Genomic DNA, 112,787 nt, shown 5'->3' with positions numbered 1-112,787 from the left:
GGGCGCGGTGGTGCTGGACCTCTTCGCCGGCACCGGTGCGCTGGGACTGGAGGCGCTGTCGCGCGGCGCCCTTTCCGCCACTTTCGTGGAGAACGGCCGGGTCGGGCAGCGGCTGATCCGCGAGAACGTGAAGACGCTGGACTGCTCGGACCGCGCGTCGGTCATCGGCGCGGATGCGACACGGCTGCCCGCGGGTGCGCCCTGCTCGCTGGTGTTCCTCGACCCGCCCTACGGCAAGGGTCTGGGCGCGCGGGCACTGGAGGTGGCGCGGACACAGGGCTGGATCGGGGCGGAGGCGCTGATCGTCTGGGAAGAGAGCGCCCCCCAGGTGGCGCCCGAGGGCTATGCGGCCCTGGAGGCGCGGAGATACGGCGACACGCATGTCACGGTGCTGCGCTCCCGGTGATGTCGCCCCGGCTGGCGCCGGGACGATCCGCGCGGGCCCTGCCCGCGCAGACAGGGGAGGCGCTGCCTCCCCCGGACCCCCTCCGGAGTATTTCCGAAGCAAAGAAACCCAAGGGGTGCAGCGGAGCGCGGCGGTTCCGTTTCCGCTGGCCGCGGCGCCTGCCAGCATGGCGCGGGCCTCATCCGTCAGTTGCCGGCCGGGGAGCCCCTGGCGTCCCTGTCGGCGATCCATGCGTCGATTACCTCGCCCTCAAGCGGCTTGATGCTGGCGGTTTCGCCCTTTGAGAGTGTGGAAATCCGGTTGCCCTAGGCCTCCATCACGGCGCGGCCTTCGGCGGCGCCGGTGTCACGGGTGCGAACCTCCCGGGCGGCGGTCTCCGGCCCAGAGGTGGGGTCGATCACCGCCTTCAGGTCGTCGGGCAGGCTGTCGTAGGCATGCTTGTTCCTGCCCGGGATGAAGAAAAGGTTGTGGAGCGACTTGTCGCCTGCCGCGTCGGTGTGGCTGCCGGTCACCTCGTCGACTGTCAGCGAGGGCGACATCTTTCAGGTGAAGGCGCCACCGTCGAGCACGCCGTTTGACATCGCCTCGGGGAAGCGGCCCGCCTGTCAGCCGGGGATCACCGAGCCGCCGTCGATCGCCCCGTCCACGATCGGGTCATACTGTTCCGGCGCGGTGCCGCCGAGCTGCATGAACGGATAGATCTCGACCTCGATGCGGCCGTCCGTCTCCTTTTCGATCTTCCCGGCCCAGGGGTCGATGACGTGCTTCGGGATGGCCGAGTGCGGCGAGACAACGTGCTGGAAGCGGAACGTCACCTCCTGCGCGGCAGCGTCTATGGCGAGGGTGAGAGCGCATGCGGCAGTCAGCCAGCACCGGGTGATCGGGCCCCCTTCCCGTGGCATGCTGCAGCGCAGCGGCATGTCAAAGGTCCAGGATGGCCACGGGGGTGCAATCGGCCCGCCGGCGATCCCCTCCAAGCGTCGGGCCGCAACCCATTGTCTGAACGTCCGAATATGACAGCACCCGGGGATTGTCGCCGTCGTTTCCCGGAAGCCGGATCGCGGTGGCAATCGCCGGTGCCGATGCTATTCTGACATTCGAAGACATGCATGATAGGGAGGTCCGCCCGTGTCCATCATCCGCCCCACCCGCCGTGAGATCCTGGCCATGGCCGCCAGCGCCCCGGCGCTGACCCTGCCTGCGGTTGGCCGCGCGCAGTCGCTGGGCGCCCCGGCATCCGGCAATCCGCAGCACTTCAGCTTTACCCTCGGCGAGGCGAAGCTGACCGTCGTCTCGGACGGGCGGCTTGAGGTCCCGGCCAGCGGGCTGGGCGTGAACGCCGACCCGGAAGACGTGAAGGCCTTCCTCGAAAGCTACTTCCTGTCGCCGGAAATCAACTATTCCCACACCAATCACCTTGTGATCGAGATCGGCGATGCCGTGGTGCTGGTCGACGTGGGCTCGGGCGACCGTTTCGTGCCCACCGCCGGAGAGCTGATGGGCAATCTGTCAGAGGCGGGCATCGCACCCGACACCATCACACACGTCGTCATAACCCACGCACACCCGGACCATATCTGGGGCATCCGCGACGACTTCGACGAGGCCATCCTGCCCGACGCGGCGCTTTTCATCGGCACGGCAGAGCACGAGTTCTGGATGCAGGACGGGCTGGCCACGCGCATGCCGCAGGACCTTCAGCAATTCGCCGTCGGGGCGGTCAACTCGATCAGAGTGGATGGCGCGGAATGGAAACTGGTCAACCACGAGGACGAAATCGTTCCCGGCGTGCGCGTGATCGACACGCCGGGCCATACCCCCGGCCACATGTCGGTCGTGGTGGAATCCGGCGGCAAGCAGCTGATCGCGCTCGGCGATGCCATGACCCACGCCTACATGAACTTTGCCCGCCCCGGGTGGTACAACAACTTCGACATGAACGGCGACCTGACGGTGGAGACCCGGCAGAAGCTTCTCGACATGGCGGCCACCGACCGGATGGCGGTGCTGGGCTACCACTTCCCCTTCCCCGGCGTGGGCCACGTGATGAAGGAGGGCGACGAATACCGCTTCGTCCCTGCCCTCTGGCAATGGGGATGACAACACAGGCCGCGCCAGCCCTCGCCGCGTAGGCCAGACGTCCGTGCGACCGGGGTACGCCCCGGAGGGGACGTGCCCGGGCCTGGCGGAGGGCTTGCGGCCTTTGCCCGGACCTTTGGCGCGATGGCGACCAGGCTCTGACGGCCTGGCGATGGCGGTGCACGGTCGCCGTGTGGCGGTCGCGTTTCGAACACATGACAAGGTGCCGACCGGATCGGCTGCGCCGATTGCGAACGGTTTCCCGGGTGACTGACGCACCACGTGCAGGCGGCGGACGCTCCCTCTCGGCCGCGCTGGACGCAAACGGGTGGAAGACGGGGGCAGCGCAAAGCGGCTTCGTGGGAAGTGGGCTGCGTTTCGGGCGTGGCAATGTGCGTGCCCGTGACGGATTGCCGGACAGAACGACAAGATCGGGCGCGCAGGCGGGGCCGTGCGCATTTGCTTCGAGATGGATTTTGCACTGTGCACGTGTGCAAAAAGATCAATCCCCGCTTGGGGATCCGAACGCCTTGGACTGACTCCTGAATGTCGGGAAGCGGAGAAAGTCCGTTAGAATATTCGGAAAACATGGGAATCGCACTGGCACATCAGGCGTGGGTGGCGCCACAGCGTTTGGTCGTTTCAGCCAAGCATGGTTGCACGAACGATGACGTAACCGGGGACAAGAAACACCGTGCCTTCGGATTTACGCCATATTTTTCAGGGGACTGAATGGGCGCCTCCGCTGTTTCTGCAACGCTATTGATCGCGTGTGCAAATCGTGCAACGCTTGCAGCAAGAAGCAACGACGCGAGGACGACATGAAGAGCAATGAAGCCGTGCAGGAGCGCGCGGCGTTCCTTGAGGAGGTCCTGCGGTCTGCCGGCCGGATCGTGAAGCGTGGCTTCGAGGAGCGGACCTCGGCGAGCTGGGAGATGAAGGGCCCGCAGGATTACCTGACCGAGACCGATGCCGCTTCGGAGCGCCACATTCGCGAGGCGATCCTGTCGCGCTTCCCCGGCGACAGCGTGTTCGGCGAAGAGGACGGCGGCGAGATCGGAGAGCGGTGCTGGATCGTCGACCCCATCGACGGCACCGCCAATTTCGCACGCGGGCTTGAACACTTCTGTATTTCGATCGGCTATGTCGAGGGACGGCGGCCGGTGCTCGGCGGGATCTACAACCCGGTCAGCGACGAGATCTACCTTGCCCGCGCGGGCCATGGCGCAACGCTGAACGGCACGGCGCTGCACGTCTCGGCGGCGAACGATCCGCAATCTTCCACGGTCGAGATGGGCTGGTCGACGCGGGTGCCACGGCAAGAGTACCTGGAGGTGATGACCGCGCTGCTGGAACGCGGCTTCAATGTGCGGCGCTGCGGCTCTGGCGCGCTCGCGCTGGCGCAGGTCGCCGATGGCCGGTCCGATGCGTACGTCGAGCTGCACATGAACTCATGGGACTGCATCCCGGGCCTGCTGCTGGTCTCCGAGGCCGGGGGCGCGGTCTGCCCCTTCCTGTCGACCGGCGACCTGCGGACGGGCGGACGGATCCTGGCGGCGGCGCCGGGCATCGCCGAGGCACTGAGCCTCGACAGCCGCACCGCGCTGATCGACGCGCCGAAACAGGCCATTCGCGCCTGACGACCGCAAGACACTTCGCCGTGCAAGGGAGGACACATGGCACTTACAGGAGAGATGACGGCGCGTGCCGGAGCCGGGCGCCTGCGCCGCTTCGGGGCCGCCATGATGACACCGGAACGTCTGGTCGCCGTGGTGCTGGCGGTGCTGCTGGCGTTCCTCGTGCTGGCACCGCTGGCCGAGCTGATCCGCGAGACGTTCACCGTCCAGCCCTATGACAGGGCCTATCTGCCCGGCGAGGAGGCCGGCAGTTTCACCACCTTCCATTACGAGAGGGTGTTTTCGGGGCGGATGTCCGCTGCGCTGTTCTACAAGCCTTTCGTCAACTCTCTGATCACCGCTTTCGGCGCGACGGTCTTGTGCCTGACCCTGGGCGCATCGCTGGCCTGGGTGGTGGTGCGCACCAACGTGCCGTTCCGCGAGGCAGTGAACACGATGATCGTCGTGCCCTACATGCTGCCGTCGTGGGTGATGGCGCTGGCCTGGCTGACGTTCTTCAAGAACGACCGACTGGGCGGATCGTCGGGCGTGTTCGTCTACCTGTTCGGTATGCAGCCGCCGGACTGGCTGGCCTTTGGCGCCCTGCCCATCGTCATCTGCCTTGCGTTTCATTACTACGTCTACGCCTACCTGATCCTCTCGGGCGCGCTGACCACCGTGGACAGCCAGCTTGAAGAGGCCGGCGCCATCGCGGGCCTGTCGCGCTTTCGCCAGTTCACCGCCATCACCCTGCCGCTGGTGCTGCCGGCGCTGGGTTCGGCGGTTGTCATGACGTTCATCCGCGTTGTGGGCTCGTTCGGGACCCCGGCGGTGCTGGGGATGCCGGTGCGCTACTTTACCCTGCCGACGCAGATCTACGCCGCCATCGGTTCCCGCAATGTGGGTGACGGTTACCTGCTGGCACTGGTGCTTGTGGTGATGGCGGTGCTGTTCATCTGGATCAACCAGCGCATGATCGGCGTCCGCAAGAGCTTTGTGACCATGTCGGGCAAGGGCGTGCGGTCGAAGACCATCGACCTTGGCCCTGCGCGCTGGCTGGTGCTGGGGCTTGTGGTGCTGTTGCTCGCCTTCACGGTGATCCTGCCCATCGGCCTGCTGCTGCTGGAATCACTGTCGCGGACCGCGGGCGACTACGACCTGTCGAACCTGACGCTGCACTACTGGTTCGGTGAGCGGGGCGAGGTCAACGCGCTTTATCCGGGGGTGTTCCAAAACCCGCAGATCCTCGGCGCGGCCTGGAATTCGATCCGCCTGGCGCTTTGCGTGGCGCTGCTGACCGGGGTGCTTGGCTTTCTCGTCGGCTACGTCGTGGTGCGGACCCGTGGGTCTATGGCGTCGAAGACGCTCGAGACCGCGGCCTTCCTGCCCTACATCTTCCCTTCGGTGGCCTTCGGCGCGATCTACATCGGCATGTTCTCGAAGCCCATCGGGCCGATGCCCGCGCTCTACGGCACCTTCGCGCTCCTGGTGCTGATCGCGGCGGTCAAGAACCTGCCCTACACCTCGCGCACCGGCATCGCGGCCCTGCTTCAGATCGACAAGTCGCTGGAAGAGGCCGCGCGCACGCAGGGTATCGGCTGGGTGGCACGGGTGCGGCGGATCGTGATCCCGCTGGCCTCGAACGGGCTGATGTCGGGGATGCTGCTGAGCTTCATCGGCACCATGCGCGAGCTGTCGCTGATCATCCTGCTGGTGACGCCTTCGACGGCGGTGCTGGCGAGCGTGATCTACACCTACCAGACCGATGACGTGCCGCAGCTGATCGGCGCCGCCACGCTGCTGCTGGTGCTGCTGATCATCGGCTTCAACATCCTGTTCCGGCTTGTCTTCCGGAACGCGAAACTCGGCTTCGCCTGACGCGGCGCAGCCCCACGACATCCAAGGAGGAGAACCAACCATGACCATGAAGACCATGATACTGGCCGGGACGCTGGCGGCCTTGCCCGCCCTCGCCATGGCCCAGAGTACCGGCGACATGACCGTCGACGACTGGAAGGAATGGGCGCAGCTCGGCGACCACCAGCCCGAGACCGAGGACTGGGACGCGATCCGGGAGGCCGCTCTGGAGGAGGGCGCGCTGACCGTCTACGCGTCGTCGTCGTCGATCAGCGCCGTCGCCGAAGACTTCATGAAGCTCTACCCCGGGATCGAGGTCAGCGCCTTCGACCTCGGTTCGGAGAAGACCATCGAAAAGCTGGTACGCGAACATCAGGCCGGGCTTTACAACGTCGACGTGGTGACCACGGGCGGTGCGGCGCAGATGGTCTACGAACTGCTGCCCCAGGACAGCATCGTCAACTACGTCCCGCGCTACCTGTCCGATGACATTCCCGAGGATCTGCAACAGCCGCTGCTGACCCAGATGGTCGAGGCGACGGTCCTGTTCTACAACATCGAGACCTACCCGGACGGTCCGCCGATCTCCAACATCTGGGAACTGACCGAACCCGAATGGAACAAGCGCGTCGGCATGAAAAGCCCGCTCGGCTCGCTGACCACGTTGGCGCTGATCGCCAACCTGGTCGAGCACGGGGATGCCTTCGCCAAGGCCTATGAAGCCCATGCGGGCAAGCCGCTGGAATACTCCGACGGGATCGACAACGGGGCTTACGAGTTCTTCCACCGGCTCATCGGCAACGACCTCGTGATCTACAACTCCGGCTCGAAACTGGCCGCGGCCTCGGGTCTGCCCGGGCAGGAAGCGCCGCCGATCACCTTCTCGTCGATGCACTACATCAACAAAAACGACAGCGACGGTTACAGGAACGGCATCCTCTACGACGTGGAGCCTTCGGGTGTCTTTGCCTACTCGACCTACACGTCGATTGCCGGGCGGGCGCCGCATCCCAACGCGGCCAAGCTGTTCGTCGCGTTCCAGATGGGATCGGACAAGCTGACCGCAGATACCAAGATCGAAGGTCCGCTCCGCGAGGGCGAAAACCTTGCGCTGCTCGAAGGCATGGGTCCGTATTTCAAGATCGGCACCTTCTCGCCGCGTGACGACGTGCCGACGCCCGCAGGCGCCGACGTCTGGCCCACGGTCAACAAGTTCTGGGGCACCCCGGCCTTCCAGCGCGACAACGTCGCCATGGTCGCGGATTTCTGGATCTACGAGACCAGCCAGTAAACCATCGGCCCGCGCGGGGACCCCCTCTGCGCGGGCGCCAGGGAGAGAGAGCACACCATGAGCGAAGTCAGCCTGAACGGCATCACGAAATACTACGGCAACTATCTCGCGCTGCCGGAGATGAACCTGAACATCGAGCGGGGCCAGTTTGTGACCCTTTTGGGCCCCTCGGGCTGCGGCAAGACCACGACACTGCGCATCATCGCCGGGCTTGAGACACCCAGTGGCGGCGCGCTGCACCTGTCCGGGCGCTGCATGTTCTCCGACCGCACCCACGAAAATGTCCCGCCGGAAAAACGCGGGCTCGGTTTCATCTTCCAGAGCTACGCGCTCTGGCCGAACATGACCGTCGAGCGCAACATCACCCTCGCGCTGCACCAGGCGAAAATGCCCAAGGCAGAGATCGCCGAGCGGCTGGCGCAGGCGTTGAAGAAGGTGCAGCTCGAAGGGCTGCAGGACCGCTACCCCTCCGAACTGTCGGGCGGACAGCAGCAGCGTGTCGCCGTGGCGCGGCTGATCGCGGCACGCAGCGGCGTCCTGCTGATGGACGAACCGCTGTCGAACCTCGATGCCGTGCTGCGCACCGAGATGCGCGCCGAGCTGAAGCGTCTTTCGCGCGAGTTGAAGGCAACAACCGTCTACGTGACCCACGATCAGGTCGAGGCGTTGACCATGTCCGACATGATCGTGGTGATGAACGACGGGCGTATCCAGCAGGCCGGCACCCCTTACGAGATCTACCACCACCCCGCGAACCTCTTCGTTGCCGAGTTCATCGGCGATCCCAAGGTCAATCTCTTCGATGCCATGGCCGAGCCGCGCGACGGCGGGCTCTGGATCTCGGGCGCGGGCTTAGGCTTCCAGATGGCGGCGGGCGGCTACGGCGGCGGCGCGGTGCGGGTCGCGGTCCGCCCCGAGCATCTGCGCATCCACACGGCCCCGAAGGATGGCGCGGTCGAGGCACAGATCGACGTGGTCCAGCCGACCGGCTCGCAAACCATCGTCAGCCTCGACCTGCCCGACCAGAGGGTCACGGTGCTGGTGGCGCAGTTCCGCGAAAGCTGGCCCCAGGACCGGGTGTGGCTCGATTTCGACCCGGCGCACGCCATGGTCTTCGACACAGCCAGCGGCGAGAACATCCTGCAGCGGGCCGAAGCGCCTGCCAGCATCGCGGCGGAGTGAGCATGAAGGACGACGACCGCAGCGCGCCGGTATACGACCGCCCGGCTATCAGCCCCATTGCAGAGGGGATCGGCCCGCATGGTGCGACGATTTACATTGGCGGCATGGAGGGTGCGCGCGACATGGCGTTGCTGCGCACCCATGACATCCGCGTGCTTGTGAACTGCGCAGTGAACCTCGATTTCGACCTCGTCGATCGGGTGCTGATGGATCCCGGCGACGGCAAGGTCGCGGCGGGTTACGGTGCGCTGCGTTATTACAAGATCGGGATGATCGACGGCGACGGCAACCCGTCGGCGATGATGCTGGCGGGATTGCTGATCCTGCAGGGCGCGCTGCGGCAGACCATGCCCGACCGCCCCACTTACCCGTTCAAGGACGGCGGCAACGTGCTGGTCAACTGCCGCGCCGGGCGCAGCCGGTCGGTGGCGCTCGTATCGCTGCTGCTGCATGTCGAGGCACCCGAGCGGTTCCCGACGCTGGACGACGCGGTGGCCCATGTGCGCGAGGCGCGGCAACTGCGGCCCGACGAGTGGTTCGAGACCCCCAAGCCGATGTTGCTGGAGGCCGCCCGCGAAGCCGCGGCGTGGGCGCAGGCGATGGCAGCGGGATCCCCGCGCAGTGAATGACACCGTGCGTGACCCCATGACCGAGCATCGCTTCGCCATCATCGCCGACGCGCATTACCACCCGCTGGGTGCGGATTACGGCGTGCGCGGGCCGGACGGACTGAGCCTGCGCAGCTGGTCAGACACCCGCTCTTCCACCCGCGTATTCAACGAAAGCGCCGCCGCGCTGGAGGCCGCGCTCGACCGGATCGAGGCCATGGGTCTGCGCGACGTGGTGCTGCTTGGCGACTACAGCGACGACGGGCAGGCGCGCTGCGTCTCGGCCCTGCTGGCGCGGCTGGAGGCGCGTCCCGGCCTGCGGTTCTTCGCGCTGCCGGGCAATCACGACAGCTTTGGCCCCCACGGCCGCGATCACGCCAAGGAGTTCCTCGATGCCACCGCCCGACCGGTCGTTGTGTCGAGCAAGGCCGGACCGGATGCGCGTCACGACCCCTCGATGTACTGCGCGGACCATGAAACCGGCGTGATGCGCATGGCCGCGCATGGCTTTGTCCCGCAGGCCGATGTGTTGCATTGGGAAACGCCTTTCGGCACCGATCCATCCCCTGCCGCGCGCCGTTGCGATTGCCGTTCCAGCGATGGGGGCACCGTGCTGCGGCTGTTCGATGCAAGCTACCTCGTGGAACCCGTGCCGGGTCTGTGGTTCCTGATGATCGACGCGAACGTGTTCGAGCCGACCGGCATCGGTGACGCGGTCATCGACAGCACCAACGCCGGATGGAACGCCGTGCAACGGGTCAAACCGCACCTGCTGCCGTGGATGGCGGATGTCGCGCAGCGGGCCGCTTTGCAGGACAAGCGGCTGATGTGCTTTTCGCACTACCCCATGCTCGACCCCTACCGGGATGATGGCCAGTCCGAAGAAAGGCTGTTCGGTGCCACCTCGACCGCGCTGCGCCGTCCGAGGCCGGAGGTCGGCGAGGCGCTTTGCGCAGCAGGGATCGGGGTGCATTTCAGCGGCCACCTGCACGTGCGCCGCCGCAGCACGCTGCACCATGAGGGGCGGCAACTGGTCAACGTCGCCGTGCCCTCGCTGGTCGCCTGTCCGGCGGGCTTTTGCGTGGCACGTTTCGACGCCGAAGGGCTGACCGTCGAAGACGTGAGCCTCGGCGATCTGCCCGTCGACGCGCGCATCCTCGGGGCCTACCGGAGCGAGGACCCGGTCTCTTCTGCCGGGGTCTGCGCCGCACCGGACTATGGCGGCTTCCTGAGGGCGCATGTGGATGCCCTTGTGCAGCACCGTTACCTGCCGCGCGAATGGCCGCCCGAACGGGCGACCGAAGCGAACGGCACGCTTGACGACGCACTTGGCTACGCCGGGGCAGCCCCCGTCGGAGAGGTCCTGCCGCTGTCCGAAATCATAGGCGACTGGTACAGGCTGCGCGCCGCCGGGGTGATGGGCCTTGACGACCTGAGCGCGTCTCGCAGGGCGCTCTACAAGAGCTTCGCCACGCGTCTCCCCGAAGCAGCACGGGATGAACGCGGCGCCTTCTGGGCACTGTTCCTGCGCCGCCTGTCCGATTTCGTCCGCGACGCCGAAACGGAAGCCGGTCCGTTCCGCCAACCCGTTCACCCCACCGCCTGAGAGGAGCCCCGCGCATGTCCGAAACCGTCGTGCTGCTGAACCTCGGTGGGGCCGTCGCGCTCTTGCTGGTGGGCCTGTCGCAGATCCGCGCCGGTGTCGACAGGGCCGTCGGGGCGCGGCTGCGGCATTTCCTTGCGCTTGGCACACGCACGGGACCGAGGGCGATGCTGTCGGGACTGGGGGTGACGTTGGCGCTGCAAAGTTCGACCGCGACGGCGCTTCTGGCGGCCTCGTTCGCAGAGCGCGGCATCATGACTTCGCGCCAGGGGCAGGTCGCGATGCTGGGCGCGAACGTGGGCACGGCGATCACCGCCTGGGTGGTCTCGCTGCACCTTGGCTGGATCTCACCGCTCGCGATCCTCGTGGGACATATGGTCGGGCGCGGACGGGGGGCACGGCGCATCGGCTTTGGCCGCGCCATCGTGGGGGTCGGACTGGTCTTGCTGTCGCTGGGGCTGCTCGACGCCGCCAGCACCCCGATCCGGGAATCCGACGCGCTGACCACCCTGATGGCAATGCTGTCGAGCACACCCGTCGTCGCCCTCGCCTTCGCGGCGCTGATCGCGCTGCTCTCCGCGTCCAGCCTGGCCGCCGTGATGATGATCGCCTCGCTCGCCGCAGCGGGACAGCTTTCGCAGGATCTGGTCATTCCGCTGGTTCTGGGCGCCAACATCGGTGGCGCACTGCCGGCCGTCATAGCGACATCGGGCGCCGCCCCGGCCATGCGGCGATTGACCCTGGCGAACCTCGCCCTGCGCGGGTTCGGGGCGTCGATCGTGCTTGCCGCCCTGCCCGTCCTGGACCTTGCCGCCCTCTCCGATCCGATCGCGGCGCACCTTGCGTTCAACCTTGCGCTGCTGTTGGTCGGCTGGCCGCTGGCAGAGCCGCTCGCCCGGGTTTTCGACCGTCTCTTGCCGGACGTGACCGCCCCGCACGAGGCGGCCCCGCGCTTTCTGGCAGAGGACGAGCTGCAGACACCGGTCGTCGCCCTGGCCAGCGCCACCCGCGAAGTGCTGGCCGTGGGCGACGTGATCGAGCGCATGCTGCTGCAAATCCTCGCCTCTTTCCGAACCATGGACGCCGCGCCCCTGGAGACCGTGCCCGAGTTGGAAGACCGCATCGACCGCACACAGCAGGAGGTAAAACTGTACGTCGCGCGCCTGCTGCGGCACGAGCTGAGCGACCGGCAAAGCCGCCGTGCCATCGCCGTGGTCGACTATGTCATCAACCTGGAACATGTGGGCGACATCGCCGAGAAAGGCCTTGCCGCCATGGCCCGCAAGCGAGCGGACGAAAAACTGCGCTTTTCGGACGAAGGGTTCGACGAGCTGATCGGCCTGTTCTCGATGACTCTGGACACGCTGAAGACGGCACAGACCGTTTTCGCGACCGAGGACCCCGGTCTGGCGCGCGAAATGATCGAGAACAAGGTCGAGGTGCGCCGCCGCGAGCGGCAATCGGCGGAACGCCACCTCGCCCGCCTGCGCGCCGCGCGCAGCGAAAGCGTCGGCACCAGCTCGCTGCATCTGGACATGTTGCGGGATCTGAAACGGATCACGGCGCATCTTGCCTCTGTCGCGCACCCCATCCTCGACGAGCAGGGGATGCTGGACGAAAGCCGCCTGCGCAGCCCCGCCCGGCCCGAACCCCACCACGGACAAGGCGTCAGCGAAGGCGCCTGATCAGGACGCGGCGAGACGGGGTAGAGTCTGACGCCAGATCAGCGGCGCGTTCAGTTCGACGGTCTCGCTGCGGGTGTCGTCCTCTGGCGGCGCTGCCAGCCAGTCTATCGCGGCCTCGGTGATCTCGTCGATGGGCTGGGCAAAGGTGGTGAGCTGGTAGCTTTCCCACGCCGCCTGCGGAATGTCGTCATAGCCGATGCAGGACACATCGTCGGGCACCCGCATGCCGAAGCGTTGCCGCGCCGCGTCCATGACCCCGCAGGCCAGCAGGTCGGTCACACAGAACACGCCGTCGGGCCGGTCGGGCCGCGAAAAAAGCTGCGTGCCGATCTGCAGACCCGTCTCGTAAGAGGTCGCGCCCGACACCACCCTTGTGATCTCTACTCCTTGCGCCCGCGCGGCGTCCTCGAACCCGTCGATGCGCCCGACAAGGCTGGGTGTACCCGCGTCCGACGCGATCAGCGCTATGCGCCTGCAGCCGGTGCGCAACAGCGTGTTGAACGCGGTTTCCCCGGCTGCCCGGTCGTTGAGCCGGATCTGCAGCGTGCCCGGTTGCGCGTCGTCACGATTGATCAGCACGAGCCGCATGCCGTGGCTCAGGCACATCTCGGTCAGCGCCGTGTCGGGCATGCCCGACAGCACGATGGCCGCTTCGGTGCGATAGCTGGTCGCCTGGTTCAGGGCATTGCGCACGCTTTCATCCGACCGCTCGGTGGCGATCAGGATCGGCGTCTTGCCCGCGGTCTGAAGCGCCTGCGCCATGGCCGAAAGCAGCGCCGCGCGATAGGGCGTTTCGATCTCGGCAGCGATCAGCGCGACCAGACCGCTCTGCGAACTGATGAGCCCGCGTGCAAGGTGGTTGACCTGGTATCCAAGATGATCCGCAGCCGCCATGACCTTGCGCCGTGTTTCGGCCGAAACACTGGCGCCAGGCGTAAAGCTGCGCGACACTGCGGCGCGCGACACCCCGGCGAAATCCGCCACCTGCTTGGCCGTCACCGGGCCTTTCCGCCGCATCTTGCTGTTGGTGGTCATCCTGCTCTGCTCACGCTTTCATCGGCCAGCCCACTTTTAGCCCGAACCGCGTGGAAAGGTATAGAAGTTTCACGGCTGGCGGGGGGCGCAGCCCTGAGCTGCTCCCCGATCGTCGGACTGGACCTGTCGCGGTTTGATGCCGCTCCTTTGATAGTATTTAGTGCAGCAAAGGACCTTGATGATGTAACCGCCCCCCGGCGGCATCTGTTTGCCAAGGTGGGTCTGGGAGGATCCACAAAGGGGAGCGGTTACATCATCAGAGCCTGCGCCCGCTCCCAGTTCCTGAGATGGACCGACCAACAGGTGAAGAATACCTGTTCTTGATCTTAAATTTTTCGCGCTTTTGTTAAGAAAACACAAATGTCATGAATGAGTATCCGGTGGGAGGCCGGACATCTGGTGGCGCATAGACGCATCGGTGGCCAATACATGTCGAGGCAACAGCCGCGGACATCGGCCAGCACTTTCGATCCTTGGGAGGATACCATGACATACACACGCCGTTCGACCCTGGCCCTTTTGGCCGGGATGGCGATCACGCCGCTTGCCGCCGTTGCGCAGCAGGATTACCCGACCCGTCCGATCACCCTTGTGGTGCCCTATGGGGCGGGTGGCACCACCGATATTTCGGCGCGCCAGATGGCGACGATGGCCGAGAAAATCCTCGGCCAGCCCATCGTCGTGGAAAACCAGCCAGGCGCCAGCGGCACCAATGCCATGCGCTCCGTCGCGTCGGCCGAGCCCGATGGCTACACGCTGATCGCGACGACCTCGTCCCCGTCCTTCGTCACACCGGCGCTGCGCGATGTGGGCTATGACACGCTGGCCGACTTCATCCCGATCCTGAACTACTCCGGCCCGTTCCACGGCGTCGTGGTTCCGGCGGACAGCCCCTACGACACGCTCGACGCGATGATCGAGGGCGCCAAGTCCGGCGCCGTGACCTATGGCACCGCTGGCGCCATGGGCGGCGCGCACCTCGCCTTTGCCTCGGTTGCCAAGGACACCGGCGCGATGCTGCAGCACGTGCCCTTCGACGGTGCCTCCAAGGCGACGGCGGCGGTGCTGGGCGGCCACGTGGACGCGGCACTGGTCCCGGCTTATCGCGACCTCGTGCAGGACGGCCAGCTGCGTCTTCTGGGCGTGCTCGACGGCACAAACGACCCGGACTTCCCCGATGCCCCGACGCTGAAAGAGGCAGGGCTGGCGGCGGAATTCCCGTCGATCGTCGGCATCATGGCCCCCGCAGGTACCGATCCGGCGATCATCGCCAAGCTTGAATCCGCCTTCACCGAGGTGGCCTCGTCGGATGGGTTCAAGACCTTCATGACCGATCTCAGCCAACCGGTGCGGATCATGTCGGGCCAAGATCTCGCCGCGACGATCGAGGAGAACCTCGCAGCCTACCGTGAGATCGCCAAGGATCTCGGAAATTGAGCACCAACGGCCAGGGGGGCGGGGTCGCCCGCCCCGGCTTTCGGACGCTGACCGCCGGGCTGTTGCTGGCGGCAGCGGCATGGGGGCTTTACAGTCTCGACAGCCAGATCCAGGTGTTCGGCTTCGGCGCCTCCGGACCGGATGCGCGCAGTTTTCCCCGCGTTGCCTTTTGGCTGCTGGCGGCGGTCGTGGCGCTCCGCCTTGTCCTGAGCCTGCGCGCCGAGGATTTCCCGCTTGGCGATCCCGTCCGGCTCGGCCGGGTCCTGACCGTCACCGCAAGCAGCGCAGCGGCGCTATGGACGATGCCGCAGGTCGGGTTCTTCTTCGGGGCCGCCGGTGCCGGGATCGTCGTGGCCCTCATGCTGGGTGAACGCCGTCCCCTCTTGCTGGTTCTGCCGCTGATCGTGGCAGCCGTTGTGACCTATGGCGGACGGCACGGGCTTAGCATCCCCCTGCCCTGAGCCTGCCCATCCATTCCAGACCTCAAAGGAACGCGAGCCATGCTTGTCGATGCCTTTCTCGAACTCCTGAACCTCTGGGTGCTGTTCGCGGCTGTGGCCGGCATCGTCGCGGGGATCATCATCGGGGCGATTCCCGGCCTCGGGCCCACCATGGCCATCGCGCTGCTGATCCCGGTCACCTTCTCGATGGAGCCGATCCCGGCGATCATCCTGCTGCTCGGCGTCTACCAGGGCGCGATCTTCGGCGGCTCGATCTCGGCGGTGCTGCTGAACGTGCCGGGCACGCCGTCGTCGGCGGCGACGGCCATCGACGGTTTCGCCATGGCACGCCGTGGCGAGGGCGGCAGGGCGCTGCGCTTTGCCCTTTATGCCAGCGTCATCGGCAACATCTTCAGCTGCCTCGTCCTGATGGCACTGGCCGAGCCGTTGGCCCGCTTCGCGCTGGATTTCGGCCCGGCCGAGATGGCGATGCTGATGCTGTTCGCCTTGCTGGTCATCGTGCTGTTCGGTGGCGGATCGAAGCTCGACGCACTGATCATGGTTCTCGTGGGGGCCTGCGCCGGTATCGTCGGGCTTGATCCGATCAGCGGCACGCCACGCTTTACCTTCGGCTCCTTCGCCTTCGAGAATGGGTTCCAATTGATCCCGGTGCTGATCGGCCTCTTCGCCATGTCCGAGGTGCTGCTCCAAGCCTTCGACCGCGAGCCGCTGGTGGGCGATGCAGAGGTGCCGCCGTTGAAAAGCTCGGTGGTGCGGCTGGTGGAGCTCTGGCGGATGCGGGTGACGCTGCTGCTGTCTTCGATCATTGGCACCTTTGTCGGCATCCTGCCGGGGATCGGCTCCACCGTGCCCGCGTTCATGAGCTACAGCCTCGCCCGCTCGCGCTCTGCCGATCCGGATACGTTCGGCAAAGGCGCGCCCGAGGGCGTTGCCGCGCCCGAGGCGGCCAACAACGCGGTCACCGGCGGCGCGCTGGTGCCGACGCTGGCACTGGGGATCCCCGGCGATGCGGTGACGGCGGTGATCCTTGGCGCCTTCATGCTGCACGGGCTGGCACCGGGGCCGTTCCTGTTCCGCGACCACGGGCTGGAGGTCTACGCCATCTTCGAGGCGCTTCTGCTGTCGTCGATCCCGACGGTGATCCTTGGCCTGCTGTTCTTCCGCGTGGCGATCCACGTCACTCGCATCCAGCCGCGCCACCTGCTGCCCGCGATCACGATCCTCGCCATCTTCGGCGCGTTTTCGGTGAACAACAGCCTATTCGACGTCTGGGTGATGCTGGGCGCGGGCGTGCTGGGGTTCCTGTTGCGGCGCGCGAACTTCCCCCTGCCGCCGCTGCTGATCGGGCTGATCCTTGGCGCGCCGTTCGAACAGAGCCTGCGACAGGCCCTTCTGACCTCGGGCGGAGGCTATGGCATCTTTGTGGGCTCGCCCATCACCATCGGGCTTGTGGCATTGACCGTGCTGTCGCTGGCGATCAGCCTGTTCTTCAGCCTGAGAAAGCCCCGCATATGATCACCGATTGCCACATCCACTCCTTTGCCAAGACCGAGGCCCCGCAGACCGGCGCCTACGTGCCGCCCGCCCGCGACATCCGCGACTATATGGATGAGGCCGCGCCGCTGGGCGCGCGCCGTGCGGTGGTGGTGCAGGCCTCGGTCGACGGGACGGACAACAGCCGGTTGGTGGAGGTTCTGGGCACCGATGGACCCGTCGCCCTGCGCGGCGTTGCGATGATCGACGCGGATGCCGACCTGCAAGCGCTGCATGCCGCCGGCATCCGCGCGACCCGCATTCAGGACCGTGCAAGGCTTGGGGACAGCGCGCTAGATCAGCTTCCAGACCTTGCGAAACACGTGGCCGAGGTCGGCTGGCACATCGAGCTGAACACCGAGCCGCGCAGCTTTGACCGGCTTGCCGATATGGTGGCCGATCTGCCCGAGGGGCTGCGGCTGGTGCTGGACCATATGGGCCATGTCGATCCTGCCGCGCCCGCCCCCCTGTTCCGCCTGCTCGAGACGGGGCGCGTCTGGGCCAAGCTGTCGCCCACGCGTGTCAGCACCGATATCGGGCCCTACGGCGACCTGAGCGCGCTGATCGAACGCCTTGGCGCAGCCTTTCCCGACCAGATCATCTGGGGCAGCGACTGGCCGCATGTGATGACCCCCGAGCCGGTGCCCGAAATTCCGCCGATGCTGGAGCTGTGCCGCGAGGCATTGAGTCAGGATAGCTTTACGCGGTGCATGTGGGGCAATCCTGAGAGGCTCTACGGGTTCTGATGTTTCTGGCCATGGATGACTTCGAACCTGCCGCGCGGCGGCGTCTGCCGCGCCCGCTTTTCGGCTACATCTCGGGCGCGGCAGAGACGAACGCGGCAAGACAGGACAACCGCGATGCGCTGGACGCCTGGCGGCTGGTGCCGAACGTGTTGCGCGGGGTCGAGGGGCGCTCGACCGCCTCCACCCTTCTGGGCGAGCGCTACACGGCGCCCTTCGGCGTCGCGCCGATGGGCCTTTCGGCGCTGATGGCTCGCGACGGGGACGTGGCCCTCGCCCGCGCGGCGTCGGCGGCCGGCCTGCCCTTCGTGCTTTCCGGGTCGTCCCTGACCCGCATGGAAGACGTGGTGACGGCCAACCCGAAAGCCTGGTTCCAGGCCTATCTGCCCGGCGAGGAGGACCGCATCCGCGCCCTGATCGCCCGGGTAAAGGCGGCAGGCTTCGGCACCCTGATGCTGACCGCCGACACCGCAGTCCTGGCCAACCGCGAAAACAACCTGCGCGCGGGCTTTTCCACACCGCTCAAGGTGTCGCCCCGCCTGATCTGGGACTTCGCCATCAAGCCGCGCTGGGTGCTGGGCACCTTCCTGCCCACGCTGATGCGGGGCATGCCGCATTTCGAGAATTCCGATGCCGTGCGCGGCGCACCGATCATCTCGAAACAGGCGGCGCGGGATTTCGGGCGCAAGGATCACCTGAATTGGGATCACCTCGCGCTGATGCGCGACCTCTGGCCCGGCAAGCTGTTGCTGAAAGGCGTGATCGCGCCCGCCGACGTCGCACACGCCCGCGCGCTTGGCTGTGACGCGGTCGTGCTGTCGAACCATGGCGGGCGGCAGTTGGACCACGCTATCTCGCCGCTGCGACTCCTGCCAGAGGCGCGGGCACAGGCGGGCGACATGGGGCTGCTGATCGACGGCGGCATCCGGCGCGGCACCGATGTGATCAAGGCGCTGGCGCTTGGCGCGGACATGGTGCTGGTGGGGCGGCCGTTTCTCTATGCGGCGACGCTGGGCGGTCAGCCGATGGTCGAGCGCGCTGCCGACATCCTGAAGGCCGAGGTGCATCGTAATCTCGGCCTGTTGGGTCTCCGGGACCTGTCAGAGATCGGCCCCGGAATCCTGCACCCGGTCTAAAGCGCGCCCGAGAACATCGGTGCGCCGGCAATGCCGAGGCTTTCGGGAAACTCGGCCTTCAGGATGCTACCGCTGTCCGACTCGGTGATGAAGAGGGTCCGCCCCTCCGGCCCGCCAAAGGCGCAGTTGGTCGTGCCCAGACCGCGCGGGCTGCGCACCACGGCGATGGGCCGGCCCAGCACGTCATGCACCCACACGAGGCCCATGCCGGTCTGGCACACCACCACGCCGCCATCCGACGTCAGCGCCAGTCCGTCCGGCCCGGCGCGCCCTCCCGAGAACTGGATGAACAGCCCCGCCTTGTTGACGCGGCCCGACGGCGACATGGGCAGGCGCCAGACCGCATTGGCCCGCGTTACGGCCAAGAACAGGACATGTTCGGCCAGATCCAGCACCAGCCCATTGGGGCTGGGCACCTTGTCGATCAGGCAGGTCAGCGCGCCCGTTTCGGGTTGCCACTTCCAGACCCGACCCGTGGGGTCCTGCAGTCCGGTCTGGCCTTGGTCAGTGAAATAGAGCGCCCCGTCGCGCCCGAAATGCAGATCGTTGCAGCCCTTGAAGCTTTCGGTGTCCGCATCGCCGAGCGCCTTGGTCACGGCCCCCGTGTCCGGGTCCAGCAGCATGATGCCGTTCTGATAGTCAGCCAGAAAGATCCTCCCGTCGCGATGGATCTTCAACCCGTTGGGCTGGCCGTCGTATTCGGCGATCTGGCTGATCCCGCCCCCCGGATTGGCGCGGAAGACCCGACCGAAGGGGATATCGACAAAGTACAGGCTGCCCTGCGCATCGAACGACGGCCCCTCGACAAAGCTGTCCGCGGGGGCACCGCGCCGGTTCTTTTCCGCCCAGTAGGATGGCTGGGCGGTGCGGCGCAGCGCAGCGGGCAGTTCGGTGAAGACCTCGGCGTCGATGACGACGGGCTCAGGGAAAGGATAGGTGTGCGTCATCCGAACGTGAACTCCGGCAGGAACAGCGCGATGTCGGGCACGCCGATCAACAGCAGCATGAAGGCGACGATGATGAGGAAGAAGGGCAATGTGCCCATGATCACATCCTCGACCTTCACCTCGTCCGAGGAGGAGGCCACGACGAACAGGATCACGCCCAGCGGCGGGGTGAGCTGGCCCAGTTCCACCAGGATCACCACGAAGACGCCGAACCAGATCGGGTCCACGTCCATCGCCATCAGCGCCGGGAAGATCACCGGCACGATAATCGCGATCATGCCCAGCCCTTCCATGAAGCAGCCCAGGATCGCAAAGACCACCATTATGATCAGCAGGAAGGTCAGGCGCGAGACATTGGCCTCTTCCAGCATCCCAACAAGGTCCTCCCCGATGCCCGACAGCGCGGTCGCATAGGCGAAGATCATCGAGGTGAACACGATGAACAGGATGTTGCCGCTCATCGACGCGGTGCGCGACAGCGCGTCCTTGAGCAGTTTCAGGCTGAGCTTGCGATAGATCCCGGCGATAAGAATGGCGCCGACGGTGCCCACGGCCCCGGCCTCGGTCGGGGTGGCGAAACCGCCATAGATGCTGCCGAGGACGATGAAGATCAGCATCAGGAAGGGCACGATGTCCAGAAGCGCGCGGCCCAGATCCCCGGCGCTGGCCTTGGTATCATTCTTCGGCGCCAGCTTGGGGTTGATCAGCACACGCGCCATGATGAAGCCCATGTAGCACAGCGCCAGCACGATCCCCGGCACCAGACCGGCGGCAAACAGGCGTGCGATCGAGGTTTCGGTGAAGGTGGCGTAGATGATCATGGTGATCGACGGCGGGATGAGGATGCCCAGCGTCCCGCCCGCGGCAAGCGACCCGGCGACCAGGCGCTTGTTGTACCCGCGCGCGGACAGCTCCGGCAGAGCGACGGTGGACATGGCGGCGGCGGTGGGGGCCGAGCCGCCCGAGATCGCCGCGAAGATGCCGCTACCGGCAATGTTGGTGTGCAGCAAGCCCCCCGGCAGCCGCCGCATGAACGGCGCGACACCATTATAAAGCCGCGTCGACAGGCCCGAGCCCAGCAGGATCTCGGCCATCAGCACGAAAAGCGGAATGGCGGCAAGGGTAAAGCTGTTGGCCGCGCCCCAGCTGACGAGACCGAGCGCCTTCCAGCCGCCAAAGCCCTTGAGCAGCCAGATATAGGTCAGCCCTGCGCCCGCAACGGCGAATTGCACCCACATGCCGCCAAGGATCAGGCCGATCAGCAGGCCGAAAGCGAGGATCGCTTCCATGTCAGGTTTCCTCGAATTTGCGGAAGGTCAGCAGCAGCTGCTCGACCAAGAAAAACGCCAGAACGGAGAAGCCCGCCGGCAGCATGATCTGCGGAATCCACAGCGGGGTGCGCAGGACGGTCGGGGCGAACTTGCCGCGCGAGAAGGACGACAGCGTCAGATCCTTGGTCTTCCACGCAAGGATCACGCAGATCACCAGCGCGATCAGCGCGAAGATGCGGATCAGCCAGCGGCGCGTGCCCTCGGGCCAGGTGTCCAGCAGGAAATGCACCTGGAACATCGCATGGCTTCGCAGTGCGAGGGCCGCACCGAAGAAGGTCATGAAGACGACGCCGTAGCCGGTCAGTTCCTCGGCAAAGCCCAGCGAGTAGTTGAAACCGCCGCGCAGCAGCGCCTCGAGGCAGACCAGCGAGACCAGCGCCACGAGGACCAAGCCGGTTGCCGCGCCCGTGATCCACGCGGCAACGTCGAAAATGGGGCCGGCCGATGCCGGCCCCGTTCTGCTCTGCGTCTGCATCTTACTTGCCGATGGCTTCGCGCACAGTGGCGAGGGCTTCGACATACTCCGGACCGTTCTCCTCGGCCCAGGCTTCCCAGTACGGCGCCAGTTTTTCGCTCGCCATGGCGGCGTCGCCCTCGGCCGCCTCGACCAGCGTCATGCCCGCCTCGGATTGCGAGGCCTTCTGCGCTTCTTCGTCCTCAAGGAAGGCCGCCGTGGTTGCGGGCCCCTCTTCCGCCACGATGGTGCGCAGCTTGGTTTGCGTCTCCTCAGACAGCGCGTCAAAGCTGTCCTGATTGGCGATGATCATCGAGTTGCCGTAGTTCACCGCGAAACGGTAGTTGTAGGGCAGGAATTCGTGCCAGTTCTTGGCCCCGCCGGCAGAGGCGGTCAGCACCCCCTCGATCACGCCGCGTTCCAGCGAGGTCGGTACTTCGGAACCCGACAGGGTGATCGGCGCGCCGCCAAATTCCTCGATGAACTTGCCCTGCTCGGGCGAGGTCACGCGGATCTTGTGACCTTCGAGGTCTGCCAGCGAGCTGATCTCGAACGTGGTGAAGATCGTCTGCTCCGGGTAGCGGTAGCCGCCCAGCAGCACGACACCCTGCTGTGCGAAGGCCTCGACCAGCGTCGGTTCCATCGCGGCATAGGCCTTGGCCCATTCCTCGTCGTTCTCGATCAGCATCGGCAGGTTCAGCACCCGCGCGATCGGCACGCTGCCCGAGAAGAAGAAGTCTGCCGCCATGTCGATGATGCCATCGCCAACGGCCTGCGTGATGTCTGCGGACGCGATCTGCAAGGTCTTGCCAAGGTGCAGGTCGATGGTCAGGTCGGTGTCTTCCGCGACGCGGTCGACGATACGCTGCATGCCCTTGACGGCGGACGTCGTCGAGACGGACGAATAGGTGTAGGCGGTCCAGTCGTCGGCATGGGCGACGGTGGCGGACGCGGCGATCAGCGCAGCGGCGCCGAGGGTTTTGATGGTCATGATTTTCCTCCGGATTCAAAGTGTCGGGGCGGGCGTCGCGGCCCGCTCCGTCTTGTTTCAGTCGGCTGGAACGGCCACGGGGTCGAAGCTTGCCAGCTGCGCGGCGACGCAATGGCTCATCGCTGTAAAGGCCCGCTCCACCTGGTCCGCCCCGATGACAAAGGGATTGCCCTCGGCCCCGGCCTCCATGGCGTCGAGTTTGGTGTAGGTCGCATCGAGGGTCTTGTGGTTCGACAGGAACACGTCAAAGCCTTCCTCGCCGGCCATCGCGGCAAGGCGACGCTGAGAGTCGATCATCTGCACGAACTGCGCGGCGTTCGGCCCGAAGTTCAGCCCGTTGCCGCCCCAGATGATCGCCTTGTGCGCCTCGCCATCGTCCGTCACATCGACAATGGTCGAAACGGTCCCGGGCGTGTGGCCCGGTGTTTCCAGCAGGGTGAGCGTCGTATCGCCCAAGGTCACCGTGTCGCCGTCCACGATGCTCACATCGCGCTCCGGCGGACGGCCCCAGAGCGGGTCGTCGAACTGAAGTTCGTCCTTCTCCAGCTCCTGCCAGTCGGTCTCCGACATGATGATTTCGGCGCCGTATTTCTCCTGCAGATAGACCGCGCCGCCGTAATGGTCACCATGTGCGTGGGACACGACGATCTTCTTGATGTCCGCCGGATCAAGCCCGATGTCGCGCAATCCGCCTTCGATGAAACGCTTTGCCTCGTCTTCATTGTTGAGCGCGTCGATCAAGATGATGCCGTCGGACGTGGGGATCGCCCAGGCAGTCACCCAGGATGTGCCAAGGAATATCAGGTTGTCGAAGATCGCCGTGGTGCGCAGGTCGCCCTTCCCGACGAGGCGCTCCAGCATCTCGTGTCCCTTGTCATGGGGAATGGTGAAGGATTTGCCGATCTTTTTGCAATGGCCCAGCACATGCGCAAGGTCCTCTCCCGCGGCGGCCTCTGCAGCGGCCACATGGCGCGCCGACAGATCAGGATCGCTCTCGGCTGATGCCGGCAGCGCGCCAAGCAGCAGCGCAGCCGCAAGTGCGGTGCCTGTCCCGTATCTCATACTGTTCTCCTCCCGAAATTCAGTGGGGTCTTTCTGGTGCAGCGGTCTTATTTCCAGGGCGTTTCGGCCCAGATTTGGGCAGCGATACCGTCCTGCTTGGCGGCGGTCTCGGCGAAATCATCGCCCGCCATGAAGGCGATCGGGTTGCCCTGCTCGGCCATCATCGCCTGGAAGTCGGGGTTCTCGTTGACGGCGCTCAACGCGCGGAGCAGCTGCTCGGTCGTCGCCTCGTCCAGCCCCGCGGGGGCGACGATGCCGCGCAGCGACGACATCTGCACGTCATAGCCCAGCTCCTTGGCGGTCGGCACATCCGGGCGGAAGGGCGACCGTTCGTCGGCCAGCACCGCCAGCACGCGCAGGTCGTCGGGGAAGTTCGAGGTCTGGCCCAGCGTCATGGTTCCGGCGGCCACGTGCCCCCCCATAATCGCAGTGCGCGCGTTCGATGCGCCCTTGAACGGCACCAGCGTGAATTCCGCGCCGCTTGCGTCCTGCATCATGTTGGCGGCGAAATGGTCGTTGCCGCCAAGGCTCGACAGACCCAGCGTGATAGCGCCGGGATCGGCCTTGGCCGCGTCCAGAAGCTCGGCCAGCGTCTGGAATTGCGACGTCGCGGCGACGGTGATCGTGTTCGGATCTTCAACGAAATTCGCGAGATAGGTGAAACTGTCCACATCGTAATCCGCCGCGCGGTCCTTGGTCAGGGCAAGGGCCGCAGGCAGGTTGAAGGTGCCCAGCGTGTAGCCGTCGGGTGTCGCCTCGGAGACCTCGGTAAAGCCGATCTGCCCCCCGGCGCCGGGCATGTTCTTGACCACGACGGATGCGCCGTCGCCCAGCTCCCGCTCGAGGAATTGCGCCACGGTGCGCGCCATCACGTCGGTGCCGCCACCGGCGGAATAGCCGACGACCACCTCGACGGGCTTGTCGGGGTATTCGGCGAATGCGGCGGTGGCCGCGAGGGCCAGCGCAAGCGCGGTAAGGGGTGTTTTCATGACGGTATCCTCCGGTGGTCATGTGCGAAAATATGGTCGTCGATGCCGTAGGCGCGCGCGGCGCTGCGCCAGAACAGGTCATCGCGGTCGCGCTGGCTCAGCGGCGCGGCAAGGCGTTTGAAAGCGTTCCACAGCGTCCGATAGCCCACCTGCCCCTTGTCCACGGGGAAGTTGCTTTCGAACATGGCGCGGGTCGGTCCGAAGAGGTCGAGGCAGGTTTCCACCCAAGGGCGCCAATCCTCGGCCAGTCTATCGGAATGCGGCGGCAGCGCCGCGTCTGCGTAGCGCCAGCCAAAGACGCCCAGACCGAAGCCGCCAATCTTGATGCGCGTGTTGGGCAGCGCGGCAACAGGGGCCAGCGCATCGCGCCAGGCGCGGAAATTTTGTGTGTCGAAGCGGTCATGCGGGCCAACGCCAAGCGGGCCGCCGCAGTGATCGACAATGACGGTCAGCTCCGGCACGGCCTCGGCCAGGGCGCGGACCTCGTCCAGTTGTGTCTGGTAGGCCCAGACGTCGAGCGTCAGGCCATGGGCGGCCAGCGCCCGTGCGCCGTCGATGAAGGCGCTGGTCTGCAACAGGCCCTCGGGGGGCGGGTTGGGATTGGAACGCACCGCCGGATCGGCATGCCAGGCGGTGGTGTTGCGGATGCCGACCACCCGGCCCTGCCCGGCCTCGGTCAGCGCTTCGAGCACCGGGCGCACATCATCGCCCAGTTGCAGGTCCGCCATGGCGACGATGCCCGCCGGAAACCGATCCTGCCCGCGCGTCCAGTCGAGCACGGTTTCGACCTCGCCCACTGGTCGCAGGCTTTCGGAGCCATGATCGCGGTAGCCGGTACGGCATTGAACATAAAGGCTCGCCCGCACATCATGGCCCGCGCCAACATCCGCCATCAGCTCCTCGGCCCGGTAGCGCCCTTCGGGCCGATCCCAAAGGTGGTGATGGCAGTCGAAGATCGGCTGCTCCGGGGCAAGAGTCTCCTCCTGCCCCAGGGCCAGCCAATCCTCGCGGACCTTATGATGCGGACTCGCGATCATGCTTTCTTGCGGCTGTCGATGAAGCGCTTCTTCAGCGTCGGGCCGACAACCACGGCGACGGTCAGCGCCACGAGGATCAGGCTGGTCCAGTTCTGGAACAGCACCATCGGGTCGCCGCGTCCGATCCGCAGGGCAAGGCGCAGGTTCTCTTCGGCGAAACCGCCAAGGATCAGGCCCAGCACCACCGGCGGCAGCGGGAACTTGAGCCGGTCCATCACCCAGCCAATCGCACCGAAGCCAAGCATCAGGTACACGTCGAACATGCGGCCATGGATCGAGTAAACGCCGATCAGCATGAGCACGATGATCACCGACCCCAGAAGCGGGCGCGGCAGGTTCAGCAGGCGGGCAAATGAGTTGGTCGCCAGCGAGCCGCCCAACAGGACCAGCAGGATCGCACCGAACAGGAACTGCCACATGAAGCCGAAGACGATGTCCGGGTTGTCGCGGAACAGCATCGGCCCCGGTTGCAGGCCATGCACGAGCAGGCCACCCAGCATGACCGCAGCCACGGCGGTGCCCGGGATGCCCAGCGTCAGCGCCGGGATCAGCGCCGATGCGGTGTCAGCGTTGTTGGCGACCTCGGCGGCGGCGACGCCCTCGGGCTCGCCCTCGCCCCAGGTTTCGGGATGCTTCGAGGTGCGGCGCGCCTCGTTGTAGGACATGAAGGCCGCCATGGAGCCACCCGCGCCGGGCAGGATGCCGATCCAGATTCCAAGGAAGGAACCGCGCAGCCAGGTCTTCCAGAAGGACTTCATACGCGGCAGCGCCTTCCAGATCGGCTCGGTCCCCAGCTTGGAACTGTTGACACCATCGGTCTTGAGCGGCGTTTCCAGCAGGTCGATCACTGGCGGCAGCGCATAGAGGCCGACCAGCAGGATCACGATGTTGATGCCGTCGAGCATTTCGAGCTGGCCGAAGGTGAAGCGGTCGTTGCCATAGATCGGGTCCGAGCCGATCACCGACACGAAGACCCCGAAACAGGCCGAGATCAGGCCTTTGACCGGGTTGCCGCCCAAAAGGAAGATGATCGAGGCGAGGCCGAAGACCGCGACCCAGAACACTTCCGACGGGCCGAACAGCAGCGTCACCTTGGAGAGCGGCGGAGCCAGCAGCATCAGCGCAAAGGCCGAGGCGATGCCGCCGATGGACGAGGACACAACCGCGACCTGAAGCGCGAAGCCGCCCTCGCCTTTCTGCGCCATCGGGTAGCCGTCGAATGTGGTGGCGACCGCGGCAGGCGTGCCGGGAATGCGCAGCAGCACGGCGGGAATGGCCCCGCCATACATCGCGCCGTTATAGATGCCCGCCATCAGGCCGAGCGCGACAAGTGGCTCAAGGCCGAAGGTGAAGGGCACGAGGACGGAAATCGCCATGGTGGCCGACAGGCCCGGCATGGCGCCGACGACGATGCCCGCGATCACGCCGATCACGACAGCGGCAAAGTTCGTCCAGGCGAAGACATCCGGCAAGGCATGGAGAAGATCGGAATACATGGTTCAACGCCCCCAGAGACGGCCAGCGGGGAAGTCCTGCGACATCCCGAAATCAAAGATCGCCCAGATCGTGCCGACGACGATCACGGTCGCGATCAGCAGGCCAACCGGGCTGCGGTAGCCGAAGGTCCACGCGACCAGAGGGATCGTCACGGCGGTGCTGATGTAGAAGCCGACGAAATCGCAGGCCAGCGCGTAGCTGACGATCATCAGGAAGGCCCCGATCACCCGCTTGGGCGCCTTGGTCATGGGCGCGGCGTCTTCGCCGGCGCTGGCCTTGCGCTGATCGGCAAGCAACAGGAACACCGACAGCACGATCAGGCCGATCAGCATGGCGGCGGGCAGCAGCGCGGAAATCGCGCGCAGATCATAGGTCGGAACAAGGAACCCGGCGGCGACCACGATGATGCCGACCGCAGTCAGGGTTTCGGGCCTTGTCAGGCGGGAATTACGGCTCTCGGGCATGGAATTGCCTTCGGTATGAGGGGGGGGGATGTCTGAGGGCGACGCCCTCGGTGACTGGGTGGCGTGAGGGAGATTTCCCCCTCACGCACATGGTCTCAGTTCCAAGGGGTGGTTTGCCACACGCCGTTGGCGAGGTCATAGAGATCGGACGTGAGCTGCTTGAACTCCTCGCCGGTCACAACTTCGACCGGGTTGGCGGTCGCGGCCATGGCGTCAAGGAACTCCTGATCGCCGGAAAGCTGCTCGAAGGCACCGATCAGCTTGGCCTGCACGTCTTCGGGCAGTCCGGCGGGCGCGATGAAGCCGCGCAAGGAGCCGTTCACGAGGTCCAGACCCTGCTCTTTGAAGGTCGGCAGGTCAGGGGCGAATTGCGAACGCTCATTGGTGGCGACGCCCAGCACGTTCAATTGGTCCTGGAATTCGGCCACTTCCGAGATATTCAGGATGCCCATGGCGACATGGCCGCCCAGCAGCGCGGTCCGTGCGGGGGCAGAGCCCTTGAACGGGACGATGGTGAACTCGGTCCCGGTGGCCTGCTCCAGCTTGATCAGCGCGAAATGGTCATCGCCGCCAAGGCTCGACATGCCGACGGTGATCGCGAGGGGATTGGCCTTGGCCTCTTCGAGAAGCTTGTCCAGCGTATCCAGCCCGCTCGCCTTGGAGGTCACGATGACGTTGGGATCGTTCACCACGTTGGCCAAGTAGGTAAAGCTGTCGCGGTTGTAATCCGCCTCGCGGTCGATGGTGCGCGCCATCATGCCCGGCAGGTTGAAGGTGCCCAGCGTGTAGCCATCCGGTTCGGCATTGGCCGCCTCGGTAACGCCGATCTGGCCAGAGGCACCGGGCATGTTCTTGACGACAAGGCTGGCGCCCTCACCAAGGTATTTCTCAATGAAGGGCGCGGCGGTGCGCGCCATGACATCGGTGCCACCACCGGCCGAGTACCCGACGATCACCTCGATGGGCTTTTCGGGATATTCGGCCAGCGCCGCCCCTGCGGACAGGATCATCGCACCTGCGATGGCGGTTTTCTTGAAGATATTGAGCATGTTACTCCTCCGTTTGATGCGGTTGTTTCAGTCGTCGAGCAGGGCGCAGCCGCGTTCCTTGAGCGCGCGGTCGACCCAGGTCCGGTCATTTGTGCCGGCTTCGATGTCTGCCATTTGCTTGATTTCTTTCGCAGACTTGTCCTGAGTGGCTTTCAGGATCGTCTCGGCCTCGTCGATGGGCACGCAGAGCACACCGTCGCTGTCGCCGATCACGATGTCGCCCGGGTGGATCACCATGCCGTCGATGGCGATGGGCACGTTCACCTCTCCGGGGCCGTCCTTGTACGGGCCGCGATGGGTGACGCCCGCCGCCCATGTGGGCAGGTTCGTCTCGCGGAAGTTGTCCAGATCGCGGATCGCGCCGTCGATGACAAAGCCGACAACGCCCTTCTTGATCGCATAGGCCAGCATCAGCTCGCCCATCAGCGCATTGTCCAGCGCGCCGCCCGCATCGACGACGATCACGTCGCCGGGCACAGCGCGGTCGATGGCGGCGTGCAGCATCAGGTTGTCGCCGGGGCGCGCCTTGACGGTCAGGGCGACGCCCGCCATGCCGCCGGACGTGTGCATCGGGCGCAGGCGCGATCCGGCGGCCGTCATGCGCGACATGCTGTCCGACACGTTGGCGACGGGCAGCTTGGCGAATTCGGCGACGATCTCAGGGGCGGCGACGCGGTCGCGTTTGAGGATGCGGAACCCGGTGGTCATGTTCATTTCTCCATATTGGCCGGCTCGGCCTGTGCGGCGGCCAGCAATTTTCGGTTGATGATGCGTTCGGGAGCGACGGGCTGCCCGTCGAGGATCTGGAAGATCCCGCGCACGGCATCGACGCCGACCCGCGCCCCCGCCTGGCGGGTGACGCCGCCGATATGCGGGGTCAGCACGATGCGCGGCTCGGCAAAGAACGGGTGGTCGGCCTCGGGCGGCTCGACCGCGAAGGTGTCGAGGCCCGCGCCCGCCAGATGACCGCTCTGGATCGCGGCCAGCAGCGCCGGCTCGTCGATCAGCCCGCCGCGGGCGGTGTTGACCACAAAGGCCCCTTCCGGCATCCGGGCGATTGCGTCTGCATTCAGGATCTGCCGCGTCTGGGGGGTCAGCGGACAATGCAGGCTCAGCACATTGGACCCCGCCAGAAGCTCTTCGAAGCTGTCGCAGCGGGTGACGCCGAGTTCCTCGAAGGCGCTGTCCGGCGCATACGGATCGTAACCGATGAGGGTCAGACCCAGTCCCTTGGCCATACGGCCCGTGGCCTGTGCGATGGCGCCCATGCCCATCAGGCCCATGGTCGATCCGGCAATTTCGCGTCCCGCGAAGCCCGGCTTTTCCCAGCGCCCGTCCCGCAGCCCGGCGTCAAGCGGCAGGATCCGCTTGGCGCAAGACAGAAGCAGCGCGATGGCATGTTCAGCCACGGACACGGCGTTGGCACCGGTCGCGACCAGCACCGGGATACCCCGATCGGCAGCGGCCTGAATGTCAATGTTATCGACCCCGACACCGTGCTTCGAAATCACCTTGAGCTGCGGCGCCGCGTCCATGACGGCGGCGTCGAGACGCCCCATGCGCGACACGATCCCCTCGGCACCGGTCTTCTGGAGATATTCGGAAATCACCGCGCTATCGGCATAGGGCGGGGTATGCACCGTCTGATAGCCATGATCGGCCACCAGTCGGGCAGCCGCCGGATCGAGGTCGGGCCCCGTAACGAGGATTGTCTTGCTCATCGCACATGTCTCCACAGCGTCCCGAAGCCTCGGGGCGCGCCATTTCGTGTCTCTGTTTTTCGATTGGCCCACAGCGGTCTCCCGAACCGGCTATGGGTGTCCTCCTTGGGTGGGAACCGTATCGCCAAGAATGACTTCACAAAAGCGCGTAATTCTGGTTGTTAGATTTAGAGAAACTGGATTTGATCATGGACACCCGGCAACTGAAGACCCTTCTGGCCATTCAATCCCATGGCACCTTCGCGCAGGCGGCGGACCTTGTCGGCCTGACGCCCTCGGCCGTCAGCCAACAGGTTCACGCGCTTGAGGAGGAGCTGCGCGTGACCATCTTCGACCGCAGCACGCGACCGCCCAGGATCACACCCGAAGGACTTCAGGTCATTGAAATGGCAGAGGATATCCTGCGACGCGCCGAGGACACCAGGGCCAGCCTGCGCGGCGACCAGATCGCCGGAACGCTGATGCTGGGATCGGTCCGGTCGAGCGCGCTGAACCTGCTGCCGCGCGCCATGGTACAGATGCGCGGACGCTACCCGGACCTGAAGCCAAGCCTGCGTGTGTCGCTGTCCTCGACCCTGATCGCGGACGTGGCCGGCGGACGGCTCGACGCCGCTATCGTCGCGGAACACCTAGGGATTCCCAACACCCTGCGCTGGAGCCCGTTCCTGCGTGAACCGCTCTGGCTGATCGTACCGCGTGGCATGGAAGCGAGCGACCCGATCGAACTGTTGAACACGCGGCCCTACATCCGTTTCCGAAGCGCCGTGCCGCTGGCGAACCTGATCGATACCGAGTTGTCCCGTCTCGGCGTCGTAACCAATGACGTGGCCGAAATCGACACCATCGGATCGATCGTCACAGGCGTGCGGCAGGGTCTGGGCATATCGGTGGTGCCGCATGTTGCCCTGCAGGAACCCGAGGATCTGAACATCGTGCGCCTGGCCTTCGGCGCCCCGCAGGTGACCCGCCAGATCGGCATCGTCGAAAGGACTGCGGCGCCGCGCGCTGAAATCATCGCCCTCCTGCACGCAGTCCTCGCGGACCTCTGCGGCGACTACGGAGTGGTAAGGCCCATACGATCCTGACCGCGTCAACGTTGCCGATCGCCGCACCGACATCGACCGCATCGTCGCGACGCTTTCGGATGCGCTCGCAAAGGCGCAGGCCGACCTCGCCGCGGGCAACATCTGACACAGGCACGGCGCTGTTGCACAAAACGGCTGATGGCCGCAGTTCCCCTTCTCCGGAAACGCTTATCCCGCAGCCACGGTGACCGGGATGGCGATTGCGGTGAAGCGGTTCAGGACCGCCGCGCGAATCCGGACTTCGGCAACCTGGCGGTCGAAGTCCCGCGACATCGGCCGCTGGCCGAGCGGCTTCACGCAGTTCATTCATTGCCCGGCAGGGTGTTTTCTTAGGGAACATCCCGAGAGGGTTCGTCTCGCCCCCGCTCCGCCGGTGGTCCCCGCTCCAGTTCCGCCGGAGCGCACGGCCCAAGAGCTTCGATGTTCGTAGGATTTCGTTGCGTGCGCGGGCCCCTGCCGTGTCCGGCTTCAAGGGCCGGGCATTCCGGCGGGGCGGAGTGAGGGCATGAACGCCATTGGTCCGAGAGAATGCCCGAACGCGGCTGCTCCGCGGGCCGCGATGGCGTCATGGCAGGCACGCGTGTCATATGCGCCGTCGGCCGTCACCTTGGCGATCTCCTCGTTCGCCGGGATCTGGCAGAGCGGGTCGGGCAGCATCGGCGCGTCCACTGCCCGGCAGGCGCATGCGCAGCATGCTGCCGAGAGGGGCCGACAGTGCTGGAGGTGGTCTCGATAGCCCGGATCTCCAATGTTTCCTCGTCGACGGCCCTCTCGGGATCATGCGACGCACGACCCTGCCGGGCAAGGGATGAGGATCTTGCGCCACACGCGCCGTTTCGAGCCGCCATGCTTGCGCGTGTGCCACCCGCCTTCGCCTTCCACCTTGACGTCGGTGTTGTCCACGCGCAGGTGCAACGGCCCCTTGGATCCGCGATACGGGATGGTCGCGTCCGATGTCTTCTGGCCCCTCTCGGCAGCGTCTTGCAGATGCGCCTGCCGGGCAGTGGACGTGACAGGGTGCTGAAGTCGGGCACGGCCCAGCCGAGGCTGCACAGCTCCAGCAAGCTCGCCACGACCCCTGTCGTCTGACGGATGGGCAGGCAGAGCAGAACCTTGTGGGTGAGACAGGCCTGGATCGCCGCATCGCTGTACGCCTGCTGGCGGCCGCGACGCCCGGAAGGCATCGCTTCCCATTGCATCGAGTGATCGAACCGGACCGTCATCGATCCGCGCCGCTTCAGCGCCTGATCATACGCGGGCCAGTTGGCGGTCTTGCAGGGCGGCTTCGGCGGTCTGCTCATAAAAGCCCGCTACTACATGGGCTTCACGAAGCGAATCCCGGAGCCTCTTTCTGCAACAAGGTCGCGTTTTGCCTTCGGCGAATATGATGAGGTAATCATCGATGGCATCTCTTACCGTCCATCTGAGAGCAACGAATTCGGATACACCTTTCGGAGAACTGACCTCCTGAGTGTCGCGGAATCCTTCACGCACGCAATGCTCTCGCAGCGGGTCAATTCAGGAGAGATCGAACACCGGCGTGACGCATTCCTTCCGGATCATGCGAAACGCAGGCTGAATCTCCCGACACAAGAACTGTCCGCGCTTTCGTTGAAGCAGCAACAGAAAGCCAAATACCACGAGTCCTTGATCCGTGCATTCCTGGAAATGGAAGCCGAGGGTAAGGTCAAACGAACCGAGGAGTCCGTAAAGGCCGCCTTGGCGGAGATCAAGTTCCGCGCCAGCAAGTACCTTTCTGTGCCCAGCGAAGGCGACCCGTTCCCGGCACACGGCAATACCATGATCGTTCCCACGAAGATCAGCGCGAGCCGACTCTTGAAACGCGTTGCCGCCTTTCGCCGGGATGGTATGGCGGCCCTATATGATCAGGGCGGTCAAGGTCGTCGCAGCCGTCGCCTTGGTCCGGACGAACTTGCGCTTTTGGCCCGAACGGTCCGCAATTATCTCACCATGGAGCAACCGTCTGTCGCTCAAGTGGTAGAAGACGTAGACAACGCCTTCATCGCCGAAAACCTTCGTCGCCAAGAGCTGCGAAAACGGGAAGCGGCCGGTGAGAAGCTTGGCGAGAGCACGAGGCCCCTTGTGACGCCGTCTCGCGAGACGATCCACCTCGCGGGAAGGAAGCTCGACCCCTTCGAGGTGGACATAGCGCGTTTCGGACTGGAAGAAGCCCGCAAGCGCAATGCGCCGGTCGGAAAGGGGCTGGAACTCACTCGTCCGTTCGAACGCGTCGAGATGGACGAATGGCAGGTCGATGTCATGGCCCCGTTGGCGGAATCGGGCATCTGGTCGATATTGAGCCAGGAGGAGAAGTCTAGCCTCGGCCTGGAAGAGGGCAAGATGGCACGCTGGTTCCTGACTGCTGCTGAGTGCTGCACAACTCGTTGTGTCGTAGCCATGAAGCTCTCACGATCGCCCAGCAAGCGCAGCGCAATGCAGACGATGGACATGATCGTGCGCGACAAGGGGGTATGGGCAGACGCGGTTGGTGCGCATTCTCCATGGAACATGTCCGGCACGCCTGAGCTCATCGTCACCGATTGCGGCTCCGCCTTCATCGACTTCGACACAAGGGTCGGCGCGACCGATCTCGGGATCAATATCGACGCCGGCCCGGCCGGGATGCCGGAGTTCCGGGCGCGGATCGAGCGCCTGTTCGGAACGATGGCGAACAACTTCATCGGACGGCTCACTGGGAGAACCTTCAGCAACACCGTCGTCAAGGGCGACTACGACTCCGAAGCCCGGGCAGCATTGACGGCCGAGGAACTCAGTGAGGCACTGGTTCGCTGGGTCGTCGACGTGTACCATCGCCGCCCGCATGCAGGCCTGAACGGGGAAACGCCCCTCAATTGCTGGAACCGGCTCGTCGGGCGGTATGGCGTCGCGCCGATGCCCGCACTCGGGCTGCGGCGCAGGGCACTCGGCACCCGGCTGAAACGGACGGTGTCCAAGAAGGGCATCTCGGTTCTGGGCATTCGCTATCATTCAGAGGTGCTCGCCCGCTGGTTCATGCACAACACCGAGAAGGAGGTCCGTGTACGCTGGTATTCGGAGGATCTCGGCGCGATCGCAGTGGAACTGGACGGTAAGTGGATCGAGGTGCCTTCCGTCTTCGAACGCTTCCACGGAGAGCGTGCACAGACCTGGATGTTGGCGGTGCGCGAGGTCCGCGCGTCGGTCGCGGCACAGAAAAAGATCGACCAGGAAGTCATCTTCAACGCGATGACCCGCCTCCGCGAGATCAACGCCAATGCCATCGCCCGCCAATGGCTGTTCGTCGACGACTACTCCAAGGAGCGCATTGCGGAACTCGAGGACCGCTACCTGATCGGGTTTGAGGTGGACGAGACGCCGGACACTCTTCGGCTGTACCCCGCTTCCGACGGTCTGGGCATTGACCTGCCGACGGCGCCGTCAGTCACGCAACCCGAGCGCCGGGCGAGGGACCCAGTTCTCGCGGCTCCGAACCATGCCTCCCATGCGGCTGGCGCTCCTAATGCCTTTGCGGACCCCGACGCGGATTGGTCATTCGGGGACAAGTAGGCCCAATGCCCGGGACACGACAGGCCACCGCAGTCGACACAAACTGCGGGGGCCTTTCCATGTTCCGAGGTTGCTGGGCTCTGACAAGCGCGGACGGCGCTCCCGGTTCAGCACAACGCGCAGTCCAGCAGCCGCACCGAGATCCCCTATGGATCGGCGTGGAAGCGCGACGGCATGACCAGCATCTACCCGAGTGTTTTTCTTCGTTGCGGCGCCTTGTGGCCAATCTCCTTGTCGGAAGGAGGAACTCTACTCCGCAGCACATGAAGCAGGAGCACCCTCACGGAAATAGCGACGGACAGTCTTGACGCTGCCGGAAATGGCAGACGCGCAACAACGGAGGACCACATGCTGCGCCGACTACCCACAAAGACCCTTTCCCTCAACCCTCAACTCGCTGCCGGCCGGGTACATTGTGCCGAGCACGGAGATGCTCTGTGCAACGCTGCCGCGCTGATCGACGGCGATGCCGGAAAGGCTCGGTTGCTGCGGCTCATGTCAGATCTGCCAGAGGTATCTCGTCTCGATCGGACGAGCCGTCTCCGGCTGGTCGCCCTCCACAGGCTGCTTTCACTCGATCCGATCATCGACGCGCTCGAACCCGACCTCTCGTCCTGGGTTCTCGTCGTCTCGGCCAGTCCGGAGATGGAGGAGCTCTGTCTTATCACTGACCGGCTCTACGATCTTCTCGTCGAGATCGGCGAACTGGACGATGCCCGGGATGCCCGAGCACTCGCCCTCCAGGTCAACGATGCAGCCTAAAACAGCAGATCGACCGGACACGGCCGACCGCTCGCCACATCCCAGCAACGAGACGAGGACACAGCCATGAAATACTTCGACCGAATGACAGACAAGGAACTCTGCACGCGCATTCTGCGAGGGCTCGACGTCCTGCACGAGCAGGTCCAGCGCAATGATGCGGAGTTGGCCGCGACCGACCTCAATACGATTCTGCAAGCTCTATCCGTCTTGCGCCGGCACGGACCGCTGTCCGAGGCCGCGGCCGCGGCCAAGGAAATAGGATGCATCGAAGACCTTCTCGACCAGGCCATCGCTCACCAAACCCTTGGCCTCCGAAACGTCTTCGACGGCACCGACGACCCCGAACTCGGAGCCGTCGGTCGTGTCTCCGCTGTCCCTATTCTTTCTGAAACGGGCGCTGCTCGCGACAGGCTGCGGCGGGGCTTCCGGCAGATCCTCGCGATGCGAGACCTACTGGCAGCCAGGATCGATGCCGCCCTCATGATGAACAGCACAAAGGCCGCGTGAGGCGACCAGACCGACTGATGTGAGGGCGCGCCGCCGCTCATACAAAACTCGAAGGCCGCGAGGATGCTCGCGGCCTTCTTGCTTTCGGCGGATGCAAACTGGCACGTAAAAAAATGCTTTCCGATCGGAGCACGGCCCCGACGCCGGATCGCATACCAGAAAACCACAAAAACTTCGGATATCGTTTTGCGTCGAGTTCTTTGCGGACCCATGTTCCAGTCAGTGGCGTTCCGGCTCGAGAATTGCTTCGGCGCCTCCACAATAACGGCTTTTGGAGAGGTCTTCCCCAATAGCCGTCGATAACTTGTGAAATGGCCGTTTTCCCCGGAAAATGGCCAAATTTAGCTTGTCATCACAGTCGTCACAACAAGCCCCTGTTTGACCCTAACCACACTTGGAGTGGCCGCACGACGAGCACGTCATGCAGCCTTCGACCATCATCATCGAGAACTGGCCGCAGGAGGGGCAGGCTTTGCCGCGGGGGGCGTCGAGGCCGACAACCTTCGCGGTGGGGTCGGATTTCAGGCCCTTGCCCTCGCCTTCCAGGAAGCCGATGGCGATCATGTGGCGTTCGATCACGCCGCCGATGGCCGCGAGGATGGACGGGATGTACTTGCCCTGCACCCAGGCGCCGCCGCGCGGATCGAAGACGGCCTTCAGTTCCTCGACCACGAAGGACACGTCCCCGCCGCGCCGGAACACCGCCGAGATCATCCGGGTCAGCGCCACGGTCCAGGCGAAGTGTTCCATGTTCTTGGAGTTGATGAAGACCTCGAAGGGCCGGCGCCGCCCGCCCACGATGATGTCGTTGATCGTCAGGTAAATGGCGTGTTCGCTGTCGGGCCATTTCAGCTTGTAGGTGTTACCCTCCAGGTGCTCGGGCCGGTCGAAGGGTTCGGACATGTAGATGACGTCGCCGTGCGGGGTCTGCGGTTCGGCGTCGGAGTTGGCAACGACCTCGGGGGCCTTCTTTTCTTCCGACACGCTCAGCACGGACCCTGTCACGTCGTTCGGGCGATAAGTGGTGCAGCCTTTGCAGCCGGTCTCGTAGGCCGCCATGTAGACTTCCTTGAAGTCCTCGAAAGAGATGTCTTCCGGGCAGTTGATGGTCTTCGAGATCGAGCTGTCCACCCACTTCTGCGCCGCGGCCTGCATGCGGACGTGTTCAAGCGGGGCGAGCGTCTGGGCGTTCACGAAATAGTCGGGCAGTTCGGCGTCCTCGCCGTGCACCGCGCGGTACATCTGCACGGCGTAATCGACGACCTCCTCCTCGGTCCTTGTGCCGTCCTTCTGCAGCACCTTGCGGGTGTAGGCGTAGGCAAAGACCGGCTCGATCCCCGACGACACGTTCCCGGCGTAAAGCGAGATCGTCCCGGTGGGCGCGATGGAGGTCACCAGCGCGTTGCGGATGCCGTGTTCCCGCACCGCCGAACGGACGTCCTCGTCCATCGCCATCATGTTGCCGGAGGCGAGGTACTTCTCTGCGTCGAACAACGGGAAGGCGCCCTTCTCCTTCGCCAGATCGACGGAGGCGAGGTAGGCGGCGCGGGCGATCCGTTTCAGCCAGCCCTCCGCCTGGACGGCGGCCTCTTCGGACCCGTAGCGCTGGCCCATCATCAGGAGCGCGTCCGCCAGCCCCGTGACGCCAAGCCCGATGCGGCGCTTGGCCTGCGCTTCCGCCTCCTGCTGCGGCAGGGGGAAGCGCGAGGCGTCGACCACATTGTCCATCATCCGCACGGCGCAGGTCACCAGCTCGTCCAGCGCATCCTCGTCGAGACGGGCGGCGTCGGTGAAGGGCTCGGCCACCAGCCGGGCAAGGTTCACCGATCCCAGGAGGCAGGCACCGTAGGGAGGCAGGGGCTGCTCGCCGCAGGGGTTGGTGGCGGCGATCGTCTCCACGTAGTTCAGGTTGTTGGCCTTGTTGATCCGGTCGATGAAGATCACCCCCGGCTCGGCGTAATCGTAGGTCGCGCGCATGATGCGGTTCCACAGGTCGCGCGCCTGCACGGTGTGGTAGACCGTACCGTCGAACTGGAGATCCCAGGGGCCGTCGGCCTTCACCGCCTCCATGAAGGTGTCGGTGACCAGCACGGAGAGGTTGAACATCCGCAGCCGCGCGCTGTCGGACTTCGCGCCGATGAAGGCCTCGATGTCCGGGTGGTCGCAGCGCATGGTCGCCATCATCGCGCCCCGGCGGCTGCCTGCGGACATGATCGTGCGGCACATCGCATCCCAGACGTCCATGAACGACAGCGGGCCGGAGGCGTCGGCGGCCACGCCCGTGACCGGTGCGCCCTTGGGCCGGATGGTGGAGAAATCGTAACCGATGCCGCCGCCCTGCTGCATGGTCAGCGCGGCCTCCTTCAGCATGTCGAAGATGCCGCCCATGGTGTCGGGGATCGTGCCCATGACGAAGCAGTTGAACAGCGTGACCGAGCGCGCGGTGCCCGCCCCCGCGGTGATCCGGCCCGCGGGCAGGTACTTGAAGTCCTCCAGCGCGGCGTAGAACCGGTCTTCCCAGACGGCGGGCTCTGCCTCGACCTCGGCCAGCGCGCGGGCGATGCGCCGCCAGGTGTCTTCCACCGACAGGTCGATGGGCGTGCCATCCGCCTCCTTGAGGCGATACTTCATGTCCCAGATCTGTTCGGCGATGGGCGCGGCGAAACGAGTCATGGCGGGCGATTCTCCTTCGGCGAGGGAAGACAGGCAGAGAGGGCGCAGGTCACGCAACTTGTTGGAGTCGGGGATCAGGCGAACACCATATCGTGCGGAAAGGCGGTTGGCCAGCAAAGGTGTTCCGACGTCATCGGCCTTATCGCAGACTGACCGCGCAGGGATGCAAAGGTCAGCGGTCGCGCGGTTCCCAATCGGCGTCCGGCACCTGCCGCCGGGCAAGGCGCAGTGCCAGTCCCAGCGCAACGCCCGTGCCGATGGCCACCGTCAGGTCGGCCACGACCGTCAGCACGAAGGTCAGCACCAGCAACACCTGGTCGGACCGGCGCTCTTTCAGATAGCTGGCCCAGCGGTGCGGCTCGCTCATGTTCCACGCGGTCAGGATCAGCAGCCCGGCGAGCGCGGGCATCGCCATGTATCCGGCAAGCGGGGCGGCCACCAGCATCACCACGAGGATCGTCACCGCGTGCACCAGCCCGGCCACCGGCGTCCGCCCACCGGCCCGCACGTTGGTGGCGGTCCGCGCGATGGCGCCGGTTGCCGGCAGCCCCCCGAAAAGGGCCGATCCGACGTTCGCCGCCCCCTGCGCCAGCAGTTCGGCGTTGGGGCGATGGTGGCCGCCGCTCATCCGGTCTGCGACCATGGCCGACAGGAGCGACTCGACCCCGGCGAGGAAAGCGATGATCAGCGCGGAGGGCAGCAGTTCCGCCAGCCGCGCCAGCGTGACCTCTGGCACGGCGGGCAACGGCAGGCTGCGCGGCAGGTCGCCGAACCGGCTGCGGATAGTGTCCACCGGCAGGTCCGCCACCGCCACCACGGCCGAGACCAGCGCCACGGCGACGATCAGGCCCGGCAACTTGGGGAACGCCCGGCGCAGCGCCACGATCAGCACCATCGCGGCCAGCCCGGCCCCCAGTGCCGCGCCGCTGACCGCGTCCCGCGCCTGCCATAGCGCGCCCAGCTTGGCGAAGAACTCGGCTGGCACATCCGCGTCGAGGCCCAGCAGGTCCTTCAGCTGGCTCGTGGCAATGATCACCGCAATGCCGATGGTGAACCCGTTGATCACCGGCTCCGGCACCAGCCGGATCAGCCGCCCGGCCTTCAGCGCGCCCGCGATCAGCAGGATCAGCCCGCCCATCAGCGTGGCCAGCACCAGCCCGTCATAGCCATGTTCGGCGATCACACCGTAGACGACCACGATGAAGGCGCCGGTCGGCCCGCCGATCTGCACCCGGCTGCCGCCCAGCAGCGAGATCAGGAAACCGCCGACGATGGCCGTCACCAACCCCTTCTCCGGCCCTGCCCCGGACGCCACCGCAATGGCAAGGCTCAGCGGCAGGGCCACCATCGCCACCGTGATCCCCGCCAGCACATCGGCGCGCAGGGTCTCGCGGTCGTAGGTTTTCATCGTTGTCAGGATCTTCGGCGTCATCACGGCCTCCGCGCATACGCGGGATCAGTCATGCAACCGCTGGGCACGTCTTGCAAGGTGATCGCCCGGGCTTGCGTCCAGAAGGCAACACCCTATCTTGTAGCTCCCGACCGGGACACCCCAACCAACGCGCCGAGGACGTCACCATGCCTGCCACCGTCCACCTCCTGAAGCTTTCCGTCGGCACCGAGTCGGTCGAGGATCTCGCCGCCTGGCAGACCGCGCAGGCCCCGCGCTGGCCGGAAGGAATGCCGCGCCATGTCACCCGCATGTGGCCCCGGCGCGAGGCCGAGGTGCTGAACGGCGGATCGATCTTCTGGGTCATCAAGGGCCTGATACAGGCCCGGCAGAGAATAGCGCGGCTCGACCGGGTGACCGGACAGGACGGGATCGAACGCTGCGCCATCGTGCTGGAGCCCGGGCTGATCCGCGTGCAGACCACTCCCAAGCGTCCTTTCCAGGGCTGGCGCTACCTCGCCACCGGCGACGCCCCCGCCGACCTGCCCGCCTCGCGCGCGGCAGAGGACCCGCTGCCGCCCGAACTGGCCGGTGCACTTGCGGAAATCGGCGTGATCTGACCCGACGCCTAGCCGCGCAGCCAGTACCAGCCGTAAGCGACCTTCTCGCGCATCACCCCGCGCGCCCGGCCCAGGCTCCACGGCGCGGGCACCGGGCAGGACACCGCGGCCTCCAGCCCGTGCCGCCGTGCCACCAGCCGTGCCCGCGGCGCATGCGCCCGGTCGGTAACGATCACCACCCGGCGCGCCTCCATCCGTGCCAGCAGCGGCAGCGACAGGGCGATGTTTTCACGCGTGTTGCGCGCCGCCTCTTCCAGCACCAGCGCCGTTTCCGGCACGCCCGCCTCGGCACACAGCCGCGCGATCACTTCCGCCTCGCTCGGCCCGCCCCACAGCGCGCCACCCGTGGCCAGCAGGGCATCGACGGCACCGGAGCGGTACAGACCGGCGGCGTGGGCTGCCCGACGGCGCAGCGCGGGCGACGGCGCGCCGCCCTCCAGCACCTTGGCCCCCAGCACAAGTGCAACGCGTATCCGCACAGATCCCCCTCTGGCATTTGCCGTCCCATCCCTTACGTTGCTGGCAAGCGACAGGAGATCACAATGACCGATTATGTCCCCCCCAAGGTCTGGACCTGGGACCAGCCGTCCGGCGGCACCTGGGCCAACCTCAACCGTCCGATTGCAGGCGCCACGCATGACAAGGTCCTGCCGGTGGGCGATCATCCCTACCAACTCTACTCCATGGGCACGCCCAATGGCCAGAAGGTGACCATCCTCTTCGAAGAGCTCCTGGCCGCCGGCCACGCGGCGGAGTACGACGCCTGGCTGATCAGGATCGGCGACGGCGACCAGTTCGGATCGGGCTTCGTCGAGGCGAACCCCAACTCCAAGATCCCGGCGCTGATGGACCACACCGGCGACACACCGGTGCGGGTGTTCGAATCCGCCGCGATCCTGATGCACCTGGCCGAGAAATTCGACGCCTTCCTCGGGCCAAAGGACCAGCGGGCCGAGATGCTCTCGTGGCTGTTCTGGCAGATGGGCAGCGCGCCCTATCTCGGCGGCGGCTTCGGCCACTTCTATGCCTACGCGCCGGAGAAGTACGAATACCCGATCAACCGCTTCACGATGGAGGTGAAGCGCCAGCTCGACGTGCTGGACCGCCACCTCGCCTCCAGCCGTTACATGGTGGGCGACCACTACACCATCGCCGACATGGCCATCTGGCCGTGGTACGGGCGCACCGTGCACGGTCAGGCCTACGACGCGGGCGAATTCCTCGACGTGAAGAGCTACACCAACGTGCTCCGCTGGGCCGACGAACTGCAGGAGCGTGAGCCGGTGCAGCGTGGCCGCATCGTCAACCGCACCGGCGAAGGCTTCGTGGAGGAACGGCACAGTCCGGCGGACATCGACGCCGTTCTCAAAGGCTGACCGGCCTCCTGTAGGGCGGGGCTTTGCGCCGCCCTGCCCCGTCAGGTGCCGGGCGCTTTTATCCCTCGGCGCCCAGACGATCGCACAGCGCGCGGAGAGCGCTGCGTTGGCTATCGGACAGGTCGGCCAACCGCGACCGGTAAAGAGTCGCCTGCGACCGCAGCACCGGCTCATCGCCCAGGATCTTGAGCTGGTTGGCGCGCAACGTCTCGCCGGTGGAGGTGATGTCCGCCACCGCCTCAGCCGTCATGTTTTTCACCGTGCCCTCGGTCGCGCCCTGGCTGTCGACAAGCTGGTAATCCGCGACCCCGCCCATGTGCAGGTAACCACGGACCAGCCGGTGGTACTTTGTCGCGATCCGCATCCGGAAGCCGTGCCGCGCGCGGAAGGCCGCCGCCGCCCCATCGAGGTCGTCGAGCGTATCGACGTCGACCCAGGCCTGCGGCACCGCGACGATCAGGTCCGCATGACCGAACCCCAGCTCCGCCAGCGGCGCGACCTTCTGGTCCCATTGCACCAGCTTCTCCTGCACGAGGTCGGTGCCCGTCACGCCAAGGTGCACCCGCCCCGCCGCCAGCTCGCGGGGGATCTCTCCGGCCGACAGCAGCACCAGTTCGATGCCGTCGACCCCCTCGACCGCGCCGGAATACTCCCGTTCCGACCCGGTCCGCGACAGCATCACGCCGCGCGCACCGAACCAGTCGAAGGTCTTCTCCATCAGCCGCCCCTTGGAGGGCACGCCCAGCTTGATCGTCATTGACCCGCCTCCCGCATCCGCTCCAGGTCGACCAGCAGGCCGGTGCGGATCACACCGCCCACCGCCGGAATCTCGCGCCCCTGGCCAAGCTGCCGTGTGAGCGCGTCGTAACGCCCCCCGGTCGCCACCGCCGGCCAGTCCGGCCGCTGCGCGCAAAGGAACCCGAAGACGAAACCGTCGTAATACTCCATCGAGGTGCGGCCATAGCTCGCTTCGAAGGACAGGTGCGTCACGTCTACGCCGCGTGCCGCCATGGCGTCGCAGCGCGCGCCGAAGCGGTCGACCGCCGCACCGATGGCGGGCATGTCCACAGCGATGTCGCGCAGGTGCTCCAGCGCGTGCGGGCAGTCCTCGGACACCTTCAGCAGCGTCTCGATCAGGGCCACCTGCTCGTCCGCCAGCGGCGGCTCGGCGGCATCGGCGCGCAGCACCTCTATCCGTTCGCGGATCTCTTCTTCAGAACGCAGGCCGATCATCGGACCCGCCCCGGCCATCGGGTCGTCCGCTGCCAGAAGGGCCGTGCGCGACGCGGGCACCGGCACCCGGCCCGCGTAACGGTCCAGCAGCGCCCGGAAGCGACGTGGCCGCCAGATGTGCCGCATCAGGGCCACGCGGCGCTGTTCCGTGGTGTTCAGCCCCCAGACCGCCGCAGTCAGGATACCGATGTCGCCCACCACCGGGCGCAGCGCGTAGGGCGCCAGCGCCTCGGCGAAGGTGGCAAAGACTTCGGCATCCGCCGCCGCCGGGTCCGCCCGGTCGAAGACCTCGTAGCCCACCTGAAAATACTCCGGTGCGCGCTCCGGATGGTCCTCCTGCCGGCGAAAGACCTCGCCCGCGTAGGTGTAGCGCGCCGGCTCCGCCCCTTCGGCCATGTGCATCTGCACCACCGGCACGGTGAAGTCCGGGCGCAGCATGACCTCACCCCGGACCGGATCGACGGTCACGAAGGCGCGCGTGCGCACATCCTCGCCGTAGAGGTCGAGCAGCACCTCCGCCGGTTGCAGCACGGCGCAGTCGACCGGGACGGCGCCCGCCGCCTCGAACCGGTCGCGCAACGCGAATGCCTTCGCCCTGTTAGCCTGCAACGTCACGTCTGGCCCTCCAGGATCTCGCGCACCTTGGCCACCAGGTCGCCACGGGCCACCTCGTACTGCGAAGGCCGTTCCTTCCACTCCTCAAGGCTGGCATTCTCGGCGATCTTCGCGCCAAGGATCAGGTCCTTGATCTGCACCACGCCGCGCGCCTTCTCGTCACCGCCTTCGATGATCGCCACCGGAGAGTTGCGCTTGTCCGCGTACTTGAGCTGGTTGCCGAAGTTCTTCGGGTTGCCGAGGTAGACCTCCGCCCGGATCTTGCCCTTGCTGGGATCCTTCGGATCAATGTCGGCCTGCCGCAGCTCCGCCACCATCGCCTGGTAATCGGCCATGCGGTCACGGTCCATCACGGTGACGACAACCGGCCCGGTCTCCGACCCGACGATGCGACCCTTCTCGCGCAGCGCGGCCAAGAGCCGGTCCACCCCGATGGAGACACCTGTCGCCGGAACCACCTGCCCGGTGAACCGCTTCACGAGGTCGTCATAGCGGCCACCCCCGGCGACCGAGCCGAACTGCCGCTTGCGGCCCTTCTCGTCGAGGATTTCAAAGGTCAGCTCCGCCTCGAACACCGGCCCGGTGTAGTAGCCCAGACCCCGCACCACCGACGGGTCGATGACGATGCGGTCGGGACCGTAGCCTTGGGCGGCCAGCAGGTCGGCGATCTCCGCCAACTCATCCACGCCTTCCGCACCGACCGGGGCCTCGCCCACCGCGTTGCGCAGATTGGCGAGCGTCTCGTCGTTGGTCGCACCCTTGGAGGTCAGGAAAGCCAGCACCGGCTCCGCCTGCTCCGGCGCAAGGCCCACGCCATCGATATAGGCGCCGGAGGCATCCAGCCGCCCTTTGCCCAGCAGCTCGCGCACACCGGACTCGCCGACCTTGTCGAACTTGTCGATGGTCCGCAGGACGTTCGCTGCCTGCCCCTCTTCGGTGACGCCCATCGCCTGAAGCACACCGTTCAGAACCTTCCGGTTGTTCACCCGGATCAGGTAGTCGCCGCGCGGTATGCCCACCTCTTCCAGCGTATCCGCCAGCATCGCGCAGATCTCCGCGTCCGCCGCGACCGAAGGCGCGCCCACGGTGTCCGCGTCGCACTGGTAGAACTGGCGATAGCGCCCCGGCCCCGGCTTCTCGTTGCGCCAGACCGGCCCCATCGCGAACCGCCGGTAAGGCAGCGGCAGGTCGTTGCGATGCTCGGCATAGACCCGGGCCAGCGGCGCCGTCAGGTCGTAGCGCAGCGCCATCCAGGTGTCGTCCTCGTCCTGCCAGGCAAAGACCCCCTCGTTCGGGCGGTCCACATCGGGCAGGAACTTGCCAAGCGCCTCGACCGTCTCCACCGCCGAGGATTCCAGCGCCTCGAAGCCGTACCGATGGTACACCCCGGCGATCTTCGACAGCATCTCGGTGCGCTCGCGCACCTCGTGTCCGAAATAGTCGCGGAACCCCTTCGGCGTCTGCGCCTTGGGGCGGGGGGCTTTCTTCACTTTGGCCATGGCACCGGTCCCGGTTACACTGCTGCATTGTCGCGCACCCTCTATCGGGAAGGCGGCGCGTGGGCAAGCAAGGGTGCCCTTGCGGAGACGGGCGCATGCAAATATCCATGGGCTCTCTGCCAATTGAAGGAGGAACGAGACATGACGGATGACATGAGCCGCCTCGAAGAGCAGATGGCCCACCTTCTCAGGACGGTCGACGACCTGTCCGACGTGGTGGCCCGACAGGACCGTGAATTGCGCGACGTTTCGCGACGGGTGGAGATCCTGCTTCGCCGCGAGGCCCAGCGGGACACGGACACCTCCGGCAGCATTTTCCTCGGAGACGAAAAACCCCCGCATTACTAGACCGCGAAAGCCCCGCCTTTCGCGGTCGGTGGGCAGGCGAGGTTTCACCCGGAAGCCTCAGCGCCCACACCCATGCCATGGCAGGCACGCCGTTCCCGAAAGTCCCGCCTTTCGCGGCCAGTCGGCAGGCGAGGTTTCCCCCGAAAACCTCAGCGCCCACACCCGTGCCATGCCAGGCACGCCGTTGCCGAAAGCCCCGCCTGCCCAAACCCATGCCATGCCGGGCGCAACACGCGCGTGGCCTCAAGCTGAAATGTGAACCGCAACCGGCTGGCCTGTGCACCGGCCTTCCCGTCGCTGTGCACCGCGGCCCGCGATGTATCCGGCGCGAACCTGCAAGGCCCCGTAGCTCAGTTCTTCATGTCCATGGCAACCACTTCGCCGTCGTGCAGCAGGATGTTCTTCCAGCGAGTGTTGTCCTCGAACCGTTCGTAGACCGAGACGAAGACCGTGTCCTTCTCCAGCGCCCGCATCCGCGAGCCGCAGGGTTTGCCCTTGCCGACGCGGCAGACCTTGGACTTCACGCCCTCGTAGGCCTTGTCCGTCGCCAGCACCGGCAGGGACTCGCCCGCCGGGCCGTAGTGGATCTGCTCCCAGCTTTCCGGGGAGCCGAAGATCACCAGCGCGGCGGTGAACTGCCGCGCGCAGCCGTCCTTGAAACCGGTCATGTAGAAGGTGTGCGCGCCGGTCGAGCCGGGGGCGCTGTCGTGCAGCTCGTATCCGCGTCCACGTTCGGGCCAGGTCTGGGTGACCGGTCCCAGCTTTGCACCGGGCACGCCGCAGACCCGGGCGATCTGGCCGTAGGGCAAGGTGGTGCCAAATGCGATCTCGCGCGCGTCGGGCGCACCGGGACGCGGCGCGGCACGGCGGTTGACGCGCGGCGCGCCAGAGGTGGTGGCCGCAGCAAGCTGGACGTCGTTGCCGCCCCCGCCGCCAAGCCCGAAGAGACCCCTGCGCCGCGGCTGCTCCTCCGCCTCTACGACGACCACCTCCGCGTCGTCAGGGGAAGAGCCCACGTCGGCCAGATCGACGGTCACGGCCTCGTCGGTGACAGCACCGTCCTCGGCGGCCACCGCCGCCGTGGCCTGAGCGGCATCGCCCACCGGGGCCTGAGCGGCATCCGCCGCCGGGGTCCGCGCAGCGTCGGCCTTGCCCTTCAGGAAACCCAGAAGGCCGCGTTTCGGGGCGGTGTCGGACGCCGGAGCGGCGGGCAGCGTTTCGGTATCGGCACTGGTGGCCAGCACATCGGCCTGCCCCGCCTCGGCCTCCACCGGCACATCGGCCAGGCGCGGCACGTCCCGCAGGGGATCGCCGCAGCCCGAGGCCAGCAGGACCAGTGTCATTCCGATGATAACTTTGCGCATTTCGCCCCCGGCGGTTTCGCCTCTCGTACAACGGCGCCGCAGGAAAGGTCCACTGTTCCATGGGATAGACGGGCCGCCCGGCGGGAAACCGCCCCATTCCGTGGCGGTTTCCGGGACCGGCGCAGACCCCGTCAGGCAGGCACCATTCCCGGTGGAAAGAGGCGACTCAGAAGTCTTCGACCGCCAGAACGCCGTCGAGCGACTTCACCGCGCCCTTGATCTCCGGCGTGACGGGAAAGCGTTCGGACAGGTCCATCTCCACTTCGCCCGGCAGGCCCGGCGCCGCCAGCCGCAGGACGATCGGCGCACGCGGCGCCTTCGGCAACTGCTCGGCGGCACGGCCCAGCACGCTGGCGATCTGGGACAGCGCCATCTCCGTGTCGACGAAGATCCGCATGCCCGAAGGCCCGCCCTGCGCCGCCGCCGCATCCACCGGCATCACCGCGCGCCCCAGCAGCTTGAGCTGGTCGCTCTCCATCGTCGCTTCGACGGTGACGACGACCTTCGATCCGGTCTCCAGATGTTCGCGCGATTTCTCCAAGGTCTCGGAGAACAGCGTGACCTCGTAGGCGCCGGTGGGGTCCGACAACTGCGCAAAGGCGAAACGGTTGCCGCGCGCCGACTTCCGCTCCTGCCGTCCGGCGACGACACCCGCCAGCTTCGCCACGAGCGGACCGCGTTCGGCCTTGGCCATGACCTCGTCCAGCGTCACCACGTCCTGCCGTTTCAGCGCGGGCATGTAGTCGTCGAGCGGGTGACCGGACAGGTAGAAACCCACGGCCTTGAACTCTTCCGCCAGACGTTCGGCGGGCAGCCAGTCCGACACGGGCGACAGGCGCGGCTCCGGCAGGTCGTCGCCCGCCTCGCCGAACAGCGACACCTGCGCCGATCCCTTCTGTTCGTGGATCGCCGCCGAATAGGCCACCAGCGCGTCGAGCGAATCGAAGATGCGCCGCCGGTTCGGGTCGAGCACGTCGAAACAGCCCGCCCGCGCCATCATCTCCAGCGGCCGCTTGCCGATCTTCTTCAGGTCCACGCGGCGGGCAAAGTCGAACACGGTAGAAAACGCGCGCCCGTCGCGCCCCTCGACCACCAGCTTCATCGCCTCCAGTCCGACGTTCTTCAGCGCCCCCAGGGCATAGACAAGCTGGCCCTCCACCACGTCGAAGGTGGCGAGCGAGCGGTTCACGCAGGGCGGCACCCAAGGCAGCCCCAGCCCCTTGCGGACCTCCTCGAAATAGACGGCCAGCTTGTCGGTGAGGTGGATATCGCAGTTCATGACGCCTGCCATGAACTCCACCGGGTGGTTCGCCTTCAGCCATGCGGTCTGGTAGCTGACCACCGCGTAGGCCGCCGCGTGCGACTTGTTGAAGCCGTAGTTGGCGAATTTCTCCAGAAGGTCGAAGACCTCGGTGGCCTTCTTCTTCTCCACCCCGTTCTTCGCCGCGCCCTGTTCGAACTTCGGCCGTTCGGCGTCCATCGCCTCCTTGATCTTCTTGCCCATCGCGCGGCGCAGCAGGTCGGCGCCGCCAAGCGAGTAGCCCGCCATGACCTGTGCGATCTGCATCACCTGCTCCTGGTAGACGATGATGCCCTGCGTCTCCGCCAGGATGTGGTCGATGGACGGATGCACCGAGGTGATCTCGCGCAGGCCGTTCTTCACCTCGCAGTAAACCGGGATGTTCTCCATCGGGCCGGGACGGTAGAGCGCCACGAGCGCCACGATGTCCTCGATGCAGGTGGGCTTCATGCGCTTGAGCGCATCCATCATGCCCGAGCTTTCCACCTGGAACACCGCCACCGTCTTGGCCGAGGCGTAAAGCTTGTAGGTGACCTTGTCGTCCAGCGGGATCAGGTTGATCTGGTTCTCCGCGCCCTCGGGCGGCTCGTAAAGCTGCGTGCCGTCGGCGGCGACATGCAGCGGGCGCCCGGACTTGAAGATCAGGTCCATGGCGTTCTGGATCACCGTCAGCGTCTTCAGGCCGAGGAAATCGAACTTCACCAGACCGGCCTGCTCCACCCACTTCATGTTGAACTGCGTGGCCGGCATGTCAGAGCGCGGGTCGCGATACAGCGGCACCAGCTCGTCCGTGGGACGGTCGGCGATGACCACGCCCGCCGCGTGCGTGCCCGCCGAGCGCAGCAGCCCCTCCACCTGCATGCCGTACTTCAGCAGCCGGTCGACGACCTCCTCGTTCTTCGCTTCTTCGGCAAGCCGCGGCTCGTCGCGCAGCGCCTGTTCGATGCTGACCGGTTTGACGCCTTCCACCGGGATCATCTTCGACAGCCGGTCCACCTGCCCGTAAGGCATCTGCAACACGCGGCCCATGTCGCGCACCGCCGCCTTCGACAACAGAGCGCCGAAGGTGATGATCTGGCCCACGCGGTCGTGGCCATACTTGTCCTGCACGTAGCGGATCACCTCTTCGCGGCGGTCCATGCAGAAGTCGATGTCGAAGTCGGGCATCGACACGCGTTCCGGATTCAGGAAGCGTTCGAACAGCAACGAATAGCGCAGCGGGTCGAGGTCGGTGATGGTCAGCGCATAGGCCACCAGCGACCCCGCGCCCGACCCCCGCCCCGGGCCAACCGGGATGTCCTGGTCCTTCGCCCACTGGATGAAGTCCGCAACGATCAGGAAGTAGCCGGGGAAGCCCATCCCCTCGATGATCCCCAGCTCGAAATCCAGCCGCTTCTGGTAGTCCTCCACCGACACGGCGTGCGGGATCACGGCAAGCCGGGCCTGAAGCCCCTCGTTCGCCATGCGGCGCAGTTCCGTCACCTCGTCGTCGGCAAAGCGCGGCAGGATCGGGTCGCGGCGGTAGGCCATGAAGGCGCAGCGTTTCGCGATCTCGACGGTGTTCTCCAGCGCCTCCGGCAGATCCGCGAACAGCACCGCCATCTCCTGCGGGGTCTTCAGGTAGTGCTGCGGCGTCAGGCGGCGGCGCGGCTCCTGCTGATCGACATAGGCGCCTTCCGCGATACAGATCATCGCGTCATGCGCTTCGTACATGGAGGATTTGGGGAAATAGACGTCGTTCGTCGCCACCAGCGGCAGGCCCATCTCGTAGGCCATCTCGACAAAGCCGCGCTCCGTCAGGTGCTCCGCCTCGGGGGGCGTTCCGTCCTCGCCCGGATGGCGCTGCAACTCGACGTACAGCCGGTCCTCGAAGATCGCGTGCAACCGGGTCATCAGCGTCTGCGCGGCCGCGCGCGAATTGGTGCGCAGCAGCCGTCCCACCGGCCCGTCCGGTCCGCCCGACAGGCAGATCACGTCCTCCGAATGCGCCTCCAGCTCGTCCAGCGTGACATGCGCCAGCTCGTTGTCGCGGCGCAGATAGAGGCAGGAGTTGAGCTTCATCAGGTGCTCGTAGCCGCGCTCCGTCTGGGCCAGCAGAACCACCGGCGCCGGTGGCTTGATCCGCTCGCCCGGGGCCTGCTCGAAATAGCGCAGGTCGATCTGGCAGCCGATGATCGGCTGCACACCCGCACCGCTCGCGCCCACGGAAAATTCCAGCGCCGCGAACAGGTTGTTGGTGTCGGTGACCGCCACGGCGGGCATCCCCATGTCGGCACACAGCCCCGGCAGCTTCTTCAGCCGGAGCGCGCCTTCGAGCAGGGAATATTCGGTGTGGGTGCGGAGGTGGATGAATCGCGGATCTGACATGGCCGCAACCTACCGCGTTTCTCCGGCCGGCTGGAACACCTCCCGATGCGCAATCGGGCAGAATCGTGCATTGCGTGTACACGAAACAGTGTCCACACTTCCCCACGACATAGCACTGGACTACCATGCACAGTCGTGCCGTTTTAGTACCGCTGCCCGCAAATAACCAACAATGCGGCCCCACTCATGCCTTTATTGGGCGGCAGTTTGAGTTTCGTGTACATCGCCCGTAGGTCCCGTAAGCCCAGAAAGCCCAGCGTTTCTTAGCCATGAACGACGCCACCGAACTCTCCAGCGCAGCGCTTGCGCAACAAGAGGCCGAATTCGATCCCGCCCCCCCCGACACGTTGAAGGCGCGTTTGAAACGTCTGGCACTTGTCACGGCGGCGGCCATCGCGCCGGTGCGCACGGCGAACGTGCTGGCGGAACGGTATCTCAGTTCGAGCCACGGCTTCATCGACGAACTCGCCGAGAAGGGCCGCCACCGGTTCGAGATCCTGCCGGTGGGCGACGACATGGCGATCATGCGCCACAGCCACCACCCCGGCGCGCGCCGCGTGCTGGTGGTGCCGGGTCACGACGGCCATTACCGCCAGTTCACCCGCCTGCTGCGGGCGCTGGACAAGACCGGTCTTTCGGTCGACGTCACCGTGCTGCCCGGTCACATGCACAAGGCGCAGACCGTCTGTTCCATGCGCGACATCACCGAAGCGATCCACCGCTCCTGGGAGGCACACGGCCCCTACGACGGGATGGTCGCGCATTGCGTCAGTTCCAACGCCGCGCTGTTTGCGCTCGACGGCGGACTGCACTGCGACCGCGTCGTGCTGGTATCCACGCCGCTCGACCTCGTGCGGCTGGTGCGCAACGGCGGTGAGCAATATGGCCTGTCCGGGCGCTGCCTGGACCTCTTTGTCGACCGGGTCAGCGAACTTGGCGCGCCCTTCCACCTGTCGTTGCCCTGGCACCCCATCGCCGCCGAACGGACCGAGCACCTGCTGGCGGTCCACGCAAGGGACGACTGGGCCGCACCCGTGTGCGACGTGCAGAAGCTTGAGTCCCTGACACCGACCGCCACGGTCGCGGTCTTCCCGCATGGCGGCCACAACTCGATCCTGAGCGTGAAGACAGCGGTGTCCCGCATCGCGGATTTCCTCAAGGCCTGAGCCCCAGGGCGCGGCTGGCCCCTCGTCGGCCCCGATGCAGACGAACGTGGTCGCGGTCGCGCCGCCCTGCCATCCGCCAGCCATCCGCATGAAACCTGAAAAAAAGGCCGGCCCCGAGAGGACTCGGGAACCGGCAATCCCGCGTAAACCTGACGCGGGCGGGGGAGACACCCTTGACCGCGGCAGGCTCATTCGCCCGCCAGCGGCAATTCCTTCAACAGCATGGACATCACGCAGGCCAGGACCGCCGCAGCCGTCGCAATCCAGAAGACCGGGTGCAGCGCGGCGCTGAAGCCGTCCATGACACGCGCCTGCAGCTCGGGCGACAGGCTTTGCACCATATCCGCCCCGATGGACCGCAGGCCGCCTTCTCCGGCGCCCGGCACCTGCCCCGCAAGGTTGCGCGCAAGCCCCGCACTGAACACCGCCCCGAAGGCAGCCGTTCCCAGCGCGCCGCCGATCAGACGGAACATGTTGGCCGAGGCCGTGCCCACGCCCATCAGCGACTTCGGGATCGCGTTCTGGATCGCTGCGACACCGACGGAAAACACCGGTCCGAGGCCAAGCCCCACCAGCACCATCGCGCCGCCGATCAGCCACAGCGGGCTGTCCGTGCCGATGGTGGTCAGCACCAGCATCGCCAGCGCCAGCAGCCCGGTCGAGGCCATCGGCATCAACTTGTACTTCCCGGTCTTCGACATCACGCGCCCCGCCATGGTCGAGGCGAAGATCAGCCCGCCCATCATGGGCACAAGGAACAGGCCCGACCCGGTGGGCGATACGCCCTTCACCACCTGAAGAAACAGCGGCAGGAAGGTGATCGTGCCGAACATGGCCGTACCGACAAGGAAGCCCACGGCGTTCACCACCACGAAGGTGTTGTTGCGGAACAGGCTCATCGGCAGGATCGGCTCATCGGCGCGGTTCTCGGCCACCACAAACCCCACCGTTGTCAGCACGCCAAACGTGATCAGCACCAGCACGGCGGGGCTGCCCCAGCCACCCGCGGTCTGTGCCGCGTTGGGCAACAGCACGACGGCCGCCAGCAGCGAGGCCAGCAGCGCCGCGCCCACATAGTCGACCTTGCGCTTCGTCAGGTCGTCGCGGCGCGGCAGGGCCATGCCGAGGATAACGAAGGCCAGCAGACCGACCGGCAGGTTCACGAAGAAGATCCAGTGCCAAGACCAGTGCTGCACGATGAAGCCGCCCAGAAGCGGCCCGATCACCGTCGATACGCCAAAGGCCGCGCCCATCAGACCCTGCGCCATACCGCGCTGACGCGGCGGCAGCAGGTCGCCCACCGTCGCCATGGAGGTGACGATCAGGGTGCCCGCACCGAACCCCTGCACGGCGCGCCCGCCGATGACCATGCCCATGTTCATCGCCACGCCGCAGATCACGGCGCCGACGGTGAAGACGATGATCCCGGACTGCAACACCAGCTTGCGCCCGTACATGTCGCCCAGCTTGCCCGCCAGCGGCGCGGCGATGGTCGACGCCAGCAGATAGGCGGTTATGACCCACGTCAGGTGGTCCATGCCGCCAAGATCGGCGACCATGATCGGCAAGGCGGTCGAGACGATGGTCTGCCCCAGCGAGGCGAACAGAAGCGTCGCCGCCACGGCGCCCAGAACGAGCCGCACCGCGACATTTTCGGGCGCCTCCTCGTAATGGGCAGATGTTTCGGTAAGTGACATTTCACGGCTTCCCACGATATCAACGCTGAAACCGCCCGGTGCCCCGCTCCGTGAAGGCGGAACGGGACAAGTACGGGCGGTCTGGATTTGAATATCAATATGTGCCGATTGCAGATACATGTCAACGTCATGCATTTCGTCGGGACAAGCAAAAACGCACATGCTATGTGGAGCCCATGAACCGAGACGAGATCCTCAAGCAGAAGCTGGCCCGCGCCGGCGTCGACGCCGACCACACTCAGGCCGCGCTGGACATTGATGCCGTCCTGCAGGTCTGGCGCCGCCGGGTCTTCAAGCGCGAACTGGGCTACCGGGCGCTCGACGAACTGGGCCTGCCCATCGACCTCGCGCAGCTCGACGTGCTGATGGCCGTCTCGGCGCCCGCCAACGAATTCGGCGACGAGGACCGGTCCGAGACGATGGTCTCCACCGTCGCCCAGCGGCTCAACATCGACCCGTCGCGCGCCAGCCGGATGACCTCGGACCTGATCGGGCGCGGCATGCTGAAACGCGCCGTCAGCCAGGCCGACGCCCGCCGCACCGTGCTGGAACTGACAGACCATGGCGTGCGAATCGTCGATGCCGTGCGCAACTACAAGTTCCTCGTGCTGGGCAGCTACCTGCAGGACTGGACCCGCGACGAGATCGCGACCTTCCTGCCGCTTCTCGCCCGGTTCAGCGCGTGGTCCGAAAGCGCCGCCTGCCCCTCCGGCCCCGTGGCCGACGAAATCGCCATCCTGCGCGACGGGCTTTCCGACCTCTCCGACAAGACCTGATCCCTCAAGCCTTCCGGGGAAACCTTTCCGGTTGGCTAACTTTCCGTTTGACTAATAGTTATCCAAGTGGATACCTATCCATATGGCTCAGCATCTCGATTCCTTTTTCGCCGCGCTCTCCGATCCGACCCGCCGGGCCGTGATCGAACGGCTGGCGCGCGGACCGGCCGCCGTCTCCGACCTGCACGACGGTCACGACATGGCCCTGCCCTCCTTCCTCAAGCACCTCAACAAGCTGGAGGCGGCGGGCATCGTACGCTCGATCAAGACCGGGCGCACCCGCATGGTCCACATCGAACCGGCACCGCTGGCCGCCGCCGAAGACTGGCTCATCCGCCAGCGCAACATCTGGGAGGGGCGGCTCGACCGGCTGGCCCTTCTTGCGGAACGTCTCGAACAGGAGGACAGAGAATGACGGACTTCACCACCATGACGCTGGAACGGCAGATCGCCTGCGCCCCCGACCGGCTGTTCCGGCTCCTGACGACGAAGGACGGGCGCGAGGCATGGGGCGCGCCCTCCGACACTGCGGTTGTCATCATCGACGCCTTCGACTGCCGACCCGGCGGCCATGAAAAGACCCGCTGCGGCCCGAAGGAAGCGCCGGAGTTCGAGACGCACACCGCCTTCCACCGCGTCGATCCCGAGTGCCTCGTGTCGACGGAGTCGCTGATCATCGGCGGGGACCTCCTGTCGGCATCGCTCTGCACCCACGACATCGCGGCGCGGGACGGCGGGACACATCTGACCGTGACGCTCCAGATCGCCAGCTTCGCCGGACCCGAGCTGTTCGAAGACTACACGCAGGGCTGGAGCGGCGCGCTCGATACGCTCGTGCGTGTCGCGACCGCCCCCGCCAACGCCTGACAGGCACCGAAGACCTGTGTACCGCCGTCGCCACATCCATCTGGCGGCGGCCAAAGCGTCGACCCGGCCCGCGACAGCGCGGTATCCGACAGCCCGACACCGGCCATGCCAACCGAACGACAGCAACTATAAGCTGAGTTAAATCAACGCTGGACAGCATGCCGTTGCCGCCCCCCGGGGCTGGCGGGAAGCGCAGCCTTGCAAACAGGCACCTCGCGCGCGCATGGCGCAATAAAAGGCAAAAACCCCTTGCCAAGCCGGTTTTCGCCCGCCTAGCTTGAGCTCAAGAGGGACAATTGTGCGCTTTCTACGCCGCATCGAGGGCGCACACTCCGTCGGGAACGGCGGGGCAAAAAGGTAAGGCGGCGGGCTTTCTGAATGGACATCACCTTTCTTCTGAACGGAGAGAGCGTGCGCCTCGTGGACGTCTCCCCGACGGCGACGCTTCTCGACTGGCTGCGCGAGGAACGCGGCCTGACCGGCACCAAGGAAGGGTGCAACGAAGGCGACTGCGGCGCCTGCACCGTCATGGTGACCGACAACCGCGGCGCCCGCGCGCTGAACGCCTGCATCCTGTTCCTGCCGCAGCTTCACGGCAAGGCGGTGCGCACCGTCGAAGGCATCGCCGCCCCCGACGGCACGCTGCACCCGGTGCAGGAAGCGATGGTCGAACTGCATGGCTCGCAATGCGGCTTCTGCACGCCGGGCTTCATCGTCTCCATGGCGGTGGCGCACCTGAACGGCGACGACGCCCATGACGACGCGCTGGCGGGCAACCTGTGCCGCTGCACCGGCTACGCGCCCATCGTCCGGGCCGCCCGCGCCGCCACCTCTGCCGACGTTCCCGGCCACATGACGGACACCCCGCCCGACGCCGCACCGCAGGAGTACGCGCCCGAAACCGCCGACGCGCTGGCCGACCTCTGCGCCGCGCACCCCGACGCCACGCTGGTGGCGGGCGCCACCGACGTCGGCCTCTGGGTGACGAAGGCGCTGAAACGGCCGCAGCCGCTGATCTTCCTCAACCGCTGCACCGACCTCCAGCAGATCGAAGTCACGGATGACACCATCACCATCGGCGCCGGCGTCACCATGGACCGCGTGCGCGACCTGATGGCCGACCACCACCCCAGCTACGCCGAGATGATCCGCCGCTACGGCTCCGCCCAGGTGCGCAACGCCGCGACCATCGGCGGCAATGTCGCCAACGGCTCGCCCATCGGCGACAACCCGCCCGCCCTGATCGCACTGGGGGCCACGCTGCACCTGCGCCACCGGGACGGCGCCCGGCAGATCCTGCTCGAAGACTTCTTCATCGCCTACGGCAAGCAGGACCGCCGCCCCGGCGAATTCGTCGAAGCGATATCCATCCCCCGCCAGCCCGACCGGCTGCGCGTCTACAAGCTGTCGAAACGTTTCGACCAGGACATTTCCGCCGTCTGCGGCGCCTTCAACATCACCGTCGAGGACGGCATCGTCTCCGACGCCCGCATCGCCTTCGGCGGCATGGCGGCCACGCCGAAACGTGCGACCCACGTCGAACAGGCGATCACCGGCCAGCCCTGGGACGACCAGACCCTGATCGAGGCATGGGACGCCTGGGAGGCGGACTTCCAGCCGATGTCCGACATGCGCGCCTCCGCCGACTACCGCATCACCGCCGCCTGCAACATGCTCTCCCGTGTGTACCTCGACCAGATCGGCGCGAAGACCGACGTGCTGAAGGTGACGCCATGACCCGTGCACCGAACCGCGCCCCCCGCCGCCAATCCGGCCGCCATTCCGGGCGCGCGCCCCTGTTTCTCTGCTTTCCAAATACTCACTCTTCCTGTCACGGCAGCCTGCCGGGGGGCACCGCACCATGACCGTCCGCGCTCCGCTGCCACATGACACCGCACACCTGCACGTCACCGGGCAGGCCCGTTACACCGACGACATCCCGCTGCCCAAAGGCGCGCTGCACCTGGCCTTCGGGCTGTCGCCCATCGCGCGCGGCACGCTGACCGCGCTCGACCTCGATCCGGTGCGCGCCGCGCCGGGGGTGGTGGGCGTCTGGGCCCATGCCGACCTGCCGTCGGACTGCGACTGCTCGCCCTCCAACCACGACGAGCCGATGCTGTCCGACGGCACGATCCACTATCTCGGCCAGCCGCTCTTCCTGGTGGCGGCGACCAGCCACCTCGCCGCCCGCCGCGCCGCCCGCCTGGCCGGGATCGAGACCGAGGAAGAGGCGCCGATCCTCACCGTCGACGATGCCCTCGCCGCCGACAGCCGCTTCGAGGGCGGGCCGGTGATCTGGTCCAAGGGCGGCGCCTCGGCGGCCATCGGAACCGCCCCGCACGCGTTGCACGGCGTGATCGAGATCGGCGGGCAGGAACACTTTTACCTCGAAGGCCAGGCCGCCGCCGCCATCCCGCTGGAAGACGGCGACATGCACGTCATCTCCTCCACCCAGCACCCGACGGAGATCCAGCACAAGGTCGCCCACGCGCTCCACCTGAACATGCACAAGGTCCGGGTGGAAACGCGGCGCATGGGCGGCGGCTTCGGCGGCAAGGAAAGCCAGGGCAACGCGCTGGCCATCGCCTGCGCCGTCGTGGCCGCGGCGACGGGCCGCCCGGCCAAGATGCGCTACGACCGGGACGACGATTTCACCATCACCGGCAAGCGCCACGATTTCCGCATCGACTACCGTGTGGGCTTCGACGACGCGGGCCGGGTCCAGGGCATCGAGTTCCTGCAATACGCCCGCTGTGGCTGGGCGCAGGACCTGTCGCTGCCCGTCGCCGACCGGGCGATGCTGCACGCCGACAACGCCTACCACCTGCCCGCCGTCCGCATCGAAAGCCACCGGCTGAAGACCAACACCCAGTCCGCCACCGCCTTCCGCGGTTTCGGCGGCCCGCAGGGCATGGTCGGCATCGAACGGGTGATGGACCACATCGCCCATTCGCTGGGTCTGGACCCTCTGGCGGTCCGGCAGGCCAACTACTACGCCGCCGCGCCCGTGGACGCGGCCGAAGCGCCCGCCGTCACCGCGCCGGGCCGGCCAGAGGACATCTCCACCGATCACGGACAGCACCACGCCCCCGATCCGTCCGTCGAACACACCTCGCGCGGGGACACGCAGGCAGGCCCCGAAGGCGAAGCCCCGCCCGCGCCCGAAGGTGTGCAGACGACGCCCTACGGCCAGCCGGTCGAGGATTTCCTGCTGCACGAAATGACCGAGGCGCTGGTCGCCTCATGCGACTACCACGACCGCCGCGCCGCGATCGAGGAATGGAACGCCCAGAACCCGATCCTGCAGAAAGGCATCGCGCTCACTCCGGTGAAGTTCGGCATTTCCTTCACGCTGACGCACCTCAATCAGGCCGGCGCGCTGGTGCATGTGTATCAGGACGGCTCCATCGCACTGAACCACGGCGGGACGGAGATGGGTCAGGGCCTGTTCCAGAAGGTGGCGCAGGTGGCCGCGACGATCCTCGGCGTGCCCATGTCCGCCGTGCGCATCACGGCCACCGACACCGCCAAGGTGCCGAACACCTCGGCCACCGCCGCCTCCTCCGGCTCCGACCTGAACGGCGCCGCCGTCGCCAATGCCTGCGCCAAGCTGCGCAATGCCATGGCCGCGCACCTGGCCCGCCTGCACGACGCCCAGGCCGAAAAGGTCACCTTCGCCGACGGCCATGTGACCGTGGGCGACACGCGGCTGACCTTCGCCGAAGCCGCCGCGCAGTGTTACCAGGGCCGCGTCGGGCTGTCCGCCACCGGCTTCTATGCCACGCCCGACATCTCCTGGGACCGGGTGAAGGGTCAGGGCCGCCCGTTCTACTATTTCGCCTATGGCGTCGCCTGCACCGAGGTCGTGCTCGACACGCTGACCGGCGAGAACCGCACCCTGCGCACCGACATCCTGCACGATGCGGGCAGTTCCCTGAACCCGGCCATCGACATCGGACAGGTGGAAGGCGGCTACGTGCAGGGCGCGGGCTGGCTCACGACCGAAGAGCTGGTCTGGGACGACGAGGGCCGCCTCAGGACCCACGCGCCCTCGACCTACAAGATCCCCGCCTGCTCCGATCGGCCCGACGTGTTCAACGTGGCGCTCTGGGACGGGCGCAACGTGAAGCCGACGATCTACCGCTCGAAGGCGGTGGGCGAGCCGCCCCTGATGCTGGGCATCTCCAACTTCCTCGCGCTGTCGGACGCGCTCAGCTTCTGCGGCCCGAACTATCCCGCGCTCGACGCGCCCGCCACGCCGGAACGGCTGCTGATGGCGGTGCGCCGGGTGCGCGGCGAGGACGGCGCATGAGCTTCGACCGCGACGTCCTCGCCCGCGCCTGCGCCGCACATGGCCGGGTCGCGCGGGTCGTGGTGGCGGCGACGCAAGGCTCCACCCCGCGCGAAACTGGCGCCGCCATGCTGGTCTGGGCCACTCCGGAGGGTTTCGGGCAGGACGGCACCATCGGCGGCGGCGCGCTTGAGCTGGAGGCGGCGCAACACGCCCTCTCCCGCACGGGTCTCAGCCGCCATCCGCTCGGCCCCGCGCTTGGCCAGTGCTGCGGCGGCGCCGTGACCCTGCTGACCGAGCACTTCACCGCCGACACGCTGCCCCATCCCGCCGCCGTCTATGCGCGCGGCCCCGGCGAGGCGCCGCTGCCGGTCCGCCGCCTCACGGATCGCGCCCGCGCGCAAGGCGAGGCCCCCGCGCCGCAGCTGCTGGGCGACTGGATGGTCGAACCCATGACCCCGCCGCGCCGCCCCCTGTGGATCTGGGGCGCGGGCCACGTCGGCCGGGCGCTGGTCGCCACCCTGTCCCCCCTGCCCGACGTGGCGATCACCTGGATCGACACCGCGCCCGACCGCTTCCCGGAGGCCATACCCGCAGGCGTCACGACCCTCCCCGATCCCGATCCGCAGCGCCTGATGCGCCACGCACCGCCCGACGCGCACCACCTGATCCTGACCTACAGCCATGCGCTCGACCTCGCGTTGTGCCACGCCGCCCTGTCGCATCGCTTTGCCTTTTGCGGGCTGATCGGGTCGGACACCAAGCGCGCCCGCTTCACCCGCCGCCTGCGCGATCTCGGCCACACCGATGCCCAAATAGGCCGCATCTGCTGTCCGATCGGGCACAAAGCCCTTGGCAAGCACCCGCAGGCCATTGCCATCGGCGTTGCCGCGCAGATACTCCGCCTCGACAGTGAGAAAGATCAACAGTGGACGATCCCCTCCTCCGCATCGACGGCCTGACGAAGGCCTACCCCGGCGTGATCGCCAACAGCGACGTGTCCTTCGACATCGGCCGCTCCGAGATTCACGCCCTGCTGGGCGAAAACGGCGCGGGCAAGTCGACGCTGGTCAAGATGATCTACGGGCTGGTCAAACCCGACAGCGGGACCATGACGCTCGACGGCAATCCCTACCGGCCCGCCAAACCGTCCGAGGCACGGCAGGGCGGCGTCGCCATGGTCTTTCAGCACTTCTCCCTCTTCGACGCGCTGAACGTGGCGGAGAACGTGGCGCTCGGGATGGAAACCCCGCCACCCATGGGCGATCTCGCCCGGCAGATCCGCGAGGTCTCGGAAACCTACGGCCTGCCGCTCGACCCGTCGCGCACGGTCGGCACGCTGTCCGCAGGCGAACGCCAACGGGTCGAGATCATCCGCTGCCTGCTTCAGGATCCGCGCCTGCTGATCATGGACGAACCCACGTCGGTGCTGACCCCGCAGGAGGTGGACATCCTGTTCGACACCCTGCGGCAACTGAAATCCGAAGGCACCTCGATCCTCTATATCTCGCACAAGCTGGAAGAGATCCGCGCGCTCTGCGATACCGCGACGATCCTGCGCCGGGGCAAGCTGGTCGACACATGCACGCCCGCCGACACCACCGCCCGCGAACTGGCCGAGATGATGGTCGGCACCACCTTCGCCACGCCCGAATCCCGCGCCACCGAAAAGGGCGACGTGCTGCTTGAGGCGCGCGACCTGTCCCTGCCCGCCCCCGGCGCCTTCGGCACGCCGCTCAGGGGCGTGACCTTCGAGGTCCGCGGCGGCGAGGTGCTGGGCATCGGCGGCGTCGCGGGCAACGGCCAGGACGAACTGCTGATGGCGCTGTCGGGCGAACGGCTCTCGGCCCCCGGCACGCTGTTCCTGAAAGGACAGGACGTGGCCCGCCAGGGTCCCGCCTTCCGCCGCGCCGAAGGGCTGCTGACCGGACCGGAGGAACGCCTGGGCCACGCCGCGGCCCCCGACATGAGCCTGACGGAGAACGCCGTGCTCACCGCCGCCCTGCGCAAGGGTCTGGTGAAGAGCGGCTTCATCAACTGGTCGAAGACGCAGACCTTCGCCGAGGAGGTCATCAGCCATTTCGACGTGCGCACCCCCGGCCCCGGCACCGCCGCCCGGGCGCTGTCCGGCGGGAACCTGCAGAAATTCGTTGTCGGTCGCGAGATCGCGCAGAACCCCGATGTGCTGATCCTCAACCAGCCGACATGGGGCGTCGACGCCGCCGCCGCCGCGTTTATCCGGCAGTCGATCCTCGACGTGGCGGCCCGGGGCGGCGCCGTCGTCGTCATCAGCCAGGACCTTGGCGAGCTGATGGAAATCTCCGACCGTTTCGGCGCCCTGAACGAAGGCCGCCTTTCCGCCACGCGTCCCGTCTCCGACCTCGATACCGAGAAGATCGGCCTGATGATGGGCGGCGCACACGACATGGAGGTGGCCCATGTGCACGCCTGACCCGCAGACCCCCGCCCGGACGGCCCTGCCCTCCGCCGGAGCCGCCGCATGATCCGGCTGGAGAAACGCCCGCAGCCGTCCCGCCTCTGGTCCGCGCTGACGCCGGTGATCGCGGTGCTGCTGACCATGATCGCCGGGGCCGCGCTGTTTGCCGCATTGGGCGCCAACCCGTTCGAGGCGATCCGCACGCTGTTCTGGGACCCGCTTTTCCACCCGCAGTTCGCCGCCTATTCCCGCCCGCAGCTTCTGGTGAAGGCTGCGCCGCTGATCCTGATCGCCATCGGCCTGTCGATCGGCTTCAAGGCCGGGATCTGGAACATCGGCGCCGAAGGCCAGTACATCATGGGCGCGATCTGCGGCGCGGCGGCGGGCCTTGCCTTCTACCCGTCCGAAAGCCCGCTGATTTTCCCGCTGATGATCATTGCCGGCGCGCTTGGCGGCTGGGCCTGGGCGATGATCCCGGCGATCCTGCGCACCACGCTCGGCACCAACGAGATCCTCGTCTCGCTCATGCTGGTCTACGTGGCCGAGACCATCCTCGGCTCTGTCTCCACCGGCCTTCTGCGCAATCCAGAAGGCATGGGCTTTCCCGGCTCGCGCAACCTGAAACAATGGGACGCCGCCCACAATGCCGAGATCTTCGCGGGCACCGGTGCCCACTGGGGCGTGGTCGCGGCGCTGATCGCGGTGATCTTTGCCTACGTCATGCTGTCGCGTCACATGCTGGGCTTTCAGGTCCGCCTGACCGGCGAGGCGCCCCGGGCGGCGCGCTTCTCGGGCGTGAACCCGGCGCGGATCGTGCTGTTGTGCCTTGGCCTCTCGGGGCTGCTGGCGGGCATGGCCGGGCTGTTCGAGGTGTCCGGCCCCGCGGGCCAGATCAGCATCGACTTCAACTCCGGCTACGGCTTCACCGCGATCATCGTGGCGTTCCTCGGGCGGCTGAACCCCATCGGCATCCTGCTGGCAGGGCTGCTGATGGCGCTGACCTATATCGGCGGCGAACTGGCGCAATTGATGCTGGGCCTCCCGGGCGCGTCCATCCAGCTTTTCCAGGGGATGCTCCTGTTCTTCCTGCTGGGCACGGACGTGTTCATCAACTACCGGCTGCGCTTCGGCGTGAAGGGGGTGGCATGACAGGGTCCCCCGCCGTACCCCTTGGCCATGCAGCCATTGCGGCCTTCGTCGCGGCCTTTGCACGCGTCCGGGTCACGTCACTCATCGGCCTCCTTGGCCCGGCTTCGGCGATCCACTCCATCCTCGCCGCCGGATCATGCAGGGGGCTCGGCCTCCTGACGGCGCTCACGCCTCTGGCGTGCCGCCATTGGGCCGGTGCGATCAACGAGACGGGGAAGCGGCCCCGCAAGACACCGCGAGACCTGTCCATCCTTCAGGCCGCATGTCCGGCCCTGCCCCTGGGCGGCCCGACCGCCGGTGAAACCATGACGAGGCAAGCGCAATGGACCTGAGCAGCATCAACCCGATCCTCCTCGTGGCCTCCATCATGGTCTCGGCCACGCCGATCCTGCTGGCCGCCATCGGAGAGATGGTCGTGGAAAAGGCCGGCGTCCTGAACCTCGGCGTCGAGGGCATGATGATCATCGGCGCCGTCACCGGCTTTGCCACCGCCGTCAGCACCGGCTCGCCGTTCCTCGGCTTCCTCGCCGCCGCCATCGCCTCGGCGATCTTCTCCATGGCGTTCGGCCTCCTGACGCAGTTCCTGCTGTCGAACCAGGTGGCCACCGGCCTCGGGCTGTGGATGATCGGGCTGGGCGTGTCGTCGCTGGTGGGCAAGTCCTACGAAGGCATGAAGTCCCCGCCGACCCCCAAGCTCGACATTCCCGTGCTGTCGGACCTGCCGGTCGTCGGCCGGATGCTCTTCAGCCACGACATCATGGTCTACCTCTCGCTGCTGCTGGTGCTCGGCGTCTGGGCCTTCCTCAAGTTCACCCGCGCCGGGCTGATCCTGCGCGCCGTCGGCGAAAGCCACGACAGCGCCCACGCGCTCGGCTACAAGGTCGTGCTGATCCGGCTGGCCGCGATCTTCTTCGGCGGCGCCTGCGCGGGCCTCGGCGGCGCGTACATCTCGCTCGTCCGCGTCCCGCAATGGACCGAGGGCATGACCGCCGGGATCGGCTGGATCGCACTTGCCATCGTGGTCTTCGCCTCCTGGCGTCCGGGCCGCGTGCTGATCGGCGCCTACCTCTTCGGCGGGATCAACGTGCTGCAACTGAACCTGCAGGCCGCCGGCGCCAACGTGCCCGTCGCGCTGCTCTCGGCCTCGCCGTTCATCGTCACGATCCTCGTGCTGGTCATCATCTCCGCGCGCGGCCATCATGGCGCGCCGGCCTCGCTCGGGCGGCCGTTCCACGCGACCACCTGACCCAAGGCCAAAGACACCGGGCCCCGCCCCGGAACCACCGTTCAACAACACACCGCCCAAAAGACAACCAAGGGAGTTGAAACATGAACCGCAGAACCCTGCTGACCACCGCCGCACTCGCGCTTACGCTCGGACAGGCCGCCTTTGCACAGGACCCGGTGACCGCCGGTTTCATCTACGTGGGCCCCGTCGGTGACGGCGGCTGGACCTACGAACACAACCAGGGCCGCCTCGCCGTCGAAGAGCACTTCGGCGACAAGGTGAAGACCATCTTCCAGGAAAGCGTGCCCGAAGGCGCCGACGCCGAACGCGCGATCACCCAGATGGCCCTGTCCGGCGCCGACATCATCTTTACCACGTCCTTCGGCTACATGGACCCGACCATGGCCGTGGCCGAGAAGTTCCCGAACGTGAAGTTCGAGCACGCCACCGGCTACAAGACCGCCGACAACGTCGGTGTCTACTCCGCCCGCTTCTACGAAGGCCGCGCGATCCAGGGCCATATCGCGGGCAAGATGACCAAGACCAACAAGATCGGCTACATCGCCTCCTTCCCGATCCCCGAGGTCATCCGCGGCATCAACTCCGCCTACATCCACGCCAAGAAGGTGAACCCCGATGTCGAGTTCTCGATCATCTGGGCCTACACGTGGTTCGATCCGGCGAAAGAGGCCGACGCCGCCCGCGCGCTGATCGAGAACGGCGCCGACGTGATCCTCCAGCACACCGATTCCACCGCGCCGCAGGCCGCCGCGCAGGAAGCCGGTGACGTCATCACCTTCGGCCAGGCCTCCGACATGATCGAATACGCACCGACACCGCGCGTCTCCTCGATCATCGACAACTGGGCGCCCTACTACATCGACCGCATCCAGGCAGTCATGGACGGCACCTGGGAATCGGACAACACCTGGGACGGCATCGGCGCAGGCATGGTCGGCATCGGCGAAATCACCGACGCCGTGCCCGAAGACGTGAAGGCCGAAGCGCTGGCCCTGAAGGAAAGCATCGCCTCTGGCGAGTACCACCCCTTCACCGGTCCGCTGAACAAGGCCGACGGCTCCGTCTGGCTGGCCGAAGGCGAAACCGCCTCCGACGGCGACCTCGCGGGCCTCAACTTCTATGTCGAAGGCATCGACGCGGAAATCCCGCAGTAAGCGCGTAAGCCACCGGCGCCGCATCCCCAAGGGTGCGGCGCCATACGATCCTTGCAGAAAGCCCCGAAGCGGCCTTCTGCCCCGGACCCTCAGCCGATATCGTCCTCGATGCAGTTCAACTGTCCCGTGGCGGGCGTGGTGAACAACGCCTCCGGCCCCTTGGTCCAGAACTCGTAGATCCCGTCGAAACTCTCACCCTCATAGCGTGCCCCGGACCCGGAGACCGCCTGCGTCAGCGCCAGGCTCCTGTCGTCCCACCTGAGAGAGACCAGCCCCTCCGCCCCGTTTACGAAGACGGCCGAGATCCCGGCCTTCAGCCCGCCGCAAACAAAGGCCAGCGGCCCGATGGTAATGCCCGCTTCGTCATCCGACCGGGTGTTGCCATACCCCAGTCGCAGCTCATGCATCCGCATGGCGTAATTTTCGGCCACGCAGCCCTCCACGCTGTCGGCTTTCCAGCAGTCGTTGCGGCCCTTGATCCAGCCGCGTTGCATCGCCTTCAACCGATCCAGCCGCTCTTGCCCAAGGTCCGGGTCGTTCACCGCAAGCCCGTAAAGTCGCGCCATCTCGCGATCGAGTTCGGCCAGCCCGTCGTTCGCGCAGATCATCTCCTCGACGGTGCCACTGGCCTTGCCGCAGTCGAAGGCCGGATCGGCGGCAGGCGCCATACCCGGTGCGGTCATGGCCAGGGTGGCGAAAACGGAAAGGGTCGGAATGCGTTTCATGGTCACTCTCCCGGAAGCTGCAAAAGTGTCGGTCGGTACAGCGGGTCGAGTCAAAGGAAATACGGTGGCGCGCGGCGTGCGGCACATCCGCCCGTTAACCACCTTTCCCGGTCCGTTGCGCACCGCACATTGGAAAAGGTTAACAACCGGCCGGTTCACCGGTAACGGCGCGTTCATCTGCGTGAAGGTTTCCTTGCGCCTTGATGTCGTGGGCGGGAGGCGCACAAAACCTGCCCCGTTGCGCGGCGGCGCACGTTCCGTCACCCCGGGCGTGCGCTGCGTTAACGGGGCCACCTCGCGGCTGAGAGATGAAGATGCGTTAACCCTCGGCGGCGACCTGCGTCTTGCGCCCTTTCAACCGGCCCACGCCCAGCGCCCGGGCGCAAAGAAAAGACGGTGCGCATCGTTCTGGGCCACGTCCTTCACCGCTGGCTGGCCTGACCTGCACCCCAATGGCCGCCGAACTCTGTCGCCGTGAAATTGTCCAAAGATCCGAATACGTTGCACCCCAAAGTGACGCGCAGCGCGCCGACCAGTTCATCCACCGTCTCGGCGCTCAGGTACTGCCCGCCGGTATCGTCGGCAAGGCAGCGGGCCACGCTCTCGCCCGGCGCGTCGGGCGTGCTCCAGTCCCAATGGTCGCCCCGCACCTTGAAGCCGATCACATGCACCGTCAGCCCCGGCGCCTCCCGCGCGAACTCCGCCGCCAACTGGCACGGAGTCCCGCCGCAGGTCTCTTTCCCGTCCGTCACCAGCACCACCGCACCCGGCACATTGCGATAGTCGAGCGTCTCTGCCGCGAGCCGCACACCGTCCGTGAGGGCCGTCCCGCCCGCCGGTCTAAGCCCTTCGATTTCCGAGATAATAGGCGCATCCGCCTGCCATTGGGGCGTCAGGCGCAGATCGACGTTCCGACAGGTCCGGTCGCCACCGGGACCATAGATCACAAGCCCCAGCCGCCGCAGCACCGCGATATCCGGCAGCACCTGGCGCATCGCCTGCCGCGCCTGAACGATTCGCGGCTCGCCGATGGCATTGAAACCCATCTCTGCCATCGACCCCGACCCGTCGAACACGATCATCGCATCCTCGGTACAACTCTCCCCCGCCCAAACGGGAACAGCGCAAACGACGGACAGGGTCAGGCAAAGAGCTTTCATGAAACTCCTCCTCCCCGACAGCCTGCCCGCCCACCGTGAGTCTGTCGAGTCCCGTGCGCCGGCCTTGCCCGTAAGCGCCCCAGCCTGCGCTCTAACCTACTGGCCGAAAGGCATTTCCCCCTTATCCGACAAACGTCGCATCTGCCGTCGGTCATGCCCGGCGGCCCCCCGCCTCACATCCCGCTTCCCGCAGAGCCCGCGCCGTGCGACTGTCCGGTCATGACCCTGACCACGATCTCGGGCGACACGCCCGCCCGCTTCGCTTTTGGCACCATGCAGTTCGGCGGATCCGCCGACGAACGCGCCAGTGCCGAGATGTTCGAAGCCTGCCGCGCCGCAGGCATCCGCCATTTCGACACCGCATACGTCTATACCGACGGCGCCTCCGAAACCCTGCTTGGCCGATTCGCCGCGGTGGAACGCGAAAAGCTGTTCATCGCGACCAAAGCCAGTTTTCCGGGCGGCGCCTCCCGCCACAACATCCTGACAACGCTGGACGAAAGCCGGAAACGTCTCGGCATGGACACGATCGACCTGTACTACATGCACCGCTGGGATGCCGACACACCGCTGGAAGAGACTTTCGAAACCCTGGCGGAACTGCGGGGCGCGGGGACGATTCGCTACATCGGTGTTTCCAACTACGCCGCCTGGCAGGTGATGAAGGCCCAGGCCACGGCCCACGGCTTTGGCACCAAGATCGATGTCATCCAGCCGATGTACAACCTGGTGAAGCGGCAGGCCGAGGTCGAAATCCTCCCCATGTGCCAGTCCGAAGGCATCCTCCCGGTGCCCTACTCGCCGCTGGGCGGTGGGCTCCTGACCGGCAAATACGCACGCGGCGAGAGCGGGCGTCTGGCCACCGATGAACGTTATGCCAAACGATACGGCGAGGCGCAGATGCACGAGACCGCCAGGGCACTTGCCGATCTGGCCGAAGAGATCGGAACCGACGCCGCGACGCTGGCGGTGGCCTGGATCGCTCGGCATCCGTCCCGTCCTGCACCGATCCTGTCGGCCCGGTCAGAGGCACAGCTTCGCCCGTCGCTCGCGGCCATGAAATGGCCGATGGACAAGGACCTGTACGACCGCATCACTGCGCTGGGACCAACCCCGCCCCCGGCCACGGACCGCCTGGAAGAGGCCTGATTCCAAAGCGTTGCAAGATGTAGGGTGCGGGTTCCGGCCCGGACAGGGCCGGGTTCGCCACCCGCTTCACCTCCAGCGCACAACCTCTTGCGGGCTGGCGCGTTCAGTACGGAAACTGTTTGCCGGGTGCGCGCGTTCCGGCGTTCCGAAGGCGATCCCGCACAGCACGTCACGGTCGCTGACCACGTCGAACCACTCCCGCATGAAAGGTGAGAAGCCCGCGACAGAGGCCATGGCCACGGCGCCGATGCCCCGCGCCTCCAGCCCCAGAAGCACGGCGGTCACATATGCCCCGCAGTCCAGCACGCCATAGGCGCCCAGCACTTTCGGGGTCGTGATCAAAAGGAATCCGGTGGCACCGAAGAGACGGAAGTTCTCCTGCATCTGCCGGGCAGAGGCCACACGGTCGCCCTTCTCGATCCCCAGCGCACCGTAAAGCTGCCAACCGCATGTCCGGCGCCGCTCCTTGTAGACCCCGTCCCAGGCTTTCGGAAAAGGGATGTCGGAGGCGTGAGCCCCCGACTGCGCGTGGTCGAAAAACGCCGTGGCCAGTCGGGCGGTCTCCTCCGGCCCACACGCGTGCACTTCCCACGGTTGCGAATTGCACCAGGACGGCACCTGCTGCGCGTCTCGAAGGGCCGCCTCGACCAGCGCCGGGTCGACGGGCTCGTCAGTGAATGCACGGCACGAGGCCCGCGCCTGCAAAAGCCTGCCGAAGTCTTCGGCCGGCATCCTGTCCGAAGTCATATCAAGCCTTCCTGTCGCAGGGTTTCAAGGATCTCCGCGCCATGGGCGCCCCTCAGGGCTATGTCGCCCGTTGGCCGTGTCGCGCCGTCGAATCGCGGGGCAGGCGCGGGCACGCCCTCCCGCCAGATCCCCCGCGCGGCGATATGGGGATCTTCCTGCGCCTCCGCAGGGCTCAGCACCGGCGCCACACAGGCATCGGAGCCCTCGAACAGTGCCGTCCATGTGTCTCGGGACCGGGCAGCGAACAGGCCCGCCAGCCGCGCCGTCTGAACCGGCCATTGCTTGGGGTCGAACTGATCGGCAAGGCCCGGATCGTCGCGCAGCCCCATGACCTCCAGAAACTCGGCATAGAACTTCGGTTCGAGGCATTGCACCGCGACATGGCCCCCATCGGCACAAACATAACAGCGCGACCAGTGCGGCCCATCCAGAAGAGATTGTCCGCGGGCCTCGCGTGAGAACATCGGTCCCATCGAAAGGAGCAGGGACAACATGTGCGATGTCCCGTCCACGATGGCTGCATCCACGACACAGCCCTTGCCCGTCGTCCTGGCGTTCAGAACGCCGCTCAGTATGCCGACGGTGAGGTAGAGCGCCCCTCCCCCGATGTCGCCCAACAGCGTTGGCGGCACCCCGGGAATCTCGCCTGGCAAACCGCCGTAGAACAGCATCCCGCTCAGCCCGGCGTAGTTCAGGTCATGCCCCGACCGCAGCGCGCGGGGCCCGTCCTGCCCCCAACCCGTCATGCGCCCGTAGACCAGAGCCGGGTTCAGCGCATGCACGACCTCCGGCCCGAGGCCCAGCCGCTCCATCACGCCCGGCCGCATCCCCTCGATCAAAGCGTCCGAGCGCTGGACCAAGGCCTTGGCGACGGCGATATCCGCCGCCTCCTTGAGATCCAGCACGATGGACCGCTTGCCCCGGTCGAGCAGGTTCCGGGGCTGTTTCGACGGGTTGTCGTGGGTGGCGCGATGTACGACGGTCACCTCCGCTCCCAAGTCCGCAAGGTGCATGGCGGCGAAGGGGGCAGGCCCGAGGGCTTCGAATTCAAGGATGCGCAAACCGTTCAGCATGCCCGCACTGGACCGCAAGTCGACGCCGAAGGAAAGGGGTGCCTGCCGGGCACATTGTGGCCGCCGGGCAAGGCGGCACACAGCCCCGCCCTACGATGCGCATCGACAAAGTGGCACCCGTCTTCGCGACGACAGGACGCGCGTACCGCAGCGGCGGCCCTTTCAGCCAAGATCATCCTCGTAGCCCAGTATCGCATCCACCATCACCCGAACCGCCACGTCCATGTCGGCGGCGGAGGCGAATTCGTCTGGCCGGTGGCTGATCCCGCCCCGGCAGCGGACGAACAGCATCGCGATCGGGCAAAGGTCGGCCATCGCAGACGCATCGTGCGTCGCCCCCGATGGAATGGTCAGCGGCACGACGTCCGCCTTCCCGATCGCCGTTTCCAGCGCTCGCCTGAGGCTCAGGTCGCAAACCGCGGCTGGTTGCGCATAGGTCTGGACAGCCTTCAAATCGCAGTTGGCCGCGAAACAGATGTCCCGGGCCAGCGCCATGGCCTCGGTTTCGAACGCCTCGCGCAGCGTGTCTTGCGGTGCGCGGATCTCCAGCGGGAAGCGGACCTCGGACGGGATGGCGTTCACCGCGCCGGGTTTCAGCGCCAGCGTGCCCACCGTCGCCCGCAGGTCCGGAACCTGGACCGCTGCGTCGCTGACAGCCGCGATGATCCGCGACGCGGCCACCAGCGCGTCGCGCCGCCCGGCCATCGGCACGGTTCCGGCGTGACCGGTCTCTCCGGTGATTCGTATTTCGAACCGGGAAATCCCGCAGATCGCGCTGACGGCGGCAACCGGCAGGCTCTCGGCCTCCAGGACTGGACCCTGTTCGATGTGCGCTTCGAGGTAGGCCACGACATCGCCCCGGGACTGGCGCACCGCGCCAATATCGTCCACCGCCACACCAAATGCCCGCATCGCGTCACGCATCGCCACGTCGTTGACGTCGGTCATGTCCAGTGCATCGGCCTTCAGTGTCCCGGCCAAAGCACGCGGGCCGATCAAGGCAGTCGGGAAACGCACCCCCTCTTCGTCGGCGAAGGCCAGGATTTCGAGCGCGAAAGGCAAGGCGGGCAGGCGATCCTTCAGCGCCTCGGCCACCAGACAGCCAAGCGCGATGCCCATGATGCCGTCGAAACCACCGCCCGTGGGCACGCTGTCCTGATGCGACCCGATCATCAGCACCGGCTTGCCGTCCGGGTTCGGGCTGCGGCCCACCAGCGTTCCGGCAGCATCGAGCGCGGGATACAACCCTGCTTCGGTCATCCAGGCCGCGATCTGATCGAGCGCGGCCCGGTGGTGTTCCGTCCAAGGCAGGCGTGTCACACCTTCGGCGCTTGCCGAGGCGCGCGCGATCGCGTCCAATCGGGTGGCGGCGGTGTCTCCGTAGGTCATCTCACCCTTGTATTTATCATGATAAATTGATTCACTCGGTATCTTAAAGCATTCGTCCCAGCAGTCACGCCCGCATTCCATGACCTCTGTTCCCGTCCCTCCCCAACGCCGATCCCGCCCCGTGCGGGTGGCCGATGCGATCAAGGACTGGGTGGTGGAACAGGGGTTGAAACCGGGCGACCGCCTTCCCGGCGAGACCGAGCTGATCCAGCGCTTCGCCATGTCGAAGGGCACCATCCGCGAAGCGCTGCGGCTGTTGCAGGCACAGGGGCTGGTGGAGACCAAGACCGGCCCGGGCGGCGGTCTTTTTGTCGGTGAGGTTTCGCGTGAAAGGGCGCGGGCGCTGCTGGCGAACTTCTTCTACTTCCAGCACGTCACCATCGACGACATCTACCAGGTGCGTGTCGCGCTGGAGCCGGAGATGGCGGCGAGCCTTGCCGGGCGCCTGTCCGAGGAACAACTGGCGGAGCTGTCCGTGATCATGGAGGACTACGCCCAACCCGCCGCGGATGCGGAGGAGGAACGCATCCAGCACGTCTCCTCCCTCAGGTTCCACGCCCGCCTGGCGGACTTCGGCGAGAATGCGATGCTTGGGTTCTTCATCGGGTTCATGGCGCAGATTCTGACCGACCTGACGGTCTACAAGCGGCTCTACACACAGCCGAACCACGATCTTTGGCGCAACGGGCGCGAACACCAGATCGACCTGATCGCCGCCCTGCGGGATGGCGACGCACAGGCCGCGCGGCGCATCATGCACGAGCACATGCAGCAGGCGCGGCAGATGATGGAAGATCAGGAAGCCGAAGTGATGAAACGGTTCATCGTTTAGCGGAAATTGCGCCTGCACACGTCAGAACTGGCGACGCATCATGTCTCGCCTATCGGCAGTTCGGTCGAGGCGAACGGCAGCGCACGATGGGGATCGTCCGTCACCGGCACGTGGTGCAACCAGTCGGCATAAAGACCGTTGGTCGCGTGACCGTGCAGGACCCTAAGGGCCGAAAGCGGGGCTTCGGAATAGTCGACGCGAAGGGTCAGCGGCGGCGTCGACCGGCTGACCACGAGCAGAGCCGCCGACAGGAGACCCCGGCTGTCGCCCCCTGCGCGAGAGGCCGTCTCCAACGCCGTCAGAAGCCGTTCATCCAATCCGCCGGTCGCGGTCAAGAACCCTTCGAGGCAGGCGTCGAGCACCGCTTCCGAGGCGAGAAGGTTGCCGGCCACCACCACTCCTGCCGCTTCGCGCGCACCGGCGACCGCGATGCTGTTCCCGCCCGTGAAATGCGCCGTCGCCCCGGTCAGGTCGAGCGCCGACATCTGCCGCTCTGCCTTCCCGGTGTCGGGCGTGGTGACCCGCGCCACCGCCTCTGCCGCCGGGAGACCGCTGCGCATGAGCGCCAGTGCATCCGTGCCCCACATCGTGGAAGGGAGTGATCCCTGAGAAGCGGTCATGCCCGATTCGGCGTCTCCACGCAGGACCCACCCCCCAACGCACAGGCTGCCCGTCGTGGCCGCCCCCCCGCAAGCGCCCGTTTTTTCGTCGTATGCGAGGATCGAAATTGTCATGGATAGGTCCTTTCGTCGTCGGACTTGAATTTATCATGAAAATTTGGCCCACTGCAATTTATCATGATAAATTAGCCGCAGCCGGTGACGGTCCGGATGAAAAAACAGGAGAGGAAACCCATGTCGCTACTCAAGATGACCCGCCGGAGCCTGATGGCTGCCGGTACGGCGCTGGCGTTGACCCTGGCCGCTGTGCCGGGTGCGCAGGCGCAGACTCCCCCGGGCGTGCTGATCGTCGGCCAGATCGCGGAACCCAAGGCGCTGGACCCGGCGGCTGTGACTGCGGTGAACGATTTCCGCATCCTGATGAACGTCTACGACGGCCTCGTGCGCTACAAGGACGGCACTCTCGAGGTGGAGCCAGCGCTGGCGGAAAGCTGGGAGATCTCCGAGGACGGAACCGAATACACCTTCAAGCTGCGTGAGGGGGTGAAGTTCCACGACGGATCAGACTTCAACGCCGAGGCGGTGAAGTTCAATTTCGAGCGGATGCTGAACGAGGATCACCCCTACCATGACACCGGCCCGTTCCCGCTGGCTTTCTTCTTCTCAGCGGTGGAGAACGTCGAGGCCATAGACGACCTGACGGTGAAGTTCACGCTCGGCAGCCCCTATGCGCCGTTCCTGTCGAACCTCGCTTATCCCACTGGCCTGATCGTGTCGCCCGCCGCGGTGGAGCAGTATGGCGCGGACTTTGGCCGCAACCCGTCCGGGACCGGCCCCTTCAAGTTCGCCGAATGGCGGTCGAACGAGGCCGTGGTCGTCGAGGCCAACCCGGACTACTGGGATGGCGCGCCGGAGCTGCAGGCCGTGGTCTTCCGTCCGATCACCGACGCCAACACCCGCACCGCCGAGATGCTGGCCGGCGGGATCGACCTCATGGTCGAAGTGCCCCCCGTCGCGCTGTCGGAGTTCCAGTCCGACGCCTTCCAGGTCTTCGAGCAGGCCGGACCCCACGTCTGGTTTCTGATCCTGAACGCCAAGGAAGGCCCTTTCGCAGACAAGACCGTTCGGCAGGCGGCGAACTATGCGATCAACAAGGAAGCGCTGGTGAACGAGGTGCTGGAAGGCACGGCGGACGTAGCCGCGGGCCCGACACCCCCGGCCTTCGCATGGGCCTACAATCCGGACCTGGAGCCTTATCCCTATGACCCCGAGAAGGCCAAGGCGATGCTGGCCGACGCCGGGGCCGAGGGGGCGGAGCTGACCTTCTACGTGACCGAAGGCGGGTCCGGGATGCTCGACCCCATCGCCATGGGCACCGCGATCCAGGCGGACCTGGAGGCCGTGGGTTTCGACGTGAAGATCGAGACCTACGAGTGGAATACCTTCCTCGGAGAGGTGAACCCCGGCCTCGAAGGCAAAGCGGACATGGCCGAGATGGCGTGGATGACCAACGACCCGGACACCCTGCCCTTCCTCGCGCTACGCACCGACGCCTGGCCCGACAAGGGCGGTTTCAATTCCGGGTACTACTCCAATCCGGAAGTCGACGCATTGCTGGAAGAGGCCCGTGTCGCCACCGATCAGGACAAGCGCGCCGCACTGTACAAGGAGATGCAGACCATCGTGCAGGACGATGCGCCTTGGGTTTTCGTTGCCAACTGGAAACAGAACGCCGTGACCTCCGACCGGGTGGAGAACTTCACCCTTCAGCCGTCGTTCTTCCTGCTGCTCGACGACGTCGTGAAGAACTGAGGGATCGGCGCGTTTCGCGCCGATCCGCCGGGGGGCTGCCGCCCCCCGGACCCCCCGCAGGTATTTGTGCCAAGATGAAGGGACGGGCCGATGTCGCCTGTCCGGCGGGGACGTTATCTTTGAGCGAAGGAGGTCGCGGCGATGACCGGCTACATCCTGAAGAGACTGGTGTCGGCGATCCCGGTGCTGCTGGGCATCACGGTGATCGTGTTCCTGATCATGGCGATGATCCCGGGAGACCCCGCGACGGCGATCCTCGGGTCCTATGCGACTCCGGAGAACGTGGAGAAGCTGAACCGCGACCTCGGATTGGACAAACCCTTGGTGTCGCAGTATTTCATCTGGCTCGGCAACATGTTGACCGGGGATTTCGGACAGTCCTTCGCGCTGAACCGGCCGGTGCTCGACGAGGTGCTGGAACGGTTCAACGGGACGCTGGTACTGGCCGGGACGTCGTTTGTCCTTTGCGCCGTGTTCGGCATCGTCGCGGGGGTGATCTCGGCCGCGAACCAGTACGGTTGGGCGGACAAGGGGATCACCTTCGCGGTCCTCCTGGGGATCTCCATCCCGTCGTTTTTCCTTGGCATGATGATGATCCTGCTGTTCGGGGTGAACCTGCGATGGTTCCCGGTCTCCGGCATGTGGCCGATCTACGGCGACCGGACGCTCTGGGTTCTGATCGACCACCTTGCCATGCCGGCGTTTGCGCTCTCTGTAGTGGCCACCGGGGTCGTTGCCCGCCTGTCGCGGTCGGCCATGCTGGAGGTGTTGCGGCAGGACTTCATCCGCACCGCCCGCGCCAAGGGGGTGCACGAGCGCGGCGTGATCTGGCGCCATGCGCTGAAGGCCGCGATGGTATCGATCATCCCGGTGCTGGGCATCCAGGCGGGTTTCGTCCTGTCGGGAGCCGTCTATATCGAGATCGTCTTTCAGTGGCCCGGCGTAGGGCGGATGCTGGTCGATGCCATCCTGAAGCGTGACATCCTGCTGGTGCAGGGAGGCGTGGTCTTCGTCGCCGCCTGCTACGTCCTGTTCAACATTCTTGTGGACGTGGCGCAAAGCCTTCTGGACCCGAGGATCAAGACATGAACGCCTTCTTCAAACTCCTCGCCCGCAATCGCCTGGCGCTCGCCGGAGGGATCGTGCTGTCGCTGGTCGTGCTGCTGGCGCTGGTCACGCCGCTGCTGCCGTTGAAGGATCCCGACGTCACCAACACCGCATTCCGGTTCCAGCCGCCGTTCTCGGAAGGTGCGCTTCTGGGCACCGACCACCTTGGCAGGGACCTGCTGGCGCGCCTGCTGTACGGGACCCGGTTGTCGCTGGCGGTGGGCTTTGCCGCCGCCGTCGCCGCGGCGACCATCGGGGCGGCCATCGGGATCGTCGCGGGTTTCTACGGAGGCCGGACGGACAACATCATCATGCGCGGCGTCGACATGTTGATGGCCTTTCCCTACATCCTGCTGGCTCTGGCCATCGTCGCGGCGCTTGGTCCCGGCCTGCTGAACGCGCTGATCGCCGTGGCTGTCGTGAACGTGCCCTTCTTCGCGCGCAACATCCGGGGCATCACTGTGGGCATCGCGCACAAGGAGTTCGTGGATGCCGCGCGCCTTGCCGGGCTGTCGAACACGCGGATCATCCTGTCGGAAATCCTGCCGAACGTGATCCCGGTCATCGTGATCGCAATGTCCACCACCATCGGCTGGATGATCCTTGAAACCGCAGGTCTGTCGTTCCTGGGTCTCGGGTCGCAGCCGCCGCAGGCCGATCTGGGGTCGATGCTGGGCGAAGCGCGGTCGGCGCTGATCACCAACCCGCATACCTCTGTCGTGCCGGGTGCGATGATCCTGATCATCGTCATGTCGATCAACCTGCTGGGCGACGGCGTGCGCGATGCGCTGGACCCCCGGCTGAAGTCGGGCGCCCTGTCGCGCCCGATGGCGGCGACCCGGGTGGAGCGTCGCGACCCCGTCCCGCAGGCAGAGGGCAAGGGTCTGCTGGAGGTGCAGGACCTGGAGACCCAGTTCCACGTCAAGGACCGCATCTACCGTGCGGTGGGCGGTGTCGACCTGCACGTCGAGAAGGGAGAATGCCTTGGCATCATCGGCGAATCCGGGTCCGGCAAATCGGTCACGGCGCTGTCCGTCATGGGACTTGTCGCCTCGCCCCCGGGCGTCATCACCGGGGGCGCGGTGCGCTACGACGGAGAGGATCTCGTCGGCGCGCCCTATCGCAAGCTCCGGTCGATGCGCGGCAAGAACGTCGCATACATCTTCCAGGACCCGCTGGCGACGCTGCACCCGCTCTACCGCGTCGGCGATCAGTTGATCGAGGCGATCCGGTCCCACCGCCCCATCGGCAAGGCGGAAGGCAAGCGCAAGGCCATCGAACTGCTCGAAGCGGTGCGCATTCCGAACCCCGCCAAGCGCATCACCGACTACCCGCACGAAATGTCGGGCGGGATGCGTCAGCGTGTGGGCATCGCCATGGCGCTTGCCAACGAGCCGGACGTGATCATCGCCGACGAACCGACGACCGCGCTCGACGTGACGGTGCAGGCGCAGGTGCTGACCATCCTCGATGACCTCAGACGTTCGCGCGGGCTGGCCATCGTCTTCATCACCCATGACTTCGGCGTTGTGGCGCAGCTGTGTGACCGCGTGGCGGTGATGTACGCCGGGCGGATCGTGGAGGAAGGCACCACCGACGAGATCCTGAAGGCGCCCCGCCACCCCTATACCGCGCGGCTCATGGCCTGCGTGCCGGAACTGGGCGGGGGCAAGCGGCGGCTGGAAGCCATCGCCGGCTTGCCGCCCGTCGTCGACAAGCTGCCGGCCGGGTGCGCCTTTGCCGACCGGTGCCTGAAGGCGCAGGACGATTGCCGCCAGGGCGACATTCCGCTGGAGCGCGTCGGTTCGCACGCCGTGCGCTGCCTCCACCCCGAAACCCCGCTGTCGGAGGCCGCCGAATGACCGATGCCCTGACCCTCTCCAACCTGTCGAAGACCTTTCCGGTGGGGCGCTCCCTGTTGGGCAAGGCCACCGGATCGGTCAAGGCCGTCCACCCGATCACGCTGTCCGTCCGCAAAGGGGAGACCCTTGGCATCGTTGGGGAATCCGGCTGCGGGAAATCCACGCTGGCGCGGATGCTCGTGGGGTTGTTGTCACCCTCGACCGGGACGATCCAGATCGAAGGCAAGGCTCTCGACAATGCTGACGCGGCGGCCTTCGGGAAGCGCATCCAGTACGTCTTTCAGGACCCGATCTCTTCGCTGAACCCGCGCAAGACGATCCGGCAGGTGATGGAAGCGCCTCTGAAACACCTGCACGGCATGCCCGCCGCAAATCGCCGCGAACGCATCCGCGAGATCTTCGACAGCGTGAACCTGCGCGAAGAATTCCTGGACCGCTACCCGCACGAGTTCTCCGGCGGGCAGGCGCAACGGATCGGGATCGCGCGGGCGCTGGCGGCCAATGCCTCCATCCTGATCCTCGACGAGCCCGTCTCTGCCCTTGACGTGTCGGTGCAGGCGCAGGTGCTGAACCTGCTGGCAGATCTGCGCCGCGAATACGATCTGACCTATCTCTTCATCAGCCATGACCTTGCGGTGGTGGAGGCCGTCAGCGACCGGATCGCAGTGCTGTACTTCGGCTCGGTGGTAGAGGTTGGCCCGGCGGAAGAGATCTTTGCCCAGCCACGCCATCCCTACACCCAGCTTCTGGCCAACAGCGCGCCGGTGGTCGGCCGTCCGCTGACCGCGCCCGAAGGCAAGGCGACCGAACTGCCCGACCCGCTGAATCCACCGCCTGGCTGCGCCTTTGCCGCGCGCTGTCCGCGCGCCAGCGACAGATGCAGGGCAGAGGTGCCCCGGTTGACTCCGGTCGGGGGACAGACGGAAGCCGCCTGTTTCCACCCGCTCGGCGACTGATCGGGATCGGCACAGGAAAGACGTGCGAAACCGCCCGCGCGCACCTATCTGGGGAGGATGACGCTTCCTACTCCCCTCCGGGACTGGTTCCACGCGCGCGGCTGGCAGGTTCACCCGCACCAGCAGGCCATGCTGGACCGGGCCGCCTCCCCCTCGCTGCTGCTGATCGCTCCGACCGGTGGCGGCAAGACGCTGGCGGGTTTCCTGCCGACCCTTTCTGGACTGACGGAAAAGCCGCGCGACGGGCTGCACACACTCTACATCTCGCCGCTGAAGGCGCTGGCCGCCGACATAAGACGCAACCTGTTGGTCCCCATCGAAGAGGCGGGCCTGCCGATCCGGGTGGAGGACCGCACCGGCGACACCTCTTACACCCGCAAGCGACGCCAACGCGCCGATCCGCCGCACATCCTGCTGACCACTCCGGAATCCCTGGCACTGCTGACGTCCTATGAAGACGCCGCACGCACTTTCGCCGGGATCGAACGGATCATCATCGACGAGATCCACGCACTGGCGGAATCGAAACGCGGCGACCAGTTGATGCTGGCACTGGCGCGCTTGCAAACCTTGGCACCGAACCTGCGCCGCGTGGGCCTGTCGGCCACGGTGGAGGACCCGGACGCTATCGCGCGGCTGATGTCGTTCGGCGATACAACGACAGAGATCCTGCATGCCGACCCCGGACCCGATCCGGACATCCGGATGCTGCGGACCGAAGAGACCCCGCCATGGGCTGGCGGCGGTGCCGCCTATGCCATTCCCGCCGTGCTGGAGCAGGTGAAGCAGCACAAGACCACGCTCATCTTCCATAACACCCGCGCACAGGCCGAGATCTTCTTTCACAATCTGTGGCTCGCGAACGAGGACGGGTTGCCGATAGGCATCCACCACGGCTCGCTGGACCGAGGCCAGCGCGAAAAGGTCGAGGCCGCAATGGTCGCCGGCAAATTGCGCGCCATCGTCTGCACCGGCTCGCTCGACCTCGGGATCGACTGGGGCGACGTGGACCTCGTGATCCAAGTGGGCGCGCCGAAGAACGTCAAGCGGCTGGTACAGCGGATCGGGCGCGCGAACCACCGCTACAACGCCCCGTCGAAGGCGCTGCTGGTGCCCGCCAACCGGTTCGAGATCGTCGAATGCGTAGCCGCGCTCGAGGCGGTGAAGGCGCATGACCTCGACGGAGAGCCACGCGGCCCCGGCCCGCGCGACGTGCTCTGTCAGCACATTCTGATCGCCGCCGCCTCCGGTCCGTTCGACGCCGACGCGCTCTATGCCGAGATGTCCGCCGCCGGTCCCTATCGGGGGCTGAGCCGCGCGCAGTTCGATGCCTGCCTCGATTTCTGTGCCACGGGCGGCTATGCGCTGCGTGCCTACGACCAGTGGAAGCGCCTGCAACTGAGGCCAGACGGCCTGTGGCAGTTGCGCGACCCGCGCTCGGCCACGCGCATCCGGCAGAACGTCGGCACGATCCAAGACACCGACACGCTGAAGGTCCGCTGGAAAGGGCGTGGCGGCGCACCGCTGGGCGAGATCGAGGAGGGCTTTGCCGCCTCGCTGACGAAGGGCGACACCTTCCTGATCGGCGGGCAGATCGTGCGCTATGAAGGTCTGCGGGAACTGACCGTCGAAGTCACACGCGACGCGCACAAGAAACCGAAGATCGCCACCTTCATGGGCACGAAGTTCGCCACCTCCACGCAGCTTTCGGAACGCATCCTTCGACTTTTCCAGCAGGAGACATGGCCGGAGCTGCCCGACCACACCGCGCAATGGCTGGCCCTTCAGCGCGAACGGTCCCGTCTGCCCGAACCCGGGCGCCTGCTGGTCGAAAGCTTCCCGCACGATGGACGCGAACAGTTCGTGGCCTACGGCTTTGCCGGGAGGAACGCGATGCAGACGCTGGGGCTTTTGCTGACCAAGCGGATGGAGGAAATGGGCCTCGCGCCGATGGGGTTCGTTGCGACGGACTATGCCACACTCATATGGGGGCTGGACAGCGTGGCCGACCCGGCACCGCTGTTCGACGTCGCGGCGCTGGAGGCGGGCCTCGACGGCTGGCTGGCGGGCAACGCGGTGATGAAAAGGACCTTCCGCACCTCTGCCACCATCGCCGGGCTGATCGAACGGCAGCTTGGCGGTCAACGCAAGACCGGGCGGCAGGCAACCATGTCGTCTGATATCCTTTACGATACGCTGCTCAAATACGACCCCGACCACCTGCTGATGCAGATCACCCGCGAAGAGGCGATGCGCGGACTCGTCGATTTTTCCCGCATCCGCGAGATGTGCGCCCGTGTGGGCAACCGCATCGACCACATGCAGTTGGATCGCGTGACGCCGCTGGCCGCGCCGCTGTTCCTTGAACCCGGGCGCGTGCCGGTGAACGGTTCAGCCGACCAGCGCTTGCTGGAAGAAGAGGTCACGCGCCTGATGTCCGAAAGCGGCCTGTCCGAAGTGGAGGTCACCAAGAAGACATGGCGCGTTCCGTTCTGAAGGCGGTACGGCCGGTCATCTGCCTTCGACCAGCCTCAGCATCTCCTCGACGTCCTGCACGCGGATCGGCTTCTCGAAGTACCCGCGCACGAGGGGACGCTCGGCCGCGCGGGCCCGATCCCGATCGGCATTGGAGGATGAGACCATGACCACGATCACGTCTTCCGGCCAGCCTTTTTCGATCATCCGGGCGCGAAGGGCGTCAACCGTCTGGAAACCGTCCATCACCGGCATGGAGATGTCCATCAGCACCAGAGGCCCTTCGGAACTCGGGCCGCGCGGCTCGTCGAACAGCTTGTCCAGAAAGATCCGGCCATCCTCGGCTTCGTGGACCGCCGCGAAGCGCCCCGACTTTGCCAGCCGCCGCCGCGCGGTGTAACGGTCGACCTCCCGGTCGTCCACGATGTAGGCTTCTGTCATACCGCATCCTCCATTTGCATGGGCAGGTTGAGTGTGAATGTCGTGCCCTGTCCTTCGGTGCTGGTCGCACCGATACTGCCGCCCAACCGTTCCACGCTGCGTTGCACGAGGTTCAGGCCGATGCCGGAACCGCCCCGGTCGCCGTGCTTGCGGAACAGGTCGAAGATCTCCGGCAGCACCTCTTCGGGAATACCGATCCCGTTGTCGCTGACACAAATCCGTAGCTGGCCGTCGGCCAATCGCGCCGAGACCTGAACCACCAGCTCGGTCTTCGTGTCGTCCCGATAGCGCATCGCATTGGACAGCAGGTTGCGCAGCACGGTCTTCAGCGTGACTTCCTCCGTCGCGACGGATCCCGGTACGGCAAGTTGCAGTTCCAGCCGTGCCGAGGCAGCGCCGACGTTCAGGTCGCGCCAGAGCTGGCGTACGACAAAGCCGAGATCGACCGGCACCGGCGCGATGCCGCGCTCCGTCGTCATCGTGGCCAGCAAGACACTCTCGATCTCGGACACGCTGTGTTCCGCGATCTGGGCAGCGCGGGCCAGGTTCTCGCCGAGGTCTGCGGTCTCCCCGCAAGCGAGGTCCTCCCGACAGAGGCTCAGCAGCCCTGCGATGGATGCGAGAGGGGCCTTCAGGTCGTGGCTGACCCCGCGGGTGAACTGTTCGAGATCCGCGTTCAGCCGTTCCAGTTCATGCGCGCGGGCGGCCAGCGCGCGCTCCGTCTCGATCCGTTCCGTCAGATCGACCAGCGTCGCGACAACGCCCATCTGTCCGTCAAGGTCGATAAGGTCGAGCGTCGCCTCCACTCTGACGCCGTGACCGTCGCGGTGCCGGGCCGTGACAGTACGCACCCGCCGTTTCGCCTGCGCATCCGGCAGCAGGGCAAAGCTCCGGCGGTAGACCTGGTGGGCGACGCGCAAGTCCTCGGGCACGAGGATTTCGACCTGGCGGCCGTGAAGATCGTCCGGCGTATAGCCAAGCAGTTGCGTCACCGCACGGTTCACGAAATCGATGCGCCCATCGGCATCGACGACGACCATCGTGCACGACGCTGCATCCATCACAGAGCTGATCCGTTTCCGCTGCGCATGCCGTTGCCGGAGGTCGAGTGCGACGGCGATCACATGCGCGCCGCCGTCGACGACCACCGGTTCCAGCGCCAGTTCCAGCGGCAGCACCGCCCCGTCGCGGGCAACGCCCTTCACCTCCCGCTCCGCCCCCATTCGGCGTTTGGCGGGCATCGCGTTGAATGCCTGGCGCAAAGCGACGTGCCCTGTCCGCAGGTGGTCCGGCAGGAGCGTTTCGACCAGAACACCGTTCAATGCGCCCAGTTCGTACCCGAACAGCGCTTCGAATTCCGGATTGCAGGTCCGGATACGACCGTCCGGCGCCACCAGCATCATCGCGATGGGCGACACGCCGAACGCCATCTCGACCACGTCGATGTTCATTTGGACATCCATCTCCACCAAAGTCCTGCCTCTGGGGGCGGGACTGACGGACCGAACGCTATCCACCCAGCGTGAAGATTCCATTGATACCGGTCTCCAACCCCTTGCCACGCCGCAGCCAAACCGCCAAAAACAAAGCATGAACACACATCCGTTCACCTTCCACGGCGCTGCCCTGCACGCTTTGCCTTCGGGCGCCCTCTTCTGGCCGGACGAGGCACTTCTGGTCGTGTCCGACCTGCATTTGGGCAAGGCCGCGCGATTGGCGGCCACAGGTGGCGCCGCCCTTCCCCCCTACGAAACGCGCGATACGCTGGCGCGGCTGGACGACGCACTGACCGCTACGCGGGCGGACACCGTGATCTGCCTCGGCGACAGTTTCGATGCGCCTGGGCTGGACAGCTGCCTGCCCGAAGAAGACCTTGCCACGCTGACTCGAATGAAGGCCGGACGACGCTGGGTCTGGATCGAGGGCAACCACGATCCCGGCCCGCTGACGTTGGGGGGCGAGCACCACGCGGACCTGCGGCTTGGACCTCTGACCTTCCGCCATATCGCCACATCGGGCACCGGCGAAGTGTCCGGGCACTATCACCCCAAAGCGCGGATCAATGCCCGTGGGCGCGGCTTCACCTTGCCCTGCTTTCTCTGCGACGCAGACCGGCTGATCCTGCCCGCGTTCGGCACCTATACGGGCGGGCTTTATGCCGACAGCCCCGTGCTGTCCGCTCTGATGGGTCGCGACGCCTGCGCCATCCTCACCGGGGCGAGGCCCGTCGCCATACCCATGCCACGCCGCCTGACCGGCACATGAACCGAAGGTCCGATCCCGCCATGACACTGACCGACCGCATCAAGGAAAGCTTTGCCCGGCAGGGTCTTCTCCGTACGCTCGGTGCGCGGGTCGTTTCGGTCGAACCCGGTGCCGTCACGCTGGCCCTGCCGCTGACAGAGGCGCTGACACAGCAGCAGGGTTATGCCCATGGCGGCGTGACTTTCTCGCTCGGCGACAGCGCCGCAGGATATGCCGCCGTATCTTTGCTGGAGCCGGAATTCGACGTAGTGACCTCCGACATGACGATCCATTACCTTGCGCCGGGCGCCGGCGGCACGCTGGAAGCGCGCGGCACAGTCATCCGGCCTGGCCGCCGGATGCTCGTTGCGCAGGCCGACATCTTCACGGTGGACGAAGGCAGAGAGACGCATATCGCGCGCATGACCGGCACGATGGTCCGGGTGGCACCGCGCGCCTGACCCGCCGAAACGCGCGGCGTCGGGAACCTCATTCGCCACTTGCCCGTTTTCCCACAGCGGACGGCGCAAGAGGCAGCGATGACCACCTACAAAACCAACACGAGCGGCAAGGAGTGGTCCGGTCCACGCGCCGTGCCCTTGCTTGTGGATCGACTTCATGACCTCGCGGACGAATGCGACGAGGTCACGATCGACATGCTGATGCGCCAGATCGGGACACAGGGGCACGCACCTCTGCTGATGATCGTTTCCCTGCTGATGGTCCTGCCGACCGGTCTCATCCCGGGCGTGGGTGGCGCTCTCGGAGCAGTCGTCGCGGGCATCGGAGTGCAGATGCTTCTGGGGCACGGCCGTTTCTGGCTGCCGGGTTTTCTCAGCCGCCGCGGCATATCGGCAGAGCGAGTCCGCAAACTGGCCGACCGCATCTATCCCGCCTCGATGTGGCTGCGCCGGCACCTGCACCGCCGGATGGAGCCCCTGTCAAACGGCGCGCTGTCCCTCGCGGTCATCGCCCTCCTGCTGATTGCCAGCGGGCTCTCGTTGTTCGTGATCGGCGCGATACCGGTGGCGACCCCGCTTGTCGGTCTGCCGGTGGCCCTGTTCGGCATCGGCATCCTTGCACGGGACGGCGCGGTCGTGGCGGCGGGGTATGCCGTGACGGTCGTGGTGGCCGGGGTGCTGGCCTGGCTGATGTGACGCCGGCCGCGCGAAAAACACCGCTGACGGAGACAACACGGGCCGAAACATCGCTCCGGCCCTTTTCTCGATCCCTAAGTCTCACCCCCTGAAGGAGGCCGTCAGGCGGTCAGACCTTCCGGCTCCGCAAGGCCGTTGGCGCGGCAACAAGCGGTGACGGTATTGGCCAGGAGGCAAGCGATGGTCATCGGACCCACGCCGCCCGGAACCGGTGTAATCGCGCCCGCGACTTCCGCACAGCTGTCGAAGTGGCAATCGCCCACCAGCCGGGTCTTGCCCTCGCCCTTCTCCGGCGCGTCGATGCGGTTGATGCCCACGTCGATCACGGTCGCACCCGGCTTGATCCAGTCGCCCGGAACCATCTCGGGACGTCCCACCGCCGCCACGACGATATCCGCGCGCTTCACGACGTCGGGCAGATCCTTCGTGCGCGAATGCGCGATGGTCACCGTACAACTGTCGCCGAGCAGCAGTTGCGCCATGGGTTTGCCGACGATGTTCGACCGGCCGATCACCACCGCGTCCATACCCGACAGCGAGCCATGGTGATCCCGCAGCATCATCAGGCAGCCCAAGGGCGTGCAGGGCACCATGGACTTCTGACCGGTGCCCAAGAGCCCGACGTTCGAGATGTGAAACCCGTCCACGTCCTTGGCCGGATCGATCGAGTTGATGACCAGATCCTCGTCGAGGTGTTTCGGCAGGGGAAGCTGCACGAGGATGCCATGCACTTCAGGGTCGTTGTTCAGCTTGTCGATCAGCGCCAGCAGGTCCGCCTCTTCGGTCGCGGCGTCCAGCTTGTACTCGTAGGAGTGCATGCCGACCTCGACCGTCATCTTTCCCTTCGAACGGACATACACCTGGCTCGCCGGGTCTTCGCCGACCAGAACCACCGCCAGACCCGGCGTGATCCCGTGATCGTTCTTCAGGCGCGCCACATGCTCCGCCACCTTGCCCCGCACCGTCGCCGCAAAGGCCTTGCCGTCAATCAGAGTTGCCGTCATCCGTCCGTCCCTTCCTTGCCCAGTACACGCTCTTCGCGCGCGATGATCTCGTCGATCATGATCTTCCACATTCCCGCAACCATCGCCCCGGGCAGTCCTGCCGCGTCAGCCCGATCCGACACGTTTCCCAGCACCGCCGCCACACGGGAAGGCGCGGCGGCCGCAAGTCCCTCGCGGTGCTTCAACTCTGCTGCGCGCTCGGTGTAGGACCACCGTTCCGCCAGAAGCGCCATCAGCTCCGCATCGACTGCGTCGATACATGCGCGCATCTCCGCTACCGTCTCTATCTCTGCCGCCGTCTTCCGCATTTCCGCCTCCAGACCTTGATCGCCAATCCTGTCGCGCCAGCCCTACCCGCCCGGCCCGGCCTTTTCCATGCCGTGCGCGGGCCGGGGGACGGTGGGCGGGGCGAATTCGAAGAAGAGCGCCGTCCCGCCGTTTCCGATAGGATCAGGACCGGATCAGAACAGCCCCTCGATCAGACCGTCGGCGTTCAGCCGGATCGTCTCGGCGGCAGGTACGCGCGGCAGGCCGGGCATGGTCATGATTTCGCCGCAGACGACCACAACGAACCCGGCCCCCGCCGACAGCCGCACTTCGCGCACGGGGATGTCAAAGCCCGTCGGCGCGCCGCGCTGGCCCGGATCGGTCGAAAAGGAATACTGCGTCTTCGCCATGCAGACCGGCAGGTGACCGTACCCCTGGTCTTCCCATTCCTTGAGCTGGCTCCGGATCTTTGCATCCATCACGACGCCGTCTGCGCGGTAGATCTGTTTGCAGACCGTCTCGATCTTCTCGGCCAAAGGCATCGCGTCGCCGTAGAGCGGCGCGTAGTTGGCCGAACCGCCCTCGCATAGTTCGACAACCTTCTTCGCGGTTTCCTCGATGCCCGCGCCCCCCTCGGCCCAATGCTTGTTGAGAATGGCGTCCACTCCCAGCGACGCGCAGTAGTCGATGACCGCCTGCACTTCCGCGTCGGTGTCGGTGACAAAATGGTTGATGCCCACCACCGCAGGCACACCGAACTTCTTCATGTTCTCGATGTGGCGGCCCAGGTTCGCGCAGCCGTCACTGACCGCCTGTACGTTCTCGGACCCGAGGTCGGCCTTGGCCACGCCGCCGTTCATTTTCATCGCGCGCACCGTGGCCACGATCACCACCGCGTCCGGGCGAAGCCCGGCCTTGCGGCACTTGATGTCCATGAACTTCTCGGCGCCGAGGTCCGCGCCAAAGCCCGCCTCCGTCACCACGTAATCGGCCAGCTTCAGCGCCGTGGTCGTCGCGATGACGGAGTTGCAGCCGTGCGCGATATTGGCGAACGGGCCGCCGTGCACGAAGGCCGGGTTGTTTTCCAGCGTCTGGACCAGATTCGGCTGCATCGCGTCCTTCAGCAGAACGGTCATCGCACCCTCCGCCTTGATGTCACGGCAGAACACCGGCGAGCGGTCGCGGCGGTAGGCCACGATCATATCCCCCAGCCGCTTTTCCAGATCCTTGAGGTTCTTCGCGAGACAGAGGATCGCCATGACCTCCGACGCGACGGTGATGTCGAAACCGTCTTCGCGCGGGAACCCGTTGGACACTCCGCCGAGGGAGGAGGTGATCTGCCGCAGCGAGCGGTCGTTCATGTCCACCACCCGGCGCCATGTCACGCGACGCTGGTCGATCTGCGCCTCGTTGCCCCAATAGATATGGTTGTCGATCATCGCCGACAGCAGCGAATGCGCCGAGGTGATCGCGTGGAAGTCGCCGGTGAAGTGAAGGTTCATCTCCTCCATGGGCACGACCTGCGCATAACCGCCGCCTGCCGCGCCGCCTTTCATGCCGAAGTTCGGACCAAGGGACGCCTCACGGATACAGATCATCGCCTTTTTACCGATGCGGTTAAGCCCATCGCCCAGACCGACGGTGGTGGTCGTCTTGCCTTCGCCCGCAGGCGTCGGATTGATCGCCGTCACGAGGATCAGCTTGCCATCCGGGCGTGCCTGCACGGAGTCGATGAAGGCCTGGCTGATCTTTGCCTTGTCGTGTCCGTAGGGCAGCAAGTACTCGGTCGGAATGCCCAGGGCGTCGCCAATCTGCTGGATCGGCTTCTTTTGGGCCTCGCGGGCGATTTCGATGTCCGACTTGTGGGCCATGTTGCTTGCCTCCCTGCTGGCAGTTCATGAATTGTCCGGATTGTTAGCGGTCCTCAGGCCGCCCGTCTCTGTGAATCCGACATTTCGCCGCGACGATGCGGCGCACCGGGCGTTGTACCGCGGTATGAAGAGTTGGTCGGGAAGACCGGGCCCAGCATTCCACGCCGGAACTCGGGCGGAGTGTTGCCGCTCACGCCAGTTGGAGAAAGGCAGACCTTCGGCGCATCCACCTCGCATGTCGGCCCAAGACGCTCGGTATCCCGTCCCGGCGTCATGACGGCGTCAGGCGTTGCCCCGCCAGGCCCGTTGATCGGGCACGTGAAGCACCAGCCTGTCCCCGAGCGCGACGCGTCCTTCGCGCGCCACGAAAGCCGTCACGCCGCGGCGCCCGTCCGACGCCTTGCGGAAGCCCTTCGCCGCATCGCCGATCTCCTGCATGAGGCTGCGGGCCGGTTGCTGGCAGGGGCGGTTCTCCATGTCCACCACGACGGTCGCGCCAGAGGACGCCTGCAGCCGGGAAGACGGCGGAACGAAAGTGAAGTCTGGTATGCCGCGGATCACCATGCTGGCGCCAAGCCGGGCCGGATTCACGGTATCGACGCCCATCGCCGCCGCGATCTGTTCGAGTTCCTCGGCACTGACGATGCTCAGTTGCCGTTCATTCAGGATCTGCGTGCCGCGCGGGTATTGCGACGTGACGCGCGAACAAGATTTCCGCGTTTGTCCACCATGCACCGAGCCTGCCATGCCTGCAAAAGTCAGGTCGACCGCCTCGACCGGCTCCGCCATCAACGCCTTGCGGTCCATGTCCGTGACGACCCCGAGCCAGATGATCTCTGCCGTCCATTCCGTCGGTTTCAAAGCCGGCATCCCGCCCTCCGCCTGTTCCTTGCGCGTGCAGGTAAAGCCGGTGCGGCGGGCTTCGCAAGTAGATACGGCGATCAGTCCCGTTTCGTGGACAGTTCAGACGTGGAGCGTGAAGAACCGCCGCCGGAAGGCGGGCCCGGCAACGCCATCCGTCTTTGCGGGTCTGGCATGCGTCCGGGTAAAATTCCGATCCGCGCGAGGGCCGAAAAAAATGACCCCGGGATCTGCCTTAGATCCCGGGGTCACTATTCACACTATCTGTGCCGTTCAGGCAGAGGGTTCAGGCTCCAGACCGCCTTCTTCTCCCGATTTTTTCGGCCGGGTCTTCGGAATGGCGGTGAGGCTCGGTTTCTTCTCCTCGACCGCGGCACCAGAGCCGCCTTCGCCGTCCTCGGACTGCGGCGGTTCGCCCCGGATGACCCGCTCGATCTCTTCGCCGGTCAGGGTCTCGTATTCCAGAAGACCCTTGGCCAACCGCTCCCAGTCGTCCTTGCGGTCCGTCAGGATCTGGAATGCGCGATCGTAAGCCTCGGCGATGAAGCGGCGCACCTCTTCCTCGATCAGACGCTTGGTCTCTGCCGAAACCGACAGACCCGCGGTGTTGCCAGAGTACCCCTCCGCTGCCTCGCGGTAGTCGATGTTGCCGACCTTGTCCGACATGCCCCACTGGAGAACCATCGCACGAGCCAGTGCAGAGGCCTGCTGGATGTCGCCCGCAGGTCCGTTCGACACGTTTGGTTCGCCGTACTTGATGATCTCGGCGGCCTTGCCCGCCATGGTCATCGCCATCTTCTCCTCGCACTCGGACTTGTGCCAGTTCAGACGGTCGATTTCCGGCAGGGAGACCACCATGCCCAAGGCACCGCCACGCGGAATGATCGTCGCCTTGTAGACCGGATCGCACTGCGGCAGCGACAGGCCGACGATGGCGTGGCCGGCCTCGTGGTAGGCGGTCTTTTCCTTCTGGTCGTCGGTCAGGACCATGGAGCGCCGCTCCGCGCCCATCATGACCTTGTCCTTGGCGTTCTCGAAGTCGACCATCGTGACAAACCGCCGTCCCACGCGTGCGGCCATCAGTGCCGCCTCGTTCACGAGGTTTGCCAGATCGGCCCCGGAAAAGCCCGGCGTGCCGCGCGCGATGATGCGCAGGTCGACGTCCGGCCCCAGAGGGGTCTTCTTCGCATGCACGCCAAGGATCTTCTCGCGGCCCTTGATGTCCGGGTTCGGCACGGTGACCTGACGGTCGAAACGGCCGGGACGCAGCAGCGCCGGGTCCAGCACGTCGCGACGGTTGGTGGCAGCGATGATGATCACACCCTCGTTCGCCTCGAAACCGTCCATTTCGACCAGAAGCTGGTTCAGCGTCTGCTCGCGCTCGTCGTTGCCACCGCCATAGCCCTGACCACGGGCGCGGCCCACGGCGTCGATCTCGTCGATGAAGACGATGCAAGGCGCGTTCTTCTTCGCCTGCTCGAACATGTCGCGGACACGGCTTGCGCCGACGCCGACGAACATCTCGACGAAGTCGGAGCCGGAGATCGTGAAGAACGGCACACCCGCCTCGCCTGCAATCGCACGCGCCAGCAGCGTCTTACCGGTGCCCGGAGGGCCGACCAGCAGCGCACCCTTGGGGATCTTGCCACCGAGGCGCGAGAACTTCTGCGGGTTGCGCAGGAACTCGACGATCTCTTCCAGCTCTTCCTTGGCTTCGTCGATGCCCGCCACGTCATCGAATGTCACGCGGCCATGCTTTTCGGTCAGCAGCTTGGCCTTGGACTTGCCAAAGCCCATGGCGCCGCCTTTGCCGCCGCCCTGCATGCGGTTCATGAAGTAGATCCACACGCCGATCAGCAACAGGAACGGCAGAAGGTTCAGCAGGAAGACCTGGAAGCCCGACGACTCCTGGCTCTTTGCGGAAATCGGGATGTTGTTGTCTAGCAGGAGGTTGGTCACCTCCGCGTCCTCGGGCTTGATCGTGACGTAATCCTGCCCGTCGTTGGTGCTGTACCGCACCTGTTCGCCGTCGATGGTGGCGGATGACACATTTTGGCTTTCGACCGCCTTCACGAAATCGGAGTACCCGGTCTCACGGCTTTGCAGGGTCGGATTGTTGCCCGAGAACAGATTGAAAAGCGCGAGGATCAGCAGGAACAAGACGACCCAGAAGGCGATGTTGCGAGCGTTGCCCAAGAGGGGACTCCTTTGCAGACGGAACCGGGCGCCCGAGAGGTGGACGCCGTTTCAGCTTAACATAGAGATATGTGGCCCGGGTTCAATGCGTCATGAGGAACGCGGCAAACGTCAGCCCGTCCTTACCGAACGGCCTGTAGAGGATGTCGCGCGTGCCCTGCGCCACGCTGATCCGTGCGCCGCCGGCCCCGGTCGCCACCATCGGCAGTGATCGGGCCGCGCGGTAGGTCAGACCTTCCCGCTCCTCCCGGCTAAGGGACTGCCATCCGGCATCGCCGAGAGGCCTCAGCCGAACCGGCCCCATCTTCTGCCGGGCCTCGGGTGTCAGCAGCCATCGGCCATCCCAAAGCGGATCGTCGTTCCCGGCCATAGCCTCAAGCGCCGCATATTCCCGGAACACCCTGATGTGCGTGCGCTCCGCCAGGATCTCGCAACCGCCCAGCGTGCCTCCGCCACCCGAGAGGACCCGGTCCAGAACCTCTTCCAGGCGCGCAGCCCGGGGACGCCGCACCGTGCCCGAAACGAAGCCTATCGCGGCCGCGAGCAGACGCAGCTGCACCTCGCGCGGCAGCCCGGCGAAACCGTCCCGTTCCAGAAGCAGGTCACCGGTCGCCGCGCCGCGATGCCGCGCCTCGTGTCCGATCCGCTCCCATGCGTCCGCCGCCTGAAGCCGCAGCGCATTCCGCGCCCGGGCCATGCGCTCCGCCGTCGCAGCAAGGGTCGGGACGTCCAACCCCAGCCCGGACAGGCCGGGAAGCGCCGCCCGAATGCGCGCGCGGGCGTAGGCCGGGTTTTCGTTCGACGGATCGTCCACGAAGGGCACCTGCAGAACGCGCACGTAGTGCCGCAGATCCGCTCGCCGCATCGCAAGGCAGGGCCGCAGGATCTCGAAAGTCTCGCCCTCGACCCACCAGTCTACGCCAGCGTCACGCCCGGCCGTGCCATCGGCTGTCACAATCACGGGATAACGACACCCCTCCGCCGCAGGCGCCTCGCCAAGCATCGGCGCCAGCGCGCCCACGCCAAGCCGCGGCTGATCGACGACGCGGCGCGCCTGCATTTTCGACAGACCGTCGACACCGGACCCGCGCGCCAGCCGCATCAGGAAGGTCTCCGCCACATCGTCCTGCGTATGCGCCATCAACACATGGCGCAGCCGTCCCCGCCACCCGGCGATCAGACGGACACGCGCCTCGCGCGCGGCCTCCATGGCGTTGCCGTGTCCGTCCCACGACCAGTGCAGCGAGGCATGCGGCCAGCCGAGTACGGCGCATTCCGCCGCGACCATCTCGGCTTCCGCCGCGGCCTCCTCGCGGAAACCGTGGTTGACCGTCACCACCCACAGGCGGACGCCGAACACCCGGGCCCACCCATGCGCCAACGCCAGCATGGCCATGGAATCGCCGCCCCCCGAAACCGCCAGCCCGATCTCGGAAGGAAAAGAAGGCCCCAGAAGGGCCCCCATCTCTTCCGCGAAACGCTGGTCAAGGCTCACCGGCGGCCCCTTCATCTTGGTAAAAATACCTGCTCTTCAAGCTGTCGAGTTGCCGATGCGGCCCGGTTGGGGGCGTCGGGCGCGGCGCATCTCACTCCATCGGGCAACCAAGCGCGATGCGGCTGTCCACCGCCGCGTTGATGACCTCCGAGCCGGGGTAACGGTTGCCGACCTCGGCCAGGGTCACGCAGGCCTCCGATACGGATCCCAGCTTGCCCAGTGTCTCTCCCAGCCGCCACAGGGCCTCAGGCGCAACCTGATCGTCCGGAAAACGGGAATAGGCATCGAGGTAACGCCGGGCCGCCTCGCGCGTGTCGCCCTGCGCTTCCAAGGCCTGCCCTTCGCCCACCAGCGCGGCGGATTCCAGCGGGCTGCCCGGGTAGGTCTGGCGAAAGTTGGCAAACAGGTCGGACGCACGGGCATGGTCGCCCGTGTCCAGCGCGTCCTGAGCGGTGCGAAAATCGGCTTCTTCGCTGACCGCAAGTTCGCCGCCGAACGGCAGATCGTCGGTGCCCTGGGCAATCGGCGCGTCGGCCACAGGCGCGGCTTCTCCACCAAACGCCGTGCCCTGTCCGACCGAGGACAGGTCGCAGCCGGGTTCCAGCTCGCACACCCGGAACTGCAGGTCGCTTATCCGGTTGCCGCCGTCCTCCGCGACCTTGCCGATGCGGAACTCCAGTTGTTCGGCCTTGGCCGTCACACGCTGCAGCTCGGACTCTATGGTATTCAGCCGCTGCAACACGTCGCCGGAGACCTGGACCGTCGAACTGCCCGTGGTGGACAGCTCCCGCTTCAGCTTCTGCACCTCGACCGACAGGACAGCGAGGTCCTGCTTCACATCGGCAAGCGTCTCTGCCTGAACCGGCGCGGCGGCGATGACCGCCGCTACCATCCACCCCCAGCGCATCGGCTCAGCCCATCAACGATCCGGCGGCGATGACAGTCACCGCGCGGCGGTTCTTGGCATAGCACGCCTCTTCGGAGCAGATCTCGATCGGACGCTCCTTGCCGTAGCTGACGAACTTCAGGCGGCTCTGCGACACGCCCCGGGACACGAGGTATTCCATCACCGCATTGGCTCGGCGCGCGCCGAGCGCGAGGTTGTATTCGCGGGTGCCCTGTTCGTCGGCGTGACCTTCGATCACCGCCATGTAATCGGAGTTGGTCATCAGCCATTGCGCCTGGCCGTCCAGCACGGTGCGCGCCTCCGGCGAGAGGCTGGACTGGTCGACGGCGAACAGCACGCGGTCGCCGACGCGCTGGTTGAAGTACGCCGTCGAGGTCGGGTCGTCGACGCTGCCCGGAATGACCCCGCTCGAAACGCCGCCACCGTTGCGCGAGGCGTCGTTGGCACCGTTCGCGCCGAAACGGTCTGGATTGGCACATGCGGCGAGGCCAAAGGCCGCCACCAGCATCATCGCTATGGGAAGTTTGCTCATCACTGTCATCCTGCTCTGTCTTGCGCCTGTGCGCATATGTTGTTTGCGGCAGGTTACCACATACAACGGGTCTTGGGAATCACGTTAACCTGGTCACTGGAGCGGTCCCCAGCTCGGGTCGGAGGCGCCCGCCGGAGTGCGGACCCGACGCAGGTTCCGTCCGGAGATGTCCACGGAATAAAGCGCCGATGCGCCCTGCGCGCCCTGCGTCTCACGCGAGAACATGATGACGCGGCCGTTGGGCGCCCATGTCGGGCCCTCGTCCAGGAAGGACGCAGTCAGAAGCCGCTCTTCAGAACCGTCGGTATTCATCACGCCGATGTGGAAGCGGCCCTTGTTCTGCTTGGTAAAGGCGATGCGGTCGCCGCGCGGGGACCAGACCGGCGTGCCATAACGGCCTTCGCCGAACGAGATCCTGGTTCCTTCGCCGCCACTCGCGGGCATCACGTAAAGCTGTTGCGTGCCGCTGCGGTCCGATTCGAACACGATCCGCGAGCCGTCCGGAGAGAACGACGGCGCCGTTTCGATCGCCGGGGTCGATGTCAGGCGCCGCGTTGCGCCCGAGGCCACATCCATCGCCCAGATATCCGTGTTCGATCCCTGCGTCATCGAATAGACCACCATCCGCCCATCCGGCGAAAAGCGCGGCGCAAAGCTCATGACGCCTTCGTTGGCTTGCAGAATACGGCTCTGGACCGCGCCTACATCGAGAATGTGGATGCGCGGGAAACCTGTGGCGTAGGAGGTGTAAAGCACCTGGCCGCCTGTCGGGGAAAAGCGTGGTGCAAGCACGATGGAGCTGCTGTCAGTCAGGTACTGCACGTTAGCGCCATCGTAATCCATGATCGCCAGCCGCTTCTGACGCTGGTCCTTCGGTCCAGTCTCGGACACAAAAACGACGCGGCTGTCGAAATAGGGGCTTTCGCCGGTCAGGCGCGAATAGACCTGGTCTGCGACCTTGTGTGCCAGGCGACGCCAGCCATCTGCGGAAGAGGCGAATTGCATCCCCTCGCCCAGCTCACGCTCGGCGAACACGTCCCAGGCGCGGAACTTGACGACCACGCGACCGGATCCGTCGGCACTGACCGCGCCGGTGACCAGCGCTTGTGCGTTGATCGCCTTCCAGTCGGCGAACTGCACCGGCGCCGCAAAGGTCGACACGCGCGAGATGTGCGCGTCACGCGGGATCTCGCGGAAAAGGCCGGTGCCGACCAGATCCTCCGCGACGACACGGCTCAGCTGATCGGCGTATTCCTGGGCGGCGGGGGTCTCTGCCACAAAGGAGGGAATAGCGATGGGCATCGGTTCGACGATGCCCCGGTCGATCTCCAGCCGGAGAGGCTCCTGCGCTACGGCCGGGAGCACGCCCTGAAAAACCGCAAACGCCATCATGAGGCACGCCAATGCCACTCGTTTCATGGAAACCCTCCTCGGGATCTGCCCACCATCTGCCGCACGGATCTGACGCCCGCGTGCACATAACATACAGCGCAATTCATGCACGCAAAACACCCCTTGACGGCGGTTTCAGCGGGTAATCGCCTACACGCTCACGTTAGCGGCGCGTGACAGCCCTCATGCCGCCGCGGCAGCTGCACAACTGTGGGTGGTCGCCGGGATCAGCGCAGGCGCATGTCTTCCGGGTTGAAGGTGATCTCGACCCGCTTCCACTGGTCGTACTTCTCGGGCGGCAACTGGTAGCCATCGCCCTGGCAGCGCAGGATCGCGCGGCGGGCAGCGCCGAAGGCCGTGTCCACAGCCGCGCCCGATCCGCCTTCCGCGCCGATCATCGTCACGTTGCCCGCGACCCGGCCTTCCCGGTCGAGGTCGAAGCCGACAGTCACCTTCACGTCCGCCGCCTGGCTGCCGACGTCGACGATCCAGCACGCCTGCACCGCGATGCGCAGACCTTCCCGCTCTCCGCTCGTCAGGGGTGGGCCGCTCGGGGCGTCGGGCGCGCCGCCGCCTCCGGACAGTTCTTCGGCGATGGCCGCAGCCAGAGCGTCCGCGACCGGATCGTTCGCAGGAGCGCTGTCGGTCTCCGGCTCAGAAGCGGGCGGTTGCTGTGCCGGTGTCTCGGGCGCCGGTTCGGGATTGGAGGCCACCTGTTCCGGGCGACCGCGCGGACGCATCGACGACGACGGCGCAAGCGGCTGACCCGACGGTTCTTCCGCCTCGGTCACGATCTCGGTCGTGGTTTCCGGCGGGGCGGTCGACTCCTGCGTTTCCTCGGCCACGTCCGGGCTTTCAGCGTCGGGGTCGGCGGCGGTCTGGGTGTCCTCGGAGGTCACCGCCTCCGGATCGGGCGGCGCGATGGGTTCATCGGCCACGCGCGGGGCGGGACGCGGCTGCGGACGGCGCGAGCTTTCCGGGGCCAGCACCTGCGGCACGGGCGCCGGCGACGGTGGCAAGGGCAGCGGATCGGGTTCCGGCGTTGGCGCAGGCAGCGGCTCCGGCTGCGGCGCGGGTTCGGGTTCGGGTTCCGGGACGGGCGCGGGCTCCGGCTCCGGTTCCGGCTCTGGCGCAGGCTGCGGTTCCGGCTCTGGCGCAGGCGTCGGTTCCAGCACCTCGGTCTCCGAGGACGGCGGCGCGGACAGCGCGGCGAACTCCTCTTCGGAGATCACGGTCACGTCGGCGATCTGCATCTCTGGCGGTGGCGCGTCGAAAAGGTCGCCCAGCAGCAGCCACGCGAAGAGGAAGGCGTGCCCCCCGGCAGATATGTAAAGAGACCGCGACACCGGCGCCTGACCTCAGTCCTGTCCGTCGAGCCCCGGACCACCCACGTCCGTGACCAGCCCGATGGACGAAAAGCCACCGGCGTTGAGCGCGCCCATGATCTGGGCGACGCTTTCATAGGGGACGGTTCCATCGGCCCGAAGGTAGACGCGGTCGTCCGACCGTTCCGCCGCGATGGCGCGGAGGCGGTTAACCAGATCGTCGCGGGGCACTTCGGTCGCCTGGATCAGCACCGTACCGTCAGAAGCGAGCGTGACGGTCAGCGGCTCTTCGGTGTCCTGTGGCAACGCCTGGGCGGCGGTCTTCGGCAGTTCAACCGGCACACCGACCGTCAGGAGCGGCGCCGCAACCATGAAGATGATGAGCAGCACGAGCATCACGTCCACGAAAGGCGTGACGTTGATCTCGGCCATGGGCGCGGACTTGCGGCGCCCGCGTCTCCGGCGCTTGCCTCCACCGCCCCCGGATTTCATGACACCCGCCCCCATGGATCAGGAATCCAGCTGGCGTGAGAGGATGGTGGAGAATTCGTCCGCGAAGGCTTCGTAATTGCCGACGATACGGTCCGCGTCCGCGGAGAACTTGTTGTAGAAGATGACAGCCGGGATGGCCGCCAGCAGGCCGAGACCGGTGGCCAGCAGCGCCTCGGCGATGCCCGGCGCCACGACGACCAGCGAGGTGTTCTGCGTCTCGGCGATCTGGACGAAGGCGTGCATGATCCCGAACACCGTACCGAACAGACCGATGAACGGCGAGGTAGACCCGACGGTCGCCAGAACCGGCAGCCCGCGCTGAAGCTCGTCCGCCTCCTTCTGGATGGCAACGTCCATGGAGCGGTCGATCCGGCTTTGTGCGTTGGCGATGAGCGCTCCGTCTTCGCGGTGCGAGCGACGCCATTCGATCATACCAGCGGCAAACACGCGTTCGGACCGGCCCTTGGGTTCCGGCCCCAACTGGTCGAACAACTCGTCCAGCGGCTCTCCGGACCAGAACATTCGGTCGAAGCGGCTCGCTTCGCGCCGGGCTTTGCGGTAGCTGACGAACTTCTCGATGATGATCGCCCACGACCAGATCGACGCGGCGATCAGCATGATCATCACGAGTTTCACAGTCAGCGTCGCGCGTGCGAACAATGCCCAGAACGAGAAGTCGATGCCCTGCGCGAGGGCAAGCGTGTCTGCTTCCATGAACCTGCTCTTTCGTTGTCGGCCCTGTTGGGGCTCTGATTTGCCACACATGTAACGGAAATACAGGCCATTGGCCACGGGTTTGGCGATTCCGCGCCACGGCACGCCGTGCATGCGCGAATCCCTGCCACCGATGATGAAAATAACGGATTTACGCGGTCAGCCTGTTCAGATTACTGCCGGTGTGCGGCAAGATCGGCCGAGGGAGGACACCATGAGGGAAACCAGCCAGCCCGCGGCACACGGGCCGGATCAGCACAAGCCTTACCTGCGCACGGTTCTGGACAACGTCGCCGAGGTCTACGAGGCGCACCTCGGGCGGCACGACGCGGAACTGTTCATGGCGGAATCGGCCTATGCGCTTGCGGCAGATCACAGTGCCAATGCCGTCCGCAGCGCCCGGCCCGACCGACCGACCATGGCGCACGTAGCGCGCGAGGTGGACGCAGCCATTGCCCGCCTGGACGAGCCCATCATGATCGCCGATGCGTCGGACCGGCAGATGACGTTGATCTCGCCCAGCCCTTCAGGGGCACGTTCGCGGTTCATGATGAACCTCTACCTGTTCGGCCACATCGCCGCCGATGCGTTGGGATACGCACGTGTCGTGCTTCACGAAAGCGCCCCCGGCAGCGGGAAACCCTGGAAGATCGTCATTCACACCGCACCCGGCGGCGGCGGGGCAGAGTTTCACTCCCGCTACCGGTTGCCGGACCAGTCGCACTGACCCGCAATCGCGCGGGTCAGTGAACCTTGAGGCGCAACGCCTCTGGCAGACGCACCGGGTGGCCGTCCGAGGTCACGCAAACCGCCGTCACCTCTGCCCGGAACACAAGCTCTTCGCCGCGCATCACGTCCTGCGACATAACGAGCCGGACACCGGTGACGCTCCGCACGGTTGTGCGCACCTCCAGCCGGTCGTCGAACTTCGCGGTGGCGAGGTAATCGGCCTCGATCCGGCGCACGACGAAGACGATCCCATCCTCCTCGCGCATGGCATTCTGGTCGAGCCCCTGCTCGCGCACCCAGTCAGACCGCGCCCGTTCGATGTATTTGAGATAGTTGGCGTGGTAGACGATCCCCGCCATGTCGGTGTCTTCGTAGTAGACCCGGATGGGATAGATGTGCATGGCCCGCCCCCTGCTTGCTTCCGCTCCGAGGGGTAGCCGCTGACCCGGCAACGCGCAAGATCAGCGCTTGCGCCGCCCCCCGGCAGAGCGGCTGTGGAAAGCGGGCGGGCGCTTCGCCACCCACTTCAGGAAACCCGCGAGATCCGGGTGCGCGCGCAGCTTGTCCACGGTATCGAGGTCCCGAGCCAGTTCCGCTTCGGTGAAACGGGCGTGGATTTCCGAATGGCAGATCTGGTGCAACAGCACGGTCGGCCCGCCCTTCCCGCCTTTCAGCTTAGGGATCAGGTGGTGCAGGCTCTGCCTTGCCTCGGGCGGGATGGGGCGCAGGCACAGGGGACAGATCGGATCGGCCATATGGGGTCCTTTCACCCCGATGATCTGGCCGGGACTTTGCCGGGATCAAGCCCGCGTACCCTCTGTCCTGCCGCGCGCGGCGCGGGTAAGCAGGGGACATGACATCCCTGCCCTTTCCCCGGAACCGCTTCGCGCTGGTCATCGGCGGCGGCCCCGCCGGACTGATGGCCGCCGACGCGCTGCTCTCGGCCGGGGTGCCCGTCACGCTGGCCGAGGCCAAGCCGTCCCTTGCGCGCAAGTTCCTCATGGCGGGCAAGTCCGGACTGAATCTGACGAAGGTCGAACCCCAAGACGCCTTCCTTCGCGCCTACGGCGAACGTGCGCAGTGGCTTACGCCCATGCTGGACGCATTCGGTCCGGACCAAGTGCGCCGCTGGGCCGAAGGACTGGGTCAGCCCTGCTTTACCGGTTCCACCGGACGGTTGTTCCCTGCCGCCATGAAAGCCTCTCCCTTGCTCAGGGCATGGCTGGCGCGGCTCGACACGATGGGGCTGGAGCGCCACACCCGCTGGCGCTGGACTGGCTGGGAGACCGGGGCGCCCCGCTTCGATACCCCCGACGGTCCCCGCACCCTCCACCCCGGCGCCACCGTTCTGGCCCTTGGCGGCGCGAGCTGGGCGCGGCTCGGCTCGGACGGCGCATGGGCCGACCTCCTAAGTGTGCAGGGCATCCCGCTCGCCCCATTCGCCCCGTCGAACGCAGGCCTGCTGGTCGCGTGGTCCGCGCATATGGAGCGCCACTTCGGCGAACCGCTGAAGAACGTCACGTTCCGCGCGGGCACGCTGGAAAACCGCGGCGAAGCCGTCATCTCGCGGCGTGGGCTGGAGGGCGGCGGCCTCTATCCGCTGACCCCCGCACTGCGCGACGGGCACCCGCTGACCCTTGACCTGATGCCGGATGTGACCGTCGAGGCTCTGTCGCAAAGGCTGTCGCGGCCGCGCGGTAAGCAGAGCCAATCGAACGCCCTGCGCAAGGCGCTCCGCCTGCCCCCTGCCGCGCTCGGCCTCTTGATGGAGATGGCGCGCCCCCTGCCGAACGGACCCGAGGCGCTGGCGGCACTGGTCAAGGCACTGCCGATCCGCCACGCCGGGCTGCGCCACATGGACGAGGCGATCTCCACCGCCGGGGGCGTGCCGTTCGACGCGCTCGACACCGGTCTGATGCTGAAGGGCCTTTCCGGCACGTTCTGTGCCGGGGAAATGCTGGATTGGGAGGCGCCGACCGGCGGCTACCTCCTGACAGCCTGCCTCGCCACCGGCCTTTGGGCCGGACGCCACGCGGCCGCCTACGTCAAGTGATGAATCAGACCGCGACCTTGCGGCTTTCCTCAAGGTAGATTTCCCGCAGGCGCGCCGCCTTCGGTCCCGGCCGGCCATCGCCCAGGGGAACCCCGTCGATCTCCACCACCGGCATCACGAAGGAGGATGCCGACGTGATGAACGCCTCGTCGGCCTGCTGCGCCTCTTCGATGGTGAAGTTGCGCTCTTCCACCTTCATCTGCGCCTCGGCCGCAAATCGCAGCACCGCCGCGCGGGTGATCCCGTGCAGGATGTCGTTGCTCAGCGCGCGGGTAACAATGGTGTTGCCCTTGATGTAATAGGCGTTGTTCGAGGTGCCCTCGGTCACGTAGCCGTCCATCACCATCCAGGCGTCGTCGGCACCGGCCTTCTTCGCCATCATCTTGCCCATCGACGGATAGAGAAGCTGCACCGTCTTGATGTCACGACGGCCCCAGCGCTGATCCTCGATCGAGATGACCTTCATCCCCTTCTTCGCCGCCGGGCTGTCCGCCAGCCCGGGTTTGTTCTGGGTGAACAGGACGACCGTCGGTTCCGTCGTCTCCGGGTCCGGGAAGACGAAGTCGCGGTCTCCGGGCGCTCCGCGCGTGATCTGAAGATAGACAAGCCCGTCCTCGATCCCGTTCATCTCGACCAGCTCGCGGTGGATTTCCAGCAGCTGCTCCTTCGTCATCGGAGAGCGGATGTCCAACTCGTTCAGCGACCGCTCGAGGCGCACCGCATGACCGTCGAAATCGATCAGCTTGCCGTCGAGCACCGAGGTCACCTCGTACACGCCGTCGGCCATCAGGAAGGCCCGGTCGAAGATGGAGACCTTGGCTTCGGTCTCCGGCAGGAACTCTCCGTTCACGTAGACGGTGCGGGTCATGGGTCAGTCCTCCGGCATCAGGTGCAGTGCCGCATATTGCAGCAGGATCACGGTCTTTGCATCCCGGATGGTGCCATCTTCGATCATGGTCAAGGCCTCCTTCAGCGGGATGTCCATAATTTCGATCTCCTCGCCCTCCTCCCGCAGCCCGCCGAAACGCGCCTGCGCGTCGGTGGCGCCGTAGGTGGCCGAGAAGAAATGCAGACGCTCCGTCACCGACCCCGGCGACATGTAGAGCGAGAAGAGAAAACGCGGGACGTCGAGCGTCAGGCCGAGCTCTTCCTGGGCCTCGGCACGGATCCGGGCCTCAGGCGCCGCGTCGTCCAGCAGTCCGGCCGCCGCCTCCACGAGGAAGGGGTCGTCGCCGTTCTGCGCCGCAGGCCAGCGAAACTGCCGGCCCAGCAGGACGTGGCGGCGTACCGGATCGAACGGCAGGATACACGCACCGTCGCCCCGGTCGTAGGCCTCGCGCCACTGCTCCTGCACCGTTCCGTCGCGCAGCCTCACCCGCAGCAGCGAGGTCGTCAGCCGCGCCCAGTTGTCGGACAAGAGGCGCGTCTCCAGCACCTCCCAGGCCGTATCCCCTCGCGGTCCCGTCATGGCCATGCAGTACCGCGCCCCGGCCCCCCTGCCGGAGACAGGGTCACCCGCCGCCACGCAACAGCCTGCCCGAAGGTCTGCCCCCGACCGCCCCGACGCATCTCAGCCCCAAAGCGCCGCGTCGGACGGATGCACACCGTCGGCGTCGTATGTCAGCGGCGGATCGCGGTCCTCGGCCAGCAACAGCGGACCGTCGAGGTCGACCACGCCGGCCCCCTGCGCGACCAGAACCGCGGGCGCCATTGCCAGAGACGACCCGACCATGCAGCCGACCATGATCCCGTAGCCTTCGGCCAGCGCCGCTTCCCGCAGGGCCAGTGCCTCGGTCAGCCCACCGGTCTTGTCGAGCTTGATGTTGACCACGTCGTACTTGCCCTTCAGCGCCGCGAGAGACGCCCTGTCATGGCAGCTTTCGTCGGCACAAAGCGGCACAGGACGCTCAAGCCCGATCAGCGCGTCGTCCTGCCCGGCAGGCAGGGGCTGCTCCACCAGGGCAACGCCAAGCCGTACGAGATGCGGCGCGAGATCGGCATAGACCGCCGCGCTCCACCCCTCGTTGGCGTCGACGATGATCCGGGCCTCCGGCGCACCGCGCCGCACGGCTTCAAGCCGCGGCATGTCGTCGGGCGTCCCGAGCTTGATCTTCAGAAGCGGCCGGTGCGCATGCTTGCGGGCCGAGGCCTCCATCCGTTCCGGCGTGTCCAGCGACAGGGTATAGGCGGTGATCTCGGGCCCGGGCGCCGAAAGCCCGGCCAGTTCCCAGGCCCGCCTGCCCGACACCTTCGCCTCAAGGTCCCACAAGGCACAGTCGACCGCGTTCCGGGCCGCCCCCGGTTCCAGCGCCTCTTGCAGGTCCGCCCGCGAGATCCCTTCCGGCAGGCCGGCGATCTCCGCAGCCACACTGTCCAGCGTCTCGTCGTAACGGGCATAAGGCACACATTCGCCCCGCCCGGTGATCCCGTCCCGGCTGACGGACACCGTCAGCACCTGCGCTTCGGTCCGCGATCCGCGGCTGATGGTGAAGGCTTCCGCAAGGCGGAAGACGTCGCGCCTGACCTCGATCATGGGCACTCCCCCCGTTTCTTCGCTTTGAAAATACTCGTCTCCGTCCGGGACACCAGCACGGCGCCGGGACGGAAGACCTTGAAGGGACGGTGGGTGGGGCGATTTCCGAAGGAAGAGCGTCCGGCCGAAGGCCGGCCCACCCGCCGGCCCCGTGTCAGACCCCCGCCAGGGCCTGCGCCAGACGGTCGGCGCCGTGGCGGAACGGGTCCACCGTGGGCAGGCCCAGGCGTGCCTCGGTCTCCGCACAGTAGCGCGCGGCCTCTTCCTCGCTCATGTGCTGGGTGTTGATCGACACGCCCACGACCTTGCAGTCCGGGTTCGCCACCTGCGCCATCGACAGGGCCGCGTCGCGGACCTGCTCCAGCGTTGGGAGCGCATAGCCCGGCAGGCCGCGCATGTGCGTACGGGTCGGCTCGTGGCACAGGATCAGGGCGTCGGGCTGGCCACCGTGGATCAACGCCAGCGTCACGCCCGAGAAGGACACGTGGAACAGGCTGCCCTGCCCCTCGATCACGTCCCAGTGGTCCTCGTCGTTGTCGGGCGACAGCCATTCGATCGACCCCGCCATGAAGTCGGCGATCACCGCGTCCAGAGGCACGCCGTCGCCGGTGATCAGGATGCCGGTCTGGCCGGTGGCGCGGAACGTGCTCTTCATGCCCGCCTCGCGCATCGACTTGTCCAGCGCCAACGCCGTGTACATCTTGCCGACCGAACAGTCGGTGCCCACGGCCAGCACACGCTTGCCCTTGCGTTTCGTGCCGTCGGCGATCGGATACTCCACGACCGGTACGCGCACGTCGTGCAGGGTCCGGCCGGTCGCCTCCGCCACCGCTTTGAGATCGGCCTCGTTGCGCAGGAGATTGTGCAGCCCGGAGGCGAGGTCGAAGCCCTCCTCCAGCGCCTGGACCAGCACCTTCTTCCACGCCGCCGAGATCTTGCCGCCCCGGTTGGCCACGCCGATCACCAGCGTCTTCGCCCCGGCGGCCTTCGCCTCTTCCAGCGTCATGTCCGGCAGTTTCATGTCGGCCTTGCAGCCGTCCATGCGCAACTGTCCGACACAGTTCTCCGGCCGCCAGTCGCGAATCCCCTGGGCCACTTTTGCGGCCAGCGGGTCCGGCGCATCGCCGAGGAAAAGAAGATAGGGCGTCTGAATCATGGTCGTCTCCGCAAATCGGTCTTGCGGGGATCATGGCCGCAATCCACCGCAACAAGCTTGCGATTACATGGGACAAACGGAGATTCTGACAAGAATCAGCGAAAAAACCGGCAAAATGGCGAAGAATCTCGCATTGCACAAACCGTTGCATACCGTGGCACACGCATTTTGCTTGCGCAGCATTCGGTAATTTAATAACCCGTCACGCGAAGATCACGCAATTTCCTTACTCAACCGAAGGAGCCCCTCCTCATGTCGTTCCGACTTCAACCGATTGCGCCCGCCGTTCCGAATCGTTGTCAGTTGTTCGGCCCCGGGTCGCGCGAGTCGCTGTTCGAGAAGATGGCGGCCTCTGCTGCGGACGTCATAAACATCGACCTTGAAGATTCCGTTGCCCCTGGGGACAAGGACAAGGCGCGCGCGCAGACGATCGCCGCCACCCACGATATCGACTGGGGCAAGAAGACCCTCTCGGTGCGGATCAACGGGCTCGATACGCCGTTCTGGTATCGCGATGTCGTCGACCTGCTGGAACAGGGATCGGAGCGGATCGACCGCATCATGATCCCCAAGGCGGGCTGTGCCTCGGATATCTATGCGGTCGACGCGCTCGTCACCTCCATCGAGCGTGCGAAGGGCCGCAAGAAGCCCATCCGGTTCGAGTGCATCATCGAAACCGCCGCCGGCATCGCCCATGTCGAAGAGATCGCCGCCGCCTCTCCGCGCCTCGAAGCCATGAGCCTCGGCGCGGCAGATTTTGCGGCCTCCATGGGCATGGCCACAACAGGTATCGGCGGCACGCAGGAAAACTACTACATGCACCGCGAGGGCCAGAAGTACTGGTCGGACCCCTGGCACTGGGCGCAGGCCGCCATCGTGGCCGCCTGCCGCACCCATGGCGTGCTGCCGGTGGACGGGCCGTTCGGCGACTTCTCGGACGACGAGGGCTTCCGCGCGCAGGCGCTGCGTTCCGCCACGCTGGGCATGGTGGGCAAGTGGGCCATCCACCCCAAGCAGATCGCGCTGGCCAACGAGGTCTTCACCCCCACCGACGCCGCGGTGGAGGACGCCCGCGCCATCCTGACCGCCATGCAGGAGGCCACCGCGCGCGGCGAAGGCGCCACGACCTACAAGGGCAAGCTGATCGACATCGCCTCGATGAAGCAGGCAGAAGTCATCGTGAAGCAGGCCGATCTGATCGCCGGGATGTGAGACCCTTTTAACGGGGGATGCCGCATCGGCTGAACATCGTCGAAACAGACCGAACGGGGCGTCAACCACGCCCCGTTAACCATTTATTATGGTGAGTCCCGGCCGGTTCGCCCCCCTGAACCGGCCGGTTGTTAACCATCGAACGGTGCCAATTTCCCGGTTTCCCGCCCGGATCGCCAAAATTCACCGAATTGCCGCGGCGCAGCACAAATCGCCGATCACGCCTGCGTGTGCACGCGGTCCACATCAGGCCCAACGTCCATACCAGCCGGGTCCGGAAACCCTGCCCTTGCCTTTCGGTCAACTTCCTCGCAGGCTTTCGACAATTCGAACAAAACGATTTTTTCTGAAATGGGAAAACGCATGTCCGACTGGTCCAATGGCTACCCGACCGACTCCGTCTACATCGATGCCATCCAGCCTGCGATCTCTCCGTGGCGCTGGCACCAGTCACTGGCCTTCGCCGGGCGCGACGCACCGGACCCGGGCAAGCCGTTCCGTTTCCTCGAACTGGGCTGCGGGTCGGCCACCACGCTGATCGGTCTGGCCGCTGCCTATCCGTGGGCGGAGTTCACAGGCTACGACTTCATGCCGGAATGCGTGATGCAGGCCAACGCGCTGATCGCCGAGACCGGGATGACCAACGTCGAGGTGCGCGAGGCCAGCTTTGCCGAGATGGCGCAGGAGACCCCGGCAGAGAAATACGACTTTGCCAGCGCGCACGGCGTCTGGACCTGGGTGCCGGAGACTGTCCGCCGCGACATCGTCGCGGTCATGGGGCGGTGGCTGGCGCCGGGCGCGGTGTTCTACGTGGGTTACAACACGGCGGCTGGCTGGGCCGCGTCCGAGCCGATCCGCAAGATCTTTGCCGAGGTGCCGAAAGGCCCGCCGGGCAACCCCTACGGTCCCGCGCGCGAGGCGGTGTCGCACTGGTTGACGCTGATGGGCGAGACCAACCCGGGCGTGCGGGCGCACTGGGCGACGATGGCCGACCGCGACGACCATTTCCTGGCGCACGAATTGGGCAACCCGCATGGCACCGGCGTGTGGATGGAGGAGGTCGCCGCCCCCCTGGCGGATGCCAAGATGGCCTATGGCGGCCCGGCGGTCCTGGCCGAGAACATGGACGGCCCCTTCCTCGACGAGCCGCGCCTCGACCTGCTGCGGCAGGCGGTGGCGGAGGGCTGGGGCGAGGCGGCGCGCGACCTGCTGCATGGCCGCTTCTTCCGGAAGGACCTGTACCACCGTGGGGCGCCGTTCCTCGGCGCGTCCGAAATGGTGGCGCGGATGCGCGCGCTTGACGTGGTGCCGTGGGACCAGGAGATCCGCCTGACCACGCACCTCGGGATCTACCGGCGGCTGAAACACCACCTTCAGGACGACCTGGTCGCCGCGCTGCATGCCCGCGCGGCAGAGGGGGCGACACTGGGCGATTGCGCGGACGTGCTGGGCGACAACCCGGCGCAGACCTTCCAGATCGCGATGCTGGCCCTTGCCTCGGGCAAGTTGCTGGACAGGCGCCCGGCAGAGCAGATCGCCGCGTCAGAAGAAGGGTGCGACCGGTTCAACATGGCGATGCTGCGGCGGTTGCAGACCGGGGCGCCCTCGCCCGGCCTTGTCTCGCCGGTGATCGGCGGCGCAATCGAGGTTCAGGAAGAGACGCACCGCACGGCGCTGGCCGAGGGCGAGCCGGGCCCGGATCTTGCCCGGCGGCTGCGCATGCTGGGGGTGGCGTGATGTCCGACTGGTCCCAGGGATACCCCACCGACAGCGCCTACATCGACGCCATCCAGACAGAGATCACGCCATGGCGGTGGGCGCAGGCGATGCACTTCGGCGGGCTGAGCTGCCCCGATCCGGGCAAGCCGTTCCGTTTCCTCGAACTGGGTTGCGGGTCGGCGATGACGCTGATCGGCCTGGCCGCCGCCTATCCGTGGGCGGAGTTCACCGGCTACGACTTCATGCCCGAGCACATCGTCATGGCGAACCGCCTGATCGCCGAGATCGGCCTGACCAACATCGAGGTGCTGGAGGGCAGCTTTGCCGAGATGGCGGCCAACCCGCCCGCCGAAAAGTACGATTTCGCCGCCGCGCATGGTGTCTGGACCTGGGTCCCGCCGGAGGTCCGTGAAGAGATCGTCGACGTGCTGGGCACTTGGATGGCGCCGGGGGCGGTGGCCTACTTCGGCTACAACGCGGCGGCGGGATGGTGCTCGCTGGCGCCGGTCCGCAAGATCTTCCGCTCGGCCCCCATGGCGCGGTCGGCAGACGAACGGTATGGCCCGGCACGGGCCGCCGCGCAGGCCTGGGTCGACATGATGGCCGACGGCTATCCGCAGATGGAGCTTTTGTGGAACAAGCTGAGCGAGGCACCGGACCACTTCCTGGCGCACGAAATCGCCAGCCCCTTCGGCACGGGCAAGTGGATGGAAGACCTCGGCCGGCCGCTGGAGCGCGCCAAGATGGCCTTTGCCGGGCCGGCGGTGCTGGTGGAGCACATGGAGGCGCTGTACCTCGATGCCGCCGAGATGGACTTCCTGAAGAAGGCCGTGGACGGCGGATGGGGCGAGACGGCGCGCGACCTGTTGCTGCGCCGGACCTTCCGCAACGACCTGTTCCACCGTGGCGCGATGAAGATGTCCGGCCCGGCCATGGTCGACAACATGCGCGGGATCGAGGTGGTGCCCTGGGACCCGGCGCTTGAAATGGGAACCCACCCCTCGGTCGGCGACCAGCTCAAGCGCGGGTTGCCCGACGATGTGCTGGACGGGCTGAAGGATTTGGCCGGGGACGGCGGGCGGACCTTCGGCGACTGCATGGCGGCGTTGGACGTGCCCGCCGCGCAGGCGTTCCAGGTGGTGATGACGGCCTATGTGTCGGGCAACCTGCTGGACCTCCGGCCCGAAGCGCAACGCGAGGCCGCGCAGGACGGCTGCGACAGGTTCAATGCCGCGATGATGCGCCGTCTGAAATCCCGCAAGCCGATGCCGGGCTTCATGTCGCCGGCCTGGGGCGGCCCGATCCAGTTCGGCATGAAGGCGCATCGCGCGGTCATTGCCGGCGAGGCGGAAGACAGTTTCGGTCTTGCGGACAGGATGGCGACGCTGGGCATCGCGGTCTGACCGCCAGCCGCCGCCGCTCAGGCGCGCATGTCCTTCGGAGAGCCCATCACCACGTAGGTGGTCAGCCTGTCCACCTGCGGCAGCGCACCCAGAATGTCTGTGTGGAAGTGCTTGTAGGCGGCCAGGTCGGCGACCTCGACCCGCAAGAGGTACTCTACCGCGCCGGTGATGTTGTGGCATTCGACCACCTCCGGGGCGGCGGTCATGGCCCGCTCGAACGCCTCCTGCGCGACCTTGGTGTGCTGGTTCAGCCCGACCGAAAGGTAGGCCACGAACCCCGTCCCCGTCTTGCCGGGATCGAGCACGGCGCGATAGCCCGCGATCACACCCGCCTTTTCCAGCGCCTGGGTCCGGCGCAGGCAGGCAGAAGGCGACAACCCAACCCGCTCCGCCAACATGAGGTTGGACATGCGGCCATCGGCCTGAAGCTCTCGCAATATCCTGCGGTCAATCTGGTCAAGATCGGTCATGGATTGCGCAATACCATGGAAAACGCCGGAAATGGCAATTTCATGGCGCGACGGATGCGTCAGAGTTGCGTCAAAGCCGAAATCCGGACGCGCATTCCCATGACCTTCGACATCTTCCCCGCCCTCGCGGGCTTTGCCGCCGCCTCCTTGTTCACGCCGGGGCCGAACAACCTGATGCTGGTCGCGTCGGGCGCCAATTTCGGCATCCGGCGGACCTTGCCGCACCTGTCGGGTGTCGTGCTGGGATTTCCGCTGATGATCGTGCCGGTGGGCCTGGGCGCGATGCGGCTCTTCGATCTCTGGCCCCCGGCCTACGCGGTGCTGAAGACGCTGGCGGTGGTCTACCTTCTCTACCTCGCCTGGAAGATCGCCACCGCCGGAGAGGTCCGCGAAGCGGCGGCCGAGACGCGGCCCATGACCTTCGCGCAGGCGGCGGCCTTCCAGTGGGTCAACCCGAAGGGCTGGAGCATGGCGCTGGGGGCGATCACGCTGTACGCGCCGGGCCGGGACGTGGCCGGGGTGCTGTTCGTCGCATCCGTCTTCCTGGCGCTCGGCACGGTATCGGGCATCGTCTGGACCAGCTTCGGCACCGGTATCCGCCGCTGGCTGGCCAACCCGGTGCGCCTGCGCTGGTTCAACCGGACGATGGCGGCGCTGCTTGTCGCCGCCATGGTGCCCGTGCTGTTCGGCGGATAGCCATCCCCGCGACTGGCGCGCTGCGCCCGGCCTGCCGGAAGGCGGCCGGCGAGATGCCGTAGAGCGCCTTGAACGCCCGCACGGAGCTGTCCACGTTGTCGTAACCGCTGTGCGCGGCGATCCGGTCCACGGGGGCGGGGCCGTGCGTCGGGCCGAAGGCGGCGCGGTGCAGCCGCAACCGGCGCACCGCCCGTGCCGCGGTTTCTCCGGTCATGGCGTGAAACACGTGCGCGACGTGGACACGCGACATTCCCGCCACCCCGCACAGGGCATCGAGCGAGAGGTCCCCGCCGGGACGGTCGACGATGTGCCGGATCGCCCGGCGCAGGCGGGATTCGCAGGACGTGGCGGGCGGCGTGGCGGACATGGGCGCTCCTTTCCGGGCCATCGTGCACCGACGGGGGCGACAAATCTTGCTTTGTTGCGTTCCGGCTGCGCAATCGCCATATAGCGCCCAGCATCATGGAGGACACCGCATGGCCAACTACCTCGATTTCGAGAAGCCGCTGGCGGAGATCGAAGGCAAGGCGGAAGAACTGCGCGCGATGGCGCGCGAGAACCCCGGCATGGACGTGGAGGCCGAGGCGAAGGCGCTCGACAAGAAGGCCGACGCGCTGCTCAAGGACCTCTACGCCAAGCTGACGCCCTGGCGGAAGTGCCAGGTCGCGCGGCACCCGGAGCGCCCGCATTGCAAGGACTACATCGAGGCGCTGTTCACCGAATACACGCCGCTGGCCGGCGACCGGAACTTTGCCGACGACCACGCGGTGATGGGCGGGCTCGCGCGGTTCAACGACGAACCGGTGATGGTGATCGGCCACGAGAAGGGCCACGACACCTCGTCCCGGATCGACCGCAACTTCGGCATGGCCCGGCCCGAGGGCTACCGCAAGGCGGTGCGCCTGATGGACATGGCGGACCGCTTCGGGCTGCCGGTGGTGACGCTGATCGACACGCCCGGCGCCTACCCCGGCAAGGGCGCCGAGGAACGCGGCCAGTCCGAGGCGATCGCCCGGTCGACCGAAAAATGCCTGAAGATCGGCGTGCCGCTGGTGACGGTGATCATCGGCGAAGGCGGCTCGGGCGGGGCGGTGGCCTTCGCCACGGCGAACCGCGTCGCGATGCTGGAGCATTCGGTCTACTCGGTGATCTCGCCCGAAGGCTGCGCGTCGATCCTGTGGAAGGATGCCGAAAAGATGCGCGAGGCCGCGGAGGCGCTGCGACTGACGGCGCAGGATCTCTACCAGCTCGGTGTCTGCGACCGGATCATCCGCGAACCGAAAGGCGGCGCGCACCGCGACCGCGCGGCGGTACTCTCCTCGGTCGGCGAAGCCATCGCGACGATGCTGAAGGAGCTCGGCGGCACGAAACGCGGCGAACTGGTGCAGGCCCGCCGGGCCAAGTTCCTGAACATGGGGGCCAAGGGACTGGCCGCCTGAGCGGCCCCCCGTTCCGCCGCAGTGCGCAAAGGCGGCTGGCCGCCCCCTTAACGGCCAGCCGGTCCAGTCGCACCACCGTCCCCGGCCCTATGTTCCCCAGGCCCAGCGTTCCCATATCCGGTCCTCCCAAGCCCAGTCTTCCCAGGCCCAGTCTTCGCATATCCAGTCTTCCCAGGCGCCACCTGCATCGCTGGCGCCATCGGCCTATCGCGACTGCCGTCCTCTCCATGCCCCCACGCCGAAAGGCCCCTGCCCCGACCTCCCGGCTTCTTTGCTTCGAAAATACTCCGGGGAGCGCGAGGGGCCGGCCCCTCGCTCCTGCCCCGTCCACAGGCGCCGGCGGTCGGGCCCTGACACAACCCCTGAAACATTCGCTGGCGCGGACGTGACCCGGCGTCAGGCGATTGTCGAGTGACAGGCACATCCGGCTGCGCTCATATCGCGGCATGGAATTGCTGTTCGCATATGGCGCGGGGCTTCTGACCCTCATCAACCCCTGCGTGGTGCCGGTGCTGCCCATCGTGCTCGCGGGCGCGCTGCAGGCCAGCCCGCGCGGGCCCCTGGCGATGGCGGCGGGGATGTCGCTGTCCTTCGTGGTCCTCGGCGTCTCGGTTACGGCTTTCGGGCATCTCGCCGGACTCGACGCCGAGACCATCTCAAGGGCCGGGGCGGTGCTGATGGTGGCCTTCGGGCTGGCGCTTCTGGTGCCGCGCGCCGGCGCGGTGCTGGCCGGGGCGACGGCTGGCATGGCGGCGCGCGCCGACACGCGCATGGACAGCGTCGACCGCACCGGGCTGCGGGGGCAGTTCCTCGGCGGGCTGCTGCTCGGCGCGGTCTGGAGCCCCTGCATCGGCCCCACGCTC

General features: G+C 66.4%; 103 protein-coding genes and 1 pseudogene (2 of these 104 running past the window's edge). 51 read left to right on the top strand and 53 right to left on the bottom strand.

The window, feature by feature from the left end:
* Positions 1-406: the 3' portion of a 16S rRNA (guanine(966)-N(2))-methyltransferase RsmD gene (rsmD, locus tag ABFK29_RS05300; RefSeq protein WP_005855381.1), read on the top strand. 149 nt of this gene lie to the left of the window's left edge; only the last 406 of its 555 coding nucleotides appear in the window; its start codon lies beyond the left edge, outside the window; its stop codon occupies positions 404-406.
* A 305-nt stretch (positions 407-711) separates the two neighbouring features.
* Here the strand turns inward: rsmD and ABFK29_RS05295 are convergent, their stop codons facing one another.
* The gene (locus ABFK29_RS05295) at positions 712-945 is read right to left on the bottom strand and encodes a hypothetical protein (protein ID WP_005855380.1); all 234 of its coding nucleotides are present in this window, start codon (positions 943-945) and stop codon (positions 712-714) included.
* A 66-nt stretch (positions 946-1,011) separates the two neighbouring features.
* Positions 1,012-1,308, bottom strand: coding sequence for a hypothetical protein (locus tag ABFK29_RS05290; protein WP_157136380.1), 297 nt, complete (start codon positions 1,306-1,308; stop codon positions 1,012-1,014).
* Positions 1,309-1,534: 226 nt separating this feature from the next.
* Here ABFK29_RS05290 and ABFK29_RS05285 point away from each other — a divergent pair, with 226 nt between their 5' ends.
* The 8 genes from ABFK29_RS05285 (at position 1,535) to ABFK29_RS05250 (ending at position 12,327) form a co-directional block, all read left to right on the top strand.
* Positions 1,535-2,506: an MBL fold metallo-hydrolase gene (locus ABFK29_RS05285; protein WP_005855376.1), complete on the top strand. Its 972-nt coding sequence runs from the start codon at positions 1,535-1,537 to the stop codon at positions 2,504-2,506.
* Positions 2,507-3,306: 800 nt separating this feature from the next.
* Positions 3,307-4,125 (top strand): inositol monophosphatase family protein, encoded by an 819-nt coding sequence (locus tag ABFK29_RS05280; protein ID WP_005855375.1) that lies wholly within the window; start codon positions 3,307-3,309, stop codon positions 4,123-4,125.
* A gap of 36 nt (positions 4,126-4,161) precedes the next feature.
* A complete protein-coding gene (locus ABFK29_RS05275; RefSeq protein ID WP_157136379.1) occupies positions 4,162-5,979 on the top strand; it encodes an ABC transporter permease in 1,818 nt (605 codons plus the stop codon).
* A 40-nt stretch (positions 5,980-6,019) separates the two neighbouring features.
* Complete coding sequence (locus tag ABFK29_RS05270) at positions 6,020-7,249, top strand: ABC transporter substrate-binding protein (RefSeq protein ID WP_005855371.1); 1,230 nt, start codon at positions 6,020-6,022, stop codon at positions 7,247-7,249.
* A gap of 57 nt (positions 7,250-7,306) precedes the next feature.
* Positions 7,307-8,431: an ABC transporter ATP-binding protein gene (locus tag ABFK29_RS05265; RefSeq protein WP_005855369.1), complete on the top strand. Its 1,125-nt coding sequence runs from the start codon at positions 7,307-7,309 to the stop codon at positions 8,429-8,431.
* Positions 8,432-8,433: 2 nt separating this feature from the next.
* Positions 8,434-9,060 (top strand): dual specificity protein phosphatase family protein, encoded by a 627-nt coding sequence (locus ABFK29_RS05260; RefSeq protein WP_005855367.1) that lies wholly within the window; start codon positions 8,434-8,436, stop codon positions 9,058-9,060.
* Positions 9,061-9,076: 16 nt separating this feature from the next.
* Positions 9,077-10,645: a metallophosphoesterase family protein gene (locus ABFK29_RS05255; protein ID WP_005855365.1), complete on the top strand. Its 1,569-nt coding sequence runs from the start codon at positions 9,077-9,079 to the stop codon at positions 10,643-10,645.
* A gap of 14 nt (positions 10,646-10,659) precedes the next feature.
* Positions 10,660-12,327, top strand: coding sequence for a Na/Pi cotransporter family protein (locus ABFK29_RS05250; protein ID WP_005855363.1), 1,668 nt, complete (start codon positions 10,660-10,662; stop codon positions 12,325-12,327).
* Here ABFK29_RS05250 and ABFK29_RS05245 read toward each other — a convergent pair whose 3' ends face one another.
* Positions 12,328-13,362 (bottom strand): LacI family DNA-binding transcriptional regulator, encoded by a 1,035-nt coding sequence (locus ABFK29_RS05245; protein WP_005855361.1) that lies wholly within the window; start codon positions 13,360-13,362, stop codon positions 12,328-12,330.
* Between the two features lie 486 nt (positions 13,363-13,848).
* Between ABFK29_RS05245 and ABFK29_RS05240 the strand changes: the two genes are divergently transcribed.
* From ABFK29_RS05240 to ABFK29_RS05220, 5 genes are read left to right on the top strand one after another with little or no spacing between them, the layout of a single operon-like run.
* Positions 13,849-14,799: a Bug family tripartite tricarboxylate transporter substrate binding protein gene (locus ABFK29_RS05240; RefSeq protein WP_005855359.1), complete on the top strand. Its 951-nt coding sequence runs from the start codon at positions 13,849-13,851 to the stop codon at positions 14,797-14,799.
* Positions 14,796-15,260 (top strand): tripartite tricarboxylate transporter TctB family protein, encoded by a 465-nt coding sequence (locus ABFK29_RS05235; RefSeq protein WP_005855358.1) that lies wholly within the window; start codon positions 14,796-14,798, stop codon positions 15,258-15,260. The genes ABFK29_RS05240 and ABFK29_RS05235 overlap by 4 nt, the downstream gene beginning before the upstream one ends.
* 39 nt (positions 15,261-15,299) lie before the next feature.
* Entirely contained in the window at positions 15,300-16,775 is a 1,476-nt protein-coding gene (locus ABFK29_RS05230; RefSeq protein ID WP_005855356.1) for a tripartite tricarboxylate transporter permease, read from the top strand.
* Entirely contained in the window at positions 16,772-17,539 is a 768-nt protein-coding gene (locus tag ABFK29_RS05225; protein ID WP_005855354.1) for an amidohydrolase family protein, read from the top strand. The genes ABFK29_RS05230 and ABFK29_RS05225 overlap by 4 nt, the downstream gene beginning before the upstream one ends.
* 11 nt (positions 17,540-17,550) lie before the next feature.
* The gene (locus ABFK29_RS05220; protein WP_232281497.1) at positions 17,551-18,672 is read left to right on the top strand and encodes an alpha-hydroxy acid oxidase; all 1,122 of its coding nucleotides are present in this window, start codon (positions 17,551-17,553) and stop codon (positions 18,670-18,672) included.
* Here ABFK29_RS05220 and ABFK29_RS05215 read toward each other — a convergent pair.
* The 12 genes from ABFK29_RS05215 to ABFK29_RS05160 form a co-directional block, all read right to left on the bottom strand.
* Positions 18,669-19,619: an SMP-30/gluconolactonase/LRE family protein gene (locus ABFK29_RS05215; protein ID WP_005855350.1), complete on the bottom strand. Its 951-nt coding sequence runs from the start codon at positions 19,617-19,619 to the stop codon at positions 18,669-18,671. The genes ABFK29_RS05220 and ABFK29_RS05215 overlap by 4 nt on opposite strands.
* Positions 19,616-20,908, bottom strand: a complete 1,293-nt coding sequence (locus tag ABFK29_RS05210; RefSeq protein WP_005855348.1) for a TRAP transporter large permease — start codon at positions 20,906-20,908, stop codon at positions 19,616-19,618. The genes ABFK29_RS05215 and ABFK29_RS05210 overlap by 4 nt, the downstream gene beginning before the upstream one ends.
* Before the next feature lies 1 nt (position 20,909).
* Positions 20,910-21,425, bottom strand: coding sequence for a TRAP transporter small permease (locus ABFK29_RS05205; RefSeq protein ID WP_005855346.1), 516 nt, complete (start codon positions 21,423-21,425; stop codon positions 20,910-20,912).
* A 1-nt stretch (position 21,426) separates the two neighbouring features.
* Complete coding sequence (gene dctP / locus ABFK29_RS05200) at positions 21,427-22,395, bottom strand: TRAP transporter substrate-binding protein DctP (protein ID WP_005855344.1); 969 nt, start codon at positions 22,393-22,395, stop codon at positions 21,427-21,429.
* A gap of 57 nt (positions 22,396-22,452) precedes the next feature.
* Positions 22,453-23,457, bottom strand: a complete 1,005-nt coding sequence (locus tag ABFK29_RS05195) for an MBL fold metallo-hydrolase (RefSeq protein WP_005855342.1) — start codon at positions 23,455-23,457, stop codon at positions 22,453-22,455.
* A 47-nt stretch (positions 23,458-23,504) separates the two neighbouring features.
* Positions 23,505-24,446 (bottom strand): tripartite tricarboxylate transporter substrate binding protein, encoded by a 942-nt coding sequence (locus ABFK29_RS05190; protein ID WP_005855340.1) that lies wholly within the window; start codon positions 24,444-24,446, stop codon positions 23,505-23,507.
* Positions 24,443-25,483: an amidohydrolase family protein gene (locus tag ABFK29_RS05185; RefSeq protein WP_005855338.1), complete on the bottom strand. Its 1,041-nt coding sequence runs from the start codon at positions 25,481-25,483 to the stop codon at positions 24,443-24,445. The genes ABFK29_RS05190 and ABFK29_RS05185 overlap by 4 nt, the downstream gene beginning before the upstream one ends.
* Positions 25,480-26,979, bottom strand: coding sequence for a tripartite tricarboxylate transporter permease (locus ABFK29_RS05180; RefSeq protein ID WP_005855336.1), 1,500 nt, complete (start codon positions 26,977-26,979; stop codon positions 25,480-25,482). The genes ABFK29_RS05185 and ABFK29_RS05180 overlap by 4 nt, the downstream gene beginning before the upstream one ends.
* A gap of 3 nt (positions 26,980-26,982) precedes the next feature.
* Positions 26,983-27,444, bottom strand: a complete 462-nt coding sequence (locus ABFK29_RS05175; protein ID WP_005855334.1) for a tripartite tricarboxylate transporter TctB family protein — start codon at positions 27,442-27,444, stop codon at positions 26,983-26,985.
* A gap of 95 nt (positions 27,445-27,539) precedes the next feature.
* A complete protein-coding gene (locus tag ABFK29_RS05170; RefSeq protein ID WP_005855332.1) occupies positions 27,540-28,493 on the bottom strand; it encodes a Bug family tripartite tricarboxylate transporter substrate binding protein in 954 nt (317 codons plus the stop codon).
* 27 nt (positions 28,494-28,520) lie between these two features.
* The gene (locus ABFK29_RS05165; protein WP_005855330.1) at positions 28,521-29,207 is read right to left on the bottom strand and encodes an RraA family protein; all 687 of its coding nucleotides are present in this window, start codon (positions 29,205-29,207) and stop codon (positions 28,521-28,523) included.
* Entirely contained in the window at positions 29,204-30,214 is a 1,011-nt protein-coding gene (locus ABFK29_RS05160; protein WP_005855328.1) for a hydroxyacid dehydrogenase, read from the bottom strand. Before ABFK29_RS05160 ends, ABFK29_RS05165 begins: the two co-directional genes overlap by 4 nt.
* Positions 30,215-30,402: 188 nt before the next feature.
* On the opposite strand from ABFK29_RS05160, the gene ABFK29_RS05155 reads away from it, so the two are divergent.
* Entirely contained in the window at positions 30,403-31,299 is an 897-nt protein-coding gene (locus tag ABFK29_RS05155) for a LysR family transcriptional regulator (RefSeq protein ID WP_005855326.1), read from the top strand.
* A gap of 168 nt (positions 31,300-31,467) precedes the next feature.
* Here the strand turns inward: ABFK29_RS05155 and ABFK29_RS05150 are convergent.
* A pseudogene (locus tag ABFK29_RS05150) lies at positions 31,468-32,600 on the bottom strand (IS5 family transposase).
* On the opposite strand from ABFK29_RS05150, the gene ABFK29_RS05145 reads away from it, so the two are divergent.
* The 3 genes from ABFK29_RS05145 (at position 32,563) to ABFK29_RS05135 (ending at position 36,138) form a co-directional block, all read left to right on the top strand.
* Positions 32,563-34,866, top strand: coding sequence for a Mu transposase C-terminal domain-containing protein (locus ABFK29_RS05145; protein ID WP_198135679.1), 2,304 nt, complete (start codon positions 32,563-32,565; stop codon positions 34,864-34,866). The pseudogene ABFK29_RS05150 and the gene ABFK29_RS05145 overlap by 38 nt on opposite strands.
* 348 nt (positions 34,867-35,214) lie before the next feature.
* Positions 35,215-35,628 (top strand): hypothetical protein, encoded by a 414-nt coding sequence (locus ABFK29_RS05140; protein ID WP_005855317.1) that lies wholly within the window; start codon positions 35,215-35,217, stop codon positions 35,626-35,628.
* Between the two features lie 66 nt (positions 35,629-35,694).
* Complete coding sequence (locus ABFK29_RS05135) at positions 35,695-36,138, top strand: hypothetical protein (RefSeq protein ID WP_040604051.1); 444 nt, start codon at positions 35,695-35,697, stop codon at positions 36,136-36,138.
* Between the two features lie 384 nt (positions 36,139-36,522).
* Here the strand turns inward: ABFK29_RS05135 and ABFK29_RS05130 are convergent, their stop codons facing one another.
* Positions 36,523-38,811 carry an adenosylcobalamin-dependent ribonucleoside-diphosphate reductase gene (locus ABFK29_RS05130; RefSeq protein ID WP_005855315.1) on the bottom strand — a complete coding sequence of 763 codons (2,289 nt, stop codon included), beginning with the start codon at positions 38,809-38,811 and terminating at the stop codon, positions 36,523-36,525.
* Positions 38,812-38,983: 172 nt separating this feature from the next.
* Positions 38,984-40,243 carry a SulP family inorganic anion transporter gene (locus ABFK29_RS05125; RefSeq protein ID WP_005855313.1) on the bottom strand — a complete coding sequence of 420 codons (1,260 nt, stop codon included), beginning with the start codon at positions 40,241-40,243 and terminating at the stop codon, positions 38,984-38,986.
* 146 nt (positions 40,244-40,389) lie between these two features.
* Here ABFK29_RS05125 and ABFK29_RS05120 point away from each other — a divergent pair, with 146 nt between their 5' ends.
* Positions 40,390-40,821, top strand: a complete 432-nt coding sequence (locus ABFK29_RS05120; protein WP_005855311.1) for a DUF1489 family protein — start codon at positions 40,390-40,392, stop codon at positions 40,819-40,821.
* Positions 40,822-40,829: 8 nt separating this feature from the next.
* Here the strand turns inward: ABFK29_RS05120 and ABFK29_RS05115 are convergent, their stop codons facing one another.
* On the bottom strand, positions 40,830-41,300 hold the full coding sequence (locus ABFK29_RS05115; protein ID WP_005855309.1) for a YdcF family protein: 471 nt from the start codon (positions 41,298-41,300) through the stop codon (positions 40,830-40,832).
* A 63-nt stretch (positions 41,301-41,363) separates the two neighbouring features.
* Between ABFK29_RS05115 and yghU the strand changes: the two genes are divergently transcribed.
* Positions 41,364-42,197: a glutathione-dependent disulfide-bond oxidoreductase gene (gene yghU / locus ABFK29_RS05110; protein WP_005855308.1), complete on the top strand. Its 834-nt coding sequence runs from the start codon at positions 41,364-41,366 to the stop codon at positions 42,195-42,197.
* 58 nt (positions 42,198-42,255) lie between these two features.
* Here yghU and hisG read toward each other — a convergent pair whose 3' ends face one another.
* From hisG to hisS, 3 genes are read right to left on the bottom strand one after another with little or no spacing between them, the layout of a single operon-like run.
* The gene (gene hisG, locus ABFK29_RS05105) at positions 42,256-42,954 is read right to left on the bottom strand and encodes an ATP phosphoribosyltransferase (protein ID WP_005855307.1); all 699 of its coding nucleotides are present in this window, start codon (positions 42,952-42,954) and stop codon (positions 42,256-42,258) included.
* Positions 42,951-44,045 (bottom strand): ATP phosphoribosyltransferase regulatory subunit, encoded by a 1,095-nt coding sequence (locus tag ABFK29_RS05100; protein ID WP_083803393.1) that lies wholly within the window; start codon positions 44,043-44,045, stop codon positions 42,951-42,953. Before ABFK29_RS05100 ends, hisG begins: the two co-directional genes overlap by 4 nt.
* Positions 44,042-45,544, bottom strand: coding sequence for a histidine--tRNA ligase (hisS, locus tag ABFK29_RS05095; RefSeq protein ID WP_005855304.1), 1,503 nt, complete (start codon positions 45,542-45,544; stop codon positions 44,042-44,044). The genes ABFK29_RS05100 and hisS overlap by 4 nt, the downstream gene beginning before the upstream one ends.
* Positions 45,545-45,685: 141 nt before the next feature.
* Here hisS and ABFK29_RS05090 point away from each other — a divergent pair, with 141 nt between their 5' ends.
* The gene (locus ABFK29_RS05090) at positions 45,686-45,892 is read left to right on the top strand and encodes a SlyX family protein (protein WP_232281495.1); all 207 of its coding nucleotides are present in this window, start codon (positions 45,686-45,688) and stop codon (positions 45,890-45,892) included.
* Positions 45,893-46,242: 350 nt separating this feature from the next.
* Here ABFK29_RS05090 and ABFK29_RS05085 read toward each other — a convergent pair whose 3' ends face one another.
* Together ABFK29_RS05085 and dnaE are read right to left on the bottom strand one after the other, a co-directional pair.
* Positions 46,243-47,256 carry a hypothetical protein gene (locus ABFK29_RS05085; protein ID WP_005855301.1) on the bottom strand — a complete coding sequence of 338 codons (1,014 nt, stop codon included), beginning with the start codon at positions 47,254-47,256 and terminating at the stop codon, positions 46,243-46,245.
* 166 nt (positions 47,257-47,422) lie between these two features.
* Positions 47,423-50,923, bottom strand: a complete 3,501-nt coding sequence (gene dnaE / locus ABFK29_RS05080; protein WP_005855299.1) for a DNA polymerase III subunit alpha — start codon at positions 50,921-50,923, stop codon at positions 47,423-47,425.
* 269 nt (positions 50,924-51,192) lie between these two features.
* Here dnaE and ABFK29_RS05075 point away from each other — a divergent pair, with 269 nt between their 5' ends.
* A complete protein-coding gene (locus ABFK29_RS05075) occupies positions 51,193-52,089 on the top strand; it encodes a hypothetical protein (RefSeq protein WP_005855298.1) in 897 nt (298 codons plus the stop codon).
* A 188-nt stretch (positions 52,090-52,277) separates the two neighbouring features.
* Here ABFK29_RS05075 and ABFK29_RS05070 read toward each other — a convergent pair whose 3' ends face one another.
* On the bottom strand, positions 52,278-53,786 hold the full coding sequence (locus ABFK29_RS05070) for an MDR family MFS transporter (RefSeq protein WP_005855296.1): 1,509 nt from the start codon (positions 53,784-53,786) through the stop codon (positions 52,278-52,280).
* A 176-nt stretch (positions 53,787-53,962) separates the two neighbouring features.
* Between ABFK29_RS05070 and ABFK29_RS05065 the strand changes: the two genes are divergently transcribed.
* From ABFK29_RS05065 to ABFK29_RS05015, 11 genes are all read left to right on the top strand, one after another.
* Positions 53,963-54,562, top strand: coding sequence for a MarR family winged helix-turn-helix transcriptional regulator (locus ABFK29_RS05065; RefSeq protein ID WP_005855295.1), 600 nt, complete (start codon positions 53,963-53,965; stop codon positions 54,560-54,562).
* A gap of 82 nt (positions 54,563-54,644) precedes the next feature.
* On the top strand, positions 54,645-54,977 hold the full coding sequence (locus tag ABFK29_RS05060) for an ArsR/SmtB family transcription factor (RefSeq protein WP_005855293.1): 333 nt from the start codon (positions 54,645-54,647) through the stop codon (positions 54,975-54,977).
* On the top strand, positions 54,974-55,429 hold the full coding sequence (locus tag ABFK29_RS05055; protein WP_005855291.1) for an SRPBCC family protein: 456 nt from the start codon (positions 54,974-54,976) through the stop codon (positions 55,427-55,429). The genes ABFK29_RS05060 and ABFK29_RS05055 overlap by 4 nt, the downstream gene beginning before the upstream one ends.
* Before the next feature lie 378 nt (positions 55,430-55,807).
* Positions 55,808-57,166: a xanthine dehydrogenase small subunit gene (locus ABFK29_RS05050; RefSeq protein ID WP_005855290.1), complete on the top strand. Its 1,359-nt coding sequence runs from the start codon at positions 55,808-55,810 to the stop codon at positions 57,164-57,166.
* 124 nt (positions 57,167-57,290) lie between these two features.
* Complete coding sequence (gene xdhB, locus ABFK29_RS05045) at positions 57,291-59,741, top strand: xanthine dehydrogenase molybdopterin binding subunit (protein WP_347100158.1); 2,451 nt, start codon at positions 57,291-57,293, stop codon at positions 59,739-59,741.
* Positions 59,738-60,682 carry a xanthine dehydrogenase accessory protein XdhC gene (gene xdhC, locus ABFK29_RS05040; RefSeq protein ID WP_005855285.1) on the top strand — a complete coding sequence of 315 codons (945 nt, stop codon included), beginning with the start codon at positions 59,738-59,740 and terminating at the stop codon, positions 60,680-60,682. The genes xdhB and xdhC overlap by 4 nt, the downstream gene beginning before the upstream one ends.
* A complete protein-coding gene (locus tag ABFK29_RS05035; protein ID WP_005855284.1) occupies positions 60,649-62,172 on the top strand; it encodes an ABC transporter ATP-binding protein in 1,524 nt (507 codons plus the stop codon). Before xdhC ends, ABFK29_RS05035 begins: the two co-directional genes overlap by 34 nt.
* A gap of 48 nt (positions 62,173-62,220) precedes the next feature.
* On the top strand, positions 62,221-63,306 hold the full coding sequence (locus tag ABFK29_RS05030) for an ABC transporter permease (RefSeq protein ID WP_005855283.1): 1,086 nt from the start codon (positions 62,221-62,223) through the stop codon (positions 63,304-63,306).
* Complete coding sequence (locus ABFK29_RS05025) at positions 63,303-63,638, top strand: hypothetical protein (protein ID WP_005855281.1); 336 nt, start codon at positions 63,303-63,305, stop codon at positions 63,636-63,638. The genes ABFK29_RS05030 and ABFK29_RS05025 overlap by 4 nt, the downstream gene beginning before the upstream one ends.
* Complete coding sequence (locus ABFK29_RS05020) at positions 63,629-64,552, top strand: ABC transporter permease (protein ID WP_005855280.1); 924 nt, start codon at positions 63,629-63,631, stop codon at positions 64,550-64,552. The genes ABFK29_RS05025 and ABFK29_RS05020 overlap by 10 nt, the downstream gene beginning before the upstream one ends.
* An 83-nt stretch (positions 64,553-64,635) precedes the next feature.
* Positions 64,636-65,709, top strand: coding sequence for a BMP family ABC transporter substrate-binding protein (locus ABFK29_RS05015; protein ID WP_005855278.1), 1,074 nt, complete (start codon positions 64,636-64,638; stop codon positions 65,707-65,709).
* An 89-nt stretch (positions 65,710-65,798) separates the two neighbouring features.
* Here the strand turns inward: ABFK29_RS05015 and ABFK29_RS05010 are convergent, their stop codons facing one another.
* The gene (locus ABFK29_RS05010; RefSeq protein WP_005855276.1) at positions 65,799-66,434 is read right to left on the bottom strand and encodes an MliC family protein; all 636 of its coding nucleotides are present in this window, start codon (positions 66,432-66,434) and stop codon (positions 65,799-65,801) included.
* A gap of 422 nt (positions 66,435-66,856) precedes the next feature.
* Positions 66,857-67,594 (bottom strand): vWA domain-containing protein, encoded by a 738-nt coding sequence (locus tag ABFK29_RS05005; protein WP_157136378.1) that lies wholly within the window; start codon positions 67,592-67,594, stop codon positions 66,857-66,859.
* A 219-nt stretch (positions 67,595-67,813) separates the two neighbouring features.
* Here ABFK29_RS05005 and ABFK29_RS05000 point away from each other — a divergent pair, with 219 nt between their 5' ends.
* Positions 67,814-68,743: an aldo/keto reductase gene (locus tag ABFK29_RS05000; protein ID WP_005855272.1), complete on the top strand. Its 930-nt coding sequence runs from the start codon at positions 67,814-67,816 to the stop codon at positions 68,741-68,743.
* 66 nt (positions 68,744-68,809) lie between these two features.
* Here ABFK29_RS05000 and ABFK29_RS04995 read toward each other — a convergent pair whose 3' ends face one another.
* The 3 genes from ABFK29_RS04995 to ABFK29_RS04985 all read right to left on the bottom strand — a co-directional run bounded on the left by ABFK29_RS04995 (position 68,810) and on the right by ABFK29_RS04985 (position 71,952).
* Entirely contained in the window at positions 68,810-69,490 is a 681-nt protein-coding gene (locus ABFK29_RS04995) for a nitroreductase (RefSeq protein ID WP_157136377.1), read from the bottom strand.
* Positions 69,487-70,563 (bottom strand): CaiB/BaiF CoA transferase family protein, encoded by a 1,077-nt coding sequence (locus ABFK29_RS04990; RefSeq protein ID WP_005855268.1) that lies wholly within the window; start codon positions 70,561-70,563, stop codon positions 69,487-69,489. The genes ABFK29_RS04995 and ABFK29_RS04990 overlap by 4 nt, the downstream gene beginning before the upstream one ends.
* 162 nt (positions 70,564-70,725) lie before the next feature.
* Complete coding sequence (locus tag ABFK29_RS04985) at positions 70,726-71,952, bottom strand: M20 family metallo-hydrolase (RefSeq protein WP_005855266.1); 1,227 nt, start codon at positions 71,950-71,952, stop codon at positions 70,726-70,728.
* A 121-nt stretch (positions 71,953-72,073) separates the two neighbouring features.
* Here ABFK29_RS04985 and ABFK29_RS04980 point away from each other — a divergent pair, with 121 nt between their 5' ends.
* The gene (locus ABFK29_RS04980; RefSeq protein ID WP_005855264.1) at positions 72,074-72,784 is read left to right on the top strand and encodes a FadR/GntR family transcriptional regulator; all 711 of its coding nucleotides are present in this window, start codon (positions 72,074-72,076) and stop codon (positions 72,782-72,784) included.
* A gap of 38 nt (positions 72,785-72,822) precedes the next feature.
* On the opposite strand, the gene ABFK29_RS04975 is transcribed toward ABFK29_RS04980, so the two are convergent.
* Positions 72,823-73,518 (bottom strand): DUF1028 domain-containing protein, encoded by a 696-nt coding sequence (locus ABFK29_RS04975; RefSeq protein WP_040604049.1) that lies wholly within the window; start codon positions 73,516-73,518, stop codon positions 72,823-72,825.
* A gap of 120 nt (positions 73,519-73,638) precedes the next feature.
* Here ABFK29_RS04975 and ABFK29_RS04970 point away from each other — a divergent pair, with 120 nt between their 5' ends.
* From ABFK29_RS04970 to ABFK29_RS04950, 5 genes are all read left to right on the top strand, one after another.
* Positions 73,639-75,216, top strand: a complete 1,578-nt coding sequence (locus tag ABFK29_RS04970; RefSeq protein ID WP_040604048.1) for an ABC transporter substrate-binding protein — start codon at positions 73,639-73,641, stop codon at positions 75,214-75,216.
* Positions 75,217-75,357: 141 nt separating this feature from the next.
* Positions 75,358-76,305, top strand: coding sequence for an ABC transporter permease (locus ABFK29_RS04965; RefSeq protein ID WP_005855256.1), 948 nt, complete (start codon positions 75,358-75,360; stop codon positions 76,303-76,305).
* Positions 76,302-78,185, top strand: a complete 1,884-nt coding sequence (locus tag ABFK29_RS04960; RefSeq protein WP_005855254.1) for a dipeptide/oligopeptide/nickel ABC transporter permease/ATP-binding protein — start codon at positions 76,302-76,304, stop codon at positions 78,183-78,185. The genes ABFK29_RS04965 and ABFK29_RS04960 overlap by 4 nt, the downstream gene beginning before the upstream one ends.
* Complete coding sequence (locus ABFK29_RS04955) at positions 78,182-79,141, top strand: ABC transporter ATP-binding protein (RefSeq protein WP_005855252.1); 960 nt, start codon at positions 78,182-78,184, stop codon at positions 79,139-79,141. Before ABFK29_RS04960 ends, ABFK29_RS04955 begins: the two co-directional genes overlap by 4 nt.
* Before the next feature lie 57 nt (positions 79,142-79,198).
* A complete protein-coding gene (locus tag ABFK29_RS04950) occupies positions 79,199-81,637 on the top strand; it encodes a ligase-associated DNA damage response DEXH box helicase (protein ID WP_040604047.1) in 2,439 nt (812 codons plus the stop codon).
* 15 nt (positions 81,638-81,652) lie between these two features.
* Here ABFK29_RS04950 and ABFK29_RS04945 read toward each other — a convergent pair whose 3' ends face one another.
* Complete coding sequence (locus ABFK29_RS04945; protein ID WP_005855248.1) at positions 81,653-82,057, bottom strand: response regulator; 405 nt, start codon at positions 82,055-82,057, stop codon at positions 81,653-81,655.
* Positions 82,054-83,520, bottom strand: a complete 1,467-nt coding sequence (locus tag ABFK29_RS04940) for a PAS domain S-box protein (RefSeq protein ID WP_040604046.1) — start codon at positions 83,518-83,520, stop codon at positions 82,054-82,056. The genes ABFK29_RS04945 and ABFK29_RS04940 overlap by 4 nt, the downstream gene beginning before the upstream one ends.
* A gap of 127 nt (positions 83,521-83,647) precedes the next feature.
* On the opposite strand from ABFK29_RS04940, the gene pdeM reads away from it, so the two are divergent.
* From pdeM to ABFK29_RS04925, 3 genes are all read left to right on the top strand, one after another.
* The gene (gene pdeM, locus ABFK29_RS04935) at positions 83,648-84,322 is read left to right on the top strand and encodes a ligase-associated DNA damage response endonuclease PdeM (protein WP_005855244.1); all 675 of its coding nucleotides are present in this window, start codon (positions 83,648-83,650) and stop codon (positions 84,320-84,322) included.
* A 20-nt stretch (positions 84,323-84,342) separates the two neighbouring features.
* Positions 84,343-84,762: a PaaI family thioesterase gene (locus ABFK29_RS04930; RefSeq protein ID WP_005855242.1), complete on the top strand. Its 420-nt coding sequence runs from the start codon at positions 84,343-84,345 to the stop codon at positions 84,760-84,762.
* Between the two features lie 78 nt (positions 84,763-84,840).
* Entirely contained in the window at positions 84,841-85,458 is a 618-nt protein-coding gene (locus tag ABFK29_RS04925) for an exopolysaccharide biosynthesis protein (protein WP_005855240.1), read from the top strand.
* A 101-nt stretch (positions 85,459-85,559) separates the two neighbouring features.
* Here ABFK29_RS04925 and folD read toward each other — a convergent pair whose 3' ends face one another.
* The 12 genes from folD to tolQ all read right to left on the bottom strand — a co-directional run bounded on the left by folD (position 85,560) and on the right by tolQ (position 98,514).
* Entirely contained in the window at positions 85,560-86,462 is a 903-nt protein-coding gene (gene folD, locus ABFK29_RS04920; RefSeq protein WP_005855238.1) for a bifunctional methylenetetrahydrofolate dehydrogenase/methenyltetrahydrofolate cyclohydrolase FolD, read from the bottom strand.
* Positions 86,459-86,770: a chorismate mutase gene (locus tag ABFK29_RS04915; protein ID WP_005855236.1), complete on the bottom strand. Its 312-nt coding sequence runs from the start codon at positions 86,768-86,770 to the stop codon at positions 86,459-86,461. The genes folD and ABFK29_RS04915 overlap by 4 nt, the downstream gene beginning before the upstream one ends.
* Before the next feature lie 153 nt (positions 86,771-86,923).
* Positions 86,924-88,600 carry a formate--tetrahydrofolate ligase gene (locus tag ABFK29_RS04910; RefSeq protein WP_005855234.1) on the bottom strand — a complete coding sequence of 559 codons (1,677 nt, stop codon included), beginning with the start codon at positions 88,598-88,600 and terminating at the stop codon, positions 86,924-86,926.
* A 282-nt stretch (positions 88,601-88,882) separates the two neighbouring features.
* On the bottom strand, positions 88,883-89,470 hold the full coding sequence (locus tag ABFK29_RS04905) for an MOSC domain-containing protein (RefSeq protein WP_005855232.1): 588 nt from the start codon (positions 89,468-89,470) through the stop codon (positions 88,883-88,885).
* A 264-nt stretch (positions 89,471-89,734) separates the two neighbouring features.
* Complete coding sequence (ftsH, locus tag ABFK29_RS04900) at positions 89,735-91,657, bottom strand: ATP-dependent zinc metalloprotease FtsH (protein ID WP_005855230.1); 1,923 nt, start codon at positions 91,655-91,657, stop codon at positions 89,735-89,737.
* 82 nt (positions 91,658-91,739) lie between these two features.
* Complete coding sequence (gene tilS / locus ABFK29_RS04895; RefSeq protein ID WP_085983408.1) at positions 91,740-93,122, bottom strand: tRNA lysidine(34) synthetase TilS; 1,383 nt, start codon at positions 93,120-93,122, stop codon at positions 91,740-91,742.
* 121 nt (positions 93,123-93,243) lie between these two features.
* Positions 93,244-94,044 carry a tetratricopeptide repeat protein gene (locus tag ABFK29_RS04890; RefSeq protein ID WP_005855226.1) on the bottom strand — a complete coding sequence of 267 codons (801 nt, stop codon included), beginning with the start codon at positions 94,042-94,044 and terminating at the stop codon, positions 93,244-93,246.
* Between the two features lie 19 nt (positions 94,045-94,063).
* A complete protein-coding gene (gene pal, locus ABFK29_RS04885) occupies positions 94,064-94,591 on the bottom strand; it encodes a peptidoglycan-associated lipoprotein Pal (protein ID WP_040604044.1) in 528 nt (175 codons plus the stop codon).
* A 93-nt stretch (positions 94,592-94,684) separates the two neighbouring features.
* Complete coding sequence (gene tolB, locus ABFK29_RS04880; RefSeq protein ID WP_005855222.1) at positions 94,685-95,983, bottom strand: Tol-Pal system beta propeller repeat protein TolB; 1,299 nt, start codon at positions 95,981-95,983, stop codon at positions 94,685-94,687.
* Between the two features lie 227 nt (positions 95,984-96,210).
* Positions 96,211-97,329, bottom strand: coding sequence for a hypothetical protein (locus tag ABFK29_RS04875; RefSeq protein ID WP_005855220.1), 1,119 nt, complete (start codon positions 97,327-97,329; stop codon positions 96,211-96,213).
* Between the two features lie 12 nt (positions 97,330-97,341).
* The gene (gene tolR, locus ABFK29_RS04870; RefSeq protein ID WP_005855218.1) at positions 97,342-97,815 is read right to left on the bottom strand and encodes a protein TolR; all 474 of its coding nucleotides are present in this window, start codon (positions 97,813-97,815) and stop codon (positions 97,342-97,344) included.
* 3 nt (positions 97,816-97,818) lie between these two features.
* Positions 97,819-98,514: a protein TolQ gene (tolQ, locus tag ABFK29_RS04865; RefSeq protein WP_005855216.1), complete on the bottom strand. Its 696-nt coding sequence runs from the start codon at positions 98,512-98,514 to the stop codon at positions 97,819-97,821.
* 214 nt (positions 98,515-98,728) lie between these two features.
* On the opposite strand from tolQ, the gene ABFK29_RS04860 reads away from it, so the two are divergent.
* A complete protein-coding gene (locus tag ABFK29_RS04860; RefSeq protein ID WP_005855214.1) occupies positions 98,729-99,241 on the top strand; it encodes a hypothetical protein in 513 nt (170 codons plus the stop codon).
* A 16-nt stretch (positions 99,242-99,257) separates the two neighbouring features.
* On the opposite strand, the gene ybgC is transcribed toward ABFK29_RS04860, so the two are convergent.
* Entirely contained in the window at positions 99,258-99,644 is a 387-nt protein-coding gene (ybgC, locus tag ABFK29_RS04855) for a tol-pal system-associated acyl-CoA thioesterase (RefSeq protein ID WP_005855213.1), read from the bottom strand.
* Positions 99,645-99,704: 60 nt separating this feature from the next.
* On the bottom strand, positions 99,705-99,998 hold the full coding sequence (locus ABFK29_RS04850; protein WP_005855211.1) for an HNH endonuclease: 294 nt from the start codon (positions 99,996-99,998) through the stop codon (positions 99,705-99,707).
* A 98-nt stretch (positions 99,999-100,096) separates the two neighbouring features.
* Between ABFK29_RS04850 and ABFK29_RS04845 the strand changes: the two genes are divergently transcribed.
* A complete protein-coding gene (locus tag ABFK29_RS04845; RefSeq protein ID WP_005855209.1) occupies positions 100,097-101,296 on the top strand; it encodes a TIGR03862 family flavoprotein in 1,200 nt (399 codons plus the stop codon).
* 4 nt (positions 101,297-101,300) lie between these two features.
* On the opposite strand, the gene ABFK29_RS04840 is transcribed toward ABFK29_RS04845, so the two are convergent.
* From ABFK29_RS04840 to dgcN, 4 genes are all read right to left on the bottom strand, one after another.
* On the bottom strand, positions 101,301-102,164 hold the full coding sequence (locus ABFK29_RS04840) for a D-amino-acid transaminase (protein ID WP_005855207.1): 864 nt from the start codon (positions 102,162-102,164) through the stop codon (positions 101,301-101,303).
* Between the two features lie 3 nt (positions 102,165-102,167).
* The gene (locus tag ABFK29_RS04835) at positions 102,168-102,764 is read right to left on the bottom strand and encodes a GDP-mannose pyrophosphatase (protein WP_040604126.1); all 597 of its coding nucleotides are present in this window, start codon (positions 102,762-102,764) and stop codon (positions 102,168-102,170) included.
* A gap of 102 nt (positions 102,765-102,866) precedes the next feature.
* On the bottom strand, positions 102,867-103,829 hold the full coding sequence (gene dgcA / locus ABFK29_RS04830; protein WP_005855203.1) for an N-acetyl-D-Glu racemase DgcA: 963 nt from the start codon (positions 103,827-103,829) through the stop codon (positions 102,867-102,869).
* A 154-nt stretch (positions 103,830-103,983) separates the two neighbouring features.
* Complete coding sequence (dgcN, locus tag ABFK29_RS04825) at positions 103,984-104,985, bottom strand: N-acetyltransferase DgcN (protein WP_005855200.1); 1,002 nt, start codon at positions 104,983-104,985, stop codon at positions 103,984-103,986.
* A 252-nt stretch (positions 104,986-105,237) separates the two neighbouring features.
* Here dgcN and ABFK29_RS04820 point away from each other — a divergent pair, with 252 nt between their 5' ends.
* The 3 genes from ABFK29_RS04820 to ABFK29_RS04810 all read left to right on the top strand — a co-directional run bounded on the left by ABFK29_RS04820 (position 105,238) and on the right by ABFK29_RS04810 (position 109,319).
* Complete coding sequence (locus ABFK29_RS04820) at positions 105,238-106,197, top strand: L-malyl-CoA/beta-methylmalyl-CoA lyase (protein WP_040604041.1); 960 nt, start codon at positions 105,238-105,240, stop codon at positions 106,195-106,197.
* Between the two features lie 363 nt (positions 106,198-106,560).
* On the top strand, positions 106,561-107,934 hold the full coding sequence (locus tag ABFK29_RS04815; protein ID WP_157136376.1) for a class I SAM-dependent methyltransferase: 1,374 nt from the start codon (positions 106,561-106,563) through the stop codon (positions 107,932-107,934).
* Positions 107,934-109,319 (top strand): class I SAM-dependent methyltransferase, encoded by a 1,386-nt coding sequence (locus ABFK29_RS04810; RefSeq protein WP_005855194.1) that lies wholly within the window; start codon positions 107,934-107,936, stop codon positions 109,317-109,319. The genes ABFK29_RS04815 and ABFK29_RS04810 overlap by 1 nt, the downstream gene beginning before the upstream one ends.
* 17 nt (positions 109,320-109,336) lie before the next feature.
* Here ABFK29_RS04810 and ABFK29_RS04805 read toward each other — a convergent pair whose 3' ends face one another.
* A complete protein-coding gene (locus tag ABFK29_RS04805) occupies positions 109,337-109,789 on the bottom strand; it encodes an Lrp/AsnC family transcriptional regulator (protein ID WP_005855192.1) in 453 nt (150 codons plus the stop codon).
* Between the two features lie 99 nt (positions 109,790-109,888).
* On the opposite strand from ABFK29_RS04805, the gene ABFK29_RS04800 reads away from it, so the two are divergent.
* Positions 109,889-110,485: a LysE family translocator gene (locus ABFK29_RS04800; RefSeq protein ID WP_040604125.1), complete on the top strand. Its 597-nt coding sequence runs from the start codon at positions 109,889-109,891 to the stop codon at positions 110,483-110,485.
* On the opposite strand, the gene ABFK29_RS04795 is transcribed toward ABFK29_RS04800, so the two are convergent.
* Entirely contained in the window at positions 110,424-110,852 is a 429-nt protein-coding gene (locus ABFK29_RS04795) for a helix-turn-helix domain-containing protein (RefSeq protein WP_050772337.1), read from the bottom strand. The two genes, ABFK29_RS04800 and ABFK29_RS04795, sit on opposite strands and share 62 nt — an antisense overlap.
* 109 nt (positions 110,853-110,961) lie before the next feature.
* Between ABFK29_RS04795 and ABFK29_RS04790 the strand changes: the two genes are divergently transcribed.
* Together ABFK29_RS04790 and ABFK29_RS04785 are read left to right on the top strand one after the other, a co-directional pair.
* On the top strand, positions 110,962-111,924 hold the full coding sequence (locus tag ABFK29_RS04790; RefSeq protein ID WP_005855186.1) for an acetyl-CoA carboxylase carboxyltransferase subunit alpha: 963 nt from the start codon (positions 110,962-110,964) through the stop codon (positions 111,922-111,924).
* A 446-nt stretch (positions 111,925-112,370) separates the two neighbouring features.
* Positions 112,371-112,787, top strand: partial view of a cytochrome c biogenesis CcdA family protein gene (locus ABFK29_RS04785; protein ID WP_005855183.1) — the 5' portion only. It continues 297 nt past the right edge of the window; the window shows 417 of its 714 coding nt (coding positions 1-417); it begins with the start codon at positions 112,371-112,373; its stop codon lies off the right edge, out of view.

The sequence above is a fragment of the Sagittula stellata E-37 genome, assembly GCF_039724765.1.
GTDB lineage: Bacteria > Pseudomonadota > Alphaproteobacteria > Rhodobacterales > Rhodobacteraceae > Sagittula > Sagittula stellata.
The sequence above is the reverse complement of the archived record's forward strand: the minus strand, read 5'-3'. Positions and strand labels throughout refer to the sequence as shown.

What these genes read in the sequence shown, in the direction of transcription:
- ABFK29_RS05295 (WP_005855380.1), bottom strand. Translation starts at nt 945, where the DNA reads ATGTCGCCCTCGCTGACAGTCGACGAGGTGACCGGCAGCCACACCGAC.
- ABFK29_RS05290 (WP_157136380.1), bottom strand. Translation starts at nt 1,308, where the DNA reads ATGCCACGGGAAGGGGGCCCGATCACCCGGTGCTGGCTGACTGCCGCA.
- ABFK29_RS05280 (WP_005855375.1), top strand. Translation starts at nt 3,307, where the DNA reads ATGAAGAGCAATGAAGCCGTGCAGGAGCGCGCGGCGTTCCTTGAGGAG.
- ABFK29_RS05275 (WP_157136379.1), top strand. Translation starts at nt 4,162, where the DNA reads ATGGCACTTACAGGAGAGATGACGGCGCGTGCCGGAGCCGGGCGCCTG.
- ABFK29_RS05270 (WP_005855371.1), top strand. Translation starts at nt 6,020, where the DNA reads ATGACCATGAAGACCATGATACTGGCCGGGACGCTGGCGGCCTTGCCC.
- ABFK29_RS05265 (WP_005855369.1), top strand. Translation starts at nt 7,307, where the DNA reads ATGAGCGAAGTCAGCCTGAACGGCATCACGAAATACTACGGCAACTAT.
- ABFK29_RS05260 (WP_005855367.1), top strand. Translation starts at nt 8,434, where the DNA reads ATGAAGGACGACGACCGCAGCGCGCCGGTATACGACCGCCCGGCTATC.
- ABFK29_RS05255 (WP_005855365.1), top strand. Translation starts at nt 9,077, where the DNA reads ATGACCGAGCATCGCTTCGCCATCATCGCCGACGCGCATTACCACCCG.
- ABFK29_RS05250 (WP_005855363.1), top strand. Translation starts at nt 10,660, where the DNA reads ATGTCCGAAACCGTCGTGCTGCTGAACCTCGGTGGGGCCGTCGCGCTC.
- ABFK29_RS05245 (WP_005855361.1), bottom strand. Translation starts at nt 13,362, where the DNA reads ATGACCACCAACAGCAAGATGCGGCGGAAAGGCCCGGTGACGGCCAAG.
- ABFK29_RS05240 (WP_005855359.1), top strand. Translation starts at nt 13,849, where the DNA reads ATGACATACACACGCCGTTCGACCCTGGCCCTTTTGGCCGGGATGGCG.
- ABFK29_RS05230 (WP_005855356.1), top strand. Translation starts at nt 15,300, where the DNA reads ATGCTTGTCGATGCCTTTCTCGAACTCCTGAACCTCTGGGTGCTGTTC.
- ABFK29_RS05225 (WP_005855354.1), top strand. Translation starts at nt 16,772, where the DNA reads ATGATCACCGATTGCCACATCCACTCCTTTGCCAAGACCGAGGCCCCG.
- ABFK29_RS05220 (WP_232281497.1), top strand. Translation starts at nt 17,551, where the DNA reads ATGGATGACTTCGAACCTGCCGCGCGGCGGCGTCTGCCGCGCCCGCTT.
- ABFK29_RS05215 (WP_005855350.1), bottom strand. Translation starts at nt 19,619, where the DNA reads ATGACGCACACCTATCCTTTCCCTGAGCCCGTCGTCATCGACGCCGAG.
- ABFK29_RS05210 (WP_005855348.1), bottom strand. Translation starts at nt 20,908, where the DNA reads ATGGAAGCGATCCTCGCTTTCGGCCTGCTGATCGGCCTGATCCTTGGC.
- ABFK29_RS05205 (WP_005855346.1), bottom strand. Translation starts at nt 21,425, where the DNA reads ATGCAGACGCAGAGCAGAACGGGGCCGGCATCGGCCGGCCCCATTTTC.
- dctP (WP_005855344.1), bottom strand. Translation starts at nt 22,395, where the DNA reads ATGACCATCAAAACCCTCGGCGCCGCTGCGCTGATCGCCGCGTCCGCC.
- ABFK29_RS05195 (WP_005855342.1), bottom strand. Translation starts at nt 23,457, where the DNA reads ATGAGATACGGGACAGGCACCGCACTTGCGGCTGCGCTGCTGCTTGGC.
- ABFK29_RS05190 (WP_005855340.1), bottom strand. Translation starts at nt 24,446, where the DNA reads ATGAAAACACCCCTTACCGCGCTTGCGCTGGCCCTCGCGGCCACCGCC.
- ABFK29_RS05185 (WP_005855338.1), bottom strand. Translation starts at nt 25,483, where the DNA reads ATGATCGCGAGTCCGCATCATAAGGTCCGCGAGGATTGGCTGGCCCTG.
- ABFK29_RS05180 (WP_005855336.1), bottom strand. Translation starts at nt 26,979, where the DNA reads ATGTATTCCGATCTTCTCCATGCCTTGCCGGATGTCTTCGCCTGGACG.
- ABFK29_RS05175 (WP_005855334.1), bottom strand. Translation starts at nt 27,444, where the DNA reads ATGCCCGAGAGCCGTAATTCCCGCCTGACAAGGCCCGAAACCCTGACT.
- ABFK29_RS05170 (WP_005855332.1), bottom strand. Translation starts at nt 28,493, where the DNA reads ATGCTCAATATCTTCAAGAAAACCGCCATCGCAGGTGCGATGATCCTG.
- ABFK29_RS05165 (WP_005855330.1), bottom strand. Translation starts at nt 29,207, where the DNA reads ATGAACATGACCACCGGGTTCCGCATCCTCAAACGCGACCGCGTCGCC.
- ABFK29_RS05160 (WP_005855328.1), bottom strand. Translation starts at nt 30,214, where the DNA reads ATGAGCAAGACAATCCTCGTTACGGGGCCCGACCTCGATCCGGCGGCT.
- ABFK29_RS05155 (WP_005855326.1), top strand. Translation starts at nt 30,403, where the DNA reads ATGGACACCCGGCAACTGAAGACCCTTCTGGCCATTCAATCCCATGGC.
- ABFK29_RS05140 (WP_005855317.1), top strand. Translation starts at nt 35,215, where the DNA reads ATGCTGCGCCGACTACCCACAAAGACCCTTTCCCTCAACCCTCAACTC.
- ABFK29_RS05135 (WP_040604051.1), top strand. Translation starts at nt 35,695, where the DNA reads ATGAAATACTTCGACCGAATGACAGACAAGGAACTCTGCACGCGCATT.
- ABFK29_RS05130 (WP_005855315.1), bottom strand. Translation starts at nt 38,811, where the DNA reads ATGACTCGTTTCGCCGCGCCCATCGCCGAACAGATCTGGGACATGAAG.
- ABFK29_RS05125 (WP_005855313.1), bottom strand. Translation starts at nt 40,243, where the DNA reads ATGACGCCGAAGATCCTGACAACGATGAAAACCTACGACCGCGAGACC.
- ABFK29_RS05120 (WP_005855311.1), top strand. Translation starts at nt 40,390, where the DNA reads ATGCCTGCCACCGTCCACCTCCTGAAGCTTTCCGTCGGCACCGAGTCG.
- yghU (WP_005855308.1), top strand. Translation starts at nt 41,364, where the DNA reads ATGACCGATTATGTCCCCCCCAAGGTCTGGACCTGGGACCAGCCGTCC.
- hisG (WP_005855307.1), bottom strand. Translation starts at nt 42,954, where the DNA reads ATGACGATCAAGCTGGGCGTGCCCTCCAAGGGGCGGCTGATGGAGAAG.
- hisS (WP_005855304.1), bottom strand. Translation starts at nt 45,544, where the DNA reads ATGGCCAAAGTGAAGAAAGCCCCCCGCCCCAAGGCGCAGACGCCGAAG.
- ABFK29_RS05090 (WP_232281495.1), top strand. Translation starts at nt 45,686, where the DNA reads ATGACGGATGACATGAGCCGCCTCGAAGAGCAGATGGCCCACCTTCTC.
- ABFK29_RS05085 (WP_005855301.1), bottom strand. Translation starts at nt 47,256, where the DNA reads ATGCGCAAAGTTATCATCGGAATGACACTGGTCCTGCTGGCCTCGGGC.
- dnaE (WP_005855299.1), bottom strand. Translation starts at nt 50,923, where the DNA reads ATGTCAGATCCGCGATTCATCCACCTCCGCACCCACACCGAATATTCC.
- ABFK29_RS05075 (WP_005855298.1), top strand. Translation starts at nt 51,193, where the DNA reads ATGAACGACGCCACCGAACTCTCCAGCGCAGCGCTTGCGCAACAAGAG.
- ABFK29_RS05070 (WP_005855296.1), bottom strand. Translation starts at nt 53,786, where the DNA reads ATGTCACTTACCGAAACATCTGCCCATTACGAGGAGGCGCCCGAAAAT.
- ABFK29_RS05065 (WP_005855295.1), top strand. Translation starts at nt 53,963, where the DNA reads ATGAACCGAGACGAGATCCTCAAGCAGAAGCTGGCCCGCGCCGGCGTC.
- ABFK29_RS05060 (WP_005855293.1), top strand. Translation starts at nt 54,645, where the DNA reads ATGGCTCAGCATCTCGATTCCTTTTTCGCCGCGCTCTCCGATCCGACC.
- ABFK29_RS05055 (WP_005855291.1), top strand. Translation starts at nt 54,974, where the DNA reads ATGACGGACTTCACCACCATGACGCTGGAACGGCAGATCGCCTGCGCC.
- ABFK29_RS05050 (WP_005855290.1), top strand. Translation starts at nt 55,808, where the DNA reads ATGGACATCACCTTTCTTCTGAACGGAGAGAGCGTGCGCCTCGTGGAC.
- xdhB (WP_347100158.1), top strand. Translation starts at nt 57,291, where the DNA reads ATGACCGTCCGCGCTCCGCTGCCACATGACACCGCACACCTGCACGTC.
- xdhC (WP_005855285.1), top strand. Translation starts at nt 59,738, where the DNA reads ATGAGCTTCGACCGCGACGTCCTCGCCCGCGCCTGCGCCGCACATGGC.
- ABFK29_RS05030 (WP_005855283.1), top strand. Translation starts at nt 62,221, where the DNA reads ATGATCCGGCTGGAGAAACGCCCGCAGCCGTCCCGCCTCTGGTCCGCG.
- ABFK29_RS05025 (WP_005855281.1), top strand. Translation starts at nt 63,303, where the DNA reads ATGACAGGGTCCCCCGCCGTACCCCTTGGCCATGCAGCCATTGCGGCC.
- ABFK29_RS05020 (WP_005855280.1), top strand. Translation starts at nt 63,629, where the DNA reads ATGGACCTGAGCAGCATCAACCCGATCCTCCTCGTGGCCTCCATCATG.
- ABFK29_RS05015 (WP_005855278.1), top strand. Translation starts at nt 64,636, where the DNA reads ATGAACCGCAGAACCCTGCTGACCACCGCCGCACTCGCGCTTACGCTC.
- ABFK29_RS05010 (WP_005855276.1), bottom strand. Translation starts at nt 66,434, where the DNA reads ATGAAACGCATTCCGACCCTTTCCGTTTTCGCCACCCTGGCCATGACC.
- ABFK29_RS05005 (WP_157136378.1), bottom strand. Translation starts at nt 67,594, where the DNA reads ATGAAAGCTCTTTGCCTGACCCTGTCCGTCGTTTGCGCTGTTCCCGTT.
- ABFK29_RS05000 (WP_005855272.1), top strand. Translation starts at nt 67,814, where the DNA reads ATGACCCTGACCACGATCTCGGGCGACACGCCCGCCCGCTTCGCTTTT.
- ABFK29_RS04995 (WP_157136377.1), bottom strand. Translation starts at nt 69,490, where the DNA reads ATGACTTCGGACAGGATGCCGGCCGAAGACTTCGGCAGGCTTTTGCAG.
- ABFK29_RS04990 (WP_005855268.1), bottom strand. Translation starts at nt 70,563, where the DNA reads ATGCTGAACGGTTTGCGCATCCTTGAATTCGAAGCCCTCGGGCCTGCC.
- ABFK29_RS04985 (WP_005855266.1), bottom strand. Translation starts at nt 71,952, where the DNA reads ATGACCTACGGAGACACCGCCGCCACCCGATTGGACGCGATCGCGCGC.
- ABFK29_RS04975 (WP_040604049.1), bottom strand. Translation starts at nt 73,518, where the DNA reads ATGACAATTTCGATCCTCGCATACGACGAAAAAACGGGCGCTTGCGGG.
- ABFK29_RS04970 (WP_040604048.1), top strand. Translation starts at nt 73,639, where the DNA reads ATGTCGCTACTCAAGATGACCCGCCGGAGCCTGATGGCTGCCGGTACG.
- ABFK29_RS04965 (WP_005855256.1), top strand. Translation starts at nt 75,358, where the DNA reads ATGACCGGCTACATCCTGAAGAGACTGGTGTCGGCGATCCCGGTGCTG.
- ABFK29_RS04960 (WP_005855254.1), top strand. Translation starts at nt 76,302, where the DNA reads ATGAACGCCTTCTTCAAACTCCTCGCCCGCAATCGCCTGGCGCTCGCC.
- ABFK29_RS04955 (WP_005855252.1), top strand. Translation starts at nt 78,182, where the DNA reads ATGACCGATGCCCTGACCCTCTCCAACCTGTCGAAGACCTTTCCGGTG.
- ABFK29_RS04950 (WP_040604047.1), top strand. Translation starts at nt 79,199, where the DNA reads ATGACGCTTCCTACTCCCCTCCGGGACTGGTTCCACGCGCGCGGCTGG.
- ABFK29_RS04945 (WP_005855248.1), bottom strand. Translation starts at nt 82,057, where the DNA reads ATGACAGAAGCCTACATCGTGGACGACCGGGAGGTCGACCGTTACACC.
- ABFK29_RS04940 (WP_040604046.1), bottom strand. Translation starts at nt 83,520, where the DNA reads ATGGATGTCCAAATGAACATCGACGTGGTCGAGATGGCGTTCGGCGTG.
- pdeM (WP_005855244.1), top strand. Translation starts at nt 83,648, where the DNA reads ATGAACACACATCCGTTCACCTTCCACGGCGCTGCCCTGCACGCTTTG.
- ABFK29_RS04930 (WP_005855242.1), top strand. Translation starts at nt 84,343, where the DNA reads ATGACACTGACCGACCGCATCAAGGAAAGCTTTGCCCGGCAGGGTCTT.
- ABFK29_RS04925 (WP_005855240.1), top strand. Translation starts at nt 84,841, where the DNA reads ATGACCACCTACAAAACCAACACGAGCGGCAAGGAGTGGTCCGGTCCA.
- folD (WP_005855238.1), bottom strand. Translation starts at nt 86,462, where the DNA reads ATGACGGCAACTCTGATTGACGGCAAGGCCTTTGCGGCGACGGTGCGG.
- ABFK29_RS04915 (WP_005855236.1), bottom strand. Translation starts at nt 86,770, where the DNA reads ATGCGGAAGACGGCGGCAGAGATAGAGACGGTAGCGGAGATGCGCGCA.
- ABFK29_RS04910 (WP_005855234.1), bottom strand. Translation starts at nt 88,600, where the DNA reads ATGGCCCACAAGTCGGACATCGAAATCGCCCGCGAGGCCCAAAAGAAG.
- ABFK29_RS04905 (WP_005855232.1), bottom strand. Translation starts at nt 89,470, where the DNA reads ATGCCGGCTTTGAAACCGACGGAATGGACGGCAGAGATCATCTGGCTC.
- tilS (WP_085983408.1), bottom strand. Translation starts at nt 93,122, where the DNA reads ATGGGGGCCCTTCTGGGGCCTTCTTTTCCTTCCGAGATCGGGCTGGCG.
- ABFK29_RS04890 (WP_005855226.1), bottom strand. Translation starts at nt 94,044, where the DNA reads ATGGTAGCGGCGGTCATCGCCGCCGCGCCGGTTCAGGCAGAGACGCTT.
- pal (WP_040604044.1), bottom strand. Translation starts at nt 94,591, where the DNA reads ATGAGCAAACTTCCCATAGCGATGATGCTGGTGGCGGCCTTTGGCCTC.
- tolB (WP_005855222.1), bottom strand. Translation starts at nt 95,983, where the DNA reads ATGATGGCGTTTGCGGTTTTTCAGGGCGTGCTCCCGGCCGTAGCGCAG.
- tolR (WP_005855218.1), bottom strand. Translation starts at nt 97,815, where the DNA reads ATGGGGGCGGGTGTCATGAAATCCGGGGGCGGTGGAGGCAAGCGCCGG.
- tolQ (WP_005855216.1), bottom strand. Translation starts at nt 98,514, where the DNA reads ATGGAAGCAGACACGCTTGCCCTCGCGCAGGGCATCGACTTCTCGTTC.
- ABFK29_RS04860 (WP_005855214.1), top strand. Translation starts at nt 98,729, where the DNA reads ATGAGGGAAACCAGCCAGCCCGCGGCACACGGGCCGGATCAGCACAAG.
- ybgC (WP_005855213.1), bottom strand. Translation starts at nt 99,644, where the DNA reads ATGCACATCTATCCCATCCGGGTCTACTACGAAGACACCGACATGGCG.
- ABFK29_RS04850 (WP_005855211.1), bottom strand. Translation starts at nt 99,998, where the DNA reads ATGGCCGATCCGATCTGTCCCCTGTGCCTGCGCCCCATCCCGCCCGAG.
- ABFK29_RS04845 (WP_005855209.1), top strand. Translation starts at nt 100,097, where the DNA reads ATGACATCCCTGCCCTTTCCCCGGAACCGCTTCGCGCTGGTCATCGGC.
- ABFK29_RS04840 (WP_005855207.1), bottom strand. Translation starts at nt 102,164, where the DNA reads ATGACCCGCACCGTCTACGTGAACGGAGAGTTCCTGCCGGAGACCGAA.
- ABFK29_RS04835 (WP_040604126.1), bottom strand. Translation starts at nt 102,764, where the DNA reads ATGACGGGACCGCGAGGGGATACGGCCTGGGAGGTGCTGGAGACGCGC.
- dgcA (WP_005855203.1), bottom strand. Translation starts at nt 103,829, where the DNA reads ATGATCGAGGTCAGGCGCGACGTCTTCCGCCTTGCGGAAGCCTTCACC.
- dgcN (WP_005855200.1), bottom strand. Translation starts at nt 104,985, where the DNA reads ATGATTCAGACGCCCTATCTTCTTTTCCTCGGCGATGCGCCGGACCCG.
- ABFK29_RS04820 (WP_040604041.1), top strand. Translation starts at nt 105,238, where the DNA reads ATGTCGTTCCGACTTCAACCGATTGCGCCCGCCGTTCCGAATCGTTGT.
- ABFK29_RS04815 (WP_157136376.1), top strand. Translation starts at nt 106,561, where the DNA reads ATGTCCGACTGGTCCAATGGCTACCCGACCGACTCCGTCTACATCGAT.
- ABFK29_RS04810 (WP_005855194.1), top strand. Translation starts at nt 107,934, where the DNA reads ATGTCCGACTGGTCCCAGGGATACCCCACCGACAGCGCCTACATCGAC.
- ABFK29_RS04805 (WP_005855192.1), bottom strand. Translation starts at nt 109,789, where the DNA reads ATGACCGATCTTGACCAGATTGACCGCAGGATATTGCGAGAGCTTCAG.
- ABFK29_RS04800 (WP_040604125.1), top strand. Translation starts at nt 109,889, where the DNA reads ATGACCTTCGACATCTTCCCCGCCCTCGCGGGCTTTGCCGCCGCCTCC.
- ABFK29_RS04795 (WP_050772337.1), bottom strand. Translation starts at nt 110,852, where the DNA reads ATGTCCGCCACGCCGCCCGCCACGTCCTGCGAATCCCGCCTGCGCCGG.
- ABFK29_RS04790 (WP_005855186.1), top strand. Translation starts at nt 110,962, where the DNA reads ATGGCCAACTACCTCGATTTCGAGAAGCCGCTGGCGGAGATCGAAGGC.